A 113,727-nucleotide genomic window follows, 5' to 3' on the forward strand; every position below is an offset into this window, starting at 1 on the left:
GACGACGAGGACGCGTACGCTCATCGGGCCGCTCCTGCGCCGTTGTCCACCGTCACGTCACCGAACGGGAGCAGAGGTTCCGCCCAGGGGAAGACGTATTGGAACAGGACGAGGACGACAGCCAGCACGAGCACGACCGAGATGGCCGCGCGCACCCAGACGTTGCCCGGCAGATGCCGCCAGATCCAGCCGTACATGCCGCCCCTACTTGCCGATACCGAAGTCGCTTGCAGGAACCAGACTAAGGGGCGGCGAGGGATCCGGGGGCTCAGCCGGGCAAAGGACCCGGTCGCCGGACGAGGCGCACCGGGCGGGCCGTGGAGGGCATCCGCCGACTGCGGGCGGTCAGTCCACCGGACGCGCGTAGTGCAGATCGACAGCGCCCGAGTACCCGGGCAGCTTCACCGACGTGCGGCGCTCCACGTCCCAGCCCAGCCCGTAGGCGTTGACGTACTGCATGTAGTTGACGATCGCCGGTGCTGTGGCGAGCTTCTCCTGGAGCTCGGACGGGTCGCCGACCGCCGTGATCCGGTAGGGCGGCGAGTAGACCCGGCCCTGGAGGATCAGGGTGTTCCCGACGCAGCGGACCGCACTGGTCGAGATCAGCCGCTGGTCCATGACCTTGATTCCCCGGGCACCGCCCTGCCAGAGCGCGTTGACGACCGCCTGCAGGTCCTGCTGGTGGATCACGAGGTCGTTCGGCTGGGGCTGCGGGACGCCCGGGATGCGGGCGGTCGCGTCCGGCGGGGCGTCGTTGAGGGTGACGGTGATGCCGGCGCCGCTCACCTCCTGGGTGCCGGAGGCCTTCTCCAGCCCCTTGATCCTGCGGTCGCGGGCCTCGGAGGAGCCGTCGTCGCGGCGGGCGAGGGAGTCGACGTCGGAGCGCACCGCGGCCGCGGACGTCTCGAGGGCGTGGTTCCTGCGGCTGCGCTCCTGGATCAGGTCCGAGAGCTTGAGCAGGGAGTCGTCGGTGCGCAGGTTGGTACCGCGGGCGGTGTTGAAGCTGGTGACGAAGAGAAGCCCCGCGAGGGCGAAGACCGCGGCCGTGAGCAGCCGCACCGGCCGCAGACGGCGGGCAGCGAAGGGCTTGGACGGCTCGGTGGGGGAGCCCGCAGAATTGCTCAACGTACCCTTATCTCCTTGGACGCCGCGGAAGCACTACGCTAACGGACGCGTCCGGGGAGGAAGTAGCCCCGTGGCCCCCGCCCCCTGCCCCAGTCCAGGATCACCGCGCGGTCACGCAACGCATCGACAGGAGAGTCCCTCGTGCCGAAGTCACGGATCCGCAAGAAGGCCGACTTCACCCCGCCTCCGGCGAAGCAGGCCACCAATGTGAATCTGAATGCGGGCCGCAACTGGGTGGCGCCGCTGATGCTGGCGCTCTTCCTCATCGGGCTCGCCTGGATCGTGGTCTTCTACGTCACCACCGGTGACATGCCGGTCGGAGCGCTCGGCAACTGGAACATCGTGGTCGGGTTCGGCTTCATCGCCGGGGGATTTGTCGTCTCCACGCAGTGGAAGTAGCGTCTGCGGAGCAGCTTCGAGCGTCGGACGCAAGCCTTGCCCCAAGGTTGTCCACACGGTTATCCACAGCAGGGGAAAAGGTCGGAAGATCTGTGGATAACCCAACGCTCGGTTGACGCCGGTGATACTGGTCATACGGTCCGCTCGACGTGATCAACCCGGTCTCCCTTGGGAAACCGCAGATCCGTGCGATTGTGCACACGTTCCCCACGTCATGCACAAGATCCGGGAACGGCTGTGGACAACCGGCCCCACGCACCCCTTCCCGGACCCCGGAACCCCTGCTCAGCCCGTGAGCTGAAGCGTCCGGAGGACCACCACGACGACGACCACCAGCAGGGCCGCCGCACAGGTCGCGCGCTGCACCGCCACCCGGTGTCCCCGGGGCGCGTGCACCATGCCGAAGGCGACCGCCGCACCGACCACCAGGCCGCCCACGTGGGCCTGCCAGGAGATCTGGCTGCCGGGGAAGAACGTGAAGGCCAGATTGATCGCCAGCAGGACGAACACGGGCCGCATGTCCTGCCGCATCCGCCGCAGCAGCACGGCCATCGCGCCGAACAGCCCGTACACCGCGCCCGAGGCGCCGAGGGACGGCTGGTTCGGATCGGCCAGCAGATAGGCCAGCGCCGAACCCCCCAACCCCGAGAGCAGGTAGAGGGCGAGGTAGCGGGACCGTCCCAGGGCGGCCTCCAACGGGCCGCCGAGCCACCACAGCGCCAGCATGTTGAACGCGATGTGCATCGGCTGCTCGTGCAGGAACGCCGAGGTCAGCAGCCGGTACCACTGGCCCTCGGCGACACCCTCCACGCCTGAGGGGGTCAGCGCCCGGCCGAACAGGTCCAGATCGCGCACGAGGCGGTCGCCCACCACCATGACCGCGACCCAGACGGCGATGTTGATGCCGAGCAGAACCTTGGTGACCAGCCGGGGGTCGGCGCTGACGACACCGCCCGCGACCGTCCGCGGCCGCATCGACTCCGGTGCCGGACCCGTACCGCCCCCGTCGCGCACGCAGTCCGGACACTGGAACCCGACCGAGGCGCTGACCATGCACTCCGGGCAGATCGGCCGCTCGCAACGCGTGCAGCTGATCCCGGTGGCCCGGTCCGGGTGGCGGTAACAGCCGGGGGGACCGCCTGCCGCCGCGTGGTCCCCCGCACTCCCTGGCACCTGGTCCATCAGTCCCTCTTCTCCCATCCGGCCCGCGGCCGCTGTCGGAGCGCACGGGCCACCGGGCGGCTCCCCGGACGCACCACGCCCCGCCCATCCAGACGGACGGGCGGGGCCGGTTTGTTCCCGCCGGCCGGCCCGCCGGGCCCAGGCCGGCGGTACTCAGCCCTGTCGGGTCTCCACGACGACGGACTCGATGACGACGTCCTCCACCGGACGGTCGGTGCGCGGGTTGGTCTTCACGGCACCGATGGCGTCCACCACCTGCCGGCTCTTCGGGTCGACGACCTCGCCGAAGATGCTGTGCTTGCGGGTCAGCCACGCAGTGGGCGCCAACGTGATGAAGAACTGCGACCCGTTGGTGCCCGGCCCGGCGTTCGCCATGGCCAGCAGGTACGGCTTGTCGAAGGCGAGGTCCGGGTGGAACTCGTCCTCGAACTCGTAACCCGGGCCCCCGGTGCCGTTGCCCAGCGGGTCACCGCCCTGGATCATGAAGCCACTGATCACCCGGTGGAACACCGTGCCGTCGTACAACCGGTCCTGGGTCTTCTTACCGGTCTGCGGGTGGGTCCACTCGCGAGTGCCCTCGGCGAGTTCGACGAAGTTCTTGACGGTCTTCGGCGCATGGTTCGGCAGCAGCCGGACCTCGATGTCGCCGTGATTCGTCTTCAGGGTGGCGTAGAGCTGCTCGGCCACGGTCAACCTTCCATAGTCTTCACTGACGTTTCCCGATCCTCGCACGGACGCCTGCGGTGGCGAAGCCGTCCAAGAGGTGCAGACGGTTGTGCACACCCCCGAAACCCGAGAAATCCGCAGCAGCCGCAGCAGCCGACAGGCCCGGGCTTCATCAGAATTCGTGAAGCTTGACCCGGATGCCCGTCCGCGCATGCCGTCGGACCTGCGAGCGGGCATGATCTCTAATCGGGTGGAAAGGCGAATACCGTACCGCCACCGAGGAGGAGGATCCTGTGACCCGCATCGACAGCATGCGCGCTGCAACCGGCACCGCCAAGGACAGCGTGCTGCACGCAGCGGAGGTGGTGGCGCCCTACGCCGGCACAGCCAAGGACCAGGCTGCGCACTACGCGCAGGAAGCCCGCGCCCGGCTGGCACCCGTGGTCGCCCAGGCCGCACAGCAGGCGCGTTCCACCGCACTCGAGAATTACGGCGCGCACCTGCAACCCCGGATCGAGCACGCACGCGGGGCGCTGCCGCCCAAGGTGGACGCCGCCGCCCAGCGCGCCGCCCGGCACACCCGCAAAGCGGCCCGGCAGGCGACCGACTACGCGAGGCCGCGGGTCGAGAGCGCGGTCGCCGAGGCCCGCGCCGCCGCCGAGCCCGTACGCGAGGAGGCGTTCGCCCGCGGCGGCGCCGCGTTCGCCGCACTGCGCGGCCAGGTGAGCGCGAAGGACGTCGAGCGGTTGGTGCGCAGGCGCAACCGCCGCATGCAGCGGGGCCGGGTGGCCAAGCGACTGCTCGTCCTCGGCCTGGTGGCCGGCGGCGCGGTGGCGGTCTGGAAGTGGTGGGACAAGCAGGCCAACCCGGACTGGCTGGTGGAGCCGCCGGCGGCAACCGAACTCGGCGACCCCGGAACACTCGGCTCGGTCGACGGCAGCAACCGGGCCGCGCTCGACCCCGAGGTGCAGGCGAAGCAGGACTCGGAGGCCGAGACCGACGAACGCGGCAAGCGGGACTGACCGTTCCCGTCCCGCCCCGGGCCGCCGTCCTCCCTGCAGAGGGCGGCGGCTTCTGCACTTCCGCTCCCCGCCCCACCGGCGGCACCCCTCGCGGCGGCGCGTCGAGGTGCCGGTTGCCGCGCCCCGGCCGGGGCCCGCCGGCCGGGGCGGAAAGCCCTTAAGGTCCGGTGACACGACGTACGGAAACGCCCTGCGCGGGGCGGCGGGATCCCTAGGGTGACGCCATGCGCGTACTGGTCACCGGCGGTGCCGGATTCATCGGATCACACATCGTGGAAGCGCTCGAGGGCCGCGGACACGAACCCGTGGTGTACGACACGATGCTGCCCTCGGGGCAAGGGGGAGCCACTCGACTCACCGACGAGCGACGGCGGTTCGTCGCTGACGTACGGGACCGGGACACCGTGGCGAAGGCGTTGCGCGGGGTCGACGCCGTGTGCCACCAGGCGGCCATGGTCGGCCTTGGGAAGGACTTCGCGGACGCGCCGCGCTACGTGGGCTGCAACGATCTGGGGACGGCGGTCCTGCTGGCCGGAATGGCCGAGGCGGGGGTCCGGGACCTGGTGCTCGCCGGCTCCATGGTGGTCTACGGGGAAGGACGCTACGACTGCCCGCGCCACGGACGCACCCGCCCGGGACCGAGGGCCGTCGCCGACCTGGAGGCCGGCCGGTTCGAGCCGCGCTGCCCCTCCTGCGGGGCCGGCCTGACACCAGGACTGGTCACGGAGGACGCCCCCGCCGACCCGCGGAACGTGTACGCCGTCACCAAGCTCACCCAGGAGCACCTGGCATCCGCCTGGGCGCGCGCCACCGGCGGCCGCGCGCTGTCCCTGCGCTACCACAACGTGTACGGCCCCGGGATGCCCCGCGACACCCCGTACGCGGGGGTCGCCTCCTTCTTCCGCTCTGCGCTGGCACGCGGCGAGGCCCCACGGGTCTTCGAGGACGGCGACCAGCGGCGGGACTTCGTGCACGTACGGGATGTAGCCGCAGCGAACGCCGTCGCGCTGGAAGCCGTACGCGACCGGCCCTCCGAGGACTTCGCGGCGTACAACACCGGCAGCGGCGAACCCCGGACCGTCGGGCAGATGGCCGAGGCGCTCGCCGCGGCCCACGGCGGTCCCTCCCCCGTGGTCACCGGCGAGTTCCGGCTCGGGGACGTCCGCCATGTCACGGCGGACTCCCGGCGGCTGCGCGAGGAGTTGGGCTGGCGGCCGGAAGTGGGGTTCGCCGAGGGAATGGCGGAGTTCGCGACCGCACCGCTCCGCAGCGGCCGGGCACCGCAGGCCGCGGCCCTGGCCGGCTCCTGAAGGCGTTCACGCACCGGCCGGCGGCAGTGTGACCTCGAAACGGCAGCCGCCCACCACGTTCCGCACGGCGGCCCGCCCGTGGTGCGCCTCCACGATGCCTCTGACGATGGCCAGGCCGAGACCCGCGCCGGCCGGGGGCGTCCGCGCGTGGTTGCCCCGCCAGCCGGTGTCGAAGACACGGGGCAGGTCCTCCTCGGGAATGCCGCCGCAGCCGTCGGTCACCGACAGCACCACTCCGTCCGTGCCGGACCGTGCGCTCACAGCGACCGTGCCGTCGGCGGGCGTCCGCCGGATCGCGTTGATGAGCAGGTTGCCGAGGACCCGGCTCATCTCTTTCACGTCCACCTCCACCGGGGCCTCCTCGAGGTGCCCTCCCACCAGACGCACGCCGTGTTCACGCGCCAGCGCGTCGGCCCCGGCGAGCGCGTCGCCGACCAGGTCGTGGACCCGGATCCGGGCGGGGGCGAGCGCGAGTGCTCCGGCATGGATCCGGGAGAGCTCGGAGAGGTCGCCGACCATGTCGTTCATCCGCTCGACCTCGGTGCGGATCTGCCGCAGATAGCGGCCGGAGTCCGCAGCCATGCCGTCCTCCAGGGCCTCGGACATGGCCCGCAGACCGGCGAGCGGCGTGCGAAGGTCGTGCGATATCCAGGCGACCAGTTCACGCCGCGACGACTCCAGCCTCCGCTCCCGCTCGCGGGACTCCGCGAGCTTGGCACTGGTGGCCACCAACTCCTCTGTGAGGGAGTCGAGTTCGGCGGTCGACGGACCGTCCGGGGCCGCGAAGCTGCCGCCGTCGCCGAAGGAACGGGCGGCGGCGGTCAGCGCCCTGCTGCGCCCGACCACCCAGCGGCCGAGCAGCAGCGCCGTCGCCAGCGATGCCACGGCGGCCATGGCGACCACGACGGTGACCACGGTGAGGTCGTGCGGGGACAGGAACATCTCCCGGGCCACCGCGAGCGTCCCCGCCAGCATCGCGATGACCGCGACGGCCGCGACGACGGCCAGCGACGCCACCAGGGAACGGTGCCGCAGCAGCCTCAGGACGACCCCTCCCAGCAGTGCGGCGGCTGCGGCACCCACGAACGCGTACAGGGCGATGACCAGCAGATCGTTCACCGGATCAGTCCTCCGCCGGGTCGAACCGGTAGCCCACGCCCCACACCGTCCGGATCAGGCGGGGCCGGGCGGGGTCCTCCTCCACCTTTCCGCGCAGCCTGCGCACATGGACGGTGACCGTCGACAGATCACCGAAGTCCCAGCCCCAGACCTCCCGCATCAGCTCTTCGCGGCCGAACGCCGTTCCCGGATGCCGCAGGAAGAAGGACAGCAGGTCGAATTCACGCAGGGTGAGGGCCAGTTCACGACCGTTCTTCACCGCCCGGCGGGCGACGGGGTCGATGCTGAGCCCGGCCGTGCTCAGCCCGGTCCGCGATCCGCCGTCGTCCGCGTCGCCGGCACGCCCCCGCCGCAGCACTGCCTCGACGCGCAGAACCAGCTCGCGCGGACTGAACGGCTTCGTCACATAGTCGTCCGCGCCCACCTCCAGGCCGAGGATCCGGTCGTCCTCGTCTCCTCGCGCGGTGAGCATGATGACCGGCACGGGGCCCCTCTCCCGCAGGGTCCGGCACACGTCGAACCCGTTCACGGCCGGCAGCATCACATCGAGGACGACGAGGTCGGGCGGCCGCGCAGCGGCCATGGCCAGTGCTTCGGCACCGTCCTCGGCCCGGTCCACGGCATATCCGGCGCGGGCGAGGTACTGCTCGACGACCTCGGCGACGGTCGGGTCGTCCTCCACCACGAGCACATGTCCGTGCGCAGCGTTCTGCATGCGCAGACCATCGCACGACTCGGCCGGCACGGCCGAGGGCAAGTCCGGTGCCGGCACCGACGTCCGCATTCCGTAAGGCTTTTCAGCCCTGAATGTCCGTTTCGAGTCCGTACAGTGAAGCCCGTGACCGACTTCACCTCCACCGACATCGCGTCAACGGACCCTGCCCGTCCCGCAGGTGAGGCGCACGCGCACACCCCACGGGCCGACGTCGTCCTTCCCTGCCTGGACGAGGCCGCAGCACTGCCCGAGGTGCTCGGGCGCATCCCCGCCGGCTGGCGGGCGATCGTCGTCGACAACGGCTCCACGGACGGCTCGGCCGGCCTCGCCCGCTCGCTCGGCGCCACGGTGGTGCACGAGCCGCGCCGCGGCTTCGGCTCCGCCTGCCACGCCGGACTCCTCGCCGCGGACGCGCAGTACGTGTGCTTCTGCGACTGCGACGGCTCCCTCGACCCCGGGCTGCTTCCCGACCTCGTCAGCCAGGTCCACCACGGGAAGGCCGATCTGGTACTCGGGCGCCGGCGCCCCCAGGGCCGGGGGGCCTGGCCGCCCCACGCCCGCGCGGGAAACCTGGCGCTGGCCCGCATGCTGCGCCGCCGCACCGGCCTGCGCCTGCACGACCTCGGGCCGATGCGCGCCGCCCGCCGGGACGACCTGCTCGCCCTCGACCTGACCGACCGACGCAGCGGATACCCCCTCCAGATGGTCGTGCGCGCCGCCGACGCCGGGCTACGGGTGTCCGAGACGGCCGTTCCGTACCTGCCGCGCACCGGAAAGTCCAAGGTCACCGGCACCTGGCGGGGCACCTGGCATGCCGTGCGCGACATGCGCGCCGTCCTGCGCCAACCGCCGGTGCCGCAGCAGCCGTCGCCCCGTACCGGAACGACCCCATGACGGGCCGTCACGGACCGGAGGGCCCGACCGCGTTGCTCGTGATTGCCAAGGAACCGGTGCCCGGCCGGGTGAAGACCCGGCTCACACCGCCCTTCAGCCCCCACGAGGCGGCCCGGTTGGCCGAGGCGGCACTCGCCGACACGCTGCGGGCCGTACTCGACCTGCCCGCGCGGCGCCGCACGGTCGTCCTCGACGGACGACCCGGTCCCTGGCTGCCGCCGGGTATCGACGTCCTGCCCCAGTGCGCGGGCGGACTCGACGAACGGATCGCCGCGGCGTTCGGCGCCGGCACGGGCCCCACCCTGCTCATCGGCATGGACACCCCGCAGATCACCCACGAACTCCTGGCCCCCGCTCTCGGCCCGGACGCGTGGCGGGACTGCGACGCCTGGTTCGGTCCGGCCGAGGACGGTGGCTTCTGGGCCCTGGGCCTGGCTGCGCCGGACCCGTCGCTGCTGCGCGGTGTCCCCATGTCCGTCCCGGAGACCGGAGCTGTCCAGCGCGCACGGCTGACGGCCGCAGGGCTGGCCGTCCGCGACCTGGCCCCACTGCGGGACATCGACACCGCGGACGACGCCGCACACGTCGCCGCCGCCGCACCGCACGGGCGTTTCGCCGCCGCCCTCGCCCGCATCCCGCGGGCGCGTGCGCACTCGAACCGGTCCGCCGCCCCGGAGGTCCGAAGCCGATGAGCACCACCGTTCCGCCGTGCGGCCGGGACACCACCGCCTGGCGCACCGACCCCTACGCCGAGGCACTGCGCAGCGGACGCGGCCCGCTGTTCCTGCGCCGCAGCGACGGGTGGCTGCTTCCGCTGGACATCGAGCGGTGGTGCGCGGCGGCCGACGCCGCCGACATGTCGGCGCTGCGCCGGTGCGAAGGCGCCGTCCTCGACATCGGGTGCGGGCCCGGACGCCTGGTCGCGGCGCTCACCGAGCGCGGCCACCGGGCACTCGGCATCGACATCAACCAGGCGGCCGTCGAGCGCACCCTGCGGCTGAGCGGGACCGCCCTGCTGCGGTCCGTCTTCGAACCGCTGCCGGGCGAGGGCCGTTGGGAGACCGCACTGCTCGTGGACGGCAACATCGGCATCGGCGGAGACCCGCGCGCACTTCTGCGCCGGGCCGCGGAACTCCTCAGGCCCGGCGGGCTGCTCCTCGCCGAGACCGCGCCCGTCGACGTCGACGAGCGGGTCCGGGTGCGCGTCGACGACGGACGGGGCGGAGCCGACGGCAACAGCGCCGACGCGGACTTCCCGTGGGCGCGCCTCGGTTCGGCGGCACTGCTGCGGTACGCGGGAGCGCTCGGCTGGCTCCCCGTCGATCAGTGGTCGGCGGACGGGCGGGCCTTCGTGGCCCTGCGCCGCAGCCGGAGCAGCTCCACCGTCAGCCAGACCGCCGAGACCGCGAACAGCCCGGCCGTGATCAGCAGCCAGCGCGGAAGGAACACGTCGGCGGGCAGCCCGGTGTACGGGGTGTAGTTCTCGACCTGACCGGTGATCAGGGGGAACCACACCAGCAACAGCAGCCCGGACAGAAAGGCCGGGACCCTGACGAAGTTGACGTCGGCCCGGCGTCCGGCGGCTGCTCCGGGCCACCGTCCGGCGCCCGCCCGCAGGCCCCGGTCCGCCAGCGAGTACAGCGGCACCAGCACCAGGTCGTGCACCAGCGCCGCGCCGGCGAACCAGATCACGATCGCGAGCCGGTCCCCGTCCAGCAGCCGGACGCCCGCGTATCCCGCCAGGGCGAACGAGGAGAGCATCAGCAGCAGGTGCAGCGTCCCCTCCCCGTACCAGCGGCGTGCCCGGCGGAGGCCCTGAACCCTCATGTCAGCTCTCCGAAGGTCAGCCGGGACACCCACTTGGTGTTGAGGACCCCGGGGGCGGCCGGGACGATGATCCGGGCCGGGTAGCCGTGATCGGGCGAGAGTGTCTCCCCGTTGACCTCCAGCGCCAGCAGCGAGCGGGGATCGCGCACCTGGTTGTCGCGGAGCGCGGCACTGCGGAACGCCCCTGTGCGCTGCAGCGATTCGACCAGGACGGCGGGAGGACGGTCCCGTTCGAAGCCGGCGAGCGCGGCGAGGTCCCGCAGCCGCACCCCCCGCCACCACTGGTCCGAGGTCGACCAGCCCTCCACGCAGGCGATCGGCAGGGCCGCGCTGTACAGGGCGAGTCCGAGGAGATCCTCCCGGCTCATCGCGATGTTCCCGGCCGGGCCGCTGACGGTCAGCCGCCACGCCTCACCGGTGTCGGCGGGCCGGATTCCCCTGGCTTCGGCGGTCTTGTTGATCTGGAACCCGTTCGGCCCCGACCCGGGATCCCGGCCGCCGTGCGGCGCGAGCAGGGCCGTACTCCGCAGCGGATCGATGCTCTGGCCCGCCGTCGTCGCCAGCAGGACGAGCGAGCCCGCGCCGACGGCACCCAGGGCCCCGCGCCGGGAGACAGTGGGGGCGGCGGGGTCCGGCGACGCGAGGCCGTCCTCCCCCGCCCCCGTCGACGGCTCCGGCCCGGGGTCGAAGGAGCCGTTCCGTCGACGTTCCCGCAGCGCACGCAGGGCCTGGGGCAGCCGGAGCCCGACATGGGCCACGAACGCGGCGAAGAACACCCACGCACCGTAGAAGTGGAGGGGATAGAAGGAGCCGGGGAAGATGTACTCGAGCTGGATGTCGAGCAGACCGGTGACGAACTCGAACAGGGCCCCGCCCACGAGCAGCAGCAGCGACAGCCGCTCCAGTGCGTGGCCCACGGAACGCACCGGCGGCAGCGCGAAGAGCTTCGGCACCACCGACCACAGTTTCGCCAGCAGGACCGGAACCAGCGCGACGCCGAGGGTGACGTGCAACCCCTGGGTGAGCCGGTAGAGCCAGTGCGGGTCGGTCGGCCAGGGAAAGAGATAGAACCCCAGCCGGCCCTTGCCCGGGGTCTTGTCGTTGACCGGTGCCAGATCCGGGTTGTACGCGGCGTACGACAACAGGCCGGTGACGAACAGCAGCGTGACCCCCGCCAGCAGGACGACGCCGAGCAGCGCAGTGAACCGAACCCCGCGCACGGGACTGCGCCAGAATCCGGGAGACGACGGGAGCCGGGGGGGTGCCGTGTCTCTTCTGTCTCCCATGGCACGACGATAGGGCGCGGCCGGGCCGCACGGCGGGTACGACCTGTGACGAAAGCCTGACGTCCGTCCCGGGACCGGTTCTGACGATTCCGTGACACCACCCCGCTGCAGCCCCGGCGTCGTCCGCGGGCCGCCTAACGTGCCGGTGTGACGACCGAAGCACGCACCAGGGACCCGCGGACCGTCCGTGAGCTTCCGGGCAGCCGCCGCCCGGATCTGATCGCCGCCGGCTGCGGCGCCCTGCTCGTCACCGCCGCCGTGTGCATCGGCCAGGTCATCGAGCGCGCCGACGGAACCCTGCGCGTCAACTGGCCTCCGCTGTACGCCGTCTGGGAACCGCATCTCGGGTTCGGCACGCCGGCCGCGATCACGATCGCCCTGGCGGTGATCACCTGCGGTCCGGCCCTGGCGGAACGGCTCCCCTGGCGCGCTCTCCTGGTCACCGCCTGGACGGCTTCCCTGGCCTGGATCTTCTCGCTGGCTCTCGTCGACGGCTGGCACCGCGGCGTCGCCCGGCGTCTCACCACCCGGTACGAGTACCTCCGGGCCGTGGACCGCTTCGACGACGTCGGAGCGGCTCTGCGCGAATTCGACCGGCACATCCTCTTCGGCTTTCCGGACCCGTGGCCGGCGCACGTCGCCGGCCATCCGCCGGGTGCCGTCCTCACCTTCGTGGGGCTCGACCGCATCGGTCTCGGCGGGGGCTCCTGGGCCGGGATCTGGTGCATCGTCCTCGGCAGCACCGCCTCGGCCGCCGCACTCGTCGCCGTCCGGGCCCTGGCCGACGAGTCACTCGCCCGCAGGGCCGCACCGTTCCTCGTCCTGGCCCCGTCCGCGATCTGGACGGGCGCCTCGGCCGACGGGTACTTCACCGCCGTCGCCGCCGGGTCGGTCGCACTGCTCGCGCTGGCCGCCACCGGCACGGGCCGGTCCGCCGCCGCCGCTGCCCTGGGGGCGGGCCTCCTGTTCGGCCTCACGTGCTACCTCTCGTACGGCCTGACCCTGTTCGCCGTGATCTCGGCCGCCGTCCTGGTCATCGCCCGGACCGCTCGTCCGCTTCCGCTGTGGTCGGCCGGTGCCCTCGTCGTCCCGGCCGCCTTCACCCTGGCCGGTTTCGACTGGTGGCAGGCCTACCACTTGCTGGTCGAGCGCTATTACCAAGGGGCCGCGGGTGTGCGTCCGTACTCCTACTGGGTCTGGGCGAACCTCGCCTGCACCGTGGTCCTCGTCGGCTTCGCCACGGTCGCCGGCCTCCGCAGATCCCTGGCGGCCCAGCCCTCGGCCGTACGACGCCTGCTGCGACGACGGCCGTCCGAGGGGCCGCCCACCTCCACGGACCGACTGGCCCTCCTCGTCCTGGCCGCCCTGCTCGCCGTCGCCGTCGCCGATCTGTCCGGCATGAGCAAGGCGGAGACCGAGCGCATCTGGCTGCCGTTCGCCCTGTGGCTGCTCCCGGCCGCAGCGCTGCTCCCGGCCGGCACCCGGCGCGGCTGGCTGACCGCACAGGCCGTCCTCGCCCTCCTGGTCAACCACCTGCTGTTCACCGGTTGGTAGGCCCGGGCGTCGTCACCCGGCACCCCGGCCCGACCAGGGGCGACGAGCCAGTAGTCGTCCTCCGCCGCCTCCGAGAGCATCCGGTCGGAGGTTGAGATCGAAGGCCCGCGCCCACCCCTCGTACGCCTCCGGGGCAACGGCCGCCACCAGCACATCGCGGGGGGCCGCCTGGGGTCAGGAGCCGGCAGAACCCTTGAAGGCGCTGGCCACTCGAACCCCTTGCCGCCACCGCCGCGTCGACACGGCAGCACGAAAATCGGCACAGAAAACCCCCCTGACCGCGTTTCCGCAGGTCAGAGGGGTTCGAACAGGTGGAGCCTAGGGGAGTCGAACCCCTGACATCTGCCATGCAAAGACAGCGCTCTACCAACTGAGCTAAGGCCCCTCGGACGGCGGATCCGACCGGGGCATCGCTGCTTCCCGTCGTTCGCCGCAGACCAGAGTACCCGCTCCCCCAGGGATTCTCACAAAGGGACGGGGGACTCCCCGCCCCCGGTCACGCTTCGTAGGATGGCGCCGAGGTTCGCAGCAGCGAAGGGGAGTCGTCATGGATGCTGCACAGCAGGAGGCCACCGCAAAAGCCCGGGAGCTCCAGCGGAGCTGGTACGGGGAACCACTGGGCACTCTCTTCCGGCGGCTCATCGACGACCTCGGCCTCAACCAGGCGCGCCTGGCGGCCTCCCTCGGCCTCTCGGCGCCCATGCTGTCGCAGCTGATGAGCGGCCAGCGCGCCAAGATCGGCAACCCCGCGGTGGTGCAGCGCGTGCAGGCGCTGCAGGAACTCGCCCGGAACGTCGCGGACGGCACCGTCACGGCTGCCGAGGCTGCCGGCCGCATGGACGAGATCAAGCAGTCCTCGGGGGGTTCGATGCTGAGCAGCAGCACCGCGCAGAGCACGCCGAGTTCGGGTGCCCCGACCGTCCGCCGGGTGGTCCGGGAGATCCAGTCGCTGCTCAGGTCCGTGTCGGCCGCGGGGGACGTCATCGACGCCGCCGATTCCCTCGCCCCGGCCCACCCCGAACTGGCAGAGTTCCTCCGGGTGTACGGCGCCGGACGGACCGCGGACGCCGTCGCCCACTACGAGGCACACCAGAACTGAGGACAGAGGCGGACACGGGGCGATGGGTGAGGTCTTCGCCGGCCGGTACGAGCTGATCGATCCGGTCGGGCGAGGCGGAGCGGGGGCGGTGTGGCGCGCCTGGGACCGGCGCCGCGGACGCTACGTGGCCGCCAAGGTGCTGCTGCAGAGCGACGCCCACACACTGCTGCGCTTCGTCCGGGAGCAGGCCCTGCGGATCGACCACCCGCACGTCCTGGCACCGGCCAGTTGGGCCGCCGACGACGACAAGGTCCTCTTCACCATGGACCTCGTCAGCGGCGGTTCCCTCGCCCATCTCGTCGGCGACTTCGGGCCGTTGCCGCCACGGTTCGTGTGCACGCTGCTCGACCAGTTGCTCGCCGGAGTCACCGCGGTCCACGCCGAGGGCGTCGTCCACCGGGACATCAAGCCGGCCAACATCCTGCTCGAGGCGACCGGGACGAAGCGCCCGCACCTGCGGCTGTCCGACTTCGGCATCGCGATGCGCAAGGGCGAGCCGCGGCTCACCGAGACCGACTACGTGGTGGGAACCCCGGGCTATGTCGCACCCGAGCAACTGCGCGGGGCCGAACCGGACTTCCCCGCCGACCTGTTCGCGGTCGGCCTGGTCGCGCTCTACCTGCTGCAGGGACGCAAGCCCGACTCGCGCGCAATCGTCGAACACTTCACGCAACACGGTGCGCCCGAATCCGCGGCAGGCATTCCGCAGCCGCTGTGGCAGGTCGTGGCCACGTTGCTCCAACCGGACCCGCACGCCCGGTTCCGTACCGCCACGGGCGCCCGCAAGGCTCTCACCGCGGCCGTCGAGCTGCTGCCGCAGGCCGGCCCCGGCGACCCCGTCGAAGTCTTCGACCGGATCGGGCCGTTGCCTCCCGGATTCGGTCCGGACGGTCCGGACACGGCGGGGACGTCGTCCGCGGAGGGCACCGGAGGCTTCCCGCTCGCAACGAAGCAGTCCGCCACCGCTGCCCACCGGCCGGGCCCCGGTGCGGATCCGGCGCACGGGGCACCGCCGTCCGCCCCCGCGCCCGGGCCTGCCCCCGCTGCAACCGAACGCGACGTGGCCACGCATGCCTTCACCGCACCCGGCCGGCCCCCCGAAGCACCCGGAACACCGGCATCCGCTGCCCCGCTGCGGCCCGGGCCGCCGGCGAAGGTGGCGGTCCCGGTGCTCCTCGCGGCCCTGCTGTGCTTCGCGGTCGGCATCTGGGCCCTGACCACGGGCTGATTCACCAGCCGGGGGGCGGCCCGAACCGTCCTTCCTGCGGCGGTGGTTGCTGCGTCGCCGGAATCCCGGCAGCAGCCCGGCGCCGGGCGACCAGCGTCCACCCCGCGAGCCCCAGCGCCAACGCCGTTCCGGTCCCGATGCCCGCCGCACCGATCACCCGCAGCGTTCCCGCGGACAGCCCGCCCGCCGGGGCCGTGCCGTTCTTCGCCGCCTCGAGGTCCTCGTCGGTGACGGCGAACCCGGCCTCCGCAGCGTCGCCGTCGTACTCGGGTGCCGCCGTCCGTTCCCCCTCCACGTCGATGCGCAGGGTGACGGGCACCTCCCCGTCGAAGAACTGCGTGACGTCGCGGTGCACGGTGACGGCGAGGTAGTACCAGCCGGCGAAACGCACGGCGCTGACGCTGCTCTGCGCGTCGAAGCGGTTGTTGTAGGCGACGGGCGCGGTCCCGACGGCACTGCCCACCTGTTCGCCCCGGTAGGACTCGAAGTCGTCGGTGACGTGGCCGCGCGCGGGGTTGTGCAAGGTCAGGCCCACGGCGTTCGAGACATAGCCGGAAGCAGCCGCCTTCTCCGTGTCCGGGATCTCGGCGGCGGCGAAGAGCTGTCGGCCCCAGTCCACCGGCACCCGGTAGAAGCGCGTCTCACCGGGACGGACGCGGTCCTTCCAGACGCCGTCGGCGATCGGGCCCGCATCGTTGAACCCGCTGCCGCCCCGGGCTCTTTTCGGCGTACCCGACGGCGGAACGGGGGGATCGGAGCTCCAACTCCCTTCCGCGGGAGGCGTGGTGGTCTCACCGGGGGCACCGGGCTCGTTCACGAAGCGGATCTCGAGCGGCCAGCGGCCCGCGTCGGAGCTCTCCCTGCCCTTGCGTTCCACGCTGAACAGGTAGGGGCCGGCCTTCTGGCACCGCGCACTCGGTCCGGGGTTCATCGTGCGGGAGGCGTAGTCCGCGATCGGATAGGACTCGTCACCGCCGGAGAAACCCACCGACTTCTCGCTGCAGTGCTCGCCGGAGCTGCTCCTCAGCCGGACCGTGATGCCGTCGCCGTAGGACGCGACGCCGGTGCCCGGGCGCGGAGCGGCGGTCGCCGAGAGGAAGGCACTGGACTTCGCGTCCAGGTCGACCGTGTAGTACAGCCGCTCGCCGGGTCCGATGCTGTCCGTGTACTGACCCGGTCCGAGGGGCGTGGCCCGGTCGCCGCCGGCTCCGCCGTGCACCGCCTTCCCCTCGGCCCCGTAGGCCCGCGGATTCCCCCCGGTCCCGGCCATCGCCTGTCCCTGAGCAGCGGCGACGGCGCACAGCACCGCCATTCCGGCGAGCCCCAGCCGGGCCCTGCTGCGTTGCCCCATCCCGTGCCACCCCTCGTCGTCCGTCCCCGCCGCGCGCCCCAGGGGCACCGGGGCACGCCCGCCCGCCGCCCATGCCCGCAAGCGCCCGCGACCGGTCCCATCCTGCCCCGGATGCGCCGTAGTTGGTCAGCTGGGGGGCCGAAAAGCGCGTGCCGCCGGCCGCCGGTGACGGAGTCCCGGTCAGGAGTCCCGTTCCGTTCGGCCCCGGACGGCGCGGAGCCCCGACCGCTCGGCAGTCGGGGCTCCGCAACGCGTCTTTTCGGCTCACACACCCGAACCTGCGGGCACGGAGTCGGTCGCCTCCGTCCACAGATCCTGCTCGGCGCGGTCCGCCTGGATCTGGCGGTACACGAGGAGCCCGCCGATGGCGGCCAGTGCGACCAGGAGAATCTTCTTCACCGCGCGACCTCGTCCTTCATTGACGTAGGGGACCTCTGGCGGCCGATGATACACACCGGCCGATACCAATCGGTGACCTCCGTCCCTCCCCCAACTCGGCCGCCGGACGCTGCAATCCCGGCACTTCCGGGGCCCGGGACGCAGGCGGTGCGTCGAGCGGCACCGCGCAGACCGTCACGGAGAAACAGAAAGGGCCCCGGTCCGAAGACCGGGGCCCTTCTCGCGGTGGGGCTAACAGGACTTGAACCTGTGGCCTCTTCCTTATCAGGGAAGCGCTCTAACCGTCTGAGCTATAGCCCCGCGCTGCACCGAAAGATTAGCGCACCACCTGCCAGGTCCCAAAATCGGTACGGCAGCTCCGGCTTCAGCACACGGACAGCGCGTCACCAGCGGCTACTCGTCCTCCGCCAGGGTGAGCTCCACGCCACCGACGAAACCGGCCGAGATGTTGTAGACGAAGGCACCGAGGGTGGCCAGAGCCGTCGCCAGCACCACGTCGATCAGGCCGATCACCGCGGTGAACATCAGCACCCGGGGCAGCGACAGGAACGTCTCGAGATCGAAACCGCCCCCCTGACCCGACCCGGTGGCGTCGCTGATCGTCCCGCCCACGGTGCTGAAGACGCCCATCGCGTCCATGACCGTCCACAGCACGGCGACCGCGACCACCGCGCAGATCCCCAGCGCGAGCGACAGCATGAAGCTGACCTTCATCACCGACCAGGGATCGGCCTTCGCCACCCGCAGCCGCGCCTTGCGCGTCCGGGGAGCCACCTGTACCCCGGTACGGGGCCGGCGCACCGGCTTCTCGCCCGCAGGCCCGTGATCGCCCTGCGGGACCACCATCGGCGACGCCTGCGGCTGCGCGGGCCGGTACGGCGGCAGCGGCGGCTGCGGCTGCGGCTGTGGCTGCGGCTGCGGTTGTGGCTGACGTGTCTCGGTCACCGTGGTGCCCCCACCCTGAGTGTTCTCACCCCGAGTGTCCTCACCCGGCGATGCCTTCTGCTGCGCCCGGCCTCCGCTGTCACCGTCACCGGCGGAGCCACGGTCTCCCTCCGGTGCGGCCGGCGGACCGGAGGGAGACGTCTCCCCGACTCCCGGCTTGTCCGGTCCGGCCTCCGTGGCTCCGCTCACGACCTACTCCTCCACGCTCCCGACCGAGGACTCGGCGCCCTCGGCGACCTCGGACCCGGTCTCGGCAACCGCCTCGACGATCTCCTCGACCTCTTCAGCCGCCCGCCCGGCCTCGGCGTTCCTCGCGACACCGACCACGGCATCGCGCTTGCCCAGGTTGATCAGCTGAACGCCCATCGTGTCACGGCCCGTCTCCCGGACCTCATCGACCCGGGTCCGGATGACCCCGCCGCCCAGTGTGATGGCGAGGATCTCGTCGCTCTCCTCCACCACCAGGGCGCCGACCAGCGAGCCCCGGTCCTCCACGATCTTGGCGGCCTTGATGCCCAGACCGCCGCGGCCCTGGACCCGGTACTCGTCGACCGCCGTCCGCTTGGCGTAGCCGCCGTCGGTGGCCGTGAACACGAAGGTCCCCGGCCGGACGACGTTCATCGACAGGAGCTCGTCGTCCTCACGGAAGCTCATGCCCTTCACACCGGACGTGGCACGGCCCATCGGACGCAGCGACTCGTCCGTCGCCGTGAACCGGATGGACTGCGCCTTCCGGCTCACCAGCAGCAGGTCGTCGGCGGCGGACACCAGCTCCGCGCCGATCAGCTCGTCCTCGCCCCGGCCCTCGGTCTCCCGCAGGTTGATGGCGATCACACCACCGGAGCGCGGGGAGTCGTAGTCCTTCAGCGGGGTCTTCTTCACCAGGCCGGACTTGGTGGCCAGCACCAGGTACGGCACGGTCTCGTAGTCCCGGATCGCGAGGATCCGTGCGATCTGCTCGTCCGGCTGGAAGGCCAGCAGGTTCGCCACGTGCTGGCCCCGCGCGTCCCGGCCGGCGTCGGGGAGCTCGTACGCCTTGGCCCGGTAGACCCGGCCCTTGTTCGTGAAGAACAGCAGCCAGTGGTGGGTCGTGGACACGAAGAAGTGTTCGACGATGTCGTCCTCCTTCAGCTTCGTGCCGCGCACCCCCTTGCCGCCGCGCTTCTGGGACCGGTAGTCGTCCGTCTTCGTCCGCTTGACGTAGCCGCCCCGCGTGATGGTGACGACGATGTCCTCCTCGGCGATCAGGTCCTCGATGGACATGTCGCCCTCGAAGGGCACCAGCTTGCTGCGGCGGTCGTCGCCGAACTTGTCGACCAGAGCCGTGAGTTCGTCGCGGATGATCTCCCGCTGGCGCTGCGGCGAGGCGAGGATCGCCTTGTACTCGTCGATCCGCGCCTGGATCTCGTCGTGCTCCTGGATGATCTTCTGCCGCTCCAGGGCGGCCAGCCGGCGCAGCTGCATCTCCAGGATGGCGTTCGCCTGGATCTCGTCGATCGTCAGCAGGTCCATCAGGCCGGTGCGCGCCGTGTCGACCGTGTCGCTGCGCCGGATCAGCGCGATGACCTCGTCGATCGCATCCAGGGCCTTCAGCAGGCCGCGCAGGATGTGGGCCCGCTCCTCGGCCTTGCGCAGCCGGAACTTCGTCCGCCGGACGATGACCTCGATCTGGTGCGTCACCCAGTGCCGGATGAACGCGTCCAGGGAGAGGGTGCGCGGCACGCCGTCGACGAGCGCCAGCATGTTGGCGCCGAAGTTCGTCTGGAGATCGGTGTGCTTGTACAGGTTGTTCAGCACGACCTTCGCGACCGCGTCCCGCTTCAGCACGACGACCAGACGCTGACCGGTCCGCGACGAGGTCTCGTCGCGGACGTCCGCGATGCCGCCGATCCGGCCGTCCTTCACCAGGTCGGCGATCTTCTGCGCGAGGTTGTCGGGGTTCACCTGGTACGGCAGCTCGGTGACCACCAGGCACTGCCGGCCCTGGACCTCCTCGACCTCGACGACGGCACGCATCGTGATCGAACCACGACCGGTGCGGTACGCCTCCTCGATGCCCTTGCGGCCCACGACGAGCGCGCCGGTCGGGAAGTCCGGGCCCTTGATGCGCTCCATGAGGGCGTCGAGCAGTTCCTCGTTCGAGGCGTCGGGGTTCTCCAGCGCCCACTTCGCGCCGGCGGCCACCTCCCGCAGGTTGTGCGGGGGGATGTTCGTGGCCATGCCGACCGCGATGCCCGCCGAGCCGTTGATCAGCAGGTTCGGGAAACGCGACGGAAGGACCGTCGGCTCCTGGTTGCGGCCGTCGTAGTTGTCCTGGAAGTCGACGGTCTCCTCGTCGATGTCCCGGAGCATCTCCATCGACAGCGGCGCCATCTTGCACTCGGTGTACCGCATGGCGGCGGCCGGGTCGTTGCCCGGCGAACCGAAGTTGCCGTTGCTGTCGACGAGCGGCATCCGCATCGACCAGGACTGCGCCAGGCGGACCAGGGCGTCGTAGATCGACGAGTCGCCGTGCGGATGGTACGTACCCATGACGTCGCCGACGACGCGGGCGCACTTGTAGAAGCCCTTCTCGGGCCGGTACCCGCCGTCGTACATCGCGTAGAGCACGCGGCGGTGCACGGGCTTGAGACCGTCGCGCACGTCCGGCAGCGCGCGGCTGACGATCACGCTCATCGCGTAGTCGAGGTAGCTGCGCTGCATCTCCGTCTCGAGGCCGACCGCCTCGACACGCATGCCGACGCCCTCGGTCACGGGCTGCTCGCTGGCGGGGATCTCAGGGGCGCCCGGTGCGGGGGTGTTCTCGGTGTTGTCGTCGGCCATGGCCGGTCAACTGTCCTTTCGCGAGGGGGGCTCCCGGCGCGGGGCCGGGAGACGCGGGCCGACTCAGATGTCGAGGAAGCGGACGTCCTTGGCGTTGCGCTGGATGAAGGAGCGCCGGGCCTCGACGTCCTCGCCCATCAGCACCGAGAACAGGTCGTCGGCCTGTGCCGCGTCGTCCAGGGTCACCTGGCCGAGGACCCGGTGGTCGGTGTCCATGGTGGTGATCCGCAGCTCCTCGGCGTTCATCTCGCCGAGGCCCTTGAAGCGCTGGACCGAGTCGTCCTTGATCCGCTTGCCGTTCTGCCGCCCGAGCTCGATCAGGGCGTCACGCTCCCGGTCGGAGTAGGCGTACTCGAAGTCGTCCCGGCCCCACTTGATCTTGTAGAGCGGCGGGCGGGAGAGGTACACGTGCCCGGCCTCGACCAGCGGCCGCATGAAGCGGAAGAGGAACGTCAGCAGCAGGGTGTTGATGTGCTGGCCGTCGACGTCGGCGTCCGCCATCAGGATGATCTTGTGATAGCGCAGCTTCTCGATGTCGAAGTCCTCGTGGACCCCGGTGCCGAAGGCCGAGATCAGCGCCTGGACCTCCTGGTTCTGGAGGATCTTGTCGATCCGCGCCTTCTCCACGTTCAGGATCTTGCCGCGGATCGGCAGGATGGCCTGGTACTGCGGATTGCGTCCCGACTTCGCCGAACCGCCGGCGGAGTCACCCTCGACGATGAAGATCTCGCACTTGGTCGGATCGTTCGACTGGCAGTCGCTCAGCTTGCCCGGCAGGGACGCGCTCTCCAGCAGGCCCTTGCGGCGGGTCAGGTCACGCGCCTTGCGGGCCGCGACCCGGGCCGTGGCCGCCTGCACGGCCTTGCGGATGATGTCCGCCGCCTCGTTCGGATTGCGGTCCAGCCAGTCCGAGAAGTGCTCGTGGACGATCTTCTGCACGAAGGTCTTGGCCTCCGTGTTGCCCAGCTTCGTCTTGGTCTGGCCCTCGAACTGCGGCTCGCCCAGCTTCACCGAGATGATCGCCGTCAGACCCTCACGGATGTCCTCGCCGGTGAGGTTGTCGTCCTTCTCGCGCAGCAGCTTCTTGTCCCGCGCATAGCGGTTGACCAGGCCGGTCATCGCCGCACGGAAGCCTTCCTCATGGGTGCCGCCCTCGTGCGTGTGGATCGTGTTCGCGAAGCTGTAGACACCCTCCGAGTACTGGGAGTTCCACTGCATCGCGATCTCCACCGCGAGCATCCGCTCCTTGTCCTCGGCCTCGATCGAGATCACCGAGGGGTGGATCAGCTCGCCCTTGCGGGCGTTCAGGTACTTCACGAAGTCGACGATGCCGCCCTCGTAGTGGTACCGGACGCTCAGCGGCTTGCCGTCCTCGTCGACGTGCGCCGGCCGCTCGTCGGTCAGCGAGATGGCCAGCCCCTTGTTCAGGAACGCCATCTCCTGGAAGCGCCGCGACAGCGTCTCGAAGGAGTACTCGGTGGTCTCGAAGATGTCCGGGTCGGCCCAGAACGTGACCGAGGTGCCGGTGGTGTCGACCGCCTCGTTCTTCGCCAGCGGCGCGGTGGGGGTACCGAGCTTGTAGTCCTGGGTCCACCGGTAGCCGTCCGTACGGACCTCCACCGAGACCCGGCTCGACAGGGCGTTGACGACCGAGACACCGACACCGTGCAGACCGCCGGAGACCGCGTAGCCGCCGCCGCCGAACTTGCCGCCCGCGTGCAGCACAGTCAGCACGACCTCGACCGCGGGCTTCCCCTCCGAGGCGATGATGCCGACGGGGATGCCGCGGCCGTTGTCGACGACCCGGACGCCGCCGTCGGGCAGGATCGTGACCTCGATGGTGTCCGCGTGCCCGGCCATGGCCTCGTCGACCGAGTTGTCGACGACCTCCTGCACCAGGTGGTGCAGCCCGCGCTCGCCGGTGGAGCCGATGTACATGCCGGGCCGCTTGCGGACGGCGTCCAGACCCTCGAGGACCGTGATCGCGCTGGCGTCGTACGACGCCTTCTCCGGCGCGGGCCCGGCCTGCTGGGGGCCAACGGAGCCGGCTTCGGCCCCTTCGGCCTGGGGAGCGGTGATGTTCTCGTTGGGGTTGCCGGAATCGGCCACGAAGCGCCCTTTCTGGCACAGCACAAACCGTCTCCGGGGCATGCGGGAGCGGCTGCGTCGTTCGACTTGTTCCGCGAGTCGGCGGGATTGCGACCAGTCTACCGGTAGCGGTGACACGCATGGGGGTTTGCGGGTGCCTCAGTCCGCATGTGCCGCCCTGAACTGGCGTCCACCGACTCCCCATATGCGGGCCAGGCCTCCAAGAGGCTCACAGCGGCACTCAGCGCTTCCGACTGTCAACCCTCGACTACCGTCCGGCGCATCCCCGGCGGCGTGATGTGGATCACCCGCGGGACGGCCTCGGCCGGCCGCTCCGCGGATACCCGGAACAGTCAGCCGTAGGTGTCGCCGGGGCCGGTGCTCCCCGGTGCCCGCAGGGGTCCGAAACGGCGCTGCGGGCCCCCGGGCCCCAGCACCTTGATCAGCCGCACCGTGCCCTGGCCGAGGTCCTCGTTGAGCCGCGCGACGAGCTGCGGCGCCAGCAGCCGCAGCTGGGTCGCCCACGCCGTCGAATCGCACTGGACGGTCAGGACGCGGGCCTCCTCGTCGTACTTCTGCGGCGCACAGTGCTGCGCCACCTCCGCACCGACCAACTGGGGCCAGCGCCCCATGACCCCGCCGACCGCCGCCGGGGCCTCCCAGCCGCGCTCGGTGATCAGCCTGTTGATCGCCGCTCCCAGTGGCAGCGGGTCCCGGCCGTCCGCGCGGGCACCCGACCGCAGACCGCCGCGCCGGGCCTGCTTGCGCTGCTGGACGACCGCCCCCCGGGCCCGGGCCTGCTCCTTCGCGGCCCGGAGCGCCACCCGCGCCAGGTCCACCCCGGACGCTTCGGCCGGCGCGTCCACCCCGGGCCCACGGTCCTGCGGCCGATCGTCCTGCGGCCGGTCGCTCATGCCTGCACCCTCTCCACGGAGCCATCGGCCACGACGTAGCGCGCCCCGGTCAGCAGGTCGGGGACGTCCTCCTCCACGGCGGCCGTGACCAGCACCTGCTCGCCGGGGGCGACCAGTTCCGCCAGGCGCTCCCGGCGCTTCGCGTCGAGTTCGGCGAACACGTCGTCCAGGACGAGCACCGGCTCGTCGCCCTCCGCGCGCAGCAGTTCGTACGACGCCAGTCGCAGCGCGAGCGCGAACGACCACGACTCGCCGTGGCTCGCGTAACCCTTGGCCGGCAACCGTCCGAGCCGGAGCAGCAGGTCGTCCCGGTGCGGACCGACGAGCGTGACGCCGCGTTCGATCTCCTGCCTGCGGGCCTCGGACATCGCGGCGAGAAGCGTTGAATACAGCTCCTCCCGGCTCCTGGCGGGCGGCGCATCGCTGCTTTCCCGGGCGGCGGTCCGGTATTCGAGCGCGACCGGTCCTCCGCCGGGAGCCAGCTGCTCGTACGCCTTGTCGGCCAGCGGCTGGAGGACGGTGACCAGGTCGAGCCGCTGGGCGAGCAGTTCGGCGCCCGCCCTCGCCAGGTGCTGGTCCCAGACGTCGAGGGTGGACAGGTCCGCGGAGCGCCCCCCGTGGCGGCGGGCCATGGCAGCGCTCTTGAGCAGGGTGTTGCGCTGCTTGAGGACGCGGTCGTAGTCCTGCCGGACCCCGGCCATCCGCGGCGAACGGGCGATGATCAACTCGTCGAGGAACCGGCGGCGTTCACCCGGATCGCCCTTGACGAGTGCCAGGTCCTCGGGAGCGAACAGGACCGTGCGCACCATGCCGAGCACGTCGCGCGGCCTGACCTGCGAGGACCGGTTGATGCGCGCGCGGTTGGCGCGGCCGGGGTTGAGCTCGAGCTCGATCAGCTGCCGGCGCTCGCCCTGCACCACGGACGCCCGCACGACGGCCCGGTCGGCGCCCATGCGCACCAGCGGCGCGTCCGAGGAGACCCGGTGACTGCCGAGGGTGGCGAGATAGCCGACCGCCTCCACGAGGTTGGTCTTGCCCTGGCCGTTGGGGCCGACGAACGCCGTGACGCCCGGGCCGAGCGGAACCTCGGCCCGGGCGTACGAGCGGAAGTCGGCGAGCGACAGGTGCGAAACGTGCATGACGCGCTGCGGCCCGAGCCGCCGACCTCCCTCGGATGTTCCCGGTTACTTGGCCGACTCGACCGCGTGGCCGCCGAACTGGTTGCGCAGCGCGGCGATCATCTTCATCGAGGGCGAGTCGTCCTGGCGCGAGGAGAAGCGGGCGAACAGCGACGCGGTGATCGCGGGCAGCGGCACCGCGTGGTCGATCGCCGCCTCGACGGTCCAGCGTCCCTCGCCGGAGTCCTGGGCGAAGCCGCGCAGCCGGTGCAGGTGCTCGTCCTCGTCCAGGGCGCGGACGGCCAGGTCGAGCAGCCAGGACCGGATGACGGTGCCCTCCTGCCAGCTGCGGAACACCTCGCGGACGTCGGTCACCGAGTCCACTGCCTCGAGCAGCTCCCAGCCCTCGGCGAAGGCCTGCATCATGGCGTACTCGATGCCGTTGTGGACCATCTTGGCGAAGTGGCCCGCGCCGACCTTGCCCGCGTGGACGGAGCCGAAGTCGCCCTCCGGCTTGAGGGCGTCGAAGACCGGCTGGACCTTCGCGACGTGCTCGGCGTCTCCGCCGTACATCAGCGCGTAGCCGTTCTCCAGGCCCCAGACGCCGCCGGAGACACCGCAGTCGACGAAGCCGATGCCCTTGGCCGCCAGCTCGTCGGCGTGCCTCTCGTCGTCGGTCCAGCGGGAGTTGCCACCGTCGACCACGACGTCACCGGGCGAGAGCAGCCCGCCGAGCTCGTCGATCGTGGCCTGGGTGGCGGCACCCGCGGGGACCATGACCCAGACGACGCGCGGGCCCTTGAGCTTGCCCACCAGCTCTTCCAGGCTGCTGACGTCGGCGAGTTCCGGATTGCGGTCGTATCCGATGACGGTGTGACCTGCGCGGCGGATGCGCTCGCGCATGTTGCCGCCCATCTTGCCGAGACCGACGAGACCGAGCTCCATCAGTGTTCCTCTTGACCTAGTCGTGTGCTTCGTACCCAGGCCCGAGCCTACGCCGGGCCGACGGGGCTCACCTGTGGGCTCAGCCGCTCAGGCGCACCGGCATGATCAGGTACTTGTACGCGTCGTCGGCCTCGGCGTCGACCGCCGGCCTGCCGCTGAGCAGCGCCGGCTTGGTCGAGGTGGTGAAGGACAGCTGGGCCACGGGGGAGTCGATGGCACTGAGCCCCTCGAGCAGGAAGCCGGGGTTGAAGGCGATCGAGATGTCGTCGCCCTCGAGCTGCGCGTCCACCCGCTCCACAGCCTGTGCATCGTCGCTGGAACCGGCTTCGAGGATCAGCACGCCCTGCTCGAAGCTCAGCCGGACCGGGGTGTTCCGCTCGGCGACCAGGGCCACCCGCTTGACGGCGTCGACGAAGGGCGCGGTCTCGATCACGGCCACCGAGTTGAACTCGGTCGGGAACAGCGTCCGGTACTTCGGCAGATCGCCCTCGAGCAACCGCGTCGTGGTCCGGCGTCCCGCGCCCTCGAAGCCGATCAGGCCTTCACCGGCACCGGACCCGGCCAGGGCGATGCTCACGGTGTCGCCGCTGGTCAGGGATTTGGCGGTGTCGAGCAGCGTCTTGGCGGGGACCAGGGCCACGGCCGACAGGTCCGGCGACTCCGGCTTCCACAGGAACTCGCGGACGGCGAAGCGGTAGCGGTCCGTGGCGGCCAGGGTGACGGTGTCGCCCTCGATCTCGATGCGTACACCGGTGAGCACCGGCAGGGTGTCGTCGCGTCCGGCGGCAATGGCGACCTGTGCGGCGGCAGCGGCGAAGACCTCGCCGGGGACGGTGCCGGTGGCAGTGGGCATCTGCGGCAGCGCCGGGTACTCCTCCACAGGCAGGGTGTGGAGTGTGAATCGCGAGGAACCGCAGACCACGGTGACCCGCACGCCTTCGGTGGAGATCTCGACCGGCCGGTTCGGCAGGGCGCGGCAGATGTCGGCCAGCAGCCGGCCGGAGACCAGGACGGTGCCGTCCTCCTCGACGTCCGCTTCCACGGAGACCCGCGCCGAGACCTCGTAGTCGAAGCCGGAGAGGCTCAGGGTGCCCTCCTCGGCCTTCAGCAGCAGGCCGGCGAGCACCGGCACCGGCGGACGGGCCGGGAGGCTGCGGGCCGCCCAGGCGACTGCCTCCGCGAGTACATCGCGCTCCACCCGGATCTTCACCGGAACCGCCTCCTGCTGTTTCTCGCTCGCCCTGCCGGCCTTCGTCGACGGCAACGGGCTGCGTCCGCCGGATGCGGGGTGCCGTTGCCGGAGACCAGTCTGACGTACGCCGCCGACAGCCGTTGCGGGTCGGGGTCAAGTCACCGTCGGTGCGGGGCGGGGCCAGCGGGCCGAGTTGTGCACAGGGCCCATTTCCGAACGAGTTCCCAGCTGGATAAAGGTAGTCGTAGTAGTAGGGCCTGTGGAAACGGTGGAAAACCCTGTATCGCCAGGTCAGAGCCCGTTTTTTGTCCACCGGGCCTGTGGGCGGGCACGGTGGACAACCCGGCTGTTCTGTGGATGCCCGGAAGTTCTGCACACCCGGTGCACAGGGGAGGGCCGGTTCTCCCCAGCTGTGTCCCCAGCTTTCCCCAGGTTCTCCCCAGGTATGCCGGCAACCTCGATGTGATGCCTTTCACTCGCACCGGTGACCTCGTGTGTTGTGTTGCCGAACAGTGGACAACCGTGTGGAAAGGCTGTGCACAACACGCTTCTGCCTGTGGGCGGCCGGTGGACAACCCTCCGGACGTCCGCGGAGTAGCCGGCCGGTGCACAGTCTGTGGACATCGCCGGCCCACAATTCCACACCCCTCTGACCACCGGCGACGATGTTCCGGCCGCCTCCGCTGTGGACAGGATCTGGACAACTCGGCAGTCCCCAGGGTGTGGACGGCACAACTGGCGTCCCGGTGTGGAGAACCTGCCCTCCCTGCTCCGGAATCGAACAGGCCCCGGGGCCGGGGACGACGAAGGGCGCCTCCGGAGATCCCTCCGGAAGCGCCCTTCCCGCCCCGCCGTGGCCCTGGGGCCGGCGACGTCAGCCGTTCTTGATGCGGTTCGTGAGCTCGGTGACCTGGTTGTAGATGGACCGGCGTTCGGCCATGAGCGCCCGGATCTTGCGGTCCGCGTGCATCACGGTGGTGTGGTCACGGCCACCGAACTGCGCGCCGATCTTCGGCAGCGACAGGTCCGTCAGCTCACGGCACAGGTACATGGCGATCTGCCGCGCCGTCACCAGCACCCTGCTGCGTGACGAGCCGCACAGGTCCTCCACCGTGAGACCGAAGTACTGGGCGGTCTCCGCCATGATCGCGGTCGCCGTGATGTCGGGTGCCGCGTCCTCGCCGCCTGGGATCAGGTCCTTGAGCACGATCTCGGTGAGACCGAGGTCCACCGGCTGCCGGTTGAGACTGGCGAACGCCGTCACCCTGATCAGCGCACCCTCCAGCTCCCTGATGTTGCGGGAGATCCGGGAGGCGATGAACTCCAGCACCTCCGGCGGCGCGTTCAACTGCTCCTGGACAGCCTTCTTGCGCAGGATCGCGATCCGAGTCTCCAGTTCGGGCGGCTGGACGTCGGTGATCAGGCCCCACTCGAAGCGGTTGCGGAGCCGGTCCTCCAGCGTCACCAGCTGCTTGGGGGGCCGGTCCGAGGACAGCACGATCTGCTTGTTGGCGTTGTGCAGCGTGTTGAACGTGTGGAAGAACTCCTCCTGCGTCGACTCCTTGCTCGCGAGGAACTGGACGTCGTCGACCAGCAGGATGTCCATGTCCCGGTAGCGCTTGCGGAACGCGTCCGCCTTGCCGTCCCGGATGGAGTTGATGAACTCGTTCGTGAACTCCTCCGAGCTCACGTAGCGGACCCGCGTCCCCGGGTAGAGGCTCCGGGCGTAGTGGCCGATCGCGTGCAGCAGGTGCGTCTTGCCGAGGCCGGACTCGCCGTAGATGAACAGCGGGTTGTACGCCTTCGCCGGTGCTTCCGCGACGGCGACGGCGGCGGCGTGCGCGAAGCGGTTCGAGGCACCGATGACGAACGTGTCGAACAGGTACTTCGGGTTCAGCCTGGCCGTCGGTTCGCCCGGGCCCGGTGCCGGCGCCGGCTGCGCGGCCAGGGGCCCCGGGGCTCCGCTGGGCGCGGACTGCGGGCCGCTCCGGCCGCCGTGGGAGCCCGACGCCTGCTGCTCCGGGATCCCGGGACGGTGCTGCTCGTACGGTGCGCGCCCGCTCGGCCGCGGGTAACCCTGCGACGCGTCGTGGTGCCGCTGCATCGGGGGGTGGTCCTGCTGTGCCTCGTTGCGCGGTCCGGTGTACGAGGTGCGCTCGCGGTAACCGTCGCGTCCCTGTTGCTGCCAGTAGTACTCGTCGTGGCGCTCGTGGAGTCCGGGGCCGCCCCTGCCGGGGGGCGAGCCGGGCCAGGCGTCGGCCCCGGAACGGCTCCGCGGGTAGTCCGGGTACGCGGGGCGGGCCGTCGGCAGCGACTCACCGGTCCGGCCGTAGCCGTCGTAGCCCTCATAGCTCTCGTAGCCGTTGTACCCACCGGACGGGACGTCCCGGGCCGGGTCCTCGTAGGGCTGCTGCTCCGCGGGCCGCGACGGGGGACGGCTCTGTGTCGGAACCGGTGCGGCCTCGGAGGCGCTCACGGTGACGGCGAGCCGGATCGGCTGATTGCAGGCGTGGCTGAGGGCCTCGCTGATGACCGGGGAGAGCCGGCCCTCGAGTACCCCCTTGGCGTACTCGTTCGGCACGGCGAGCACCGCGGTGCCCGCCACCAGCACCAGGGGCTGGCAGTCCCTCAGCCACCGCTGGTCCTTGGCCTCGATCCCCTGCCCTTCGTCGAGGAGTTGCTCGAGCACCCGAGGCCATACTGCGGCAAGATCGGCAGGTACGTCAGCCACAGGGCACGCTCTCTCACTCACTGGGCGCGGACGGCGCCGGCAGGTCCCGCCGTGTGCTGGATTCCGGGACGGGGCGGGAAGAATCCGGAGTTCAGCCACGGTAGTCAGCGCAGCATGTGCGGTTCAAGTCGTTGCCCACAGGGTGTGCACACATGTGCCAGGTGCGAGCCCCGCGTCCCACGCCGGTCATCACGGGGCGACCCGGGCGTGGAGCGGCCTCCGCCCGGTGCGCGGCCGCCCCGCCGGGACGCGGTTTGACCGGATGACGCCGCCGCGCGTACCGTGTCGAGGTCGAGTTGTCGATGGCTGCTGCCGCCTGCCTCCGATGGGCAAAGACCACGCGAACGTGTTGAGTGGTGAAGCGGTGCACTCGGGCGTATGCGAGCTCCCTCGCCGGCGCACGGTGACAGCCAAGCGACGTCCCGCCATCACCCGAATCATTTCTGGAGCCCCCGAGTGAGCAAGCGCACCTTCCAGCCGAACAACCGCCGCCGCGCGAAGACCCACGGCTTCCGGCTGCGCATGCGCACCCGTGCCGGCCGCGCGATTCTCGCGTCCCGCCGTGGCAAGGGTCGCGCCAAGCTGTCCGCCTGATAGCAACGGGTCTGCAGTGCTGCCCACCGACAACCGGCTGAGGCGGCGCGCGGACTTTGCGACCGCGGTACGCCGAGGACGTAGGGCCGGGCGCCCTTTCCTCGTCGTCCACCTGTGCAGCCCCTCAGCAGTACAGGGGAGCATGAGCCCGCACGCGCCTGGGGAGAGCGCTTCCCCGGCACGTGCGGGTTTCGTCGTGAGCAAAGCCGTGGGCGGCGCGGTCGTCCGCAACCGCGTGAAGCGGCGGCTGCGTCATCTCGTCCGGGACCGACTGGTTCGGCTGCCCGCAGGTAGCCTGGTGGTCGTACGGGCGCTGCCCGGCGCCGGGGAAGCGAGCCATCAGCAGATGGCCCGTGACCTGGACGCCGCGCTGCAGCGGCTCCTGGGCCGGGGTACATCCCCGGGTTCCGGCACGGGGGACTCCGGAGGCGACGCCGAGGGGAGGCCACCGCGATGAAATACCCGCTGCTGTGGCTGATCAAGTTGTACCAGTGGACCATCAGCCCCCTGCTGGGGCCGGTCTGCAAGTACTACCCGTCGTGCTCGCACTACGGGTACACGGCCATCGACCGGCACGGCGCTGTCAAGGGAACGGTGCTGACCGCCTGGCGCATCCTGCGGTGCAATCCCTGGTCACTCGGCGGCGTCGACCACGTACCACCCCGGAAGCATCCGGTCTGGCACCAAAGGCTGCGGAAGCGGTGGAGTGATCACTCCACCGGGAGGCCGGCGGAACAGCACAAGCCCGAGACTCAGCCCAACGCCCAAGGAGCCTGATTCGTGGACACGATCCTCGGTCCTCTCTATACCGCTGTCTCCTGGATCATCGTCCAGTTCCACTCGCTGTACAGCCTTGTGTTCGACAAGGACAGCGGCTGGGCCTGGGGTCTGTCCATCGTGTCGCTGGTGGTCCTGATCCGCATCTGCCTGATCCCGCTCTTCGTGAAGCAGATCAAGGCGACGCGGAACATGCAGGTGCTCCAGCCGAAGATGAAGGCCATCCAGGAGCGCTACAAGAGCGACAAGCAGCGCCAGTCCGAAGAGATGATGAAGCTCTACAAGGAGTCGGGCACCAACCCGCTCTCGAGCTGTCTTCCGATCCTGGCCCAGTCGCCGTTCTTCATCGCGCTCTACCAGGTTCTGAACCACATCGCCAACAACGAAAAAGTTGGCGTGATCAACCAGACGCTCCTGGACAGCGCCCGTAACGCGCACATCTTCGGTGCCCCGCTGTCGGTGAAGTTCACGGACTCCGCCGGCAAGGTGGAGGCACTCGGCGCCTCGCTGACCGACGTCCGGGTCGTCACGGTCATCATGATCCTGATGATGTCGGCGTCGCAGTTCTACACCCAGCGCCAGCTGATGACGAAGAACGTCGACACCACGGTGAAGACGCCGTTCATGCAGCAGCAGAAGATGCTGATGTACGTCTTCCCCATCATGTTCGCCGTCTTCGGCATCAACTTCCCGGTCGGTGTCCTCGTCTACTGGCTGACCACCAACGTGTGGACCATGGGCCAGCAGATGTTCGTCATCCGCCGCAACCCGACGCCCGGCAGCCTCGCCTTCAAGGAGCGCCAGGAGCGGCTGCGTGCCAAGGGCAAGCTGCAGGAGGACCCGGCCGAGATCGCTGCCAGGAAGGCCGTCGAGGAGGCTCGTGCCCACCGCCAGCAGCCGAAGCGGGTGAGCAAGGCCAAGCGGCACTCCGGAGCGGTGCAGGGCACGTCCAAGGGACAGGCGCCCCAGAAGGCGTCGTCGGCTTCGGCGGGCGAGGAGGCCGAGGCACCCACGCTCGACAAGTCGAAGCCGCAGGGCCGGGCACCCGGGCAGGTCGGCGGCTCCTCCCGTAACGCCAAGTCGGGCAAGGGCCAGCGGCCCAAGCACCCGTCCAAGAAGTAAGGAGGCCGACCAGTGACGGACGGCACCACGACCGCCGACAACGGCGACACCCTCACCCACCTCGAGCAGGAGGGCGAGATCGCGGCCGACTATCTCGAGGGGCTGCTGGACATCGCCGATCTCGACGGCGACATCGACATGGATGTCGAGGCCGACCGGGCCGCGGTGTCGATCATCAGCGATGCGTCCGGCCGGGACCTGCAGAAGCTGGTCGGCAGGGACGGTGAAGTGCTGGAGGCCCTGCAGGAGCTCACGCGTCTTGCGGTCCACCGTGAGACCGGGGACCGCAGCCGCCTGATGCTGGACATCGCCGGGTTCCGGGCGCGCAAGCGTGAGGAGCTCGCCGAGCTGGGCGCCAAGGCCGCCCAGGAGGCGAAGAGCAGCGGTGAAGCGGTGAAGCTCAAGCCGATGACCCCGTTCGAGCGCAAGGTCGTCCACGATGCGGTGGCGGCGGCCGGACTGCGGAGCGAGTCGGAGGGCGAGGAGCCCCAGCGCTGCGTTGTCGTGCTTCCTGCCTGACCTGAGCGCTCCCGGATCTGCAGCCCTGCGGATCCCCGTGGGAAAGCTGAGGAACGGCTTCCGGCCCCGTCTGTACTCAGACGGGGCCGGAATTCTTTCCGCCTGCTGGACAGGTGACCTGCAAGCGCTGTGGCTTTCCGGGGGCAGTCCCGGACCTCCGAGGAAGGAACGTTCCCTGTGACGGACGTAGAAGAGCTCCCCCCGGCCCCCGACGAGGCGAGGACGGTCTTCGGGGAACGTCTTCCGGACGCTGTGCGTTACGCCGAGTTGCTCGCCGACGCGGGGGTCAGGCGCGGCCTCATCGGCCCCCGTGAGGTACCGCGGCTGTGGACCCGGCACCTGCTCAACTGCGCCGTGCTGTCGGAGGCCGTCCCCGAAGGGGTCTCGGTGTGCGACGTGGGCTCGGGAGCGGGGCTGCCCGGCATCCCGCTGGCCCTCGTCCGGCCGGATCTGCGGATCACTCTTCTGGAACCACTGCTGCGGCGGACGACCTTCCTCCAGGAGGTCGTGGAGCTGCTGGGCCTGGAGCACGTCACCGTGGTGAGGGGACGGGCCGAGGAGGTTCTCGGCACGCTCACGCCCGTCCATGTGGTGACCGCTCGCGCCGTTGCGCCGCTGGACCGGCTGGCCGGCTGGGGTGTGCCGTTGTTGCGGCCCTACGGGGAGATGCTCGCCCTGAAGGGGGACACCGCCGAGGAGGAACTCAAGGCCGCGCGTGCCGCCCTCGGCAAGCTCGGCGTGGTCGAGACCTCGGTGCTGCAGGTCGGGACCGGGGTGGTCGACCCGCCCTCCACACTGGTGCGGGTGGAGGTCGGCGAGAGCCCGGGGGGCGTCCGCTTCGCGGCCAAGCGTGCCAAGGCTGCGCGCGCGGGCCGTTCGCGTCGCCGGCGCTGACCGGTGCTGCGGCCCGGGATCCTGCTCCAAACAAGCTGGCGTGGCAGCGGCGTCGGAGTGTCGTCCCGGTCCGGGTGGCGGCCCCGTGCATCTTGTTTCACGTGAAACGTCGCTCCCTTCTCCATGGAATCATCAGTCGTAGTCGCGCGGCGGACGCCCCGCGACGTCGCCCGGCGCCTGCCGGGAAGGCGGGTCCCCGATCGCCGGGAGGCCGTTCCGAAGTGGATTCCTCCACAGGAGAGCGGCCGCCGCTGGTTCATGACCCCGAAACCATGGCAGGCTCTGTTCATTGCGAGCCTGAAGTCGAGGAGAGTGAATCCTTGCGGTCCGACGCCAATATCGCGGGACCGATGACCGATCCGGTCCCCGGTCCCCGCGCAGCCGAGTCCCACGGGGGCCTGCCTTCCGGGCCCTCACCCATGGGTGATGACGTTTCACGTGAAACGCCGCCACCGCCGATGGACGACGCGCCGGTCGGCCGAGCGGCGCAACTGGCCGTGGAAGCGCTCGGCCGCACCGGTGGGCCACTGCCCAGGCCGGAGCAGACCCGGGTCATGATCGTCGCCAACCAGAAGGGCGGCGTCGGCAAGACCACCACCACGGTGAACCTGGCAGCCGCGCTCGCGCTGCACGGTGCCCGGGTTCTGGTGATCGACCTCGACCCTCAGGGCAACGCATCCACGGCGCTGGGAATCGACCACCACGCCGAGGTCCCGTCCATCTACGACGTCCTGGTGGACAACAGGCCGCTGTCCGACGTGGTGCAGCCGGCGCCCGACGTCGAGGGTCTGTTCTGTGCGCCTGCGACGATCGACCTGGCCGGTGCCGAGATCGAGCTGGTTTCGCTCGTGGCGCGGGAGAGCCGTCTCCAGCGGGCGATCCAGGCCTACGAACAGCCGCTTGACTATGTCCTCATCGATTGTCCGCCCTCACTGGGGCTCCTGACCGTGAATGCTCTGGTCGCCGGGGCCGAGGTGCTGATCCCGATTCAGTGCGAGTACTACGCGCTGGAGGGGCTAGGACAGTTGCTCCGCAATGTCGACCTTGTCCGCGGCCACCTCAACCCGAAGCTCCACGTCTCCACGATTCTGCTGACGATGTACGACGGCCGGACGCGGCTGGCTTCGCAGGTGGCCGACGAAGTGCGCAGTCACTTCGGTGCGGAGGTCCTGCGCACCAACATTCCGCGGTCGGTCCGGATCTCCGAGGCACCCAGTTACGGGCAGACGGTCCTCACGTACGATCCGACGTCCAGCGGGTCGCTTTCCTATCTCGAGGCGGCACGTGAGATCGCGCTTCGCGGCGTCCCGGGTACCGCTGGGCAGGCGATGCCGGACGTGCATGACGACGGCCAGGGTGCTCACACCGTGGCGGCCAACACTTCGGCTGGGAACGGCCAGCCGGTTCAGCGCAGCATGCCGGAGGGTTTCAGTGAGTGAACGACGCAGGGGACTGGGCCGCGGACTCGGCGCCCTGATCCCCGCGGCACCGCAGGAGTCGGACCACAACGGTCCGGCGATCGGTGCAGCCGTGACATCGCCGGCAGCCGTGCCGGTGATAACGGCTGAGCGGGGAGGCGTAGCCGCGCCGGCGGTGGGACGCCGGCAGGGCGCGGTGCCGGAGACGGCGACCGAGCCTCAGGAGGCGGAGAGCTCGGCGGCCGTGATGTCGTCCGGCGCGCACTTCGCCGAGGTTCCGCTGGATGCCATCACGCCCAACCCCCGGCAACCGCGTGAGGTCTTCGACGAGGACGCGCTCGCGGAATTGGTCACGTCCATTCAGGAAGTCGGCCTGCTGCAGCCGGTCGTGGTCCGCCAGCTGGCGCCCGAGCGGTTCGAACTCATCATGGGTGAGCGGCGCTGGCGGGCGTGCCGCGAGGCAGGTCTGGAGCGGATCCCTGCCATCGTCCGGGAGACGGACGACGAAAAGCTCCTCCTGGACGCGCTGCTGGAGAACCTCCACCGCGCACAGCTGAACCCGCTCGAGGAAGCGGCGGCCTACGACCAGCTGCTGAAGGACTTCAACTGCACCCACGACCAGTTGGCCGACCGGATCGGGCGCTCCCGGCCCCAGGTCTCCAACACCCTGCGGCTGTTGAAGCTTTCGCCCGCAGTACAGCGGCGGGTGGCTGCCGGGGTGCTCTCGGCCGGCCACGCCCGTGCGCTGCTGTCGGTCGACGATGCCGAGGAACAGGACCGGCTGGCCCACCGGATCGTGGCCGAAGGGCTCTCCGTTCGCGCGGTCGAGGAAGTGGTCACGCTGATGGGCTCCAGGCCCGGTGGCGCCACGAAGCCCAAAGGGCCTCGCGCCGGCACGCGGGTTTCGCCCGCGCTCAGTGATCTGGCCTCTCGCCTCTCCGACCGTTTCGAGACCCGCGTGAAGGTCGACCTCGGTCAGAAGAAGGGCAAGATCGTGGTGGAGTTCGCCTCCATGGAGGATCTGGAGAGGATCCTCGGCACCCTCGCCCCGGGCGAGGGCAAGGTGCTGGAGAGCAAGCTGTCCGATGAGGACTCCGAGCACACCGAGGAGTGAGGCGTCACTGAGGCATCACTCCTGGAGCGGGCGGGTCGTGACGTCCGGCTGCGGTGCGGTCCGTTCGGACCGATACTGCACGGGGACACGACCCGCCCTGTGCTTCGGCCGTCCTGCTGGGAACGCCACGGATACGATGCACAGGGACGGGCGCACCGGGACCGGCCGGGGCGTGCACCACGGTCCGGGGGACTGCAGAAGTGAGGTTGGCTTCATGGGGCGTCGACTGGCACCGCTCACTCTGGACAACCTCCCGGATCTTCCGCGGCGCTGTCGTTCCTGTGTCTTCTGGGAACTCGACCCGGTCAGCGGTGATGCGGCGGTCAAGGCCGGCCACCCGGAGGTCGAGAAGGAGGCGTGGATCTCGGCCGTGCTCCTCGAATGGGGATCCTGCGGCCGGGTCGTCTACGTCGACGAAGTGCCGGTCGGCTACGTGCTCTACGCACCTCCCGCCTATGTGCCGCGATCGACCGCCTTTCCCACCAGTCCGGTGTCGCCCGACGCGGTTCAACTCATGACGGCGTGGATCACGCCGGAGCATCAGGGGCAGGGCCTGGGCCGGATGACCGTCCAGACCGTTGCCAAGGATGTGCTGCGGCGGGGCTTCCGGGCGATCGAAGCCTTCGGTGATGCGCGGTGGAAGGACCCCGCCTGCGTTCTTCCTGCCGAGCACCTGCTGGCGGTGGGATTCAAGACGGTCCGGCCGCATCACCGTTTCCCCCGGTTGCGGCTCGAGCTGAGGACGACGCTGTCGTGGAAGGAGGACGTCGAGATGGCATTGGACCGGTTGCTCGGCGCCGTACAGAAGGAACCCGCACTGCGTCCGCTCTGACACCTCCCCTGCCGCACCACACAACAGGCCCGCCCCGACGAGGGGGCAGGCCTGTTTCACGTGAAACGTGGGCCCGTGGGCCCGTGGGATCACTGACCGAGGAATTCCTCGAGGTCCCGTTCGATGGCGGCCTTCGGCTTGGCGCCCACGATGGTCTTGGCGACCTCACCGTTCTGGTAGACGTTCAGCGTCGGGATCGACATGACGCCGTACTTGGCAGCGGTGGCCGGGTTCTCGTCGATGTTCAGCTTGACGATCTCGATCTTGCCTGCCTGCTCTTCGGCGATCTTCTCGAGCGACGGGGCGATCTGGCGGCACGGGCCGCACCACGCAGCCCAGAAATCGACGAGAACGGGCTTGTCGCTCTTCAGGACGTCCTCTTCGAAGGAGGCGTCGGTCACGTTCTTCAGGGCGCCGGACATGGGCGGGTCTCCTTGAATTCAGGTGGTGCTGTCGGGGGGAAGGTCAGAGAGCTGCCGTGGTCTTCTCCGGCTCGGGGGCGTGCTCGCTGCCCGAGCCGTCGCTCAGTGCGGCCAGGAAGCGCTCGGCGTCGAGAGCAGCGGAGCAGCCGGTGCCCGCGGCGGTGATGGCCTGCCGGTAGGTGTGGTCGACGACGTCGCCGGCGGCGAAGACACCCGTGAGGTTCGTGTGCGTGGAGGGCGCATCGACCTTGAGGTAGCCGTCGTCGTCGAGTTCCAGCTGGTCGCGGAACAGCTCGGTGCGCGGGTCGTGGCCGACCGCGATGAAGAGTCCGGTGACCGGCAGCTCGGAGGTCTCGCCGGTCTTGGTGTTGCGCAGGGTCAGTCCGGAGAGCTTCGGATCGCCGTGGATCTCCGCCACCTCACTGTCCCAGGAGAAAGAGATCTTCGGGTCGGCGAAAGCTCGCTCCTGCATCGCCTTGGAGGCGCGGAGCGTGTCCCGGCGGTGGACGACGGTGACCGACTTGGCGAAGCGCGAGAGGAAGGTCGCCTCCTCCATCGCCGTGTCGCCGCCACCGACGACGGCGATGTCCTGGTCCTTGAAGAAGAACCCGTCGCACGTGGCGCACCAGGAGACCCCACGGCCGGAGAGCTCGTCCTCACGCGGCAGTCCCAGCTTGCGGTGCTGGGAACCGGTCGCCACGATCACCGTCCGGGCCTGGTGGACCGTGCCCGCGGAGTCCGTGACCTTCTTCACGTCGCCGCTCAGGTCCACCGACGCGATGTCGTCCGGGACGAGCTCGGCGCCGAAGCGCTCGGCCTGGGCGCGCATGTTGTCCATGAGGTCGGGACCCATGATGCCGTCGCGGAATCCCGGGAAGTTCTCCACGTCGGTGGTGGTCATCAGGGCTCCGCCGGCGGTCACCGCGCCCTCGAAGACGAGGGGCTTCAGGGAGGCCCGGGCGGTATAGAGAGCCGCCGTGTATCCCGCCGGTCCGGAGCCGATAATGATCACATTACGGACGTCGCTCACGGGTTCTTCCTCGTCTCTGCCGACTACATCCGAGTCCGTTCCGGACTCCCACTGCACCAACGGATCCTACGGGGCGAGCATTCCCCGCGCCGTACGGCGCACGCCGACTCCGTCAGTCGCGCGAGTACGTCCGGGACAGCAGCATCTTTCCGGGGCCGGGAGCGGCTTCGCGGACGCACGAGGCGTCGACGACGTAGGCATCGACGCGGTCCGTGCGGGTCGGGTGGGGCAGGACCACGAGGTAGGACTCGACGCCGCGGAACGTGCCCGTCTGTGCGGCGAGCGCCGTCTCGCTGCGACGGGTGGCCTGCTGAATGCACGGCGGCACCGCGACCGCCTCGGCGCGCAGGGGGCCCGTGGGGCTGGAGCGCACGTCGAACTCCGGCGCCTCCCCGGAGGGTGCCTTGGAGGGCGCCGCGGACCCCTCCTCGGCGAGCAGGGCGTGAACCCGTTTTTCCAGCGATCCGGCGGCGAAGGCGGACGGATCTTCCGAGGCCGGCTTCTCCCGAGCCGCACTCGTGTCGGAAGAAGCATTCCCCTCCACCGTGCTCATGGAGTGGACGACTCCCCCGATGGCCAGTGCGGCGGCACAGCAAGCAGTGCCGATGGCCATCAGCCTGCGGCGCCGACGCTTGGGGCGACCGGGGCCGGCTGGGACGTCGGCGCGCCCGAGGGGCCTGCCGCCGGCTCGTTGCCGGGGCGGCCGCGGCGTGGTTTCACGTGAAACACCTGCATCCTCCGTCGGCGTGGTTTCACGTGAAACGGTTCCCGGCCGGGCCGATTCCAGATGTGTCTCCGCCGCGAGGGCGGCGTCGATCCGGCCGGCAACGTCATCGGGCATCCGTGACGGACCCGGAAGGGTGCCGAGCAGCTCGCGGATCGATTCGAGGGACGCCAGCACATCGGCGCAGAGGTCGCAGCTCGTGATGTGGTCGCGTACGGCTGCTGAACGGTCCGCGGGCAGCACCCCCTCAACGAGAGCGGAGACGTCCTCCACCTCTGGATGCCGTCGGTCGTCGCTCATGGCTGTCACGCTCGCCCACCTCCGTCCCTCACGGCATCGGCGTCCGATGGTTCCGGCCCCGGTGGGACGGATTTCGCTCCGGTTCGGTTCCTTCTCCGGTCCGATTCGGCGGCGGGCCGACCCGTGCGGAGATGCGCAAGGAGGGGAAGCAACCGGGCACGGCCACGGGCACACCGGCTCTTCACGGTTCCCGCAGGGACGTCCAGGATGCGGGCGGCCTCGGCCACCGGATAACCCTGCATGTCCACCAGCACCAGCGCCGCCCGTTGATCGGGCGGAAGGGTGCGCATCGCGGCGATGAGCTCACGGTGGACGTCTCCGCGCTCGGTGGGAGCCGCCGCGGACTCGTGAGGTTCGAGCAGCTGCTCCAGGTGTTCCGTCTCGGCTATCGGCGAGGTGCGCCGGGATGCCGCCTTCCGGGCACGGTCCAGGCATGCGTTGACGGTGATGCGGTGCAGCCAGGTCGTGACGGCGGACCGGCCCCGGAAGGTGTGGGCGGCCCGGTAAGCGGAGACCAGCGCATCCTGGACCGCGTCGGCGGCCTCCTCGCGGTCCCCCAGGGTGCGGATCGCGACCGCCCAGAGACGGTCGCGATGGCGTCGGACGAGTTCACCGAAGGCGCGGGTGTCCCCCGCTGCATGGCGGGCGAGAAGGTCCTGGTCGCTTGCCGCATCGTGCGGCGCTCCGTCCACTGGCTGTCCCCCTCCGCCCCTCCGGCTGAGCCGTCACGGGCGATCAGCCCGTGACCTTGACCTCTGAGATGCCTCCGCGGAACAGCGTGGCCGAGCCGTCCGCGGGCAGCTCGGTGATGTGGACCAGTAGGTATCGCGTCCGGACGGGTTTGTCGAGAGCGACGGACACCTTGCTGCCGGTTCCGGCCGAGTCCGTCAGACGCTCGGAGAAGTCCTCGAGGGACGTCGGATTCACCGCGGAAGGGGGAGCCGCCAGCACGGCGAGGGTGTGGCCGCTGCGGTACATGTCGAGTTCCAGCCCGGAGACCTTCCTGACCCCGCCGAGGTCGATGATGATCCCACTGCCGTCCTTGCGCGTCGGCAGGTTGCCGAAGTTCGCGAAACCCTTGTACTGCGGCGTGACCCACGCCGTGTCCCTACGGCCGTCCACGGCGCGGCTGACCATGCCGATGGGGGCCCCGAGCGGAGAGAACTCCCGGACCTGGGTGATGCGGAGCGGAGTCGGCCTGTCAGTCTTCCTGTTGCCGTCCGTGGGCTGGGAGCTCTCGGAGTCCTGGGTGCGCGAATCGCCCTTCATCAGGGTGTCCGCGAGCTGCCAGCTGCCGAGCCCCAGAGCTGCGATGAGGAGCGCGGAGACGGTCCACTTCAGAGCCTTCCCGGTGCGGCTCTGCAACGGCGGCGGTGGCGGCACCGGCGCCGCCGAGGCCGTTCCCGGCGAGGTTCGCGCCGTCGGGCGGTTGTAGGAGCTCTGCCGATAGCTCCCGGCCTGGTAGGTCGGCGTCGCGAACGACGGCTCCGGCGGCCGGATGCGTGGAAGCGCGGCGACGGCCTTCGCCAGCTCCTCCGGGGTGGTGCACGCGGGCTCCAGCCGCGACGGCGTGGCGCCGTCGTTGACGAGGGCCCGCATGGCGATCTCGGCCAGCCCGCGGTGCACCCCCGCACGCACCTGGTCGGGGGCGATCAGCCCGACCCCCTTGGGCAGGCCCGAGAGTCCGAAGGCGTCGTTCTCGTACGGCCACCGCCGGGTCAGGGCGGCGTAGAGCAGCGCTCCGATCGCCTCGGTGTCGGTGCGCTTGGGGTGGTCGCTGCGGATGCCGCGCAGGGCGGCCATGACCGCCAGGCCCCGGATCCGGTACTGGCCGGATTCGGTGCGCAGGACGCATCCGGGGGTGAGCCGGAGGTGGGCCAGTCCCTCGCTGTGCGCGGCTGCCATCGCCTGGGAGACCTGGTCGACGAGCTGGTACGCCTCATGAGGCTCGAAGGGGCCCGAGGCGAGGAGCGCGGTGAGCTCGGTGGCGTCCGGGAGCCACTCGTGGACGACGTAGACGGCGTCGTCCTCCTCGACCGCGTCGAGAACCTGCACGAACCGTGGATCGCCGAGCAGCGCCGCGGACCGCGCGGCGGCGAGGACCGGCCGGGCACGGGGATGTGCTGCGGGGAGCAGATGCACACCGACCGCTCTGCGCAGCTTCTCGTCGACGGCACGCCAGCTGCTGAAACCGTCCAGACGGGTGAGGCACTCCTCGAGCCGGTACCGCCGGGCGAGTTTGTGGCCGCTGTGCAGATCCAGAGGCTCCACCTCGGGTGTGGCGTCTCCGGTGCCGTCGTCGGTGTCCGCGGTCACGGGAGCTTCCTCGTCCGTCCCGTTCGCCGCATCGGTCTCCTCGGCCTCCACCCCGTCGCCCGTGGCCTCGCCCTGCTGGGCGGTCAGCGACTCCTCGCCGCTGTCGTCGGCCACGTCGACGGCGGCCGTGCTCCGTTCCGCCACCGCGTTCCTGCCTCCCCATCCATCGCACGCGCGTCCACCACAGCCATGACAATTGTGCCCACAGTCCGTCGTCGTGCACGACACACGACGGTGGACGAAGGTTGTTCGATCAGCGGCCGAGACGGCCGCGGACCATGCCCACCATCGCCGTCATCTCCGCGATCCGCATGCGACGTGCGGCTGCGTAGAAGACCACGGCGAGAACGATTCCTCCGCCGGCCAGTGCCGCGAGCGCCCCCGGGACGCTCTGGCCGAGAGCCAGGGTGATGCCGTAGCCGGCCGCCCCCGCGGCGAGCGCGGCGGGCAGGCTGGCCCCCGCCAGACGCGCATAGGTGCGCAGGACATGGGCGCCGTCCAGATCACCGCCAAGACGCCGGCTCAGGCGGTTCCAGGCGACACCCACGCCGACGGCGTAGGCCAGGCCGTACGCGAGCCCCATTCCGGCCACCGCCCAGCGGTCCGGCAGGAGGAAGTAGCTCAGCAGCGAGGCGCCCGCGTTGACGGCAGCGACGATCACGGTGTTGTAGAAGGGGGTGCGGGTGTCCTCGTAGGCGTAGAAGCCGCGGAGCACCACGTACTGCACCGAATACGGGATCAGCCCCAGGCCGAAGGCCATGAGGATGAAACCGATCGACCGGGCGGCCTCCTCGCTGGCCGACGAGAACATCAGTGTGCACATCGGGATGCCCAGAGCGACGAAGCCGAAGGCGATGGGAACGATGGCGACGGCGGAGTTGCGGAGGCCCTGGGAGATGTCGTCGCGGACGGCGGCGGTGTCGCCGTCGTGGGCGGACCGGGAGATCCGCGGCAGCAGGGCGGCCATGACGGAGACCGTGATGATCGCCTGCGGCATCTGCCAGATGAGCAGGGCGTTGTTGTAGGCCAGGATTCCGGTGCCTTCGAATCCCGCCCGGTCGGCGGCCTCGCCGGCCCGGGTGGCGAACTGGGTGACGACGAGCATGCCGGCCTGGTTGGCCAGCACGAACAGGACCGTCCACTTGGCGAGCTTGGCGGCCTTGCCCATCCCGTGTCCGCGCCAGTCGAAGCGGGGCCGGAACCGGAATCCCGCGTCGCGCAGGTAGGGCACCATCGCCAGGGCCTGGACCACGAGGCCCAGCAGGGTGCCGATGCCGAGCAGCCGGACGCCCTCGGGGGTGATGGTGGTGACGTTCATCTTCGAGGTGCTGGCCGTGCCGTAGACCCAGATGAACATGCCGAACGTGAAGATGATGACGATGTTGTTGAGGACCGGGGTCCACATCATCGCGCCGAAGCGGCCACGGGCGTTGAGGATCTGGCCCATCACCACGTGAATGCCCATGAAGAAGATGGTGGGCAGGCAGTAGCGGGCGAAGGTGACGGCCACCTCGTTGGACGCCGGATTGTCGGCGATGGACACCGACATCATGCGGATCAGCAGGGGGGCGCCGAAGACGGTGAGGGCCACCAGCACGCCCAGCACGACGATGACGAGGGTCAGCAGCCGGTTGGCGTAGGCCTCGCCGTTGTCGTCGTCGTTCTTCATGGCCCGTACGAGCTGCGGGACGAACACGGAGTTGAGCCCGCCGCCGATGGTGAGGATGTAGATCATCGTCGGCAGGGTCACGGCCACCGTGTAGGCGTCACCGAGGAACGCCGCGCCCAGGGCCGCTGTGATCACGAGTTGCCGAAGGAAGCCCGTGAGCCTCGAGACCAGGGTTCCGGCGGCCATGACGGCGCTGGACTTCAGCACACCGGAGGCTCGGCCGGCTCGCTTCGCCGGGGCGGGAACCGGTTCCGGCGCGCTCTGCTGCGGCACCGTCTCGGGGCCGTTCCGGCGGCCGTACTCCTGCTGGTCCTGGTACAGGTTGGCGAAGGCGTCCTGCCGGTCCTGCTGCCCGGGCGTGCCGGGGGGATCACTGTCGGCAGGGCCCGCAGCCGTGTCGTACGTCCGATGCGGGGGCTGCTGGGAGGCTTCGGGACGGTGAGGCGGGTGCGCCGCGCGGTCCTGGAGCGCCTCACCGACCGGGTCCTGGGCTGCCGGGTCCTGGCCGGGATAGGGATCGCGGGACCGTACGTCGTCGACGTACGGATCCGGCGATCCCGGTGCGGTGGGCGGGGGCGGAGCCTGACCAGCCGGCTCAGTGACCGGGCCCCGGCCGCGGTCACTGTCGTACGGCGTGTTCATCGCCACCCCACCTCATGATCCGGCCCTGCGGGCCCCGACGTCGTCAACGGTTCACTTTCTCACCCGTGCCGGACGGCCCGTCGCCATCCGGTCCGGTGTCCGGTGACGCGTCACCCTCCTGCTCGGGGTCCTCGCCCTCGGCCTTTCTCTCGGCCCGGTCCTCGGTCCCGCCCTCGGTTCCGGAGGCCACCCCGGCGGATTCCGGCTCGTCCGGCGCCGCATCGGTTCCGCCCTCGGCCACCGCGCGCTTGCGCTGGCTGTACATGCGGACGCCGGCCAGGACGAGAAGCAGGACCCCGCCAGCGATCACGAGTATCACCGTGGAGGTGATGGAGGTCGCGGTCACCTTGAAGGTCATCGGGGCGCCGTACGGGGTGCCGTCCTCCGTGTACAGCTGGGCGTGGACCCGCACGGGACCGTTCGCGTTCGCCGTCGTGTCGAACTTCACCGACTGGCTGTGGCCGCCCTCGATCCTGACGGGCTGCGGATCGCCGACGTCCAGGCGGTTCGGCTGGCTGGACTTGAGGACCAGCTTCAGCCCCTCGACTCCCTGCACCAGGTTGTTCTGCACGGTCACGGGAATCGTGGCACTGCGTCCGGAGAGTGTCTGGGTCGACTTCTGGATCAGCTGCACCCCGCGGCTCAGCCCCGAGAGGTAGTCCTCGACGGAGCCGCGGAACGCCTCGGCCTCCCGCGTCCTGCCGCGCCAGGAGGCCGACATCTCGCGCATCATGGCGTTGCCGAACGGCGTCACCACGCGCTCCGGCTGCGACAGGACCACCTGGAATCCCTCGAGCGCCGACTGGGTCCGCTGGATCGTCTCGAAGGCGGACTTCGGAAGCTCTTCGCGCCGCAGGGAGCGGGGGTAGGTACCGGGGCCCGGCACGTGCGTCGTGGCCCTGGGGTCCGGCTTGGCCTTCGCGGCGTCGGAGAGCGGGAGCGGCTGGGTCCAGCGGCCCTCCTCGATGCCGTCGATGGCGCGGGCCATGGTCTGGGCCTCGCTGGACGAGGGCAGGCGCTGCGGCGCCACCACGATGTTCCGCTGTTTGCCCGGGTTCTCCATGGTGATCATCAGGGTCTGGGCGAGGAACCGCTGGACCGCGAGCGTGGAGTCCTCGGCCCGCATCATGCCGCCGCGGAACATCGTGGACAGCCGCGCGTCGGACACCACAGCCGTGTTCCCGCTGCCGATGGGGCGAGCGGCGCTGGGGGTGTAGGGCAGGTTCGTGGCCTCCCGCATGCTGTCGCTGCGGGCGATGACGTTGTGCGCCCCCGCGGACGTGGCGACATCGACGACCGACGTGTCGACCGCACCCTCCACCGGCCATGCGAAGTCCGTGCGCGGCTTCACGCCCAGGACGTTGCCGACCGTCCGCGACGCGAGGTCGGTGGCGGGCCGGAGATGCCCCAGAGCCCCGGAGACGTTCTTCCCGCGGTGGGCGAGGGACGCCAGGTCGGGGTCCGCGAACGGCAGTGCCACGACCTCCTCGCCCTCGACGGCGTTCTGCAGGTCCTTGAGCCACTCCTTGGCCACGGCCTGGTTCTTGCCCGGGCGTGTCCTGCCCTTCGGGCCCTCGATCTTGTAGTTCTCCGTCATCGCCGTGACGGAGGCCAGCAGATCCGGGTCGATGACCCAGGTGACAGGGCGGTCCTTGCCCAGTGACACCAGCTGCTGGAGCCGGCCGCCCGGTTTCAGCTCCGAAGCGAGGGACTCGTCCCGGAAGACCGGTGTCTGGCGATCGTCCGAGTCGGTCTGCGCGGTCAGGTGGGAGGACGAGATCAGCGGCCAGAGGTAGCTGAGCCCGGTCTTCTTCTTCGCGGCCTCGGGCTGCCAGGGAAGGAGGGTCCGCTCCACGCCGAGTACCTGCCCGCCTGGCCGGCCCGGGGTGGCTCCGCTGAGCGTGACGCCCATCCGGTAGACGCCCCCGCGATCGAGATCCAGGTCCTCGGCGGGGACGGAGAGCTTGAAGTCACGGGTCTGGCCGGCCGCAAGGCGCTTGAACTTCACGGAACCCCGCTTCCCACCGACCTCCTTGCCGTCGCTGTAGGAGAACGGGGTGCTGCGCGATGCGGCGTCGATGCCGCTGCGGCTCTGGATCGACTGACCCAGCCGCAGCGCCACCCGGGCGTCGTCGACGGGTTTGGGGCCGTCGTTCGTGACGCTGCCCGAGACGGTGATCGTGTCACCCTCGTCCGGGGTCGCGGGAGTCATCGAGTCGATCGACACGTCCACGCCCTTGGCGGCGGCCGCCTGCTCAGTGGCCTGGGCCGGCGCCGCGGGCGTGACCTGCACCAATCCGGCAAGCAGCGGTACTCCCGCCAGCGCTGCGGCGGACCGCCGCAGCCACCGGCGAGCAGGAGCAGGTCCGGCCTCCTGAAACTGTGCCGCCTCGGCCACGCGCTCGCCCGTCCCTCGTCGTCGGTGTGTGGTCGTCGATGATGCGTCCACGAATGGTAACGAGGTCCGCTGCGACTCGGCGCCGGGGTTCGTGTTCCATGATCGCCCGTCCGGCCGGAGGCCTCGTTCTTCGCCAGTGTGGCCTGCCGGGCGGGACGATGGGGCTCGGGGCGGCCGGTGCACGTACTCTCTCCTGTTGTGCCGAAAGCCAACGATGACCGCCTCACCCAGCACGCCGCGCAGTCCAGGAACCTGCTCAGTCAGGTACAACGACGGGCGGTGAGCGAACTGCTACGGGTGTCCCCCGTGGCCGACGACCTGGCCCGCCGTTTCCAGGAGGCCGGGCACCGGCTCGCCCTGGTCGGCGGCTCGGTCCGGGACGCGCTGCTGGGACGGCTCGGCAACGATCTGGACTTCACCACCGACGCCAGGCCGGAGGAGGTGCTGAAGATCGTCCGCCCGTGGGCCGATGCCCTGTGGGAGGTCGGCATCGCCTTCGGGACGGTGGGCTGCCGCAAGCGCGGTCCGGGTGGCGAGGGCGATCAGGACTATCAGATCGAGATCACGACTTATCGGTCGGAGGCCTACGACCGCACCTCGCGCAAGCCCGAGGTGTCCTACGGGACCTCGATCGAGGAGGACCTCGTCCGACGGGACTTCACCGTCAACGCCATGGCCGTGGCGCTGCCGGAGAAGGAATTCGTCGATCCGCACGGCGGTCTGCAGGATCTCGCCGAACGGATGCTGCGGACGCCGGGCACCCCTGAGGAGTCCTTCTCCGACGATCCTCTGCGCATGTTGCGCGCCGCCCGGTTCTCCGCTCAGCTGGACTTCGAGCCGGCGTCGGACGTCGTCGCGGCGATGCGGGACATGGCCGAGCGCATCGACATCGTGTCGACGGAGCGGGTCCGTGACGAGTTCAGCAAGCTGATCACCTCGGACAACCCCCGCAAGGGGCTGGAGCTGCTGGTCGGCTCCGGGCTCGCGGACCGTTTTCTGCCGGAGCTGCCCGCCCTGCGCCTGGAGCGTGACGAGCACCACCGGCACAAGGACGTCTACGAGCACTCGCTGATCGTTCTCGAGCAGGCCATCGACCTGGAGGAGGGCGGGCCGGATCTCGTCCTGCGGCTCGCTGCGCTGCTCCACGACATCGGGAAGCCGAGGACCCGGCGGTTCGAGAAGGACGGCCGCGTCTCGTTCCACCATCACGAGGTCGTCGGCGCGAAGATGACGAAGGCACGTCTGGCGAAGCTGAAGTACGCGAACGACATCGTGAAGGACGTGTCCCGCCTGGTCGAGCTGCATCTGCGGTTCCACGGTTACGGCACCGGGGAGTGGACCGACTCCGCCGTGCGGCGCTACGTCCGCGACGCCGGCCCGCTGCTGGGCCGGCTGCACAAGCTGACCCGGTCGGACTGCACGACCCGCAACAAGCGCAAGGCGAATGCGCTGTCCCGGGCGTACGACGGGCTCGAGGACCGTATTGCCCGGCTCCAGGAGCAGGAGGAGCTGGAGGCGATCCGGCCCGACCTGGACGGTAACGAGATCATGCGGATCCTCGGCGTCGGACCGGGGCCGGTGATCGGCCAGGCGTACACGTTCCTGCTGGAGCTCCGGCTGGAGAACGGGCCCATGGAGCACGATGTCGCTGTGGGCGCGCTCCGGGAGTGGTGGGCGGAACGCAACAGCTGATCGGCCGGCTCACCCCGATCGGTATGAGTGCCGTTTCACGTGAAACGTTGTCCGGCCGAGGCCGGCTTGTGGCACTGTTTCACGTGAAACGCTCCTCAGCCTCGCCGGAGGTGATCGGCCGCCCAGCAGGCGCTGGCCAGATAGACGGCGGTGGCTGTCGCCACGAGGGAGGGTGACCTGCCGTCGGGCGGCAGCATCAGGGCCGCCACGGCTGCCGCCGCGACGAAGGCCGCGTTGAAGAGGACGTCGTAGAGGGAGAAGACCCGCCCCCGGTAGATGTCGGAGACCGACGACTGGATCACCGAGTCCGTGGCAATCTTCGCGCCCTGGGTGGCGAGTCCCGCGAGGAAGGCCGCCGCCAGCACGGGCCCCGGGGCGAACGGAAGGGCCAGGACGGGCAACAGGACTGCGGAGGCCCCCGCGCAGACGGTCAGCCAGATGAGCCGGCCGCGGTTCCCGGTCTCTTGGCCGCCGCGGAACAGGTCCACCATCCACGGCGTGATCACGGCAGCGGTGAAGAACCCGGCGCCGGAGACCCCGAGCGCCACTCCGAGCAGGGTCAGCCCCTCGGAAGTGGTGTCGCTCCAGGCATAGCGGCAGAGCATCAACAACATCACCGTGAAGGCGCCGTAGGCGAACCTCATGCCGGTGAGCGTGGTCAGCGCGCGGGCCGCGGGGCGCGTCCGGTGGAGGTGTCGCACGCCGGCCACCAGGCCCCGTGCGATGTGGGCGAGAGCTGTCCGGATGCGCGGGAGTTCCGGCACGGCTGTGGGGCCGAGGGCATACCGGCCCATGCGCAGCGCTGCGACCGCCGCCGAGAGGTAGAGCGTCGCGCCCACGAGCACCACCACGGCATCCGAGTCCACTGCCACGATGCGTACGGCGATGGCCAGCCCGCCCCCGGCGATGGCGGCGAGCGTTCCGGCCGTCGGGGAAAGGGAGTTGGCGACGACCAGCCGCCGGTCGTCGACGACGTGCGGCAGGGCGGCGGACAGGCCGGCCAGGACGAAACGGTTCACGGCCGTGACCGAGAGCGCGGAGACGTAGAACAGCCACTGCGGCACCTGAGCCAGGATCAGCAACGCGGTACCGGTGGCGAGGAGGGACCGCAGAAGATTGCCGTGGAGCAGCACCTGCCGCCGCTGCCAGCGGTCGAGCAGCACCCCCACGAACGGGCCGACGAGGGAGTACGGCAGCAGCAGCACCGCCATGGCCGAGGCGATGGCTGCCGGTGTGGCCTGCTTCTCCGGGGAGAAGACGACGTGGGCGGCGAGTGCCGTCTGATACATCCCGTCGGCGGACTGGGAGAGCAGGCGTACGGCCAGCAGGCGACGGAAGTCGCGCAGTCGCAGAAGGACGTGCAGGTCACGTACGACAGCCATGGGCTCAGCCTCACACACCGCTCAGGCCCCCGGGTGGAGGACCCGGGGGCCTGGAATCAGGAGACCTGTTCAGCCGAAGTGGGTGCTGTTCAGCGCTCGACCTCGCCCGAGATGAACTTCTCGACGTTCTCACGGGCCTCGTCGTCGAAGTACTGGACCGGCGGGGACTTCATGAAGTACGAGGACGCCGAGAGGACGGGGCCGCCGACTCCGCGGTCCTTGGCGATCTTCGCTGCCCGCAGTGCGTCGATGATGACGCCGGCGGAGTTGGGCGAGTCCCAGACCTCGAGCTTGTACTCCAGGTTGAGCGGCACGTCACCGAACGCGCGGCCCTCGAGGCGCACGTACGCCCACTTGCGGTCGTCCAGCCAGGCCACGTAGTCGGACGGGCCGATGTGGACGTTGTCCTCGCCCAGTTCGCGGTCGCGGATCTGTGACGTGACGGCCTGCGTCTTGGAGATCTTCTTGGACTCGAGGCGGTCCCGCTCGAGCATGTTCTTGAAGTCCATGTTGCCGCCGACGTTCAGCTGCATGGTGCGGTCCAGGACGACGCCCCGGTCCTCGAACAGCTTCGCCATCACACGGTGCGTGATCGTGGCGCCGACCTGGGACTTGATGTCGTCGCCGACGATCGGGACGCCCGCCTCGGTGAACTTGTCCGCCCACTCCTTGGTTCCGGCGATGAAGACCGGCAGGGCGTTGACGAATGCGACCTTGGCGTCGATGGCGCACTGCGCGTAGTACTTCGCGGCGTCCTCGGAACCGACGGGCAGGTAGCAGACGAGGACGTCGACCTCCCGCTCCTTGAGGGTGCGGACGACGTCGACGGGCGTCTCCTGCGACTCCTCGATGGTCTGCCGGTAGTACTTGCCGAGGCCGTCGAGCGTGTGACCGCGCTGCACGGTGACGCCCGTGGACGGAACGTCGCAGATCTTGATCGTGTTGTTCTCGCTGGCGCCGATGGCGTCCGCCAGGTCGAGGCCGACCTTCTTGGAGTCGACGTCGAAAGCGGCCACGAACTCGATGTCGCTGATGTGGTAGTCACCGAACTGCACGTGCATCAGACCTGGCACGCGGCTCTTCGGGTCGGCGTCCTTGTAGTACTCGACGCCCTGCACCAGCGAGGCGGCGCAGTTGCCCACGCCGACGATGGCTACGCGAACCGAACCCATTCCGGTTGCTCCCTGTTGTTGTTCCACGAGGTCCTGCGGGGTGCGGGACCTCAGTCGGTGGTGTCGTCGGACCGATCCGGCCGGGGAGCCCCCCGCTGCCGTACAGGTCCGTCCGTTTCCTCTGTCCGGTTCTGCTTGCGCTGCGGCCGGTCGCGGCCGGGGGACTGCCCCGTCCCGGACCTGCTCGCGTCGCTTCCGGCTCGCTCGCTCTCGATGAGTTCGTTCAGCCAGCGGACCTCGCGCTCGACCGATTCCATTCCGTGCCGTTGCAGCTCGAGCGTGTAGCCGTCGAGACGCTCCCGGGTCCTTGCGAGGGAGGCCCGCATCCTGTCGAGTCGCTCCTCCAGCCGGCTGCGGCGCCCCTCCAGCACGCGCACCCGTACGTCCCGCGAGGTCTGGCCGAAGAACGCGAAGCGGACACCGAAGTGCTCGTCCTCCCAGGCGTCGGGCCCGGAGTGGGCCAGCAACTCCTCGAAGTGCGCCTTTCCCTCGGCCGTCAGCCGGTAGACGATCTTCGCTCTCCGGCCGGCGAGCGACCCGGTGGTGGCGTCCTCCGGCGCGCTCCCCGGTTCCTCGATCAGCCAGCCCTGACCGACCAGCGTCTTCAGGCAGGGATAGAGGCTCCCGTAGCTGAACGCCCGGAACACCCCCAGCGAGGTGTTGAGCCTTTTCCGCAGCTCATAGCCGTGCATCGGGGACTCGCGAAGGAGCCCGAGGACGGCGAACTCGAGAACGCCGGAGCGCCTGCCCATCTGCCGCCTCCCTCACTCTTTCGCGGCCTCTATGCCGAGGCGATGTATCGAGTCGATACATCCAGACGATAGATCTCCACCCCTGTCACGACAAGTGCGGTTGGGGTGAGCGGCGTCACATCACCGATTCGGGCGATGTGAGTTGACCGATATGAGTGGAGGGGGGTGGGTCTTCGGGGTTTGAGCGTGCGTAGTCTGTGCGCCATGCAAAGCACCGGGAACCACAAGGCCCCCCGGGGGCGTCTGAGTCCCCGGAGTAGTGCGGTCTGCCCCTGTGGCCGGATCGCACATCGGGGGGACCGGAAGTCCATTGCCGCTTTCAGGCGATAGCGCCTGCCCGAGGAGTAGCTGTTCCATGAGCGAGCACCGTCGCAAACCACCGAAGGCATCGGAGGGTGGACGTGCTGCGGCCCGGCGGGGGGCGCAGCCGCCCGGCCGACGTGCCGCGCCGCGCGATACCAGCGGGTCCGCCGCAGGGCCGTACGGCGAGGAGGCCCCGTACATGGGGCGTGCGGCGGCCCGCCGCGCCCAGAAGTCCGGCGGCCGGCGCCGGGCCGGAGCTGCCGGAGCGGGAGCCGCTGGTGCGGCAGGCGCCGGATACGGCGGCCACGGCGGTGGCGGGGGCCACCGCGGGGGCGGCTACGGAGGCGACTACGGAGGCGACTACGGGGACGACCCCGGCAAGGGCCGCTTCATCGACTACCCCCGGGCTGGCCGGTACGGCGCAAGCCGCTGGATCCCGTCCTGGAAGCTGGTGGGCGGTTCGGCGCTCGGCTCCATGGCGCTGCTCATCGGGGCTGCGGGCATCGGTCTGGCCATCGTGGGAGTGCCCGACCCGAACGACGCGGCCACGGCGCAGAAGAACGTCTACTACTGGGACAACAACAAGCCCATGGTCGTGGCGGGCGGCGGCGACGTGAACCGTCAGATCGTGCCGTTGTCCAAGATCCCCCAGCACATGCAGGACGCGGTGATCTCCGCGGAGAACGCCTCCTTCGAGACGGACTCGGGCGTCGACCCGATGGGCATCCTGCGGGCCGTCTTCAACATGGCCACGGGCGGTACCACCCAGAGTGGCTCGACCATCACCCAGCAGTACGTGAAGAACGCCATGCTCTCCCAGGATCAGACGCTCTCGAGGAAGGTCAAGGAGCTGCTGATCTCGACCAAGGTCGGCGCGACCGTGTCCAAGGACGAGATCCTCAAGGGTTACCTGAACACCGCCTACTACGGTCGTGGCGCCTACGGCATCCAGGCCGCGTCCCGGGCCTACTTCAACAAGAACTCCGAGAAGTTGACGGCCAGCGAGAGCGCCTTCCTCTCCGCCCTCCTCAACGGTCCCAACCTGTACGACCCCGCAGGCGGGGTCGGCGAGGCCGCGACGAAGGACAAGAACCTCGCCCGTGCCAAGGCACGGTGGAGCTGGACGCTCAACCGTGAGGTGGCGGTCGGCCGCATGAAGAAGGCGGACCGCGACGAGATCGGCGAGAAGTTCCCCAAGGTGCTCCCGCCGCGGAAGGCCACCGAGAAGAAGGGCCAGATCGGCTACCTCACCGACCTGGCCGACGGTTATGTCACCAACAAGGGCGACATCACCAAGGAACAGCTGGACCGCGGCGGCTTCCACATCTACACGACCTTCAACCAGAAGAAGGTCAAGGAGATGGAGAGCGCCGTCAAGACCATCTACAAGCGGAACATGCGGCCCAAGGAGCGCGAGCGCGACAAGCACGTCCAGTTCGGCGGAGCCTCGGTGAAGCCCAAGGACGGTGCGATCGTGGCCATCTACGGCGGCCAGGACTGGACCAAGCACTTCACCAACAACGCCGACGTCACGGGCGCTCAGGTCGGCTCGACGTTCAAGCCGTTCGTGCTCGCCGCCGCCATGCGCGACGGCGTCCGGGACCCGAAGAATCCGAACCCCGATCAGGGCCGGACGGACCGCAAGCAGGTCTCTCCGCGGAGTGTCTACAGCGGCAAGAACAAGCTGCTGATCCGCGACTACGCCGGCAAGGTCTGGCACAACGAGAAGGGCGAGGAGTGGCGGCAGGTCAACGACGGCAACGAGTCGTACGGGGACATCAACCTGCGTGAGGCCATGCGGGTCTCGGCCAACTCCCCCTACGTCCAGCTCGGCATGGACGTCGGCACCCAGACCGTGAAGGACGCCGCCGTCGACGCCGGTCTCCACGAGGAGAGCCTCGACGGCTCGACGAACAGCCCTTCGTTCGCCCTCGGCACCGCGTCCCCGAGCGCCATCCGGATGGCCGGGGCGTACGCCACCTTCGCCGCCAGCGGCCAGCAGGCCGACCCGTACTCGGTGCGGATGGTGAAGAAGGAGGACAACGTCGTCTACCAGCACAAGAAGAAGACGCCACAGGCGTTCACCTCCGCGGTGGCCGACAACGTCACCGACGTGCTGAAGAACGTGGTCGACAAGGGCACCGGTACCTCGGCCCAGCTGCCCGGCCGTCAGGTGGCCGGCAAGACGGGTACCACCGACGGCAACAAGTCGGCGTGGTTCGTCGGCTACACCCCGCAGCTGTCCACTGCGGTCGGCATGTGGCGGCTGAACGACGACGCCGCGGCCAAGAACCGGCACTTCCTCAAGATGTTCGGCACCGGTGGCCAGAAGAAGATCCACGGTGCGTCGTTCCCGGCCGAGATCTGGGCGACGTACATGGGGCGCGCTCTCACCGGGGTGCCCCCGGCGAACTTCCCGACACCGGTCCCGATCGGCGACAAGATCTACGGCCCGGGCGCCAGCCCGTCGCCGACGCCCACCCCGTCCGACACCCCGTCCGCATCGCCCTCGGAGACGCCGGACCAGCCCTCGGGCACCCCGTCCCCGACCCAGGGCTGCGGTCTCTTCGACCCGAATTGCGAGGAGAACAGCGGCGGCCAGAACGGCGGGACCGACGGCGGCACCGACGGCGGCACCAGCTCGTCGCCACCGCCGCCCAACGGCGGCAACGGCAACGGCGGCGGAGGCGGAGGCTTCTTCGGAGGCTCCACCGGGGTTCCGGAGTAGCAGCCGCACCGCGCAGCGCGCATGAACGAGGGCCCCGCCGGGCGTCACGACACGCACACACCGGCGGGGCCCTCGGCCGTTCCGGGACCGGAGCAGGGCCCGGGGACCCCGGGACCGGAGCGAGGGTCCGCTCCTGCGGCGGCGTAGGGCAGGATGTGGCGCATGACGCGTGCCCCCGACTCCGACGCCCGGTACACCACCGCAGGTGAGCCCGTACGCCCGACGGCCGAGGACCCCGTCTCCGCGGCCGGCAGTGAGTGGCTCGGCGGCCCCGCCGGACGGCGGGCGCTGACCGGCGCGAGCTGGTGGACCCCGGCCCGGATCGTCGTGCTCGTCGCCCTGGCCATGTTCGCGCTGGGCATGCTCGAGAAGCTGCCCTGCTACAACGGCGCCTGTACACGCACGCGTGCTACTCGGACATCCCGCACCTGTTCAACGCCCGCGGCTTCGCCGACGGCCTGGTGCCGTACTTCGACCGGCTGCCCGGCGACATGGAGTACCTCGAATACCCGGTCCTCACCGGCCTGTTCATGGAGACCGCGGCCTGGCTCACCCCGGACGGCGGCGGACTCCAGCACCGGGAGCAGCTGTACTGGCTGGTGAACGCCGGGATGCTGATGGTCTGCACCGCCGTGCTGGTGGTCTGCGTCACCCGGACCCATCGCCTCCGGCCCTGGGACGGGCTGCTGGTCGCACTGGCGCCGGCGTTCGCCCTGACCGCGACGATCAACTGGGACCTGTTCGCCGTCGCCCTGGCCGCCGCCGCGATGCTGATGTGGTCCCGCAGCCGCCCGGTGCTCGCCGGCGTGCTCATCGGGCTCGCGACCGCCGCCAAGTTCTACCCCCTGCTGCTGCTCGGCCCGCTGTTCGTCCTGTGCCTGCGCGCCGGGCGGCTGCGGCAGTTCTTCGCGGCCGGGGCGGGCGCGGCGGTGGCCTGGCTGGCGGTGAACCTGCCGGTGATGGTGCTCGCGACGGAGGGCTGGAGCAAGTTCTACAGCTTCAGCCAGGAGCGGCCGGTCGACTTCGGGTCGTTCTGGCTGATCATCTCCCAGCGCACCGGCAGCCCGCTCGACGACGCAAACGTCTGGGCGACCGCCCTGACCCTGCTGCTGTGCGCCGGGATCGGCGTGCTCGCCCTCCACGCCCCGCGGCGTCCCCGCTTCGCCCAGCTGGCCTTCCTGGTGGTGGCCGTGTTCGTCCTGGTGAACAAGGTCTACTCACCCCAGTACGTCCTGTGGCTCATCCCGCTGGCGGCCCTGGCACGTCCGCGCTGGCGGGACTTCCTGGTGTGGCAGGCGTGCGAGACGGCGTACTTCGTCGGCATCTGGATGTACCTCGCGTACACCTCCAGCGGTGACAAGCACCAGGGACTGCCCGCCGAGGGATACCAGCTGGCCATCCTGGTCCACCTGCTCGGCACGCTCTACCTCGCCGCCCTCGTGATCCGGGACGTGCTGACGCCGGAACGCGACGTGGTCCGGCGGGACGGCGCCGACGACCCCTCCGGCGGCGTCCTCGACGGTGCGCCCGACGTCGTCGTGCCCGGCCGGCTCCGCCACGACGCCGTGGCGACGTCCACGGGGGAGCAGGTCGCGTGGGGCGCTTCGCGGACGGTCGACGTCCGCTCCCCCTTCCGGGAGCGGACAGCTCCCTTCGGGACCGAACGGCCGCCGGGTTCCGGTGGGTTCACCGGCGGACGGTGACAGCGACGGGCCCGGGAGCGGCACGGCGGCCGGCTCCCGGGCCCGGTGATCATGCGGTGGGGTGCGGCCTGCCGGGCGTCTCCGCGGACGACCGGTTCAGCGGTCGACCAGTCGGTCGAACTGCGTTGTCGTGTGCCGCAGGTGCGCCACGAGCTCGTCCCCCACCTGCGGGGCCGCGACGTCGCTCGGGACGAACAGGATCGACACCTGCATGTGCGGCGGCTCCGCGAACCAGCGCTGTTTGCCCGCCCAGACGAACGGCGAGAGGTTGCGGTTGACGGTCGCCAGCCCCGCCCGCGCGACCCCCTTGGCCCGTGGCATCACTCCGTGCAGCGCCTTGGGCGACTCCAGCCCCACCCCGTGCGAGGTACCGCCCGACACGACGACGAGATGCCCGTCCGACGCGGCCCGCTGCTGCCGGTAGCCGAACCGGTCGCCCTTGGCGATCCGGGTGACGTCCAGCACCGCGCCCCGGTACTCGGTGGCGTCGTGGTCGCCCAGCCACAGCCGGGTGCCCATGCGGGTACGGAACCGCGTCTGCGGGAACTGCTGCCGCAGCCGCGCCAGGTCGGCGGCGCTCAGATGGCTGACGAACATGGTGTGCAACGGCAGCCGGTTGGCCCGCAGCCGGTCCATCCACGTGATGACCTCCTCGACCGCGTCCGAGCCGTCGAGCCGGTCCAGCGGCAGGTGCAGGGCGAAGCCCTCGAGCCGCACGTCCTCGATGGCCGCGTGCAGCTTGGGCAGCTCCGCCTCGCTCACCCCGTGGCGGCGGATGCTGCTCATCACCTCGATGACCACCCGGGCGCCGACGAGGCCGCGCACACCCTCGACGGAGGAGACCGACCGGATCGCCCGGTCCGGCAGCGGAACCGGCTCCTCGCCCAGCCGGAACGGCGTCAGCACGAGCAGGTCCCCGCTGAACCAGTCCTTGATCCGGGCGGCCTCGTAGGTGGTCCCGACCGCGAGCACGTCGGAGCCGAAGCGGGTGGCTTCGTCCGCGAGCCGTTCGTGGCCGAAGCCGTAGCCGTTCCCCTTGCAGACCGGCACGAGGCCGGGGAACTGCTGGAGCACGGTCTGCTGGTGCGCCCGCCAGCGCGCGGTGTCGACGTAGAGGGTGAGCGCCATGGCCGTCCGGAACCTCTCTCGTATCTACGGTGTGGGGACTGAGGTAGGGGGGACTGCTGGGAAGGTCGAGCGGGGCCGCGTGCGTCAGCGCCGCGACATGTAGATGTCGAGGGCCTTGTGCAGCAGCTTGTTGAGGGGGAAGTCCCATTCGCCGATGTACTCGGCGGCCTGGCCTCCGGTCCCCACCTTGAACTGGATCAGACCGAAGAGGTGGTCGTTCTCGTCCAGGGAGTCGCTGATGCCGCGCAGGTCGTACACGCTCGCGCCGAGCGCGTAGGCGTCGCGGAGCATGCGCCACTGCATCGCGTTCGAGGGCCGGACCTCGCGCTTGTGGTTGGCCGAGGCGCCGTACGAGTACCAGACGTGGCCGCCGACGATGAGCATGGTCGCCGCGGCGACGTTCTCGCCCTCGTGCCGGGCGAAGTACAGCCGCATCCGGTTCGGGTCCTCGGCGTTGAGTGCCTTCCACATGCGCTCGAAGTAGCCGAGGGGACGCGGACGGAACCGGTCGCGCTCGGCGGTGATCTCGTAGAGCCGCTGCCACTCGGCGAGGTCGTCGAAGCCGCCCTGGACCACCTCGACGCCCGCCTTGTCGGCCTTCTTGATGTTCCGGCGCCACAACTGGTTGAAGCCCTTGTGGACGTCCTCCAGCGAGCGGTTCTCCAGCGGCACCTGGAAGACGTACCGTGGCTGCACGTCCCCGAAGCCGGCGCCGCCGTCCTCGCCCTGCTGCCAGCCCATGCGGCGCAGCCGGTCCGCGACCTCGAAGGCGCGCGGCTCGATGTGCGTGGCCTCGACGTCGCGCAGCCGCTTGACGTCGGGGTTCTGGATGCCGGACTTGATCGCGGCCGCGTCCCAGCGCCGGATGACGACGGGCGGGCCCATCTTCACGGAGAACGCGCCCTCGTTCTTGAGGTGCGCGAGCATCGGCTGGAGCCAGTCCTCGAGGTGGGGGGAGAACCAGTTGATCACCGGTCCCTCGGGGAGGTAGGCGAGATAGCGCTTGATCTTCGGCAGCTGGCGGTAGAGAACCAGGCCGGCTCCGACCAGTTCGCCGCTGTCGTCGAACCAGCCCAGGTTCTCGGACCGCCACTCCGCTTTCACGTCCGCCCATGCCGGGACCTGCATGTGACTTGCCGCCGGCAGGCTCTGGATGAACTCCAGGTGCTGCTCTCGGCTGATGGTCCTCAGGGTCAGGGTCATGCGCGGCGCTCCTCGGCAGGTTCGTCCCCGGGGTCGGGGCTCCGGCTCTCGCCGCGAAGCCTACTGCGCCGGGGGAACGCCCTGTCAGGGCAGACTCCGCTCCGGCTCCCGGCCCGCGGAGCGCGCCGGGAGCCGGAGCCGTCCGGGACGGTGGCGCCGGCGGCCGGCCCCGGACCTGCCCTAACCCAGTACGCCCCCGAACAGCCCGCCGCGCGCCATGCCCAGGAAGAAGCCCACCGCCGCCGCGCCGAGGCCGATGATCGAGACGAACCGCTCGCCGGTGGTCGCGGAGATCATCTGGGACCGTGCGCCGACCAGGATCCCGACGAGGCCGGTCCAGGACGCCAGGATGTGCAGGCTGTAGAAGTTCGAGGTGACGAAGGCGACCACACCGAGGAGGAGGGTCCCCAGGGCGAAGCCGTTCTCGACGGGATGGGCCTTGCCGTCCGAGTTCATCAGGGCGTTGAGGCCGGCGAAGCGGTTCTTCTGGTGACGGACTGCCTGTGCCATGGGAGCACCTCCTGGCGAGGGGCGGCGCACGGTAGCGCCTCTCACACCCGTTGTGTCCAGATTGCGGGGAACGGCAGCCGGATTTCAAGCGGTGGGCAGGATGCGGGTAGTCTGTACGGTCTGCGTCCGTGTCGGCGCGGAGGCCCGTCCGGTTCACGGACCGGTCGCCCCTCCGGCCCCCGACAGTCCCGGTCACCCCTGGACTGTCAGTGTCCGCGGATACGGTTGCACACGCATCACGACCCTCCTGCCACGGAAAGACCGTGGCCGCTGAGTCCAGAGGAGGTGGGTTCCACATGCGTCACTACGAGGTGATGGTCATCCTCGACCCCGATCTCGAGGAGCGAGCAGTCTCCCCGCTGATCGAGAACTTCCTTTCCGTCGTCCGTGAGGGCAACGGAAAGGTCGAGAAGGTCGACACCTGGGGCCGTCGTCGTCTCTCGTACGAGATCAACAAGAAGCCCGAGGGCATCTACTCGGTCATCGACCTGCAGGCCGAGCCTGCGGTCGTCAAGGAGCTCGACCGTCAGATGAACCTGAACGAGTCGGTCCTCCGGACCAAGGTCCTCCGTCCCGCGAACCACTGAACGCCCAGTCCCCGCGACTGAGCGCTCAGCGGTAACCGGGTCCGAGCAGCAAGCAGCCAGCAGCACCCCGCCGAGAGGTTCACCATGGCAGGCGAGACCGTCATCACGGTCGTCGGCAATCTCGTCGACGACCCCGAGCTGCGCTTCACCCCATCCGGTGCGGCGGTCGCGAAGTTCCGTGTCGCGTCCACTCCCCGCACCTTCGACCGGCAGACCAACGAGTGGAAGGACGGCGACAGCCTCTTCCTCACCTGCTCGGTCTGGCGTCAGGCGGCGGAGAACGTCGCCGAGTCCCTCCAGCGCGGCATGCGCGTCATCGTGCAGGGCCGGCTCAAGCAGCGGTCCTACGAGGATCGCGAGGGCGTGAAGCGCACGGTCTACGAGCTCGACGTCGACGAGGTCGGCGCCAGCCTCCGCAACGCCACGGCCAAGGTCACGAAGACCACCGGCCGTGGCGGCCAGGGCGGTTTCGGCGGCGGTGGCGGCGGCCAGCAGGGCGGCGGCGGTGGCTGGGGCGGTGGCTCCGGCGGCTCCGGCGGCGGCTACTCGGACGAGCCGCCCTTCTAGGCCGTACTCCACGGCCTGGTCAGGGCGACCAGCACACACTTCTTGATCACACAGGAGAGAGACAATGGCGAAGCCGCCTCCGCGCAAGCCGAAGAAGAAGGTCTGCGCGTTCTGCAAGGACAAGGTCGCGTACGTCGACTACAAGGACACGAACATGCTGCGGAAGTTCATTTCCGACCGCGGCAAGATCCGTGCCCGCCGGGTCACCGGCAACTGCACCCAGCACCAGCGCGACGTCGCCACGGCCGTCAAGAACAGCCGTGAGATGGCGCTGCTGCCCTACACCTCGTCTGCGCGATAAGGGAAGGGTGACAGACACATGAAGATCATCCTCACCCACGAGGTGTCCGGCCTCGGTGCCGCCGGTGACGTCGTCGACGTCCGCGACGGTTACGCCCGCAACTACCTGGTCCCGCGCGGTTTCGCGATGCGCTGGACCAAGGGCGGCGAGAAGGACGTCGAGCAGATCCGTCGCGCCCGCAAGATCCGCGAGATCGCGACGATCGAGCAGGCCAACGAGGTCAAGAGCCGGCTCGAGGGCCTCAACGTCCGGCTGAGCACGCGGGCCGGCGAGGCCGGCCGCCTGTTCGGTTCCGTCACCCCGGCCGACATCGCTTCGGCGATCAAGGCCGCCGGTGGTCCGGACGTGGACAAGCGCCGCATCGAGCTCGGTACGCCGATCAAGACCCTCGGCGCCCACCAGGTGTCCGTGCGTCTGCACGCGGACGTCGCCGCGAAGTTCGGTGTCGAGGTCGTCGCCGCCTGACGGCCGCCTTCGGCAGAGCACGACGAAGGGCCGCACCCCCGCCGGGGTGCGGCCCTTCGCCGTTGCTGCACCGGGGTGAGCCCGGGGCCCGATGGGGCCGGGGCCCTCGGACGACGCGGTCAGGCCCGGACGGCGCCGGTGACGATCCAGCGGCCCGACCGGCTGCGTGCCCACAGGGTGATCAGCCGCAGCACCATCATGAGCCCCATCACCCACCACAGCGCCGTCAGCCCGCCGTCGAGGCGGGGTACGGCCAGGGCCGGCGGCACGAACAGCGCCAGGACGACGAGCATGGCCCAGGCCAGGTAGGGCCCGTCGCCCGCGCCCATGAGCACTCCGTCCAGCACGAAGACCGCCCCGCACACCGGCTGGCTCAGCGCGACCACCAGCAGTGCGGGCAGCAGCCGCCGGTGCACGTCCGGGTCGCTGGTGAACAGCGGCATGAGCAGCGGGCCGGACACGGCGACCAGCAGGCCGAGGACCATGCCTGCAGCCACGCCCCACTGGATCATCCGCCGGCAGACGGTTCTGGCACCGGAGGTGTCCCCCGCGCCGAGGTAGCGGCCGATGATCGCCTGGCCCGCGATCGCGATGGCGTCGAGCGCGAAGGCCAGCAGCGACCAGAGGGAGAGCAGGATCTGGTGGGCGGCGACGTCGGCGTCACCGAGCCGCGCCGCCACCGACGTGGCAATGAGCAGGATGGCGCGCAGCGAGAGGGTGCGGACCAGCAGGGGCGCCCCCGCCTGGGCGCAGGCCCGGATACCCGCGGCATCGGGGCGCAGGGAGGCGCCGTGCGCACGGGCGCCCCTCACCACGACCACGAGATACGCGGCGGCCATGGCGCACTGGGCGATGACGGTTCCCCAGGCGGAACCCGCGATGCCGAGGCCGGCGCCGTAGACGAGCCCGACGTTGAGCACGGCGTTCGCGGTGAATCCGCCGACGGCGACGAGCAACGGGGTGCGGGTGTCCTGGAGCCCGCGCAGCACTCCGGTGGCGGCCAGGACCATGAGCATGGCCGGGATGCCGAGGGCGCTGATGCGCAGGTACGTGGTGGCGTGGGGGGCGGCGCTGCCGGACGCGCCGAACAGTCCGACGAGTTCGGGGGCGGCGGGCAGCACGACCGCGATCACGCCGAGGCCGAGGAGGAGGGCGAGCCAGATGCCGTCCATGCCCTGGCGGATGGCCGCCGGGAGGTCGCCCGCGCCCACCCGCCGGGCGACGGCCGCGGTGGTGGCGTAGGCGAGGAAGACGAAGACGCTGACGCCGGTGGTGAGCAGGGCTGCGGCGATGCCGAGTCCGGCGAGCTGGGGGGTGCCGAGGTGGCCGACGACAGCGCTGTCGACGAGGACGAACAGGGGCTCCGCGACGAGCGAGCCGAAGGCGGGGAGGGCGAGAGCGACGATTTCCCGGTCGTGCCGTCTGCCGCGCCGCTCCGCGCGTTCGGGTGCCTGTGTCATGAACTCCATACAACCTTCCACAGGTAAGAGATGCAAGCTGCTTTCATCCCTTACTTGCGGCTGTCGTCACCCTGCGCGTGCGCGTCGTTCACCGGGAACGTGACCAGGCTCGCGAAGTTTTTCTCCTGCACAGGCCGTGGACGGCGAAACCGCAGTTCAGGGTACTGATCGCCAGACGAGTTCATCGTTGTCCACAGCGGTGTCCCCCGACCCGTGCACAGGTTTCGCGAGCTTCTCCACAGGAAGTCGCCAGTCGTCCACATGGCCTGTGGATAACCGTCTTGGTCCTGGCCGCTCGCACGCCTACCGTGGTCCGGCGCCCACGCCATTCTCCCGTCCACGAGGTCTCGCTCCACGAGCCGGTCCGATGTGACGTGACCTGACCGGAACCGGCGTGAAGTGTCAGAGCAGTGCCGTAGGAAAGAGAAGCACGGCGAGCGGATGTGTGCGCCGGCCGGTGGGGTCCGCGCGGCGGACGGGAGGAGGTGCCGGGGTGAATCATCCGGACCTGGACGACGCCTGGGCCGGGACCGGACCGGGCGACCGCCTTCCGGCGTCCCGCTCCCCCCGCACGTCCGAACGGGGCGGGCAGCGGGACCGGGACGGCGGTGACGCCCACGCCCGGGGCGACGACTCCTGGGGCGACGCCGGTTCCGCGTCGGCCTTCGAACGGGTTCCGCCGCAGGACCTCGACGCCGAGCAGTCCGTGCTCGGCGGCATGCTGCTGTCCAAGGACGCCATCGCCGACGTGGTGGAGGTCCTCAAGGGCAGCGACTTCTACCGCCCGGCGCACGAGACCGTCTACCAGGCGATCCTCGACCTCTACGCCAAGGGCGAGCCGGCCGACCCCATCACCGTCGCCGCGGAACTCACCCGGCGCGGCGAGATCGGCCGCGTCGGCGGGGCCTCGTATCTCCACACTCTCGTCCAGTCCGTGCCGACGGCCGCGAACGCCGAGTACTACGCGGAGATCGTGCACGAGCGGGCCGTCCTGCGCCGCCTGGTGGAGGCCGGGACCCGCATCACGCAGATGGGATACGCGGCGGACGGCGACGTCGACGAGATCGTCAACTCCGCGCAGGCCGAGATCTACGCGGTCACCGAGCAGCGGACGTCGGAGGACTATCTGCCGCTCGGCGACATCATGGAGGGCGCCCTCGACGAGATCGAGGCGATCGGCTCCCGCAGCGGCCAGATGTCCGGCGTCCCCACCGGCTTCACCGACCTCGACTCGCTGACCAACGGCCTGCACCCGGGCCAGATGATCGTCATCGCGGCGCGACCGGCGATGGGAAAGGCCCTCGCGCTCGACACGCCGCTGCCCACCCCGTCGGGCTGGACCACCATGGGCGAGGTGAAGGCCGGCGATCACCTGATCGACGCCGCCGGGCGGCCCACGCGTGTCGTCGCCGCCACGGACGTCATGGTGGGGCGTCCCTGCTACCGCGTGACCTTCGACGACGGGACCACCGTGGTCGCCGATGCGGAGCACCAGTGGCTCACCGACACCCGTGCCTCCCGCAGGGCGGCCGCAGAGAACGCCTCCGGCCGGTGGTCGCACCCCTCGGTCAGGACGACCGAGGAAATCGCCGGGACGGCCCGGTGTCCGGCCGACGGCGGGATCAACCATTCGGTGCAGAACGCAGCTCCGGTCGACCTGCCGGAGCAGAACCTGCCCGTCCCTCCGTTCACGCTGGGCGCATGGCTCGGCGACGGCCACAGCGTCGCGGCACGCATCGCTTCGGCGGATCCCGAGATTCTCCAGCGCATCGCTGACGACGGATTCGAGATCCGGCGCCTGGGTTCGTCGATCACGTACGGCACCGGTGTCACCGTGGAGAAGCCGGAACGCCTCGAGCGCACCTGTGTGGTGTGTGCCGAAGCGTTCACCCCCGAGTTCGATCACGTTCACAGCCGCGGCCGGTCCTGCGGTGGCAGGGCGCGCGGTGGCTCCACGCCGATGCCTCACGCCACCTGCGCGGACTCCGGAAAGGCCTGCCTCCCGCCGTACTCGGATCCCCGCTGCGCACCGTGCACGAGGAACCACGGAAGCCTGCTGGTCATCCTGCGCACGATGGGAGTGCTGGGGAACGAGCACATCCCGCAGCAGTACCTGCGCGGCTCCGTCACCCAGCGGAGAGCGCTGCTCGCGGGTCTGCTCGACACCGGCGGCGTGGTCACCGGCACCGGATCCGTCCGGTTCACCACGACCAGCCCCGTTCTCGCCGAAGGGGTCCGTGAACTCGCCGTGAGCCTGGGATACCGCTGCGGTGCGGCGACGAAGCAGGCGGAGGGACGTTCGCCGGAGAGCTCGACGGCGTACACCGTCGACTTCGCCACGGACGACGCGGTGTTCGGACTGGAACGGAAGCGGCGCACGCACGAAGAGCGGCGGCGCCCGTCGACGTCCGGGCGGGAGCAGCGGTTCATCACGAGCGTGGAACCGGTCGCGAGCGTCCCGGTCCGCTGCGTCCAGGTCGACAACGACGCGCACATGTACTTGGCCACGCGTTCGATGGTGCCCACGCACAACTCCACGCTCGCCCTGGACTTCGCGCGCGCGTGCTCGGTGAAGAGCAACCTGCCCAGCGTCGTCTTCTCGCTGGAGATGGGGCGCAACGAGATCGCGATGCGCCTGCTGTCCGCCGAGGCGAGGGTGGCCCTGCACCACATGCGGTCCGGCAGCATGACGGACGAGGACTGGACGCGGTTGGCGCGCCGGATGCCCGACGTGTCGGCCGCGCCGCTCTACATCGACGACTCCCCGAACCTGTCGATGATGGAGATCCGCGCCAAGTGCCGGCGCCTGAAGCAGCGCAACGACCTGCGGCTCGTCGTGATCGACTACCTCCAGTTGATGCAGTCCGGCGGGTCCCGGCGTCCCGAGAGCCGCCAGCAGGAGGTCTCGGAGATGTCCCGGAACCTCAAGCTGCTGGCCAAGGAGCTCGAGGTCCCGGTGATCGCGCTCTCCCAGCTGAACCGTGGTCCCGAGCAGCGCACGGACAAGAAGCCGATGGTCTCGGACCTTCGTGAGAGTGGATCGATCGAGCAGGACGCCGACATGGTGATCCTGCTGCACCGCGAGGACGCCTACGAGAAGGAGTCCCCGCGCGCCGGTGAGGCGGACCTTATCGTGGCCAAGCACCGTAACGGTCCGACGGCGACGATCACCGTGGCGTTCCAGGGGCATTACTCGCGCTTCGTCGACATGGCGCAGACCTGACCCGATGTCATGGGCGGCGAGACCGTCCACCGCTGCCTGACCTCCTTCGTGGTGGGGACGGACGTCGTGGCAATGCGGCCTGATGCAGTGCGGGGAGGTCGCACGGTCGACTCCACCGTGACTGTCGGTCTCCGTTCTGCTCGGAGGTGAAACCACCGCGCACCGCCACGGCCGGCGGTCGGATTTCCTGTGGCCTGACGTACCGACCCCGTTGTGCGAAGCGCCGTTTTATGGCCTTTCCCGGACACCCGTACCGTCCGATCCATGGAGTGGAATTTTCGGACGGCCGAAGAACTCGCGGCCGCCTTGCGTGCCGGTGAAGTGACCTCGGCGGAACTGACCGACGGGGCGATCGCCCGTATCGAGAGGGACGACGAGGCGATCAACGCGATCTGTGTGCCGGACTTCGACCGTGCACGGGCCGCCGCGCGCGCTGCCGACCGGGCGCGCGCCCGTGGCGCGGACCGGCCGCTGCTCGGCATTCCGGTGACGGTCAAGGAGTCCTACAACGTCGCCGGGCTGCCGACGACCTGGGGGATGCCGCTGCACCGGGACTACATGCCGGCCGAGGACGCGGTGCAGGTGTCGCGGCTCAGGGCCGCAGGCGCGGTGGTGATCGGTAAGACCAATGTGCCCTTGGGGCTGCAGGATGTGCAGAGCTTCAACGAGATCTACGGCACCACCAATAACCCGTGGGATCACGGTCGCACTTCGGGTGGCTCATCCGGCGGATCAGCGGCGGCCCTGGCGTCCGGATTCGGCGCGCTGTCCATCGGCTCCGACCTCGCCGGTTCGTTGCGTACCCCCGCACATTTCTGCGGTGTCTACGCACACAAGCCGACGCTCGGGCTGGCGGCGATCCGCGGCATGGTCCCGCCGTCCGCGCCGGCATTGCCGGCCGATGCCGACCTCGCCGTCGTCGGTCCGATGGCGCGCACTGCCCGCGACCTCGCGCTCCTGCTCGACGTCATGGCCGGACCGGACCCTCTGACGCTCGGTGTCGCGCACGATGTGACGCTGCCGCCCGCGCGCCACGAGCGGCTCTGCGACTTCCGGGTCCTGGTCCTCGACGAGCATCCGCTCATTCCGACCGGGTCCGCTGTGCGTGCGGGCGTGGACCGGGTGGCCGACGCGCTTGTCGACGGCGGCGCCCGAGTCGAGCGGGAAAGCCCGCTGCTGCCCGATCTGGCCGAAGCCGCGGTGCTCTACACGCAGTTGCTGTTTTCGGGCTCCGTTGCACGTTTTCCCATCGAAGCGTACGAGCAGGTACAGGCCCGCGCCGCCGGACTGGGCGCAGACGACCGGAGCCTCGATGCGGCGCGGCTGCGCGGCATGGTGCTCAGCCACCGCGACTGGATGGAGGTGAACGGCCTTCGCGAGCTCCACCGCCACTGCTGGCGGCAGTTCTTCGCCGAGTTCGACGCCGTGGTGTGTCCCGTCACGCCCACCCCCGCGTTCCCGCACGACCACAACCCCGACCTGATGAACCGCCGGATCGACATCGACGGCGCCGAGTATCCGTACTTCGACCAGCTCGTCTGGGCCGGTCTGGCCACCATGCCCGGTCTTCCCGCCACCGCCGTACCGGCGGGCCGGTCGCCCGAGGGACTGCCGGTGGGAGTGCAGCTCATCGGTCCGATGCTCGAGGACCGCACCCCGCTGAAACTGGCCGAACTGCTCGAGCAGAGGATCGGTGGCTTCCGGGCAGCGGAGTAGGCCGTGCTACCGGACATCCCGTCGAGGACGAGGCGCGGATCACAGCGAGATCCTCCGCCCCGGCGCCGCCGGCGGCTGCTGCACCGGTCGTGAAGGCCACCGCCGGTGGGGTGCGCGAACTCGCGCACCCCACCGGCGGTACGGCGGCATCACGTTGTCGGTGCCGGCTCTCCTGCGGGGCCGGGTACGGCAACGGCGGGGTCCGGGCCGGACCGCGGCACGTACACCCGGGCCACCCAGATCCCGCACAGCCCGAAGACTGCCATGATCAGGGCGAGCCCGGTGAAGCCGGTGCCGAGGGAGCTCCCCGCGGCCCAGCCGACCAGCGGCATCAGGACGGCTGTGCCCAGCCCGATCGCGAGCAGCCGCAGCGAGGCCATCTTGGCCTTGTCCCCCTCTTGGGCCCGCTGCTGAAGTGAAGTCAGCAGCCAGGTGAGGCTGTTGAGGTTCGCGAACCCCGCCAGGAAGAAGCCGGCGAAGTGCGAGGTCGCCGATTCGCCGACTGCCAGCAGCACGGCCGAACCCCCCTGGATCAGCAGCCACACCGGTAGCAGACGCTGGACCACCAGACGACTCGTGAAGAACGACGCGCTGATCATGCCGACCGCGAAGGTCCCCTCGAGCGCGGCGATGTACCACCCCTGGCCGTCGCGGAACTCGTCCGCCAGCGGCACCACCAGGGTGCTGAGCCCCTGGGCGAAGACGAAGTCCGCCGCGCACATGACGATCAGGACGAGCACGACGCGGTCCTGCCGGTACCGGGTCAGCATGAGGCGCCATGTGCCCACCGTGCCCGCGACCGCGGACCGGAGCATCCGGGCGCTCATGACGGGTGTCTCCTCCGGCCGGACGAGCCGGATCCGGGACACGGCCAAGGCGCAGCACAGGGACGTCACCACGTCCACCAGCAGCGCCTGTCGGGGTGTGCCCCACGTCAGGATCAGGCCGAGCAGCGCCATGCCGCTCAGGGCGCCCGCCTGGAAGGCCACGCCGACCAGGCTGTTGAACTTCGTGACGTGGCCGCCGTCGACGTGGTGGGCCGTGAACTTGAAGAGGGCCGACCTCTCGATGTTGTCGAAGACGGCGAGGAGTACCGCGACACCCACGATGTACGGGACCGCGCTCCTCCCGGGGACGAAGGTGATGCCGATGATGAGCGCGACGGTGACGGCTCGGCCCAGTCCGCAAGCGACGTAGACCCGCTTGGAGTTGGCGGCGTCCACCAGCGGGCCGCACACCGGGAGCACGCAGAACGCGGCCAGCCCCTGGAGGGTGAGCACGAGTGCGAAGGCCTCGGGTCTCCCCGTGCGGTCGTAGAGCAACTGGCCCATGGCCAGGGTGTGGATGCCGAAGCCGATGCTCGAGACCGAGATGGCCGCCAGCATGGTCCGGGCGGGCGGGTCGTGGCGGATCATCGGGCCTCCAGCCTTCGGTCGACCACCGTGCGGACCTTGCCGCTCACGGAGTTGCGCGGCAGCTGTCCCTCCGCGAGGCTCTCGACCCTCAGCTCGTAGACGTCCAGGCCGGCGTCGAAGTCCTGCTGGTCGCCGAGTACGGGGACCTTGGTGGTGAGGTGCTCGCGGATCCGCTCGGGCCCCGGGGGGTTCGGGGACTCGGTCCGGATCACCAGGACCTCCTTGCTGCCCTCGGTGAAGACCTCGATCTGGAGCAGGGAGACATCGAAGTCGGCGAGGAGTTCGAGGACGTCGCCGTACAGCACGGTCTCGCCCTTGAAGCGGACCAGGCCGTCGGAGCGGCCGAGGTATTCCAGCACCTTCCCGGAGACGCCGCACGCGCAGGTGTGGTCGAAGACCCGTCCCATGTCGCCGATCCGGTAGCGGATCAGCGCTCCCTCGAACTTCTGCATGCTGGTGATGAGCAGCTCGCCGACGGAACCGTCCTCCAGGGGTGCACCGTCGGCGTCGACCACCTCGATGAGGTTGTAGTCGTCGTTGACGTGGTGCAGGGTCCCGCCGAGGGAGGCGCACTGGTATCCGAGCTGCGCACCGTCGTTGGCGGCGAGGATGCTGGAGACCGACTGCACGCCCAGTTCCCTGCGGAGCCACGTCTTGTCGTTCTCCGTCATCGGGGTGCCGCCGTAGATGACCTTCTCGATGCGCAGTTCCGGGCAGCGTGCCTTGGCGTCGCGCAGCAGCGGCAGGATCAGGGCCGGCATGCCGATGATCACGTTGGCGCGGAAACTCTCGGCCAGCATCAGCAGGTCGTCGACGGTCGCGAACTGCCCGGTGGAGTAGCACTCCACCGGCATCCGCAGGAGTTCGCTGAACGACGTGGTCAGGCCGCCGTACATGCCGCCGCCGAACAGCGTGTTGATCACGCGGTCGCCGGACTCGATCCCCAGCTCGTAGAAGACCGGGATCGCCTCCCTGACCATGTTCTCCCAGTCGGCGCGCGAAAAGACGATGTAGCGCGGGTTGCCGCTGGTGGCTCCGGAGCGCAGCACCTCGCCGCTCGGGGCGTCGCCGCTGCACAGGTCCCGGCTGACCGGGAGCGAGTGCGCCTCCAGGGCGGGCTTCTCCAGCACGGGCAGCCGGGCGAGGTCGCCCGCCTCCCGAACCACCGGCAGCCCGGCGTGGAACGGAGCGCGACGGGCCCGGCCGACGAGGTAGCGCAGCTTCGCTGCGATGCGGCCCTCCCGCTCGGCGGTGTCGTCGCTGCGGGCCTGGCTCAGGCGTATGCCGCGACGGTGCCGGAAGCCGTAGAGCCGGCTGACCCACGGGGACCGGCAGTCGATCGACAGCGCGGCGTCGTCGGGCAGGGCCGGGACCTCCACCACGGTGCCGGCGGCCTCCGCGCCCGGTTTCTCCACCCGGCCCTCGGGCAGGGGGGCGCCCGCCTCGCGCAGCGCGTCCATCACCGCGGTCCACAGCTCCGGCCGGTCGGACCGGATCGTGGTCCGGTTGCCCAGTGCCCAGCCGAGCAGCAGGCCGCGCAGGGTCGCCTCGGCGTGCCGGTCGTCCAGGACGATGTCGCCGACGGGACCGAACTCGAGGACGTCGTTGGTGTCGGGCAGCGGCTGCCACGGGTACTGGCTCACGCCTCCGAGCAGGCGGTCGAGGCCCGTGAAGAGCTCCTCGTCGTCGAAGCGGACGAGCGGATCGTGCATTCCCGCCCGGTCGAGGAGGTCCCGGAGGCCGCCGAGTTCGCCGGCTTCGAAGCGGCTTCTGACGTGTTCGACGGCGAGCAGCAGGTCGGTGGGGTAAGTCCTCATGAATGGCTTCTCCGGACCATGGGTGTTCGGGTGGTTTCGGTATGCAGCAGGAGCCTGGCGTAGTCGCGCAGGACCGTCTCCTGCCGCTCGTGCACGAGGTGCAGGCGGTGGCGGCGGCCGTCCGGCGGGCACCCGGGCACGGGCACGGTCCGGTGATGGCTCGGCACGGACCCCGCGAGGCCGGTCGGCTCACCGCCCTGGAACGCATCCAGGGGCGGTGAGGCGACGCTCACGACCGCGGCGTGGCGGGCCATCCGGTAGTCACTGCCGGCCCGGGCACGGAAGGCCCCCGGCTGCTCCGCGGCCAGCGCGGCCCACCCCTCCTGCCCCTCGCCGGTGGAGGTGCGGGCGAGTTCACGCAGTTCGGGGGTGCACAGGCCGGCCCGGACGGACGAGACCTTGATGCCGTCCGTCCCGGTGTCGAGGTCCACGCACGCCGGACCGCTGGCCGGTCCGGACGTGCACAGCGCCGTCAGTGCGCACTCCACGGCCCATTCCTGCTCGGCGCCCCGACGTGGCAGGAGCAGGGCGCTCGGGAAGGCGCAGGACACGTCGGGCGGGCCCATGGGTCTGCGTACTCTCCACACCGCGCAGATGTGATGGGCTCGCCCGAGGCTGACGGTGGTGACGTGCAGGCCGGTTCCACTGGGTGACATGGGGGTGCTTCCGTCTCCGGAGGTGTGGCGGTTCAGCCGTCGGTCAGACGCACGATGGCCTTGCCGGTGTTCTCGCCTTTCAGCATCCCGATGAAGGCATCGACGGACCGGTCGAAGCCCTCGGTCACACTCAGGTTCTCGGTGAGCGCACCGCTGCGCAGATGCGGGACGACGAAATCCTCCAACTCACCCTGCGCGTCCCGGTTGTTGGCCACCAGGAAGCCCTCCAGCCGGATGCTCTTCCCGACGAGGTCGAAGAGGTTGCGCGGCGCAGGAGGCGGAGTGGCCGCGTTGTACTGTGCGATGGCTCCGCACCAGGCGATCCGCCCGAACTCGCGCATCGCGCCGATGGCAGCCTCGAGGTGCTCGCCGCCGACGTTGTCGACGTAGATGTCGACACCGTCGGGGGCAGCCTTGGCGAGCTGCTCGCCGATGGGGCCGGAGCGGTAGTCGAAGGCCGCGTCGAAGCCGAGCTCACCGGTCAGCCGGCCGACCTTGGCCGCCGAACCCGCGCTGCCCACCACGCGTCCCGCGCCCATCAGCCGGGCGAACTGCCCGGCGGCCGTCCCCACTCCGCCGGCCGCGGCGGAGATGAACACCGTCTCGCCGCCGCGGACCGGCGCGATGCGGGTCAGCGCCACGTAGGCGGTCAGGCCGGTTCCGCCGAGCAGGCCGAGGAAGGACTCCGGGCCGACCCCCTCGTACCGGGGCAGCACCCTGGTCTCGGACGCGGCAACCACGGTGTGCGTGCACCAGGCGTTCCGGTGGAAGACCAGGTCGCCGACGGCGAGTTCGGGGGTCCGGGACTCGAGGACGCGCCCGATCGTGCGTCCCTCCAGGGGCGCACCGAGATCCCAGTCCTCGTCCATGCACTCGCGCATGTACGGGTCGACGGAGAACGCCATGTTCTCGACGAGTGCCATGTCCGGTGCGAGGGACGGCAGTTCGATCTCGACCTGGGTGAAGTCCTCGGGGACGGGCATTCCGTGCGGGCGGCGTACCTGGTGCACGGCCCTGGCGGTGGTGGTCATACCGGTTCCTTGATCGTCGACGGCTCGGGGCGGACGGACACCGCCCTGGTGCACTCCTGGAGGAAGCCCCGGAGCACGGCGGGGTCGGGGTGGGATGCCTCGATGAACACGGGGACCTCCCACTCCTGGTAGGTGATGTGACGTGGCAACGGCCGCCCCGGCTCCAGGACGTGGATCCGGTCCAGGCAGGGGTGGTCGAGCACCTCGGCGGGCACCTCGACGGAGCATCCGGCCCCGGCGTCGAGGTGGTGTCCGGGGAAGGCGAGCCAGCCGTGGTAGCGCCCCGTGCGGGTGTCCGCGGGGGGACGCTCGAGGCCGAGCCGGATGGCGATCTCGTGGGAGGGCAGGTGGATGCCGGTGTGCTGGTGGTGCACCGTGCACACCCCGGCGCCTCCGAGCCGGTTGGCGATTTCCAGGAAGACCGGTTCGCCGTCGGCGGTCTCGAAGAACTCCAGGTGGATGCAGCCCTCGTCGATGCCGAGGGACGCCACGACGGCGTCGGCGAAGTCGCGGTACACCGGGATGCATTCCACCTGGTGCGATCCGAGCGGCTTGCCGTCGGCGTACTCCACGGGCTTGTTGACGTAACGGGAGACGGCGACGTCGACGATCCGGCCGTTCTGCACCAGACCGTCGGCGTGCAGGATGTCCCCGTCGATGTGCTCCTCGAGCTGGAACTCCGTGGGGTCGGGCAGCTTCCGGTAGGCGCTGAGCGCCTCCCGGGCCGTCTCGTGGATCGTGACGTCCTCGCTGGAGGCGCCCTGACGGGGCTTGAGGACCGTACGGCCGCTCCAGGGCAGGGGGCCGCAGGCCGGCGGCGAGGCGACGAAACGCGGGTGGCGCACGCCGGAGGCGGCGAGCGCCTCCTTCATCCGGACCTTGTCCCGGACCCGCTCGATCTGGGGCAGGTCCTGTCCGTCCACGCCCAGATGTTGCCGGACGTGCCAGGCCTCACGGATCCCGAACTCCGAGAGCGCGAGGACCTTCTCGTAGCCGTCCTCCGGGGAGACCCGGGTGCGGATGCCGTCGATCAGGTCCTCCTCCGCGTCGAGCGTGACCCGCTCGCACGGAAGGTCCTCGGGCAGGTCCGCCATGCGGTGCGGGTGCCCGATGTAGGTCACCTCGTGCGCGTTGTGGTCGATCCCGAGATGGTACGAGATCTTGCGGTACGGCACCTGATGCATGACAAGAATCTTCATCCCCGGTACTCCAAGGTCGTGATCCCCCAGCTGAAGCCCATGGCGCTGGTGGCGAGCATGATCAGATCACCGGTGCGCAGCCGGCCGGCGCGCTCCAGGTCTCCCAGGGCGATCAGGGTGTCGGTGCCCCCCATGTGGGCGAGCCGGTCGTAGTTGAAGACACTCCGCTCCCGCGGAATGCCGAGCCGGGTCAGCAGACTCTCGTGCATGTCCCGGTCACCGTGGTTGATCAGGAAGTGGGAGATGTCGGCGACCCGGCGCCCGAGGGCGGCCAGGGTGTCGTCCACGAGTCCGGTGAAGGTACGGATGTAGGCGTCCGCCAGGCCTCTGCGGTGTTCCGCGCGCCGGATGAAGACGCGGTTGTCGCTCACCCGGCCCGCGTAGTAGTCGGCCCAGCTGCCGTCGGTCCGCATCGCGGAGTGCAGGACGCGGAACCGGCCGTCCCCGCGGGTCAGCAGCATCGCTGCGGCCGCGTCGCCGAAGTTGAACAGGGACTTCGAACCGGGGTCCGTGTAGTCCACCATCCGGCTCAGGCGGTCGCCGACGAGGACGAGTGCGTACTCGTCCTCGCCGAGCGCGCCGTCCGTGGCGAGCAGCCGCAGGGCGGTCATGCCGGCGTTGCAGAAGTTGGCCACCTCGAAGCAGTGGGCGCCGTCGATGCCGAGGGCGTGCGCCACCTTCGCGGAAGGAGACCAGAAGGGGCGGTCCCACTCGCCGGATCCGGCGTACACCACCTGCCGGATCCGGTCGGCGGGCACGGGTGTCCGCTCGAGGAGTGTGCGGGCCGCCTGCAGCGCGAGCTCCCAGGCGTCCTCCTTCTCCCCGAGGACGGGGAAGCCGTCGCAGTGCGTGATGCCGGCGATCTCCGCGAGGGCCACACCGGAAGCGGAGTGCATGCCTCCGATGTCGGCCCTCGCGGAGGGGAAGCACACGTCGAAGTCGACTATGCCGCCCACTGCCCGTCCTCTTCGATGCTCACCCGGTGCACCGTGCGATTGACGCCGGGTTCGACGTCGGTGGCGGCGTGGAAGGTCGTCGCGGTCTTCCACACGACCAGGTCGTTCATCGTCCAGCGGTGGGTGTAGACGTGCTCCGGGTCCTGGATGAGGCTGTCCAGCAGCGCGAAGAACTCGGCGTTCTCGTTGGCGTCGAAGCCCACCACGGAGTCCATGTACTCCGGTGCCCCGTAGACGTAGGGCCGGCCGGTCACCACGTCGGTCCGCACGAGCGGGTGCTCGACCTTCGGGTGCTGCTCGTCGATCAGTGCCTTGAGCTCGGCGATGGAGAGCCCCACGTGCTCCTCGGATATCCGGCGGCGCTTGGTCACGGTGTGCAGGGCGGTGCGACCGGCGATCTTGTCCTTCCACTCCTGGGGCATGCGGTCGTACACGTCGCAGGCACTGGCGAAGAGGGTGTGGCCGCTGTCGCTGGGGACGTCGACACCGTGCAGCATCGTGAAGGGCGCGGGGTCCTTGACGAAGGACGAGTCCTGGTGCCAGAAGTTCCCGACCCGGGCGACACCGATGGGCTTGTTCGCCCGCATCGCGTTCGAGGAGATCATGATCTGCTCGTGGTCCGGGTGACGGTACTTCGCCAGGACGAACGGGACCGGCCGGCCCGCCCGGGACGCCAGGGCGATCTGCTGCTCCGGCGTGATGTCCAGGCCGCGCACCACGGCCAGTTCGCGCCGCTGCACCATGTCGGCCAGCTGGTCGAAGACCTCGGGCCGCTGCAGGTCCTCGTAGGTGACCCCGGTCATCTCGGAGCCGATGCTCGGGCTGAGTTCCTTGATCTGCATGGGTATGACTCCTTGTTCGTTCTTGCTCTACTCGTCGTCCAGGCAGGTGCGGAGCGCTGCCACGAAGTCGTCGATCTGCTGCGGTGTCCGGAAGGGGGCGACCGTGACCCGGAAGCGCTCGGCTCCCTGGGCGACGGACGGGAAGTTGATCGGCTGCACGTAGATGCCGAACTCGTCCAGCAGGCGCTGGGAGACGCGCTTGACGCGCATGTCGCCCGGCACCAGCACGGGGACGAGGTGGCTGTCGGCGTCGATGAAGTCGATGTGCGCGTCGTGCAGCGCCGCGCGCATGCGCCGGGCGTTCTCCAGCAGGTTCCTGCGCAGTTCCGACCCGGCGGTGCCCTGGACGATGTCCAGGCTGCGCAGCGTGGCGTCGAGAGTGGAGCACGGAATGCTGGTGGTGAAAATGAAGCCGGGGGCGTGGGAACGCACGAAGTCGAGTGCGCTGTCGGGCCCGGTCACGTATCCGCCCAGGGTTCCGAGCGCCTTCGCGAAAACGCCCTGAACGAAGGTCGGCCGGCTCTCCCCGATCTCCTCGCAGATTCCCGCTCCGGTGGGTCCGCTGACTCCGATGGCGTGCGTCTCGTCCAGGTACGTCAGCGCGTTGTACCGTTCCGCGAGATCACAGATTTCGGAGATCGGTGCGATGTCGCCGTCCATCGAGTAGACCGACTCGAAGACGATGAGTTTCGGCTGTTCCAGCGGGTACTGGGCCAGCATTTCCTCGAGGGCGGCGACGTCGTTGTGCGGGAACACGTGCTTCTCGTTGCCCGAGACGCGGATGCCCTCGATCAGCGATCGGTGATTGAACCCGTCGGAGAACACCACCAGTTCGGGCGTCGCCCTGAGAAGTGTCGACAGCGTCTCGAAGTTGGCGACGTATCCGCTGGTGAAGATGAGTGCGCGGGCCTTGTGGTGCCAGCCGGCGATCCGGCTCTCCAGCTCCACGTGCGCCTCACTGGTGCCCGCGATGTTGCGGGAACCCCCGTTCCCGGTGCCGTGGCGGAGCGTCGAGGAGATCTGCGCCTCGATGACCTCCGGGTTCTGGCTCATGCCCAGGTAGTCGTTGCTGCACCACACCTGGATCCGCCGTCCCATGTGAAGGGCGTGGCCGGGGTCGTCCGCAAGATGGGAACAGGGAATGAACGTCCGGTACAGGCCGGTGTCCTTGAGATGGGCGAGGTTTTCCTCGATCGCGTCGAATGCTGATCGCGGTTGCGTGGTTATCGGCAACGCGGACATGCGTCTCCTGTAATCGCTTTTGGCTTGACGAGATGACCTGCTGGAGGCGATCAGCCCCACTGTGAGTCGTCCGGCCGGGCGGAGACGCCGGGTGCCGCCGCGTTCTCGTGGTCGCCGCAGCGGGAAGCGGCGGAGCAGCTGAGAGCGGTCACCGTGAACGAACCAGCGAATTCGAGGAGAGCTTTTCTCTTCGGCATTTCGTCATCCCCCTGGTGAAAGTGGCAGGCCGTCAGTCGGGCCGTGCACCAGAGGAATCATGCAGGCGCAGACGTCTCCGTGGTGACCGGATGGTGCCTCATAATCCTGCAATACGAGTAGTTGAAGGAAGGTTATATGTGTACGGATCCAGACATAACCTGCCAAGAGCTCACCTTCGAGGTGTGCGAAGAAGGCCTGAGCCTGTACGCGCGCATCCTGAGCGGTGAGTCGTACGAAGGCGAATGCCCCTCATGCCTGCTCTCACTCGGTCTCGTCTGCCGGTCGAGCGACGGCATGCTCGCGCCCTTAACCCCCGGTGTGGCCAGCGGGAGGACGCTGAGGCCGATGGAGGCGGCAATGGAGGCGCAGCAGAACTCCCTCGCTCTGGCCCGCGCCTCGCTGCACCGGGCCGAGGAGGTCTACCGGACGGTGTACCGGACCAACTCCGCCCAGGTCCGCACCATCACCGGCGCCGACGTCATCAGCGTCACCATCCGCTCGGTCGTGGACTCCTGCCGCACCGAACTGCTGACGGCGCAACCCGGGGGCGGCCGGCCCGAGGAGCTCCTGGAACGGGCTCTGACCAGCGACCTGGCAGCGCTCCGGCGGGACGTACGGCAGCGGACCATTTACCAGCACACCGTCCGTTCGCACGGTCCGACCCTCCACTACATCGAGCAGGTCTGCGCCGCCGGAGCCGAAGTCCGCACTCTGGAGGAGGTCTTCGACCGCCTGATCGTGTGCGACCGGAAGATCGCCTTCATCCCCGATCCCCATGAGGAGCGACGGTCCGTGGCCCTCGCCGTCGAGCACCCCGGGATGATCCGCTATCTCGTCGGCATCTTCGACCACGCCTGGGAACGCGCGACGCCGCTCCTGCACGAGCCCACGGAACATCGTCCTCCGCTGCTGACGGACCAGAACCGCAGGGCCGTCCTCCAGCTCATGGTGAACGGGTACACGGACGAAACCATCGCCGGACGGCTCGGGATGAGCACCAGGACCGTGGCCACCCACGTCAGGAAGGCATCCGAACTGCTGGGCAGCCGCAGTCGCGCCCAGCTCGCCTATCTGATCGCCAAGACGGGCGTCCTCGAGGACGCCACGGCGACGGCGCCCTGAAGCGTTCGCCCGGGGAGCGGCGCCCGCCCGGCCGCCCGGCGGTTTCGGTGCCGGGCGGCGAAGTCCCTTCCGTACAGGGAAGCCGGACCCTGCGGAACGGGCTGAACCGACCGCCGCGACAGGCCCACCCCCCTTCGGCTCCGTGCCGGGAGCCGCGTGCACACGACGGAAGCCGGGCCGGCGCGCGACCTTTCCTCCGACGCCCTCGGATTCCCGTGCCCGGCGGGCACTTGCCCCGGCCACGGAATCGTGCCCGTCGCCGCGCCGGGTGTCCGAGAGGGCGGATCACCGGTAGAAGTGAGCCTCATGAACGAGTCGTTCGACGAGCTGCTGCCGGCCACACGCCGCGCGCTCCACCACCGGATCGCCGTGGCGCAGGCCGACGGCAGGGCCCCTTCTCTCGTGGGTGCGGTGATCAGGGAGGGTCGCACCGTCTGGACCGGTTCCCGCGGACGGACGGGGGAGCGCGAACCGGACGGCGACACCCAGTACCGCATCGGCTCGATCACGAAGACCTTCACCGCCGTGCTCGTCCTCCGGCTGCGCGACGAGGGCCTGCTCGACCTCTCCGACCCGCTGGAGCGGCACCTGCCGGGCACGGCGGTCGACGGGGTGACGATCGCACAATTGCTCGCCCACACCTCGGGCATCGCGGCGGAATCGCCCGGCCCGTGGTGGGAGCGGACGCCGGGGGCGCTGCGCCCGGAGCTGGCCGATGTGCTCGGTGAGGCGCCGCTGCTGCACCCGCCGGGCCTGCTGCACCACTACTCGAACCCCGGTTACACGCTCCTCGGGGCCCTGGTGGAGCGGCTCCGAGGCCGGCCGTGGGACGCGGTGCTGCGGCAGGAGGTGCTGGAACCGCTGGGGATGGAGCGGACTTCGGTCGACGCCGAGGCACCGCACGCCGACGGCTGGGCGGTTCACCCCTGGGCCGATGTGCTGCTCCCGGAGCCACTGGAGGACCTGGGGCTGATGGGGCCCGCGGGCACGCTGTGGTCGACGTCGGACGACCTCGGGCGATGGGCGCACTTCCTGGCCGAGGGGGACGACCGGGTGTTGTGCGCGGCCTCCGTGGCCGGGATGAGGACCCCCGCGGCGCCACCCGCCGACGGGTCCTGGGACGCCGGCTACGGCCTGGGCCTGCAGCTGATGCGGAAGGACGGACGGACGCTGGCGGGCCACACCGGTTCACTCCCGGGTTTCCTCGCGGCCGCCTGGCTGAGTCCGGAAGACGGGCTGGCCGCCGTCGTCCTGGCCAACACCACCTCGGGCGTCCCGGTCGGCGCTCTCGCCGCCGACCTGGTGTCCCTCACCGCCGCGCACGAACCGCTGATTCCCCCGGCATGGACACCGTCGGCCGGGCCCGCGCCCGACCCGGAGCTGCTGGCGCTGACCGGATCCTGGTACTGGGGGCCGACGCCGTTCGTGCTGCGCCTGGACCGGGGGAGCGGCCTGGAACTGGCGGCACTGACCGGAACTTCCCGCGCGTCGCGTTTCCGGCCTTCCGCGGACGGCACCTGGACCGGGCTCGACGGCTACTACCGGGGCGAGGTGCTGCGGGTCGTCCGGGGCGACGACGGGGAGGTGAGCCACCTCGATCTGGGCTCCTTCGTCTTCACCCGTCGGCCCTACGATGCCGCCGCACCGGTGCCCGGCGGCGTCGACCCGGACGGGTGGCGGTAGGGGAACCTGCCGCCGATGTGGTCGCGTTGCCCGGTTCCACGTCGAACGTGCCGCCCGTGGCCCCGGGCGAACCCGGGGCGGGCCCGGCGGCCTGCGCAGCGCCTGCGCCGGCGGCAGGGCCGTGCCGGGGCGGTTGTCAGAGCGCCAGTTTGAAGCCGATGTGCGATCCGGTGAAGCCGAGTCGCTCGTAGAACCGGTGTGCGTCCACGCGGGTCGCGTCCGAGGTCAGCTGCACCAACCGGCAGTTGCGCCGCCGGGATTCGTCCACGGCCCAGGCGATCAGCTCGGTGCCGAGCCCGCTGCCCCGTTCGTCGCCGTGCACCCGGACTGCCTCGATGACCGAACGCGTCGCTCCCCGGCGGGAGAGCCCGGGGATGATCGTGAGCTGGAGTGTGCCGACGACGCGTCCGCCGCGCGCGGCCACCGTCAGGTACTGGTTCGGGTCGTCCGTGAGCCGCTCGAGCGCCTCGAGGTACGGGGAGAGGTCGCCGGGGGACTCCCGCTGGGAGCCCAGCGGATCGTCGGCCAGCATGCCCACGATCGCGGGAACGTCGTCGGCGGTCGCCGGACGGATGTCGAGGTCGGTCATGACCGGAATCCTAGGGACGTCGCGCACGGCGAGGAGGCCGAAGGGGACTTCCGGGCTCCGGTCCCGGTTCGCGACGGGCGGCGGCACCCGGGTGCGGTCCCGGGCCGGGCGGCGCATCGGCCCGGAGGAGCGGGCCGGCGCCTACGCTCCCTCCATGCCGAAACTCCATCTCTTCGACCTCGACGGCACGTTGATGTACGGATCCGCTGCCCCCGTGGAGATCTCACGCCAACTCGGGCTCTCCGACGAGGTGGCGGTCATCGAGCGGGGGTTCGCCCGCGGCGAGCTGACGCCTCACCAGGTTGCCGAGGGACTGTGCGCCCTGTGGTCGGAGCTGACCGAGGCCCATGTGCGGGCTGCATTCGAGGGGGCGCCGTGGCTGACCGGCATCCGTGAGGTGTGGGCCGAGATCGCGGATGCCGGAGACTATTGCGCCGTGGTGTCGCTGTCCCCGGATTTCTTCGTGAACCGCTTGCTGGAGTGGGGCGCTCACGATGCCCGCGGTTCGCGTTTCCCGGAAGTCCCTTTCCGCGATCCCGTTGATCCCGCCGGGATCCTCTCGTCCGCTGCGAAAGTGAAGATCGCCGAAGAGTTGTGCACCCGATTCAGGGTGACCACGGCGGATTGCATTGCCTACGGTGATTCTCTTTCCGACGTGGATCTTTTCGCGGCCGTCCCGCTCTCCGTTGCCGTGAACGGCGACCGGCACGTGAGTTCACTCGCCTCGTGCGCCTACCGCGGGCGTGATCTTCGCGAGGTTTATGAACTCGCCGGTAACCATGTACGTGACTCTCGGAAGGGGTTCGGTCGCCCACACGCTCCCGCGGGTTCAGCGGCCGGAGAATTTCCCGGGACGGCAATCGGGCATCGGAAATGAAGGGTTTCAGGATGTGATCGGAACGGGTCTTGTGGATTCGTCCGGGACCGGTATGGTCTAATCCGGTTCGGTTGTGGTGCGCTGCTGCTGAACCGGGGCGTCATGAGGAAGTGCACCGCCGAACGGGGACACGGAGTCGTGGACCGGGCTTCCGGCACCGGCCCGCCGTGTGCACGCAGAGCATGCCGCCGCCAGGGGAACGGTGGCCCACGGCGGACGGGCGTGTGATCCGCCGCATGCCACCCGCGGGGGTTGCTCCCGCCTGCCAGGGGAAGCAGGCGGAACGGGAGAGCAACGGCACATTCCGGATACGCAAGTGTTGACCGAATCTGAGGATGTTCGAGGCGAGGCAGATCATGGACGCTCCGACCACTACGTCGTCCGACGGCGGCTCCGGCGGCGACGGCTTCGGCAGTGGCAGCTGGTTCACGCCGGTGCATCGGTTGCACGAGACGGCCGCGGACGGCCGGAACAGCCAGGACCCCCAGCACCGCCGGGACGACGGCCGGGAGCAGTCGGCGGCGGCCGACGACTCGTGGTTCACCCGCAGCCACACGCCGCCCCCCGCGGCGTCTGCGTCCGCTCCCGACCGGGACGCGACGGCGGACCCCACCGGCGGCTCGCCGTACTTCCAGCCCCGTCCCGCGTCGACCGCGGACCGTGGGCCCTCCCCCGACGCGATCCTGATCCGGCGCACCCTCGAAGAGATCGAGCCCATCTCCGACAAGGTCACGTCGTACTTCTACGCGCTGGTCTTCCTCCGGTACCCGCAGCTGAGGGACATGTTCCCGGTGGCGATGGACACCCAGCGCGACCGGCTGTTCAAGGCCCTGCTCACCGCCGGCCGGCACGCCGACGACACCGGGCGGCTCACCGAGTACCTGAGCCAGCTGGGCCGCGGACACCGTAAGTACGGCACCCTGCCCGACCACTACCCGGCCATCGGCGAGTGCCTGATCGGAGCCCTGGCCCAGTACGCGTCCCGGACATGGAGCGCCGAGACCGAAGCCGCCTGGGTCCGGGCCTACACCACGATCTCCCAGATCATGATCGACGCCGCCGCGCAGGACGAGCAGCACACCCCGCCGTGGTGGGAGGCGGAGGTGGTCGCGCACGAACGCCGGACCTCCGACATCGCGGTCGTCACGGTCCGCCCCGACCAGCCGTACCCGTTCCGGGCCGGTCAGTACGCCTCGCTCGAGACGCCCTGGTGGCCGCGCGTCTGGCGCAACTACTCCTTCTCCTGCGCCCCCCGGCCCGACGGTCTGCTCTCCTTCCACGTGAAGGCCGTTCCGGCGGGCTGGGTGTCGAATGCCCTGGTGCACCGGGCCAGCCCCGGTGACGTGATCCGGCTCGGCCCCCCGGGCGGATCCATGACGGTGGACCACAGCACCGACAACGGGCTGCTCTGCCTGGGCGGCGGGACCGGCATCGCCCCCATCAAGGCCCTGGTGGAGGAGGTGGCCGAGCACGGGCGCCAACGGCCCGTCGAAGTCTTCTACGGCGCACGCAGCGACCACGACCTGTACGACATCGACACCATGAAGCGCCTGGAGCGCGCGCACTCCTGGCTCTCGGTGCGCCCGGTGGTCTCCGAGCGCCGGGAGATCGGCGCCGGCACCCGTTTCCCCCAGGCCGTCCTCCAGTACGGCCCGTGGAACGCGTACGACGCCTATCTGTCCGGACCGCCCGGGATGATCCGCAGCGGCGTGGACACCCTGGTCGGTGTCGGCATACCGTCGCATCGGATCCGGCACGACGCCTTCGAGGAGTTCGCCGGCGCGGGGACCTCGAGTACGTACGAGTGAGGGTGGAGAACGCAGGGATGTTGGACGAGGCCGAGCACGGCGATGGCGCACCGGCAGGCCACGCCCGCCCCGGCAGCGAGGGTGAGCACGACCTCCAGGAGCGCATGGGCACCGCCGACCGGGCCACCAAGTTCTACAACGCGCAGGTCCTGGACCGGCTGAACAGCAGGATGCAGGAGTTCGCCGCCCGCCAGGAGATGTTCTTCCTGTCCACCGCGGACTCGCGCGGCGAGTGCGACAGCTCGTTCCGGGCCGGACCGCCCGGCTTCCTGCAGGTGCTGGACGCCCGCACTCTCGCCTATCCCGAGTACCGGGGCAACGGTGTCCTCGCCAGCCTCGGGAACATCGAGGAGAACCCGCACCTCGGCATCCTGATGATCGATTTCCTCCAGGACCGGATCGGCCTGCACGTGAACGGCACCGCCCGGATCGTGCCCGACGAGCAGATGCGCATCGACCACCCCGGTCTGCCCCAGGACCCGGTGCCCGGCCGGCGGGCCCTGGTCTGGGTCGTCGTCGGGGTCGAAGAGGCCTACATCCACTGCGCGAAGCACATACCTCAGTTGCAGAAGGCGGATCCGGACAAGCGCGGCCGGCAGGCCTGGGGAACCGACGACCACCGGCGCAAGGGCGGTGACTTCTTCGGAGCCGCGGCCGAGGCGCGGGACCGTCAGCCGTACCGCAGGCCGCCGAAGCAGGACCCCGGGGAGTGGCGCGCGGAGGCGGAGCGCTTCGTCCGACGTGCGGAGAGCCGCGCGGAGAAAGCCGCCACGCGGCCGTTCCGCGGCTGGTTCGGCTGAGCGCCGGCCGCCCCGGCCGGCCTGCGCCGCCCGTTTCCGGGATTCACCCCAGGTCGGGAGCGTGCAGCGCGCGCATGCCCTCGATGTTCCCGTCGAGGTAGTGGCGCAGCGACAGCGGAACCACCTCGACCGAGGCGATGCCCACCCGGTTGAAGGGGATGCGGACGATCTCGTAGACGCCGCAGGGCTCCTCGACTTCCGGACCGTGCCGGCGGGCGATGTCCATGGACACGAGCCGGCACAGGAAGAAGTGCTGCACCTTGACGCCGGGGGCACCGCTGTCGGTGTTGTGCTCCACGGTGTCGACGAACGCCGGTACGACGTCCACGACCTTGGCGCCGAGTTCCTCGTCCAACTCGCGGTGCAGGGCGTCGACGACGGTGGTGTCACCGGGCTCCACGCCGCCCCCCGGGGTGATCCAGTACGGTCGCATGCCCGGTTTGGTGCGCTTGATGAGGATCATGTCGTCGCCGTCGAGCAGAATGGCGCGGGCCGTGCGCTTGACCACCGGTCGTTCGGTCATGGGAGAGATGTCGCCCCGTAAAGCGCCCTCGAAACTCCGTGGTCGCCGAAAACCGGCCACTGTGACCGATTCCGGCCACTTTCCGGTCGGGAAGGACCCATGAGCCACCGTATTGTGTCGAATCCGTGATGGGTTGCTGGCGCAGAGTCAACTAATCTGGTGGCTGAGTTCCGGATCAGGGGACCGGGGGCGCGGACGGCTCGAGCCACGAGGGGGGAGGCTCGAGCCGTCCGCTGTTTCCGGGCCGGGGACCGCACGCCCTGCGCCGTCGGACAGGATTCCTGGCTCAGAAGCCTAGCGGTCCGAGGCGTCCAGAGCCCCGAGCACGTCGGCGATCAGATCCGGCGCGTCCTCCACGCCGACCGAGAACCGGACGAACCCCTCCGGCACCGCATCGCCGCCCCACCGCCCGCGCCGTTCGGCGGTCGACCGCACGCCGCCGAAGCTCGTCGCGTCGTCCACCAGCCGCAGCGCGGACAGGAACCGCTCGGCGCGCTCCCGGCCGTCCAGGACGAACGACACCACACAGCCGTACCGGCCGCCGCGCATCTGCCGCGCGGCGACCCGGTGCGCGGGGTCTCCCGGCAGCCCGGGATGGCGCACCCCGGTCACATCCGGCCGCTCGAGCAGGGCCTCAGCCAGCGCCAGGGCGGTCGCCGCCTGCCGGTCGACGCGCAGCTGCAGCGTGGCCAGCGAACGGTGGGCGAGCCAGGCCTCCATCGGCCCGACGATCGCTCCCGCGGTCCTGCGCCACTGCCGGACGCCGGCCGCCCGCTCCGGATCGCGGCAGGTGACGTAGCCGAGCAGCACGTCGCCGTGGCCGGTGAGCGCCTTGGTGCCGCTGGCCACCGAGAAGTCGGCGCCGAGATCCAGCGGACGCTGGCCGAGCGGCGTGGCCAGGGTGTTGTCGACGGCGACCACCGCTCCCGCCCGGTGCGCCGCATCCGCGAGCCGGCGGATGTCGCAGACGTCCAGGCCGGGGTTGGACGGCGACTCGATCCACAGCAGCTTCGCACCCTCGAGCTGTGCCAGCTGGGCCTCCCCGGCGGTCGGCGCGGTCCGCACCTCGACGCCGTACGCCTCCAGCCGCTCCCGGATCAGGGGCAGCGCCTGATAGCCGTCGTCGGGGAGGACGACGACGTCACCGGCGCTCACCTGGGAGAACACCACCGCCGAGATCGCGCCCATGCCGGACGGGAACACGACCGTCTCGGCGGCCTCGTCCGGGGACTCCAGCTCGCCGATGGCCTGCTCGAGCAGCGTCCAGGTCGGATTCTGCTCGCGGCCGTAGGTGTAGGGGCCGACGGGCTCGCCGGGCAGGTGGTAGTGGGCCGCGAACACGGGCCCGGGCATGGACGGCCGGTACGCCTCCGGCTCCGGGAGACCGGCCCGGACCACGCGCGTTCCGTCGCCTGTCGTGTGCTGTTCGGGAGTGGTGCTCATCGGTCCATGGTCCGTCATGGCGGTTCAGTCGTCGTCGGGCAGGGCCAGGTGCAGCGCCCAGGAGACGATCGCGACCACGAGCCCGCCGACGAGAGCCGTCCAGAAGCCGTCGACCCGGAAGGAGAGGTCGAGCACACCGGCCAGCCAGGAGGTCAGGAGCAGCATCAGCGCGTTGACGACCAGCGCGATCAGACCGAGGGTGACGACGAACAGCGGCAGCGACAGCAGCTTCACGACCGGCTTGACGACGAAGTTCACCAATCCGAACAGCAGCGCCACGAGAATGAGGGTGAGCGCCTGGCGGCCGGTGTCCGCTCCGGTCAGCGTTATGCCTTCGAGCAGCCAGACGGCCACCAGGAGGGCGGCCGCGTTGGCGGCCGTCTTGACGGCGAAAGTCTTCATGGTGAGATCGTGGCAGACCGGTTGCGCGTGACAAGGGGTGGGCAGGGATGAAGGCTTTCCGACTCGACGACCTGGAGGCGGAGCGCATCGCCAACGACGGTGCGTACCTGCGGTTCCTGCACGAGCGGAACATGTCCGTCGGGCTGTACGCCCTGGACGCGGGCGCCGTCGATCCGCAGCAGCCCCACGACGAGGACGAGGTGTACGTCGTGGTCAGCGGCCGGGGTGCGGTCACCGTCGGGCAGGAGACGACGACCGTCGCGCGGGGCAGCGTCGTCTACGTGCCGGCCGGGGCACCCCACCGCTTCCACCACATCAGTGAGGACCTGCGGATCCTGGTCGTGTTCTCCCCGCCCGGGAACTGACCCCGGGTGCCGGGAGCCCGTAGGGGGCGGGTCAGGGAAGTCCGGGGGGCAGGCCCGCTCCGCCGGGGCCTCGGCCCGCCTAGCATCGAATGTGTCACCGGAGGCACCGGGACAACGAGGGTGGAGGCGGGCGACGACATGGACATCAAGGAGACTTTCGCGGGCATGCCGTGGTGGGTGAAGTGGGTCGCCGTACCGCTGCTCGCGCTGATCGTGTTCGGCGGCCTGATCACAAGCGTCCTCGCCTTCGTGATCGGCCTCGTGTTCAAGGTCCTGATCTTCGTGGCGCTCGTCGCCGCGCTGGTCTTCGTCGTGCGGAAGTTCACGTCGCCGCCCTCCCACGGGGGCTGACCGGGCCGGACAGGACGCGGCGGGCTCGTACGGGCCCGCCGCGCAGCCGTGCACCGGGGGCGCTCTGGCGTGCGCCCTCGCACACCCACTAGCGTGGTCGCCGTCTGTCATCGCGGGAGCTCGGAGCACCGGGCTGAGAGGGCGCTGACCCCGTACCTGACGTACGGAATCCGCTGCGCCGACCGCTGAACCTGTTACCGGGTAATGCCGGCGTAGGGAGTGGGTCTCATGACCATCAACGATGCGCGCACGCCTGCCTCGAGCACGGACGAGGCGCCAACCCCCGGATGGCACAAGGGATATCTGACCGGATCGCGTCCGGACCTGCGGGTCCCGGTGCGCCGGGTGCACCTGACCAACGGCCGGGACGTCACGCTGTACGACACCTCCGGCCCGTACACCGACCCGTCCGTGGACACCGACGTACGGCGCGGGCTCGAACCGCTGCGCCGCAACTGGATCGTCGAACGCGGCGACACCGAGGAGTACACCGGGCGGCCGCTGCGCCCGGAGGACGACGGGCTCCGGCACACCTCGCCCCGCGGCGGCCTGCGCAATCTCGACGCGGTCTTCCCCGGCCGCCCGCGGCTGCCCCGCCGCAGCCGGGCCGGGGCCGCGGCGACCCAGCTCGTGTACGCCCGCCGCGGGGAGGTCACCGCGGAGATGGAGTACGCGGCGCTGCGGGAGAACGTCTCGCCCGACGTGGTCCGTGAGGAGATCGCCGCCGGGCGGGCGGTGCTCCCGGCCAACGTCAACCATCCGGAGAGCGAGCCGATGGTGATCGGCAAGCGGTTCCTGGTGAAGGTCAACGCCAACATCGGCAACTCCGCGGTGACCTCCTCGATCGAGGAGGAGGTGGAGAAGATGACGTGGGCGACTCGGTGGGGCGCGGACACCGTCATGGACCTCTCCACCGGCCGCAACATCCACACCACGCGCGAGTGGGTGCTGCGCAACTCCCCCGTTCCGATCGGCACCGTGCCGCTGTACCAGGCGCTGGAGAAGGTCGACGGCAGGGCCGAGGACCTGACCTGGGAGACCTACAAGGACACGGTGATCGAACAGGCCGAGCAGGGCGTGGACTACATGACGGTGCACGCCGGGGTGTTGCTCCGGTACGTTCCGCTGACCGCCCGCCGCCGGACGGGCATCGTCTCGCGCGGCGGTTCGATCATGGCCGCCTGGTGCCTGGCGCACCACCGGGAGAACTTCCTGTACGAGAACTTCGAGGAGCTGTGCACGATCCTGGCCTCGTACGACGTCACCTTCTCGCTCGGCGACGGGCTGCGGCCCGGTTCCGTGTCGGACGCCAACGACGAGGCGCAGTACGCGGAGTTGCGGACCCTCGGCGAGCTCAACACCGTCGCGAAGCGGCACGGCGTCCAGACGATGATCGAGGGACCGGGACACGTCCCGATGCACAGGATCAAGGAGAACGTCGAGCTCCAGCAGGAGATCTGCGAGGAGGCGCCGTTCTACACCCTCGGTCCGCTGACCACGGACGTCGCCCCCGCCTACGACCACATCACCTCCGGCATCGGAGCGGCCGTGATCGCCTGGTGGGGCACCGCGATGCTCTGCTACGTCACGCCCAAGGAGCACCTGGGCCTGCCGGACCGCGACGACGTGAAGACCGGCGTGATCACCTACAAGATCGCGGCGCACGCCGCGGACCTCGCCAAGGGGCACCCGGGCGCGCAGGACTGGGACGACGCACTGTCCGACGCCCGCTTCGAATTCCGCTGGGAGGACCAGTTCAACCTGGCTCTCGACCCGGACACGGCCCGGGCGTTCCACGACGAGACGCTGCCGGCCGAGCCCGCGAAGACGGCGCACTTCTGCTCGATGTGCGGGCCGAAGTTCTGCTCGATGAAGATCAGCCGGAGCATCAACGAGCAGTTCGCCGGCGGCGCCGGGTCCGGATCCGCCGGTGATGCGGAGATCGAGGCCGGAATGCTGGAGAAGTCCCGCGAGTTCGCCGCCTCGGGCCACCGCATCCACCTCCCCCTCGCGGAGGACTGATCTCGCTCCCCTGGCCCGTGTCGCCGCGGTGCGGGCCAGGGGCATGGGGGTGGGGACCAGGGGGTGGCGCCGTGCTTCGGGATTCCCGAGTCGTTCGTACAACAGGCGGATCGACACCCGCCCGGGTGGGGGCCGCCGGTAGCGTACGAACACTCCGGGGACGATCCCGGGAATCCGCAGGACGGGGAGGCTTTTGAGGATGGATCTCGTACTACGTCCCGGCAGGACGGAGGACCAACAGGAGTGCGGGCGCATCTGCTTCGAGGCGTTCAGCGGGATCGCGGCAGCGTACAACTACCCGTCCGACATGCCGAGTGAGGCTTTCGCAACCGAGCTGATGGGGCACTCGCTGACGCACCCGGGCGTGTACAGCGTGGTCGCCGAACTCGACGGCCGGATCGTCGGCAGCAGCTTCCTCGACGAACGCTCGTCCGTGGCCGGGATCGGCCCCGTCAGCGTCGACCCGGCTCTCCAGAACAGCGGCGTCGGGCGCCGGCTGATGCAGGACGTGATGGCCCGGGCCGCTGATCGCGGGGCAGCCGGGGTCCGCCTCGTGCAGAACGCCTACCACTGCCGCTCGTTCGCGCTCTACGCCGGACTCGGCTTCGAGTTCCGGGAGAGCCTGCTCTGTCTCCAGGGCCCGCCGGTGGGACGGACATTCCCCGGCTACGACGTGCGTGAGGCGACGAAGGAGGATCTCGCCGCCTGCGACGACCTGTGCCGCAGGGTCCACGGCATGGACCGCGGTGCGGAGCTCGCCGAAGCGGTGGAGGGCGGCACGGCGCGCGTCGTCGAGCACGCCGGGCGGATCACCGGCTACGCAACCGGGCTGTCGTTCACGGCACATGCGGTCGCCGAGAGCAGCGAGGGCATCAAGGCGCTGATCGGCTCGGCCGACGGCTTCGAGGGCCCGGGCATCCTGGTGCCCGCGAGCGACAGCGCGCTCGTGCAGTGGTGCCTTGCGGAGGGTTTGCGCATCCGGGAGATCATGAGCCAGATGACCACCGGGCTCTACAACCGTCCGGCCGGTGCCTGGCTGTCGTCGATCCTCTTCTGACCGCTTCGCGTCCGTCGGAGATCCGCCCGTGCATCGGTGCTCCCGCACGGCAGCCGCCGGCGTCGTGAGGTGCCCCTGACGCCTGCCGGTCCGCGGCGCGGCCGGTTCGGGCCGGGATCAGCCCGGTTCGTGGTCGGGGCTGCCGTAGTCCGGGCTGCTGTACCCGGGGCTGTTGAAGCTCGGCCGGGAGCCCTCCCGGGGGTCCTGCCGGTCAGCAGCGCCGTCACCGGTCTCGGCGGGGCTGCTGAAGTCCGGTCGGCTGTAGCCCAGATCGGGCATCCGGCGGACGAGGCGGGGATCGTCGCCGTACGCGCCGTCGGCGCGGCGCACGGCCGGCCCCTCCGCCGCGGGCACGTCCCGCAGGAACGGCAGGACGCCGCGTTCCAGCAGCGCCTGCCGCCAGGCCTCCCGGGCCCGGGCGACCTCCTCGGGTCCGGGAACCGGCGCCGCGGTCCGTACCGGGGCGGCCCCGTCCCGCAGTGCGGTGACCAGCAGCCCGCCCATCGCGAGCACCAGGGCTCCGCCTGTGAGTGCGGCGAACACCCAGCCGACGCCGATCAGCGACGCCGCGGCGTGCGCGTCGGAGCCGACGGCCCGCAGCAGGTACCCGGTCAGCAGGAACAGCACGGCGGCGACGGCGGCCAGCACCGGAGCCAGCACCGAGACCATGGCGAGCATGCCGGGGCCTTCGCCCTCGTCCGCAGGATCCGCGCCCGCGGGGTCCGCCTCCGCCCCGCCCTCGCCGGCGGCCCTGCGCACCTGGAGGTAGTGCCGGTACTCGTCGGCGGCGCTTGCCGCTATCCCGGCCGAGGCGTCGAGGGCCAGGGTGCGCAGCTGCTCGGTGGTGAGGCCCGGCTCCGGTACGGCGGACCCGGGCCGCTCGCGCGATCTGCGCAGAGCTTCGTGCAGGACCCGCTCGAATTCGGGGCGGTCCTCGGGAAGCAGATCCTGGGAGCTGTTCATGTGCGTCCCCCGATGCTCCGTGGGCCGGTGCGCCGGCTCTCTCTCGTCAGGGCACGCGGAGCGGCACGGGAGGAGAACCTGCTGCGGCGACAGGCCGATGGTAAAGCGATTTTGCCACGCGGTGACAGGCTGTTTCCGGAAAATGCGGGTGCCGGCGGGCCGGTTGCCCGTCGCCGGGGTGCCCCGCGCCCGTCGGCGGGGACGCCGTCAGCCCTGCAGCGGAAGCCGGACGACCAGCAACTTCCCGTCCATCGTGATGCCGCCGTCCATCGCGACGGCCAGCCCCTCGGCGTAGACGTGCGGGGTGTCGACGACGGGAGGGCCCCCCGGCTCGCCGTCCTCCGAGCCGACCTCGCCCAGCAGGTACGGGATCGGGCTGTGCCCGTGGACGATGCGGCGCCCCCCGAAGGTGCCGATGAGTTCCCGCACCGCTTCGGGGCCGGTGTCGTCGCGGAAGGCGAAGCGCTTGGTGAACTTGCGGAACAGCTCCCAGCATTCGTCCGCGTCGCCGCGCTGCAGGGCCTCGGTCACCGCGTCGTTGACGGCCTCGATGGAGCTGCCGAACTCGAGGTAGGCGGTGGTGTCGGAGTGGACGAGCAGGTGACCGTCCTCCTCCGCCATGGCGTCGAGCCGGGACATCCACTGCAGGTGGTGGTCCTCCAGCCGTTCCATGTCGGTGCGCTGGCCGCCGTTGAGCAGCCAGGCGGCCTGGAAGGAGGCGGTGCCGGCACCGGAGTTGACGGGGACGTCACCGAACCGCTTGGCGCCGATCAGCAGCAGTTCGTGATTGCCCATCAGGGCCTTGCAGTAGCCGCCGGAGGCCGCCGCCTCGGCCGACAGACGCATGACGAGGTCGATGACGCCGATGCCGTCCGGGCCGCGGTCGGTGAAGTCGCCGAGGAACCAGAGCCGGGTGTTGCCCGCACACCAGCGGTCCTCGGGGTCGATGAGGCCCTGCATCCGGAGCGCCGCGCGCAGATCGTCGAGGTATCCGTGTACGTCGCCGACGACGTACAGCGGACCCGGGGCGTTGCCGGTCCCGTGTTCGGGCACCGGGACGACGTCGACGGCGGGACGGTCCGCTGCCATGTCCGGGTGGATCCCCGGGAGGTCCCGTTCGGCCGGCGGGCAGCCGGGCGGTGTCGCCGGCGGGACGGATGCGTGAACGGGTACGGGCGGCATCCCTGCCGTCGTCCGCACCGCGGGTCCCGGACCGGCCCCCTGAGTCATCGACCCCTCCACCATCGCGCCACCGTGCACCGCCGGACCTGCCTTGCCTGCGATGGGGGAGACCCTACTGCTCGGCATGCTGTTCGCGGTGTCGTGGCTCCATCATAGGAACGCGCTGTGCGGATGGTGACGCACCAGGGGCCGTCAATCGAGGCCCTCATGACTGGTCTGCAGGCTTTTCTGCCGAATTGGCCCGATCGATTTTCGGCAGCGAGGATCCACTGGAGCTGCGAAGCACTCGGGGAAGGCGTCACCCGGTCTCGGACGGCGGCCGGGGTGCGCTCACCGTGGTGCGTGGCGGCCGGCGCCGCTGGGACGACGCCCGCACGATCAGTTCCGTCGGTATCACCTGCTCCACCGGACGGTCGGAGGAGAGCCCCTCGATGGCGTCGATCAGGAGCTGCACCACGGCGGTGCCGATGCGACGGGGCTTGAGGGAGAGCGTGGTGATGGGGGGCTCGGTCGTCGAGTAGACGGTCGACTCGCTGCAGCAGACGAGTAACAGGTCGTCGGGGACGCGCAGTCCGTAGCGCCGTGCCGCTGCGAGCAGGTCGGTGCCGTTGGGGTCGAAGAGCCCGTACACGGCGTCGGGCCGGTCCGGGCGGGCGAGCAGACGGTCGGCGGCGACGGCTCCGGCGCAGGGGTCGTGCGCCGGGTACTCCTCGTACACGGGGTCCTGTCCGACACGTTCGCACCAGTTGAGGTACGCGGTGGTGGAGAGCCGGGTGTACGTGTCGGTGGTGGTGCCGGTGAGCAGGCCGATGCGGCGGGCGCCGGCTTCGGCCAGGTGCTCCAACAGGCCCAGCACCGCGGCCTGATGGTCGTTGTCCACCCAGGCCGTGACGGGCAGCGAGCCGGCCGGGCGGCCGTCGGACACGACGGGGAGCCCCTGCCGGACGAGTTCGGTGACGACCGGGTCGTGGTCGGAGGGATCGATGACGACGGTGCCGTCGAGGGCCACGTTGGACCAGACGTCGTGGCGCGAGGTGGCGGGAAGGATCACCAGCGCGTAGCCGCGGGCGAGGGCCGCGGAGGTCGCGGCCCGGGCCATCTCGGCGAAGTAGGCGAACTCGGTGAACGTGAAGGGTTCGTCACCGTAGGTGGTGACGGTCAGGCCGATGAGCCCCGATCTGCCGGTGCGCAGGGTGCGGGCGGCGGCGGAGGGCCGGTACCCCAGCCGGTCGGCGACTTCACGGACGTGGCGGCGGGTGGCGTCGGGCAGTCTGCCCTTGCCGTTGAGCGCGTCCGAGACAGTCGTGATGGAGACGCCGGCCGCGGCGGCCACGTCTCTGATGCCCGCCCGTCCGCGCCGGTTGCCTCGCCGGGACGTGTCCGTCCGGCCCACCTGGTGCTTCCCTGCTGCTGTCATGGCGAGCCGATAGTAGGGCTCGGTCGGTGGACTGGTGGGACTCGGAAATACGGTGCATGAAGTGACCTTTCTGCATGGAAATTTTCCCTCAACAGCCATGGAAAATCAGGCAATTGACTGGCGAAGGCAGCGATTGCCACCTGTGTGAGCTCTGATGCCTGTCGTAGGGGGAATGTTTCGAAGAGGTCTCAAGTCACCTTCACGAGGGACGCGCGCCACGGCGCACGCCAAGGAGCGCGCTGACCGGGCCCGCGCCCGGGCGGTGGCGGACTGCGGGGTCGGCCGGGGCTTCCGGGCGTCTGCGCTGCAGGCGGAAACGCTGGCGCGGCGGTCCTCCTATGGTGTGGAGTGATGCCGAGGACGGGACGGTCGAGGAGGACCTGCGGTGAGCGAGAAGAACCCGAAGCTGCGCGGCGCGCTGGACGGTATCCCCACGTACAAGCCGGGGCGGCCCGCAGCGGCGGGCGGCCGGGCGGCGTACAAGCTGTCGTCCAACGAGAACCCGTACCCCCCGCTCCCCGGTGTGCTGGAGAGCGCGGTCGGGGCCGCCGGAACGTTCAACCGGTACCCGGACATGGCCTGCAGTGCCCTGGTCGCCGAGCTCGCGGAGCGCTTCGGGGTGCCGGCCGAGCACCTGGCGACGGGGACCGGTTCGGTGGGGGTGGCCCAGCAGCTGATCCAGGCGACGGCCGGTCCGGGCGACGAGGTCGTCTATGCCTGGCGGTCCTTCGAGGCTTACCCGATCATCACCCGGATCTCGGGTGCGCGTCCGGTCGAGGTCCCGCTGACCTCCGGCGAGGTGCACGACCTGGACGCGATGGCCGACGCCGTCACCGAGCGGACTCGGCTGGTCTTCGTGTGCAACCCCAACAACCCGACGAGCACGGTGGTGCGCCGGGCGGAGCTGGAGCGCTTCCTGGACCGCGTGCCCTCCGACGTGCTCGTGGTACTGGACGAGGCGTACCGCGAGTTCATCCGCGACGAGCAGGTGCCGGACGGCATCGAGCTCTACCGGGACCGCCCGAACGTCTGTGTTCTCCGCACCTTCTCGAAGGCCTACGGGCTGGCCGGCCTGCGCGTCGGGTTCGCCGTGGCGCACGAGCCGGTGGCCGCGGCGCTGCGCAAGACGGCCGTCCCGTTCGGGGTGAGCCGGATCGCCCAGGACGCGGCGGTCGCCTCGCTGCGCAGCGAGGACGCCCTGCTGGAGCGGGTGGAGTCACTGGTCGCCGAACGGACGCGGGTGCGGGACGCCCTGATCGCGCAGGGCTGGACGGTTCCGGAGTCCCAGGCCAACTTCGTGTGGCTGCGGCTCGGCGAGCGCACCCTGGACTTCGCGGCGGCGTGCGAGGAGGCGGGCGTGATGGTCCGGCCGTTCGCCGGTGAGGGCGTGCGCGTCACGATCGGCGAGGATGCGGGGAACGATCTGTTCCTCGGCGCCGCGGAGGCCTTCCGCAAGGAGCTCTGACTCCCGACCCGCCCCCCGGTGCGGGGGGCGGGGAAGGGCCCGCCTATCCTTGTGAATGTGAACGCTTTCACAAAGCTTGGATGTGAAGGGCAACCTGCGGATGTGACCGCAGCCACGTAAGGAGAGATCGACGTGGACCTGGCATTGGCGCCGGAGACTCTGGCGCGCTGGCAGTTCGGTATCACCACCGTCTACCACTACCTCTTCGTCCCCCTGACGATTTCGCTGGCCGCCACCGTCGCCGGCCTGGAAACCGCCTGGGTCCGTACCGGCAGGGCGAAGTACCTGGGCGCCACCAAGTTCTGGGGCAAGCTCTTCCTGATCAACATCGCCATGGGCGTCGTCACCGGCATCGTCCAGGAGTTCCAGTTCGGCATGAACTGGTCCGCGTACTCGCGGTTCGTCGGCGACGTGTTCGGGGCGCCGCTGGCGTTCGAGGCGCTGATCGCCTTCTTCTTCGAGTCCACCTTCATCGGCCTGTGGATCTTCGGCTGGGACAAGCTGCCCAAGGGACTGCACTGCGCCTGCATGTGGATGGTCTCGCTCGGCACCACCCTCTCCGCGTACTTCATCCTGGCCGCGAACTCCTGGATGCAGCACCCCGTCGGCTACCGCATCGACCCGACGAGCGGCCGCGCCGAACTCACCGACTTCCTCGCGGTCCTCACCCAGGAGACCACCCTCGTCGTCGTCTTCCACACGCTCGCTGCGGCGTTCCTCACCGGCGGCGCCTTCGTGGTGGGCATCTCCGCCTACCACCTGCTGCGCAACCGGCACATCCCCGTGATGCGCGCCTCCCTCCGGGTCGGCCTGGTGATCTGCGTCGTCGGCGGACTGCTCACCGCCGTCAGCGGCGACCAGCTCGGCAAGGTGATGTTCCGTCAGCAGCCCATGAAGATGGCCGCGGCCGAGGCGCTGTGGGACAGCGAGGCCCCGGCCCCCTTCTCGGTCTTCGCCTACGGGGACGTCGACAAGGGCCACAACAAGGTCGCCGTCGAGATCCCCGGACTGCTCTCCTTCCTCGCCCACAGCGATCTCAGCTCCGAGGTCCCCGGCATCAACGACATCAACCGCGCCGAGCAGCGCGAACACGGTCCCGGTGACTACCGCCCGAACATCCCCACCGCCTACTGGGGCTTCCGCTGGATGATCGGCTTCGGCATGGCGTCCTTCACCATCGGCCTCGCCCTGCTGTGGCTGACCCGCCGGAAGTTCCTGCTCGCCCCGCACCTGCGCACCGGCGAGGACGAACGGCCCCACCTCGCGCTCACCCGGAGCCGCGCCCTGGGGACGCGGGCGTCCCGCCGGCTCTGGCAGAGCGCCGTGCTGACCCTCGGGTTCCCGCTGGTCGCCAACTCCTGGGGATGGATCTTCACCGAGACCGGCCGCCAGCCCTGGGCGGTCTACGGCGTGCTGCGCACCTCCGACGCGGTCTCCCCCGGCACCTCGCAGGCCGAGGTCGTCACGTCGATGGCCGTCTTCACGCTGCTGTACGCGATCCTCGCCGTCATCGAGGTCCGGCTGCTCGTCACCTATGCCAAGGCCGGCCCGCCCGAGCTGACCGACGCCGATCTCGATCCGCCGGCCGGAGTCGGCGGACACGACGACGCCGACCGGCCCATGGCCTTCTCGTACTGAAGGACGTCAGGAGCACACCATGGAACTCCACGACATCTGGTTCGTGATCATCGCCTTCCTGTGGACCGGGTACTTCTTCCTCGAGGGATTCGACTTCGGGGTGGGGGTGCTCACCGGCCCGCTCGCCCGCGACCGGGCCGAGCGGCGCGTCCTGCTCAACACCATCGGCCCGGTCTGGGACGGCAACGAGGTCTGGCTGATCACCGCTGCCGGGGCGACCTTCGCCGCCTTCCCCGAGTGGTACGCCACGCTCTTCTCCGGCTTCTACCTGCCACTGCTCGCGATCCTGGTGTGCCTGATCGTGCGCGGTGTCGCCTTCGAGTACCGGCACAAGCGCGACGGGGAACGCTGGCAGGGCAACTGGGAACGCGCGATCCTCTGGTCGTCGGTGCTGCCCGCCGTGCTGTGGGGCGTGCTCTTCGCGAACATGGTGCACGGGGTGAAACTCGACGCCGACCACGAGTACACCGGGGGCCTCTTCGATCTGTTCCACCCGTACGCGCTGCTCGGCGGGCTGGTCACCTTCGTCCTCTTCACCTTCCACGGAGCCGTGTTCACCGCGCTGAAGACGGTCGGCGAGATCCGTACCCGGGCCCGGCGGGCAGCGACCGGGCTGGGCGCGGCAACCGTCCTCCTTCTCTCCGGATTCCTGAGCTGGACGCAGGCCGACCGGGGGGACGGCGTGACGGCGGCCGTTGCGGTCGGCGCGGTGGTGGCGCTGTCGGGTGCCCTGGCGGCCAACACACGGGGACGGGAGGGCCGGGCGTTCGCGCTGTCCGGTGTCACGGTCGCTGCGTTCAGCGCCACACTGTTCCTGGTGCTCTTCCCCGACGTCATGCCGTCCTCGCTGAACGACGCCTGGAGCCTGACCACTTCCAACGCCTCGTCGAGCCCGTACACGCTGAGGATCATTTCCTGGCTGGCCGCCGTGGCCACCCCGCTGGTGCTGCTCTACCAGGGGTGGACCTACTGGGTCTTCCGCAAGCGGATCGGCACCCAGCACATCGCGCCCGGGCCCCACGGGCCGGCGGCAGCGGTACCCGGCCGGCACGGGCCGGCCGAAGCCGCCCCCGGGTCCCGTGCACAGGCCGGCCGCTGACCGGCGGAGGGGCTGTTTCACGTGAAACCCGTCGATCCGCGCCTGTGGCGTCATGCCCGGGCCACGCGTGTCTTCCTCGCGGCTGCCGTGGGGCTCGGACTGGCCGGCGCGCTGTTGATCACCGCGCAGGCCGTCCTGATAGCCGACGTGGTGACCGGGGCCTTCCGGGACGGCGCACCGGCCGCAAGCCTCCGGGGCGCCCTGCTGTTGCTCGCGGCAGTGGCGGCGGGCCGCGCTCTCGTCGCCTGGCTGACCGAACTCTCCGCTCACCGGGCGAGTGCCTCCGCCAAGTCCGCCCTGCGGATGCGGCTGCTCGAGCACGCCGTCCGGCTCGGCCCCCTGCGGATCGGCGAACGCCGCGGCGGGGAACTCGCCACCCTGGTCACCCGCGGCATCGACGCCCTGGACGACTACTTCGCGCGCTATCTGCCGCAGCTCGGGCTCGCGGTGGTCGTGCCGGTCGTGGTGCTGGTGCCTGTCGTCGGGGCGGACTGGGTCTCGGCGGCGGTCATCGTGGTGACGCTGCCCCTGATCCCGCTCTTCATGGCGCTCGTCGGCCGGGCCACCCAGGCGCGGATGGACCGTCAGTGGACGGTTCTCTCCCGGCTCTCCGGCCACTTCCTCGACGTGGTGTCGGGACTGGCGACCCTCAAGGTCTTCGGGCGTGCCAAGGCGCAGAACGAGGCGGTCCGCCGGATCACGGGCGACTACCGGCGCGCCACGATGCGGACCCTGCGCATCGCCTTCCTGTCCTCCTTGGTGCTGGAGCTGCTGTCGACACTGTCCGTCGCCCTGGTGGCGGTGGGCATCGGGATGCGGCTCGTGCACGGGGACCTGGATCTGCACACCGCTCTGATCGTGCTTGTCCTGGCCCCGGAGGCCTATCTGCCACTGCGTCAGGTGGGTGCGCAGTACCACGCCGCGGCCGAGGGAATGGCCGCGGCCGAGGAGGTCTTCGCGGTCCTGGAAACCGGCCTCCCGGCGGACGGCACGGCCCCGGCCCCGGACGCCCGCTCGGCAGCGCTGCACGTCGAGGGCCTGGTCGTACGGCACCCCGGACGCTCCGCGCCCGCACTGCCGGAGACGACGTTCACCGTCCGTCCCGGGGAGACCGTCGCCATCAGCGGGCCCAGCGGCTGCGGCAAGTCGACGCTGCTGCGGACCGTGCTCGGTTTCTGCGAGCCCGCACACGGGCGAGTCCGGTTCGGCGCCGCGGAAGTGGCGGCCGCGCCCGCCGGCCGGTCGCCGGCCGCCGGCTCCGGCAGTCCCGGCTCCGCCACGGAACCGGAGGGGTGCGGGCCGGCGCAGCGTGTGTCGCGGGAGAGCCTGCACCGGCAGATCGCCTGGGTCCCGCAGCAACCGCACCTGTTCGCCGGAACCATCGCCGACAACGTCCGCGCGGCGCGACCGGGAGCGGACGACGGGCACGTCGCCCGAGCCCTGCGGGACGCGGGCGCCGGCGAGTTCGTCCGGGAACTCCCGGACGGCAGCGCCACTGTGCTCGGCGAGGACGGGCACGGCCTGTCCGCCGGGCAGCGCCGGCGCATCGCGCTCGCCCGGGCGTTCCTCGCCGATCGTCCCCTGCTGCTGCTCGACGAGCCGACGGCGGGACTCGACGGCGGCACCGAGGCCGAGGTCGTCGAGGCGGTGCGCCGCCTGGCCCGAGGCCGGACAGTCCTCCTGGTCGCGCACCGGCCGGCACTGCTCGCCGTGGCGGACCGGGTGGTCCGCATCGCCCCGGACACCGCAGCACCCGATGCGCGGCCGGCGGCCGCGGGAACCGCCCCGGCAGCCGGCGAACCGGGCCCGGCGTACGCACCCGATGCGCCCGGTTCGTCCGGGCCCGCGGACGGGCCCGGACCGGACGCCCGTCGATCGCCGTCCCCCGCCACCCCTCCCGGACGGACGGTCCCGGCGCTGCGCCGGGTGCGTCGTGGGGCCCGGAGCCGACGCGGCAGGTTCCTCACGGCTCTCCTCCTCGGCGCCCTCGCGACGGGCAGTGCGGTGGGGCTGGCGGCGGTCTCCGGCTGGCTGATCTCCCGCGCCTCGCAGCAGCCCCCGGTGCTGTACCTGATGGTGGCGGTCACCGCCACCAGGGCCTTCGGCATCGGCCGAGCGGCCTTCCGGTACGCGGAGCGCCTCGTGTCGCACGACGCGGTCTTCCGGATGCTCGCCGACCTCAGGGCGGCCGTCCACCGCCGGCTGGAACGTCTCGCCCCCGCCGGTCTCGGCCGGACGCGGCGTGGTGACCTGCTGTCCCGGCTCGTCGCCGATGTCGACTCGCTCCAGGACTACTTCCTGCGCGGGCTCCTGCCGGCCGGCACCGCCGTGCTGGTGTCCGCAGCCGCCGCGGGGTTCACCTCCTGGCTGCTGCCCGAGGCGGGCGCCCTGCTGGCGGCCGGGCTGCTCGCCGCCGGGGCCGGCGTCCCGCTGCTCACCGGCGCGCTCGCCCGGCGCACCCAGCGGCAGCTCGCGCCCGCCCGGGGCGAACTGGCCGCGCGCGTGCTCGATCTGCTGGCCGGGGCGGCCGAGCTGACCGTCGCCGGTGCGCTCGGCCGTCGCCTCGACGGGATCCGAAGCGCCGACCGGCGGCTGACGGGGATCGCTGCCCGGTCGTCCGCCGCTGCCGGAGCGGGCGCCGGACTCACCGCCCTGATCTGCGGGCTCACCGTCACGGGCACGGCCTGGGCCGGGGCCCGGGCCGTGGCGGACGGGCGGCTGCCCGGGGTGGCGCTCGCCGTCGTCGTCCTCCTCCCGCTCGCCGCCTTCGAAGCCGTCGCCGGGCTTCCCGCGGCCGCCACCCACCGGCAGCGTGCCCGGCGTGCCGCCGAGCGCATCCACGAGATCGTCGACGCCCCCGATCCCGTACGGGAACCCGCCTCACCGGCGCCCGTCCCGGAGAACCCCTTCCCGTTCGTGCTGCGCGATCTGACCACCCGTCATCCCGGCAGTCCCCGGCCGGCCCTCCACGGCCTCGACCTGGAGATCAACCGTGGCCGGCGGATCGCCGTAGTGGGCCCCTCGGGGTCGGGCAAGACCACGCTCGCCCACGTTCTGCTGCGGTTCCTGGACCCGGAGTCCGGCACATACACCCTGGCCGGGCGGGACGCCACCGCATGCGACGGGGACGACGTACGGCGGTCCGTCGGTCTCTGCGCCCAGGACGCGCACGTCTTCGACAGCTCACTGCGGGAGAACCTGCGCCTGGCCCGTCCCGGCGCGAGCGATGCACGGCTGCGCGAGGCGCTGGCCGGCGCCCGACTGCTGGACTGGGTGGACGGCCTGCCCCGCGGACTGGACACCCTCGTCGGCGAGCACGGCGCCCGGCTGTCGGGCGGACAGCGGCAACGCCTGGCGCTGGCCCGCGCGCTGCTCGCCGGTTTTCCGGTGCTGCTGCTGGACGAACCGGCCGAGCACCTGGACGTGCCGACCGCGGACGCCCTCACCGCCGACCTGCTCGACGCCACCGAGGGCCGCACCACCGTTCTGATCACCCACCGGCTCGCCGGCCTGGAGGCCGTGGACGAGGTCGTCGTCCTGGACCGGGGACGGGTGGTGCAGCGGGGGACGTACGACCTGCTGGCCGTGGTGCCCGGCCCGTTCCGCAGCATGCTGGAGCTGGAGCTGGAGCGGAGCGCCGAGACCGCCCGAGCCTGAAATTCCTGACTTTCCGTGGCGAAGCGGACTGAATAGGCTCGATGCATGTCGGCGACAGCGGAGTCCCCACGGGCCTCCTCCCCCGCCCCTGCCCGGACCGGCCGCCACCCGCCCGGAACCGGCGACATGGCCCGGAGCCTCGAGGAACTGCCCGAGGAGCTCGCCGTCCACCTCCCCCGGCTGCTGGAGGCCATGGTCTCGGTCGGCTCGGGGCTGCAGCTCCACAACACCCTGGACCGCATCGTCGAGACGGCCGCCGGGCTCACGGGCGCGCGGTACGCCGTCATCGGTGTCATCAACGACCGCGGGGACGCCCTCGCCGACCTGGTCAGTCACGGTCTGTCGGAGGCGGAGCGGGACCGGATCGCGGCGCTGCCCGACAGCGAGACCGGCATCCTCAAGGTGCTCGTCACGGATCCGGCGCCGCTCATGCTGGCCGATCTCGGCGCCGACGCCCGCCGTTCCACCGATTTCCCCCCGCGCAGCGCGCTGCTGGGCGACTTCCTCGGCGTTCCGGTCCGGGTCGGGGAGGAACTGTTCGGCAGCCTCTACCTGGCGGAGAAGCAGGACGGCGGGGAGTTCAGCGTCTTCGACCTGCACATGATGAACGTGCTGGCGACGGAGGCCGGCATCCAGATCGGCAACGCCCGGCTCTACGAGGAGGCCCGGCAGCGGGGCCGCTGGATCGACGGTGCGGCGGCCCTCACCACCGCTCTGCTCTCCGGGGCCGGCGGCGACGCCCGCGCGGACGACGCCCTCGCGGTCGTCGCCGAACAGGGACGCCGGCTGGCCGAGGCGGTCGCGGGCATCGTGCTGCTCCCGGCCGAGCAGGGCGGCCTGGAGGTCGTGCAGGTCTCCTCCGGTATGCCCGAGGCGCTGGAGGGGCTGGGGTCGGTCGTGGCGCCCTCCGGCCCGGTGTACGGACGACTGCTGGAGGGCAGGCCGGTCTTCGTGGACGACGCGGCCACCGATCCGCGCATGGTCGCCCCGCTGGCCGCGCCGTACGGGCCGAGCATGATGCTGCCGCTGCAGAGCGACGGCCGGGTGCTGGGCACCCTGGTGTTGCCGAGGCTGCGGGGCGCCCGCGGCTTCACGGAGACGGAACGCACGCTCGCCGTGCAGTTCGCGGCCCAGGCCGCTCTGGCGCTGCTCCTGGCGGAGGCGCAGCGCGACCGGGAGCGCCTGGCGGTCTACGAGGACCGCGACCGCATCGCCCGTGACCTGCACGATCTCGTCATCCAGCGGCTCTTCGCCACCGGGATGATGCTCGAGGGGGCGCAGCGGAAGGCGATCATCCCGGAGGTGCGGGACGGGATCTCCCGGGCCGTGGACGAGATGGACGTGACGATCCAGGAGATCCGGACCGCGATCTTCGCGTTGCAACAGGGGCCGGCGGAAGCGCCCTCGGGGCTGCGCACCCGGGTCGAGCGGGAGGTCAACGCGGTGTCGGTGCTGCTGGGGTTCCGGCCGTCAGTCCGGTTCACCGGCCCGGTGGACCATCTGGTGGGTGAGCAGACCGCCAGGCACCTTCTCGCGGCCCTGCGTGAGGCGCTGTCCAACGCCTTCCGCCACGCCGGTGCGAGCCGGGTCGAGGTGGTGGTGGACGCCACCGTGAAGCTGCCGGACGGGACCGACGGCGTGCGCCTGACCGTGGCCGACGACGGCGTCGGCCTCCAGGCGACCGGACGGCGGAGCGGACTGCGGAACCTGGAGGTCCGGGCCGAGTCGCTGGGCGGCTCCAGCCGGCACGGGCCGGGCATCGGCGAGAACGGCAAGGGCACCCGAGTGACCTGGGAGGCACCGCTGCGCGGCCGCGACCGGCAGGACCGGTGACCGGGGCGCAGCCCGTCGGGGCCGGTGACCGTTCAGGGACGGACCGGCGCGTCAGACCTGTTCGGCGAGGATCCGCTCGATCATCGCGGCCACGCCGTCCTCGTTGTTCGCGTGCGTGATGCCCGAGGTCGCGGCGAGCACGTCGGGATGGGCGTTGGCCATCGCGTACGAGCGCCCCGCCCAGGTCAGCATCTCCAGATCGTTGGGCATGTCGCCGAACGCCATGACCTCGGCGGGGGCGATGCCGCGCTCGGCGCAGCAGCGGGCGAGGGTGGCGGCCTTGCTGACCCCGAGGCCGCTGATCTCCAGCAGGGCGGTGGGACTGGAGCGGGTGAAGGAGGCGTGCATGCCGGCGGACGCGCACCCCAGGCTGAGGAAGGCGTCCGGTGGGAGCTGCGGGTGGTGGGCCAGCAGTTTGAGGATCTGCTGGCCGGCACGCTCGGCGTGCTCGGCGAGGAGTTCCTCGGCGGGGGCGATGGTCGCCGCGGGATCGAGGTGGAAGGGCGGGTAACCGGGTTCGTAGTGGATGCCGCCGGTGAACTCGACGGCGAAGGTCGTCGCCGGTTCGGCGGCGCGCAGCGCCTTCACCACGGCATGGGCGTTCTCCCGTTCCAGCGCACGGACCTCGACGATCCGGCCGCCGCTGTGCAGGTCGACGACTGCTGCGCCGTTGGCGCAGATGGCCAGGCCGTGGCCGTGGACGTGGTCGCTGACGACGTCCATCCAGCGGGCGGGCCGGCCTGTGACGAAGAAGACCTCGATGCCGGCCCGCTCGGCGGCGGCGAGGGCGTCGACGGTGCGTTCGGAGACGGTCTTGTCGTCGCGCAGCAGTGTGCCGTCGAGGTCGGTCGCGATCAGCCGCACCGGCCGCGGCACGGCGGGCGGTGCCACCGTCTGCGCGGTCCCGTCGGGTGCGGTGTCGGTCTGCGGTCCGGGCCGTCCGAAAGCTGGAGTCACCACTTCATCTTCGCTCATCCGGTGGCACGTACGTGCGATTGCCGTCGAAAAACGCCGGTGACCAGCGTGGTTCGTGCGCCGGATGAGGTGGCTGGGCCGCGTGGGGCCAAAGGCGCGGGTGTCGACGGACACCGGGCCGGTACCGCCCCACGGGCCGATCTCCGCAGGCCCGCCGGGCCCCACCCCGCAGGCTCGGCGCATGGCGACCTCTGCGCGACTGAGCACCGTGATCCTACCCATATCCCGCTGGAACGACGGGGAACGTGAGGTGTGGCAGCGGGCGGAGGAACTCGGCTTCCACACGGCGTACACCTACGACCACCTCTCGTGGCGGACCTTCCGCGACGGCCCGTGGTTCGACGCGCTGCCGACGCTGACCGCGGCGGCGTCCGCGACCTCGCGGATGCGGCTGGGGACCCTCGTCACGTCGGTCAAGCCTCGTTCGCTCATCGCGCGCTGAACTGCGGAAACAGGGGAGGAGTGCACGAAGGGCAGACGTGGATGAGGTCGTTAGATCGGCTCGACGGCGATGCGAGGAAGGCACAGGCGGCGCAGGTCGTCCGTGTCGCTCGTAATGACGGTGACGTCGCCGTGCTCCGTATGAGTCGTGGCGGCAAGCATCGCATCGATGGCGTACTTGTGACCGTGCAGGCTTTCCGCGGCGAGCAGTCTGCTCGCCGCACGTGCGATCTCCTCCGTGACGGGGCGCACCTTGGCCAGGGAAACGGCATGGTCGAACGCCGCCTGCGGCACGTTCGGGTCGCGTGCCTCCACCAGCGTGGCAGCGCTCGTCACGACGAGCAGGTCCAGTCTGCGGGCGACGTCCAGCCATACGGTCATGTCACGGTGGCGACGGGAGAGCTTGGAGAGGGCCTCGCTGTCGAGAACGAGAGTCCCGCTCATGCGGCGTCCGCCGGAGCGGACTCACCGCGGTGGGCGGCGTGGTGGGCGCGGATGCGCTCGGCCTTGTCCGACACCTCGGCAGGGTCGACAGGACCGTGTTCCGCTTCAGCGGCGGCGATGTACTCGTCGATGGCCTCGCGCTGGAGTTGCCGCTGTACGGCCTCCTCGATGTAAGAGGAGACGCCTTGTTTGCCGGCGCGTGCGCGGATCGCCTCCAGGGTCTCGGCGCGCAGGGAGACGCTGGTGACTCGAGTCTTGCCGGGGCGGGGTGTGTCCATAGCAAGAGTGTAGTACATGTCCTATTAATTCGCTGGCGCTCCTCGGTGACTACCGGCGGCCGGCGGCAAGCCTGCTGAGGCGGTCGCCGATGCGGTCAAGTCCTTCCGTCCGGCGACGAACCGGTCCACCACCGTCGAGCCGTCCGGCAGGCGGTACCGCAGGATGAAGTGGTCGGTGATCCGGATCGCCTCACCCTCGTCCAACTGCCGTGCAGGCCCGGCGGCCTCCAGCAGGAGGGGCGTCAACCACCGGTCGGAGCGGGCGCTCTGAGCGAAGGCGACCAGCTCGCCCTTCAGCTCGGCGCTGCGCTCGATGAGTGAACGACGCCGCGCACCGTCACCTCGACACCGAGAACCACGGTGGTGAAGGGCACATCGAGATGCTCCTCGAGCATGGTGAACAGACCGGTCCGCTGCTCGTCCTCGCCATAGGCGTCCACCGTTGCCTCTTCGATCATGGCCTCAAGCCCCGGTCCTACCCAGCGTGCCCATGACGCCACGGTAGCGGCCCCCACCGCGACGCCGGCGTGGCTTCCCGGACCGGCTCCATCGGGGCATCCGTGGCGGTGGGAAGCCCGCGTATCGTCGGGGACATGCGACTGAGCACCGTGATCCTCCCCATATACCGCTGGAACGACGGGGGACGTGAGGTGTGGCAGCGGGCGGAGGAACTCGGCTTCCACACGGCGTACACCTACGACCACCTCTCGTGGCGGACCTTCCGCGACGGCCCGTGGTTCGGCGCGCTGCCGACGCTGACCGCGGCGGCGTCCGCGACCTCGCGGATGCGGCTGGGGACCCTGGTCACGTCCCCGAACTTCCGGCACCCGGTGACCCTCGCCAAGGAGCTGATCTCGCTCGACGACATCAGCGGCGGCCGGGTGGCGCTCGGGATCGGTGCCGGGGGTGTCGGGTTCGACGCGAGCGCCCTCGGGCAGGAGCCGTGGACGCCCAAGGAGCGTGCGGACCGCTTCGGAGAGTTCGTGCCGCTGCTCGACCGTCTGCTCAGCGAGGACGTGGTGAGCCACGACGGGCGGTTCTACTCGGCGACCGAGGTGCGCAACATCCCCGGCTGCGTTCAGCGGCCCCGGCTCCCGTTCGCCGTCGCCGCGACCGGCCCGCGCGGGATGCGGCTCGCAGCACGGCACGGGCAGGCCTGGGTGACCACGGGCGACCCCAAGCTGTTCGAGTCGGGCACGCCGGAGCAGTCGCTGGCGGCCGTCCGCGGGCAGATCGGGAGACTCGGTGACGCGTGCGCCGAGCACGGCCGCGACCCCGGCGAACTGGGCAGGACCCTGCTCACCGGCTTCACGCCGGACCGGCCGCTGGCATCCCTGGACGCCTTCGTGGACTTCGCGGGCGCGCACGCCGAGCTGGGCATCGACGAGATCGTCGTCCACTGGCCGATCGCCGACTCCTTCTTCGCAGCCGACGAGAAGGTCTTCGAGCGGATCGCGACGGAGGGTCCGGCGCAGCTCGCCCGCGGCTGAACGGTCCGTGCGGACCGGTCCGCACGGACCGCCGTCCGAACAACGCAGACCGCCGCGGCATGACCAAAAGGAACAAAGGGGAAGAATTGTAGAAGGAGGAGTCAGGAGGTCGCACCATGGCCCGGACCCGGTACGCCCCGGACCGCGGACTCACCGCCCGCATGGTCACCACGATGTTCTTCATCGGGCTGCTCTACGTCGTCCTCGTCGGTGTGCTGCTCGCGTTCCTGCGCGGATCGTGGGGAATCATCCTGCTCGTCGCCGGCGGCCTGTTCATCGCACAGTTCTGGTTCAGCGACCGCATCGCCGCCTACGGCATGGGCGCCCGCGAGGTCACCCCCGAACAGGCCCCCGAGCTGCACGGCGCCGTGGACCGGCTGTGTGCGCTCGCCGACATGCCCAAGCCGCGGGTCGCCGTCGCGAACAGCGACGTCCCCAACGCCTTCGCCACCGGCCGGAACCGGAACAGTGCCCTGGTCTGTGCCACCACCGGCCTGCTGCGCAGACTGGAACCGGAGGAGCTGGAGGGCGTCCTGGCACACGAGCTGTCCCACGTCGCCCACCGCGACGTCGTCGTCATGACGATCGCGTCGTTCCTCGGTGTGATGGCCGGAATCCTGGCCCGGGTCGCTCTCTGGAGCGGCCTCGGCCGGGACAGCCGCGACCCCGCCACCGCCATCGCCGTCCTGGTGATCCCGCTGGTCAGTGCGGTGGTGTACGTCATCAGCTTCCTGCTGACCCGTCTGCTGTCGCGATACCGCGAGCTGTCCGCGGACCGCGCGGCCGCCCTGCTCACCGGGCGTCCCTCGGCCCTGGCCTCCGCCCTCACCAAGGTGACCGGCCAGATGGCCCGGATCCCGACCCGTGACCTGCGCAAGGCCGAGCCCTACAACGCCTTCTGGTTCGCGCCCGCCTTCTCCTCGAAGGACAGCCTGGGCCGGCTGTTCTCGTCGCACCCGACCCTCGAGCAGCGCCTGGACCAGCTCGCGAGGATCTCGGCGCAGCTCAGCCGCTGACCGCCGCCCCGCCCCGCCTCCCGCCAGCCGCCGACCCGCGAAGGGAGCCGTGCCCATGGGCCTCCTCGACGCCATCCTGGGCCGCAGCAAGCCCGTCCGTCCCGATCTCGACCAGCTCTTCGGGCTGCCCTCAGCCGCCGTCGCGCTCCAGGCCGGTCCGGGTTTCACCGCCACCGGGGAGGGATCGGTGTGTTTCGCCGGCGTCGAGGGTGGTGCGTTCGACCGCATCCGGCGGGAGGTGCGGGACCTGCTCGACGCGGACACCGGCCGCGGTGGCGTACCGGTGGAGTTCAGCCGGGACGCCTACGGCTACACGTGGCTGCTCTCCCGTCAGGACCCCGACGACACCCCCGCCCTGGTCAACGACCTGCACGCCGTCAACACCGTGCTGCAGGACGCCGGTTTCGGCCCGCACCTGCTCTGCTCACTGGTCGGGTTCCGGGACGAGCGGGACCGCGTGCTGGCCCTGGTCTACCTCTACAAGCGGGGCACGTTCTACCCGTTCGCACCCGTTCCCGGCGGACACGAGAAGCGGGACAACGCGCTGGAGATCCAGGTCAGCGGGCTGCTCGCGGACGATCTGCGGATGGAGTCCGACCTGAGCCGCTGGTTCCCGGTGTGGGGCGCCCCGGGGCTCTGACGCACACGGGTTGCTCCCCGCCCGCCGACCCCGGGGTCCCGCGGCCCCGCCCAGGGTTCTCCCGCACCCCGTGCAGGGGCGGTGACGGACGGACCCTACGGGCAGCTCCACCCGAAGACGTATGCCGATACCACCGTCAGGGCTGACGTGCCCGGCCGATCGTGCCACTACGGTCGGCTGCGTGACTGTGATCGTGACCGAAGGTCTCAGCAAGCGGTTCCCGCTGGGAACCGACCGTGCGCAGCGCGGCGGGGTGACCGCGCTCGACCGGCTCACCGTCGACATCGCCCCCGGGGTGACGGGCCTCATCGGCTCGAACGGCGCCGGCAAGTCCACCCTGATCAAGATCCTGCTCGGGCTGTCCCCCGCGTCCGAGGGCCGGGCCTGCGTACTCGGGATGGACGTCGCGACCGCCGGCGGTCCGATCCGGGAACGGGTCGGCTACATGCCCGAGCACGACTGCCTGCCACCCGACGTCTCGGCCACCGAGTTCGTCGTCCACATGGCCCGCATGTCCGGTCTGCCACCCACCGCCGCCCGGGAGCGCACCGCCGACACCCTGCGCCACGTCGGTCTGTACGAGGAGCGCTACCGGCCCATCGGCGGTTACTCGACCGGCATGAGACAGCGCGTCAAACTCGCCCAGGCGCTGGTGCACGACCCCCGACTGGTGCTCCTCGACGAACCGACCAACGGACTCGATCCGGCGGGGCGCGACGAGATGCTCGGTCTGATCCGCCGCATCCACCGGGAATTCGGCATCTCCGTGCTCGTCACTTCGCACCTGCTGGGCGAACTGGAGCGCACCTGCGACCACGTGGTCGTCATCGACGGCGGGCGGCTGCTGCGCTCCAGCGCGACCAGCGACTTCACCCGCACCACCACGACCGTCGCCGTCGAGGTCACCGACACCGACCGCCACCCGGACGGGACGACGGCCCTGCGCACTGCGCTCACCGCAGCGGGCGTCGGCCTCCGCACGGACGGGGCCGAGCCCGGCACGTCCCACCTGCTGCTGATCGACGTCGCCGACGACAGCACCTACGACACCGTCCGGGACACCGTCGCCGGGCTGGGCCTCGGCCTGGTGCGGATGGAACAGCGCCGGCACCGGATCGCCGAGGTCTTCCACCCCCGGGAGGCGGAAGCGGAGGCGGGCCTCCAGGCGAAGCCGCAGGACGCCGGCCTCCGCACCGGCCTCCCCGCAGACCCCCAGGACGAGCGACCGCAGAAGGGAGGCGGCCGTGATGCCGTCTGAGACCCCCCTCGCGCCGGGGGACCGCCGGGCCGGCGACCCGGCGAAGATCCACGACATCGGCTACCGGTCGTACGACGGCGACCGGCTCGGCCGCCGCCATGCCCGCCGGTCGCTGTTCGCGCACAGCCTGCGGGGCGCGTACGGGCTGGGCCGGTCCGCGAAGTCCAAGGTGCTGCCCATGCTGCTCTTCGGAGTGATGTGCCTGCCGGCCGGGATCATGGTGGCGATCGCGGTGGTCACGAAGGCCGGGGAACTCCCCGTGGAGTACCCGCGCTACGCCCTTCACCTGCAGGGTGTCATCAGCCTGTTCCTCGCCGCCCAGGCCCCGCAGGCCGTCTCACGTGATCTGCGCTTCCGGACCGTCCCGCTCTACTTCTCCCGCCCCATCGAGCGCGCGGACTACGTCTCGGCGAAGTTCGCTGCCCTGTCGGCGGCGCTGTTCGTGCTCACCGCGGCGCCGGTCGTCGTCCTGTACGCGGGGGCGCTGCTCGCCGAACTCGATGTCGCCGACCAGAGCGCGGGGTTCGGGCAGGGCCTGGTGTCCGCCGCCCTGCTGTCGCTGCTGTTCGCGGGAATCGGGCTGGTGATCGCCGCCCTCACCCCGCGCCGCGGCTTCGGAGTGGCGGCCGTCATCGCCGTGCTCACCGTCTCCTTCGGGGCGGTGTCCGCGGTCCAGGCCATCGCGTTCGAACAGGACAACGGGGGCCTGGTGACCTGGCTGGGGCTGTTCTCACCGGTCACCCTGATCGACGGTGTGCAGACGGCCTTCCTCGGCGCTTCGACCTCGTTCCCGGGCGGGAAGGGGCCGGACACCGCCGCCGGCTGCGTCTACCTGCTCGTCGTCCTCGCCCTGATCGCGGGCTCTTACGCCGCGCTGATGCGCCGCTACCGGAAGGCCGGGCTGTGACCGCACTGATCCTCGACCGCGTCTCGCGCTGGTTCGGCAACGTCGTCGCCGTCAACGACGTCACCATGACGATCGGGCCGGGCGTCACCGGCCTGCTCGGCCCGAACGGCGCCGGCAAGTCCACCCTGATCAACCTGATGAGCGGCTTCCTGGCCCCGTCCTCCGGCTCCGTCACCCTCGACGGGACGCCGGTCCGCGGCAACGAGGGGACGTACCGGCACATCGGGCTCGTCCCCGAGCGGGAGGCGATGTACGACTTCCTCACCGGCCGGGAGTTCGTCGTCGCCTGCTCCGAGCTGCACGGGCTCACCGACCCCGCCGCCGCGGCCCGCCGGGCGCTCGGCACGGTCGGGATGGAGTTCGCGCAGGACCGCAGGATCTCCACGTACAGCAAGGGGATGCGGCAGCGCGTCAAGATGGCCGCCGCTCTGGTCCACGACCCGTCCGCGCTCCTGCTCGACGAGCCGTTCAACGGCATGGACCCGCGCCAGCGCATGGAACTCATGGACGTGCTGCGGCGGATGGGCGAGGAGGGCCGCACCGTCCTGTTCTCCTCCCACATCCTGGAGGAGGTCGAGCAACTGGCCGGGCACATCGAGGTCGTGGTGGCGGGCCGGCACGCCGCGTCCGGCGACTTCCGGCGGATCCGGCGGCTGATGACCGACCGCCCGCACCGGTATCTGATCCGGTCCGGGGACGACCGGGCCCTCGCCGCCGCGCTCATCGCCGACCCGTCGACGGCCGGGATCGAGGTCGACACGGCGGAGGGCGTGCTCCGCGTCCAGGCCGTGGACTTCCCCCGGTTCACCGAACTGCTGCCGCGGGTGGCCCGCGAGCACGGCATCCGGCTCCGCACGGTCTCGCCCTCCGACGAGTCCCTGGAGAGCGTCTTCTCGTACCTCGTATCGGCCTGAAGGAGCGCGGCACCGATGTACAACACCACCGTCGCCCGGCTCACGCTCCGGGCGCTCCTCGGCCGGCGCAGGGCGCTGATCCTCTTCGCCCTGCCCGGTCTGCTGCTGCTCGTCTCCGCCGTGGTGCGGGGTCTTGTCGGCGCGGACGACACGATCGCGGCCGACGTGCTCGGCGGCTTCGCGCTCGCCACGATGGTTCCGCTGATCGGTGTGATCGCCGGAACGGGAGCCATCGGGCCGGAGATCGACGACGGCTCGATCGTGCACCTGCTGTCGAAGCCGGTGAAGCGGCCGGTGATCGTGTTCACCAAGCTCGTCGTGGCCCTCGGCGTCACGGTGCTCTTCGCCGCGGTCCCCACGCTCGTCGCGGGATTCGTCCTCAACGGCAACAGCGGTCGGATCGCCGTCGCCTGCGCGGCGGGTGCCGCCGTGGCGTCGGTGGCCTACAGCGCGCTGTTCCTGCTGCTGGGCACGGTCACCCGGCACGCGGTGGTGATCGGCCTGGTGTACGCCCTGGTGTGGGAGTCCCTCATCGGCTCCCTGGTGCCGGGTGCGCGGACGCTCAGCATCCAGCAGTGGGGACTGTCGCTGGCGCAGCGGATCGGCGGGGGAGACCTGCTGACCTCGGAGGTGCGGATCGTTCCGGCGGTGGTGCTGCTCTGCGTCGTCACCGCGGCTGCGACCTGGTTCGCCGGCCTGCGGTTGGGCTCCCTCACCCTGGCGGACGAGGGGTAGCCGTCCGGGCGGGGACCCGGCAGCCGGGTGGGAGCTCCCGGCTGCCGGAGGTTGTCCACAGGTCGGGAACCTGTGGACAACGGAAAGGGTCAGGGTGCCCCTTTCAAGGAGCGGTTCAGCGTCCGCGACCCCGGCGTCGCCCCTGCCGGGCGACCTCCGCGCGCAACGCGCGGAGACCGGCATCCAGCCCGGCCATCCGCTCGCTGATGCCGCACACGATGCGCTCGGTGTTGTCGAGGCGCCGGTCCAGGAACAGCAGACGGCTGTCCATGGCCGTCAGCCGCTGTTCCATCCGCTCCACCCGGGCCGAGGTACGGGCGATCACGGGGGCCAACTCCCGCAGCACGGACCCGACCTCGCCGAGGCACTCCTCGAGGCTGCGGAGCCGGGTGCCGGCGGATTCGGCGGGCGGAGCCTGGGCACTCCGCCGGTCGCGGGACGCCTCCTCGACGTCGAGGAGGTACGTGCGGACCCGGCGTGCCACGTCGCTGTCGCGCAGCAGCATCGCGACGTTGAGCACGGCGCGACGGGTGAAGAGCGTCAGGTGGGCGCGGCCCTGTGGATAACTCTCTCTTGAAAGGTCCACGTTGGACCTTTCAAAGAACCGCAGCTCAGAGCCTCGCACGTCCGTGCGCCGCGCCGTCCAGCAGGCGCTCCAGGACGACCGCGATGCCGTCCTCGTCGTTGGAGGCGGTGACCTCGTCGGCGACGGCCTTGAGGTCGTCGTGCGCGTTGGCCATGGCCACACCGCGCGCGGCCCACCCGAACATGGGCAGGTCGTTGGGCATGTCGCCGAAGGCGATCGTCCGTGCAGCCGGAACTCCCAGCCGGCGGGCGGCGAGTGACAGCCCGGTCGCCTTGCTCAGGCCCAGCGGCAGCATCTCGACGATGGTCTCGCCGGCCATCGTCACGCCCACCAGGTCGCCCGCGACCCGCTGGGCGGCCGCGGTGAGCTCGTCGTCCCCGAGTTCCGGGTGCTGGAGGTAGAGCTTCCCGAGCGGAGCCTGCCAGATCGCGTCGCGGCCGGGAACTGCCGTCGGGGGAATGCGACCGGCGAAGGTGTAGCCGGGCTCGCACAGGATCTCGCCGTCCAGGCCGTCGACGGCGGCGCCGAGCGCCACCCGGCCGACCTCGGCCTCGAGTTTGGCCACCGCGAGCTGTGCCACCTGCCGGTCGAGGGTGACGGAGGTCAGCAACCGGTGCTCACCGGCGTGGTAGACCTGCGCGCCCTGTCCGCAGACCGCCAGCCCCTGGTAGCCGAGGGCGTCCAGGACGTGCCGGGTCCGGGACGCCGGACGACCGGTGACGACGAGGTGGGCGGCGCCCGCCGCGGTGGCCGCGGCGAGCGCGTCACGGGACCGCTGCGAGACGGTGTCGTCGCT

The 113,727-nt window shown here is 70.6% G+C and carries 101 protein-coding genes, 2 tRNA genes and 2 pseudogenes (2 of these 105 cut by a window edge); 49 read left to right on the forward strand and 56 right to left on the reverse strand.

The window, feature by feature from the left end; genetic code table 11:
• The 3 genes from M1E25_RS13995 to M1E25_RS14005 form a co-directional block, all read right to left on the reverse strand.
• Positions 1-24 carry the 5' portion of an aminodeoxychorismate/anthranilate synthase component II gene (locus tag M1E25_RS13995; protein ID WP_251415054.1) on the reverse strand. The gene continues 615 nt to the left of window position 1, outside the view, so 24 of the gene's 639 nt are visible here — the first part of the coding sequence; it begins with the start codon at positions 22-24; the stop codon falls past the left edge of the window.
• Positions 21-197: a hypothetical protein gene (locus M1E25_RS14000; RefSeq protein ID WP_251415058.1), complete on the reverse strand. Its 177-nt coding sequence runs from the start codon at positions 195-197 to the stop codon at positions 21-23. The genes M1E25_RS13995 and M1E25_RS14000 overlap by 4 nt, the downstream gene beginning before the upstream one ends.
• Before the next feature lie 148 nt (positions 198-345).
• The gene (locus tag M1E25_RS14005) at positions 346-1,125 is read right to left on the reverse strand and encodes a DUF881 domain-containing protein (RefSeq protein ID WP_251415060.1); all 780 of its coding nucleotides are present in this window, start codon (positions 1,123-1,125) and stop codon (positions 346-348) included.
• A gap of 141 nt (positions 1,126-1,266) precedes the next feature.
• Between M1E25_RS14005 and crgA the strand changes: the two genes are divergently transcribed.
• Positions 1,267-1,524: a cell division protein CrgA gene (crgA, locus tag M1E25_RS14010; RefSeq protein WP_251415063.1), complete on the forward strand. Its 258-nt coding sequence runs from the start codon at positions 1,267-1,269 to the stop codon at positions 1,522-1,524.
• 285 nt (positions 1,525-1,809) lie between these two features.
• Here crgA and M1E25_RS14015 read toward each other — a convergent pair whose 3' ends face one another.
• Both M1E25_RS14015 and M1E25_RS14020 read right to left on the reverse strand, forming a co-directional pair.
• Entirely contained in the window at positions 1,810-2,706 is an 897-nt protein-coding gene (locus M1E25_RS14015) for a rhomboid family intramembrane serine protease (RefSeq protein WP_251415067.1), read from the reverse strand.
• Positions 2,707-2,859: 153 nt separating this feature from the next.
• Complete coding sequence (locus M1E25_RS14020; protein ID WP_251415071.1) at positions 2,860-3,393, reverse strand: peptidylprolyl isomerase; 534 nt, start codon at positions 3,391-3,393, stop codon at positions 2,860-2,862.
• Positions 3,394-3,665: 272 nt separating this feature from the next.
• On the opposite strand from M1E25_RS14020, the gene M1E25_RS14025 reads away from it, so the two are divergent.
• Together M1E25_RS14025 and M1E25_RS14030 are read left to right on the forward strand one after the other, a co-directional pair.
• The gene (locus M1E25_RS14025; RefSeq protein WP_251415074.1) at positions 3,666-4,394 is read left to right on the forward strand and encodes a DUF5324 family protein; all 729 of its coding nucleotides are present in this window, start codon (positions 3,666-3,668) and stop codon (positions 4,392-4,394) included.
• Between the two features lie 224 nt (positions 4,395-4,618).
• Positions 4,619-5,704 carry an NAD-dependent epimerase/dehydratase family protein gene (locus tag M1E25_RS14030; protein ID WP_251415077.1) on the forward strand — a complete coding sequence of 362 codons (1,086 nt, stop codon included), beginning with the start codon at positions 4,619-4,621 and terminating at the stop codon, positions 5,702-5,704.
• 6 nt (positions 5,705-5,710) lie between these two features.
• Here M1E25_RS14030 and M1E25_RS14035 read toward each other — a convergent pair whose 3' ends face one another.
• Both M1E25_RS14035 and M1E25_RS14040 read right to left on the reverse strand, forming a co-directional pair.
• Positions 5,711-6,823: a sensor histidine kinase gene (locus tag M1E25_RS14035; protein WP_251415080.1), complete on the reverse strand. Its 1,113-nt coding sequence runs from the start codon at positions 6,821-6,823 to the stop codon at positions 5,711-5,713.
• Positions 6,824-6,827: 4 nt separating this feature from the next.
• A complete protein-coding gene (locus M1E25_RS14040; RefSeq protein WP_251415083.1) occupies positions 6,828-7,538 on the reverse strand; it encodes a response regulator transcription factor in 711 nt (236 codons plus the stop codon).
• Positions 7,539-7,685: 147 nt separating this feature from the next.
• On the opposite strand from M1E25_RS14040, the gene M1E25_RS14045 reads away from it, so the two are divergent.
• The 3 genes from M1E25_RS14045 to M1E25_RS25645 are packed head-to-tail and all read left to right on the forward strand — an operon-like array spanning position 7,686 to position 9,912.
• The gene (locus M1E25_RS14045; protein ID WP_308290429.1) at positions 7,686-8,432 is read left to right on the forward strand and encodes a glycosyltransferase family 2 protein; all 747 of its coding nucleotides are present in this window, start codon (positions 7,686-7,688) and stop codon (positions 8,430-8,432) included.
• Positions 8,429-9,124 (forward strand): TIGR04282 family arsenosugar biosynthesis glycosyltransferase, encoded by a 696-nt coding sequence (locus M1E25_RS14050; RefSeq protein WP_251415086.1) that lies wholly within the window; start codon positions 8,429-8,431, stop codon positions 9,122-9,124. Before M1E25_RS14045 ends, M1E25_RS14050 begins: the two co-directional genes overlap by 4 nt.
• Positions 9,121-9,912 carry a class I SAM-dependent methyltransferase gene (locus tag M1E25_RS25645; RefSeq protein WP_285830745.1) on the forward strand — a complete coding sequence of 264 codons (792 nt, stop codon included), beginning with the start codon at positions 9,121-9,123 and terminating at the stop codon, positions 9,910-9,912. The genes M1E25_RS14050 and M1E25_RS25645 overlap by 4 nt, the downstream gene beginning before the upstream one ends.
• A 343-nt stretch (positions 9,913-10,255) precedes the next feature.
• Here M1E25_RS25645 and M1E25_RS14065 read toward each other — a convergent pair whose 3' ends face one another.
• Entirely contained in the window at positions 10,256-11,545 is a 1,290-nt protein-coding gene (locus M1E25_RS14065; protein ID WP_251415092.1) for a molybdopterin-dependent oxidoreductase, read from the reverse strand.
• A 147-nt stretch (positions 11,546-11,692) separates the two neighbouring features.
• Here M1E25_RS14065 and M1E25_RS14070 point away from each other — a divergent pair, with 147 nt between their 5' ends.
• Positions 11,693-13,099: a hypothetical protein gene (locus M1E25_RS14070; protein WP_251415094.1), complete on the forward strand. Its 1,407-nt coding sequence runs from the start codon at positions 11,693-11,695 to the stop codon at positions 13,097-13,099.
• 312 nt (positions 13,100-13,411) lie between these two features.
• Here the strand turns inward: M1E25_RS14070 and M1E25_RS14075 are convergent.
• A tRNA-Ala gene (locus M1E25_RS14075) sits at positions 13,412-13,484 on the reverse strand.
• Between the two features lie 162 nt (positions 13,485-13,646).
• On the opposite strand from M1E25_RS14075, the gene M1E25_RS14080 reads away from it, so the two are divergent.
• Both M1E25_RS14080 and M1E25_RS14085 read left to right on the forward strand, forming a co-directional pair.
• Positions 13,647-14,198, forward strand: coding sequence for a DNA-binding protein (locus M1E25_RS14080; RefSeq protein WP_251415096.1), 552 nt, complete (start codon positions 13,647-13,649; stop codon positions 14,196-14,198).
• Positions 14,199-14,220: 22 nt separating this feature from the next.
• Complete coding sequence (locus tag M1E25_RS14085) at positions 14,221-15,426, forward strand: serine/threonine-protein kinase (protein WP_251415098.1); 1,206 nt, start codon at positions 14,221-14,223, stop codon at positions 15,424-15,426.
• A 1-nt stretch (position 15,427) separates the two neighbouring features.
• Here the strand turns inward: M1E25_RS14085 and M1E25_RS14090 are convergent, their stop codons facing one another.
• The 11 genes from M1E25_RS14090 to dnaA form a co-directional block, all read right to left on the reverse strand.
• Positions 15,428-16,777, reverse strand: a complete 1,350-nt coding sequence (locus M1E25_RS14090) for a hypothetical protein (RefSeq protein ID WP_251415100.1) — start codon at positions 16,775-16,777, stop codon at positions 15,428-15,430.
• A 264-nt stretch (positions 16,778-17,041) separates the two neighbouring features.
• Positions 17,042-17,176: a DLW-39 family protein gene (locus tag M1E25_RS14095; protein ID WP_251415102.1), complete on the reverse strand. Its 135-nt coding sequence runs from the start codon at positions 17,174-17,176 to the stop codon at positions 17,042-17,044.
• 226 nt (positions 17,177-17,402) lie between these two features.
• Positions 17,403-17,476 (reverse strand) — tRNA-Ile (locus M1E25_RS14100).
• Positions 17,477-17,569: 93 nt separating this feature from the next.
• Positions 17,570-18,310 carry a DUF3566 domain-containing protein gene (locus M1E25_RS25770; RefSeq protein ID WP_251415104.1) on the reverse strand — a complete coding sequence of 247 codons (741 nt, stop codon included), beginning with the start codon at positions 18,308-18,310 and terminating at the stop codon, positions 17,570-17,572.
• 3 nt (positions 18,311-18,313) lie between these two features.
• Positions 18,314-20,944 carry a DNA gyrase subunit A gene (gene gyrA / locus M1E25_RS14110; RefSeq protein ID WP_251415107.1) on the reverse strand — a complete coding sequence of 877 codons (2,631 nt, stop codon included), beginning with the start codon at positions 20,942-20,944 and terminating at the stop codon, positions 18,314-18,316.
• A gap of 63 nt (positions 20,945-21,007) precedes the next feature.
• On the reverse strand, positions 21,008-23,077 hold the full coding sequence (gyrB, locus tag M1E25_RS14115) for a DNA topoisomerase (ATP-hydrolyzing) subunit B (RefSeq protein ID WP_251415110.1): 2,070 nt from the start codon (positions 23,075-23,077) through the stop codon (positions 21,008-21,010).
• A 308-nt stretch (positions 23,078-23,385) separates the two neighbouring features.
• A complete protein-coding gene (locus tag M1E25_RS14120) occupies positions 23,386-23,946 on the reverse strand; it encodes a DciA family protein (protein WP_251415113.1) in 561 nt (186 codons plus the stop codon).
• On the reverse strand, positions 23,943-25,085 hold the full coding sequence (gene recF, locus M1E25_RS14125; protein ID WP_251415116.1) for a DNA replication/repair protein RecF: 1,143 nt from the start codon (positions 25,083-25,085) through the stop codon (positions 23,943-23,945). The genes M1E25_RS14120 and recF overlap by 4 nt, the downstream gene beginning before the upstream one ends.
• Before the next feature lie 45 nt (positions 25,086-25,130).
• A complete protein-coding gene (gnd, locus tag M1E25_RS14130) occupies positions 25,131-26,009 on the reverse strand; it encodes a phosphogluconate dehydrogenase (NAD(+)-dependent, decarboxylating) (protein WP_251415118.1) in 879 nt (292 codons plus the stop codon).
• A 79-nt stretch (positions 26,010-26,088) separates the two neighbouring features.
• On the reverse strand, positions 26,089-27,219 hold the full coding sequence (gene dnaN / locus M1E25_RS14135) for a DNA polymerase III subunit beta (RefSeq protein WP_251415366.1): 1,131 nt from the start codon (positions 27,217-27,219) through the stop codon (positions 26,089-26,091).
• 856 nt (positions 27,220-28,075) lie between these two features.
• The gene (dnaA, locus tag M1E25_RS14140) at positions 28,076-29,932 is read right to left on the reverse strand and encodes a chromosomal replication initiator protein DnaA (RefSeq protein WP_308290426.1); all 1,857 of its coding nucleotides are present in this window, start codon (positions 29,930-29,932) and stop codon (positions 28,076-28,078) included.
• Positions 29,933-30,388: 456 nt separating this feature from the next.
• On the opposite strand from dnaA, the gene rpmH reads away from it, so the two are divergent.
• The 9 genes from rpmH (at position 30,389) to M1E25_RS14185 (ending at position 37,202) form a co-directional block, all read left to right on the forward strand.
• The gene (rpmH, locus tag M1E25_RS14145; RefSeq protein ID WP_251415124.1) at positions 30,389-30,526 is read left to right on the forward strand and encodes a 50S ribosomal protein L34; all 138 of its coding nucleotides are present in this window, start codon (positions 30,389-30,391) and stop codon (positions 30,524-30,526) included.
• A 16-nt stretch (positions 30,527-30,542) separates the two neighbouring features.
• A complete protein-coding gene (gene rnpA / locus M1E25_RS14150; RefSeq protein WP_251415127.1) occupies positions 30,543-30,983 on the forward strand; it encodes a ribonuclease P protein component in 441 nt (146 codons plus the stop codon).
• A complete protein-coding gene (gene yidD / locus M1E25_RS14155; RefSeq protein WP_251415129.1) occupies positions 30,980-31,303 on the forward strand; it encodes a membrane protein insertion efficiency factor YidD in 324 nt (107 codons plus the stop codon). The genes rnpA and yidD overlap by 4 nt, the downstream gene beginning before the upstream one ends.
• A 3-nt stretch (positions 31,304-31,306) precedes the next feature.
• Positions 31,307-32,425 carry a membrane protein insertase YidC gene (yidC, locus tag M1E25_RS14160; RefSeq protein ID WP_251415131.1) on the forward strand — a complete coding sequence of 373 codons (1,119 nt, stop codon included), beginning with the start codon at positions 31,307-31,309 and terminating at the stop codon, positions 32,423-32,425.
• A gap of 12 nt (positions 32,426-32,437) precedes the next feature.
• Positions 32,438-32,944: a Jag family protein gene (locus M1E25_RS14165; protein ID WP_251415133.1), complete on the forward strand. Its 507-nt coding sequence runs from the start codon at positions 32,438-32,440 to the stop codon at positions 32,942-32,944.
• A 177-nt stretch (positions 32,945-33,121) separates the two neighbouring features.
• Positions 33,122-33,838, forward strand: a complete 717-nt coding sequence (gene rsmG / locus M1E25_RS14170) for a 16S rRNA (guanine(527)-N(7))-methyltransferase RsmG (protein ID WP_251415135.1) — start codon at positions 33,122-33,124, stop codon at positions 33,836-33,838.
• Between the two features lie 272 nt (positions 33,839-34,110).
• Complete coding sequence (locus tag M1E25_RS14175) at positions 34,111-35,277, forward strand: ParA family protein (RefSeq protein WP_251415369.1); 1,167 nt, start codon at positions 34,111-34,113, stop codon at positions 35,275-35,277.
• Positions 35,270-36,370 carry a ParB/RepB/Spo0J family partition protein gene (locus tag M1E25_RS14180; protein WP_251415137.1) on the forward strand — a complete coding sequence of 367 codons (1,101 nt, stop codon included), beginning with the start codon at positions 35,270-35,272 and terminating at the stop codon, positions 36,368-36,370. The genes M1E25_RS14175 and M1E25_RS14180 overlap by 8 nt, the downstream gene beginning before the upstream one ends.
• Before the next feature lie 214 nt (positions 36,371-36,584).
• Positions 36,585-37,202: a GNAT family N-acetyltransferase gene (locus M1E25_RS14185; RefSeq protein ID WP_251415139.1), complete on the forward strand. Its 618-nt coding sequence runs from the start codon at positions 36,585-36,587 to the stop codon at positions 37,200-37,202.
• Between the two features lie 89 nt (positions 37,203-37,291).
• Here the strand turns inward: M1E25_RS14185 and trxA are convergent, their stop codons facing one another.
• The 7 genes from trxA to M1E25_RS14220 form a co-directional block, all read right to left on the reverse strand.
• Positions 37,292-37,624, reverse strand: a complete 333-nt coding sequence (gene trxA / locus M1E25_RS14190) for a thioredoxin (protein ID WP_251415142.1) — start codon at positions 37,622-37,624, stop codon at positions 37,292-37,294.
• Between the two features lie 43 nt (positions 37,625-37,667).
• Positions 37,668-38,654, reverse strand: coding sequence for a thioredoxin-disulfide reductase (gene trxB / locus M1E25_RS14195; RefSeq protein ID WP_251415145.1), 987 nt, complete (start codon positions 38,652-38,654; stop codon positions 37,668-37,670).
• 112 nt (positions 38,655-38,766) lie between these two features.
• Positions 38,767-39,678: an anti-sigma factor family protein gene (locus M1E25_RS14200; RefSeq protein WP_251415148.1), complete on the reverse strand. Its 912-nt coding sequence runs from the start codon at positions 39,676-39,678 to the stop codon at positions 38,767-38,769.
• 5 nt (positions 39,679-39,683) lie between these two features.
• Positions 39,684-40,370: an RNA polymerase sigma factor SigM gene (sigM, locus tag M1E25_RS14205; RefSeq protein WP_251415150.1), complete on the reverse strand. Its 687-nt coding sequence runs from the start codon at positions 40,368-40,370 to the stop codon at positions 39,684-39,686.
• Positions 40,371-40,413: 43 nt separating this feature from the next.
• Complete coding sequence (locus M1E25_RS14210; protein WP_251415152.1) at positions 40,414-42,138, reverse strand: protein kinase family protein; 1,725 nt, start codon at positions 42,136-42,138, stop codon at positions 40,414-40,416.
• Positions 42,139-42,247: 109 nt separating this feature from the next.
• Positions 42,248-44,305 (reverse strand): murein biosynthesis integral membrane protein MurJ, encoded by a 2,058-nt coding sequence (gene murJ / locus M1E25_RS14215; protein WP_251415154.1) that lies wholly within the window; start codon positions 44,303-44,305, stop codon positions 42,248-42,250.
• A 43-nt stretch (positions 44,306-44,348) separates the two neighbouring features.
• Positions 44,349-46,703 carry a DUF6049 family protein gene (locus M1E25_RS14220; RefSeq protein ID WP_251415156.1) on the reverse strand — a complete coding sequence of 785 codons (2,355 nt, stop codon included), beginning with the start codon at positions 46,701-46,703 and terminating at the stop codon, positions 44,349-44,351.
• A gap of 198 nt (positions 46,704-46,901) precedes the next feature.
• Between M1E25_RS14220 and M1E25_RS14225 the strand changes: the two genes are divergently transcribed.
• Complete coding sequence (locus M1E25_RS14225) at positions 46,902-48,395, forward strand: CCA tRNA nucleotidyltransferase (protein WP_372500782.1); 1,494 nt, start codon at positions 46,902-46,904, stop codon at positions 48,393-48,395.
• Between the two features lie 95 nt (positions 48,396-48,490).
• On the opposite strand, the gene M1E25_RS14230 is transcribed toward M1E25_RS14225, so the two are convergent.
• The 3 genes from M1E25_RS14230 to M1E25_RS14240 all read right to left on the reverse strand — a co-directional run bounded on the left by M1E25_RS14230 (position 48,491) and on the right by M1E25_RS14240 (position 51,701).
• On the reverse strand, positions 48,491-49,777 hold the full coding sequence (locus M1E25_RS14230) for an MFS transporter (protein WP_251415160.1): 1,287 nt from the start codon (positions 49,775-49,777) through the stop codon (positions 48,491-48,493).
• A gap of 89 nt (positions 49,778-49,866) precedes the next feature.
• Positions 49,867-50,949 carry an inositol-3-phosphate synthase gene (locus tag M1E25_RS14235; RefSeq protein WP_251415163.1) on the reverse strand — a complete coding sequence of 361 codons (1,083 nt, stop codon included), beginning with the start codon at positions 50,947-50,949 and terminating at the stop codon, positions 49,867-49,869.
• A gap of 50 nt (positions 50,950-50,999) precedes the next feature.
• On the reverse strand, positions 51,000-51,701 hold the full coding sequence (locus M1E25_RS14240) for a PadR family transcriptional regulator (RefSeq protein ID WP_251415166.1): 702 nt from the start codon (positions 51,699-51,701) through the stop codon (positions 51,000-51,002).
• Positions 51,702-52,056: 355 nt separating this feature from the next.
• On the opposite strand from M1E25_RS14240, the gene M1E25_RS14245 reads away from it, so the two are divergent.
• Positions 52,057-54,732: a transglycosylase domain-containing protein gene (locus M1E25_RS14245; protein WP_251415168.1), complete on the forward strand. Its 2,676-nt coding sequence runs from the start codon at positions 52,057-52,059 to the stop codon at positions 54,730-54,732.
• A 44-nt stretch (positions 54,733-54,776) separates the two neighbouring features.
• On the opposite strand, the gene M1E25_RS25910 is transcribed toward M1E25_RS14245, so the two are convergent.
• Entirely contained in the window at positions 54,777-55,094 is a 318-nt protein-coding gene (locus tag M1E25_RS25910) for a hypothetical protein (RefSeq protein ID WP_251415379.1), read from the reverse strand.
• Between M1E25_RS25910 and M1E25_RS14255 the strand changes: the two are divergent.
• A pseudogene (locus M1E25_RS14255) lies at positions 55,021-56,342 on the forward strand (glycosyltransferase family 87 protein); the annotation flags it as partial. The gene M1E25_RS25910 and the pseudogene M1E25_RS14255 sit on opposite strands and share 74 nt — an antisense overlap.
• A gap of 189 nt (positions 56,343-56,531) precedes the next feature.
• Here the strand turns inward: M1E25_RS14255 and M1E25_RS14260 are convergent.
• From M1E25_RS14260 to M1E25_RS14270, 3 genes are all read right to left on the reverse strand, one after another.
• Complete coding sequence (locus tag M1E25_RS14260) at positions 56,532-57,563, reverse strand: alanine racemase (RefSeq protein WP_251415169.1); 1,032 nt, start codon at positions 57,561-57,563, stop codon at positions 56,532-56,534.
• An 84-nt stretch (positions 57,564-57,647) separates the two neighbouring features.
• A complete protein-coding gene (locus tag M1E25_RS14265; protein ID WP_251415172.1) occupies positions 57,648-58,766 on the reverse strand; it encodes a lipid II:glycine glycyltransferase FemX in 1,119 nt (372 codons plus the stop codon).
• A gap of 180 nt (positions 58,767-58,946) precedes the next feature.
• Positions 58,947-59,276 (reverse strand): hypothetical protein, encoded by a 330-nt coding sequence (locus M1E25_RS14270; protein ID WP_251415174.1) that lies wholly within the window; start codon positions 59,274-59,276, stop codon positions 58,947-58,949.
• 296 nt (positions 59,277-59,572) lie between these two features.
• Between M1E25_RS14270 and rpsF the strand changes: the two genes are divergently transcribed.
• The 4 genes from rpsF to rplI all read left to right on the forward strand — a co-directional run bounded on the left by rpsF (position 59,573) and on the right by rplI (position 61,196).
• Positions 59,573-59,863 carry a 30S ribosomal protein S6 gene (gene rpsF / locus M1E25_RS14275; RefSeq protein WP_251415176.1) on the forward strand — a complete coding sequence of 97 codons (291 nt, stop codon included), beginning with the start codon at positions 59,573-59,575 and terminating at the stop codon, positions 59,861-59,863.
• An 84-nt stretch (positions 59,864-59,947) separates the two neighbouring features.
• Positions 59,948-60,430 carry a single-stranded DNA-binding protein gene (locus tag M1E25_RS14280; RefSeq protein WP_251415178.1) on the forward strand — a complete coding sequence of 161 codons (483 nt, stop codon included), beginning with the start codon at positions 59,948-59,950 and terminating at the stop codon, positions 60,428-60,430.
• Positions 60,431-60,494: 64 nt separating this feature from the next.
• Positions 60,495-60,731 carry a 30S ribosomal protein S18 gene (gene rpsR / locus M1E25_RS14285; protein ID WP_251415179.1) on the forward strand — a complete coding sequence of 79 codons (237 nt, stop codon included), beginning with the start codon at positions 60,495-60,497 and terminating at the stop codon, positions 60,729-60,731.
• Between the two features lie 18 nt (positions 60,732-60,749).
• Positions 60,750-61,196 carry a 50S ribosomal protein L9 gene (rplI, locus tag M1E25_RS14290; RefSeq protein ID WP_251415182.1) on the forward strand — a complete coding sequence of 149 codons (447 nt, stop codon included), beginning with the start codon at positions 60,750-60,752 and terminating at the stop codon, positions 61,194-61,196.
• Between the two features lie 119 nt (positions 61,197-61,315).
• Here rplI and M1E25_RS14295 read toward each other — a convergent pair whose 3' ends face one another.
• On the reverse strand, positions 61,316-62,656 hold the full coding sequence (locus M1E25_RS14295; RefSeq protein WP_251415185.1) for an MATE family efflux transporter: 1,341 nt from the start codon (positions 62,654-62,656) through the stop codon (positions 61,316-61,318).
• Between the two features lie 718 nt (positions 62,657-63,374).
• Between M1E25_RS14295 and dnaB the strand changes: the two genes are divergently transcribed.
• Positions 63,375-65,879, forward strand: a complete 2,505-nt coding sequence (gene dnaB / locus M1E25_RS14300; RefSeq protein ID WP_372500807.1) for a replicative DNA helicase — start codon at positions 63,375-63,377, stop codon at positions 65,877-65,879.
• A gap of 264 nt (positions 65,880-66,143) precedes the next feature.
• The gene (locus M1E25_RS14305; protein WP_251415188.1) at positions 66,144-67,595 is read left to right on the forward strand and encodes an amidase; all 1,452 of its coding nucleotides are present in this window, start codon (positions 66,144-66,146) and stop codon (positions 67,593-67,595) included.
• 149 nt (positions 67,596-67,744) lie between these two features.
• Here the strand turns inward: M1E25_RS14305 and M1E25_RS14310 are convergent, their stop codons facing one another.
• Genes M1E25_RS14310 through hemA form a run of 8 tightly spaced genes read right to left on the reverse strand, consistent with a single transcriptional unit; the run spans position 67,745 to position 76,753 of the window.
• Complete coding sequence (locus M1E25_RS14310) at positions 67,745-69,010, reverse strand: MFS transporter (protein ID WP_251415191.1); 1,266 nt, start codon at positions 69,008-69,010, stop codon at positions 67,745-67,747.
• Positions 69,007-70,827 (reverse strand): phenylacetate--CoA ligase family protein, encoded by a 1,821-nt coding sequence (locus M1E25_RS14315; protein ID WP_251415193.1) that lies wholly within the window; start codon positions 70,825-70,827, stop codon positions 69,007-69,009. The genes M1E25_RS14310 and M1E25_RS14315 overlap by 4 nt, the downstream gene beginning before the upstream one ends.
• The gene (locus tag M1E25_RS14320) at positions 70,824-71,483 is read right to left on the reverse strand and encodes a hypothetical protein (protein WP_251415195.1); all 660 of its coding nucleotides are present in this window, start codon (positions 71,481-71,483) and stop codon (positions 70,824-70,826) included. The genes M1E25_RS14315 and M1E25_RS14320 overlap by 4 nt, the downstream gene beginning before the upstream one ends.
• Before the next feature lie 32 nt (positions 71,484-71,515).
• Positions 71,516-72,514: an MDR family NADP-dependent oxidoreductase gene (locus tag M1E25_RS14325; RefSeq protein WP_251415197.1), complete on the reverse strand. Its 999-nt coding sequence runs from the start codon at positions 72,512-72,514 to the stop codon at positions 71,516-71,518.
• Positions 72,511-73,713 carry an ATP-grasp domain-containing protein gene (locus M1E25_RS14330; protein WP_251415199.1) on the reverse strand — a complete coding sequence of 401 codons (1,203 nt, stop codon included), beginning with the start codon at positions 73,711-73,713 and terminating at the stop codon, positions 72,511-72,513. Before M1E25_RS14330 ends, M1E25_RS14325 begins: the two co-directional genes overlap by 4 nt.
• Complete coding sequence (locus M1E25_RS14335; RefSeq protein ID WP_251415200.1) at positions 73,710-74,669, reverse strand: 3-oxoacyl-ACP synthase III family protein; 960 nt, start codon at positions 74,667-74,669, stop codon at positions 73,710-73,712. The genes M1E25_RS14330 and M1E25_RS14335 overlap by 4 nt, the downstream gene beginning before the upstream one ends.
• Positions 74,657-75,511, reverse strand: coding sequence for a TauD/TfdA dioxygenase family protein (locus tag M1E25_RS14340; RefSeq protein WP_251415201.1), 855 nt, complete (start codon positions 75,509-75,511; stop codon positions 74,657-74,659). The genes M1E25_RS14335 and M1E25_RS14340 overlap by 13 nt, the downstream gene beginning before the upstream one ends.
• Before the next feature lie 27 nt (positions 75,512-75,538).
• Positions 75,539-76,753, reverse strand: a complete 1,215-nt coding sequence (gene hemA / locus M1E25_RS14345) for a 5-aminolevulinate synthase (RefSeq protein WP_251415202.1) — start codon at positions 76,751-76,753, stop codon at positions 75,539-75,541.
• Positions 76,754-77,296: 543 nt separating this feature from the next.
• On the opposite strand from hemA, the gene M1E25_RS14350 reads away from it, so the two are divergent.
• Both M1E25_RS14350 and M1E25_RS14355 read left to right on the forward strand, forming a co-directional pair.
• Positions 77,297-78,073, forward strand: a complete 777-nt coding sequence (locus M1E25_RS14350; RefSeq protein WP_251415204.1) for a helix-turn-helix transcriptional regulator — start codon at positions 77,297-77,299, stop codon at positions 78,071-78,073.
• A 306-nt stretch (positions 78,074-78,379) separates the two neighbouring features.
• Positions 78,380-79,756, forward strand: coding sequence for a serine hydrolase domain-containing protein (locus M1E25_RS14355; protein WP_251415206.1), 1,377 nt, complete (start codon positions 78,380-78,382; stop codon positions 79,754-79,756).
• 136 nt (positions 79,757-79,892) lie between these two features.
• On the opposite strand, the gene M1E25_RS14360 is transcribed toward M1E25_RS14355, so the two are convergent.
• Positions 79,893-80,345, reverse strand: a complete 453-nt coding sequence (locus M1E25_RS14360; RefSeq protein ID WP_251415209.1) for a GNAT family N-acetyltransferase — start codon at positions 80,343-80,345, stop codon at positions 79,893-79,895.
• Between the two features lie 154 nt (positions 80,346-80,499).
• Between M1E25_RS14360 and M1E25_RS14365 the strand changes: the two genes are divergently transcribed.
• The 3 genes from M1E25_RS14365 to M1E25_RS14375 all read left to right on the forward strand — a co-directional run bounded on the left by M1E25_RS14365 (position 80,500) and on the right by M1E25_RS14375 (position 83,830).
• Positions 80,500-81,222, forward strand: coding sequence for an HAD family hydrolase (locus tag M1E25_RS14365; protein ID WP_251415212.1), 723 nt, complete (start codon positions 80,500-80,502; stop codon positions 81,220-81,222).
• 335 nt (positions 81,223-81,557) lie between these two features.
• Complete coding sequence (locus tag M1E25_RS14370; RefSeq protein ID WP_251415215.1) at positions 81,558-83,030, forward strand: globin domain-containing protein; 1,473 nt, start codon at positions 81,558-81,560, stop codon at positions 83,028-83,030.
• A 17-nt stretch (positions 83,031-83,047) separates the two neighbouring features.
• On the forward strand, positions 83,048-83,830 hold the full coding sequence (locus tag M1E25_RS14375) for a pyridoxamine 5'-phosphate oxidase family protein (RefSeq protein WP_251415217.1): 783 nt from the start codon (positions 83,048-83,050) through the stop codon (positions 83,828-83,830).
• A 43-nt stretch (positions 83,831-83,873) separates the two neighbouring features.
• Here M1E25_RS14375 and M1E25_RS14380 read toward each other — a convergent pair whose 3' ends face one another.
• The 3 genes from M1E25_RS14380 to M1E25_RS14390 form a co-directional block, all read right to left on the reverse strand.
• Positions 83,874-84,353, reverse strand: coding sequence for an NUDIX hydrolase (locus M1E25_RS14380; RefSeq protein ID WP_251415219.1), 480 nt, complete (start codon positions 84,351-84,353; stop codon positions 83,874-83,876).
• Between the two features lie 294 nt (positions 84,354-84,647).
• The gene (locus tag M1E25_RS14385) at positions 84,648-85,796 is read right to left on the reverse strand and encodes a cystathionine gamma-lyase (RefSeq protein WP_251415224.1); all 1,149 of its coding nucleotides are present in this window, start codon (positions 85,794-85,796) and stop codon (positions 84,648-84,650) included.
• Positions 85,797-85,820: 24 nt separating this feature from the next.
• Positions 85,821-86,198, reverse strand: coding sequence for a phage holin family protein (locus M1E25_RS14390; RefSeq protein ID WP_251415226.1), 378 nt, complete (start codon positions 86,196-86,198; stop codon positions 85,821-85,823).
• Positions 86,199-86,245: 47 nt separating this feature from the next.
• Here M1E25_RS14390 and M1E25_RS14395 point away from each other — a divergent pair, with 47 nt between their 5' ends.
• The 4 genes from M1E25_RS14395 (at position 86,246) to M1E25_RS14410 (ending at position 89,993) form a co-directional block, all read left to right on the forward strand.
• Entirely contained in the window at positions 86,246-86,563 is a 318-nt protein-coding gene (locus tag M1E25_RS14395; protein ID WP_251415228.1) for a cupin domain-containing protein, read from the forward strand.
• Between the two features lie 138 nt (positions 86,564-86,701).
• On the forward strand, positions 86,702-86,914 hold the full coding sequence (locus M1E25_RS14400; protein ID WP_251415230.1) for a DUF5326 family protein: 213 nt from the start codon (positions 86,702-86,704) through the stop codon (positions 86,912-86,914).
• Between the two features lie 228 nt (positions 86,915-87,142).
• A complete protein-coding gene (thiC, locus tag M1E25_RS14405; protein WP_251415232.1) occupies positions 87,143-88,936 on the forward strand; it encodes a phosphomethylpyrimidine synthase ThiC in 1,794 nt (597 codons plus the stop codon).
• Positions 88,937-89,135: 199 nt separating this feature from the next.
• Positions 89,136-89,993 (forward strand): GNAT family N-acetyltransferase, encoded by an 858-nt coding sequence (locus tag M1E25_RS14410; protein ID WP_251415234.1) that lies wholly within the window; start codon positions 89,136-89,138, stop codon positions 89,991-89,993.
• A gap of 117 nt (positions 89,994-90,110) precedes the next feature.
• On the opposite strand, the gene M1E25_RS14415 is transcribed toward M1E25_RS14410, so the two are convergent.
• The 3 genes from M1E25_RS14415 to M1E25_RS14425 all read right to left on the reverse strand — a co-directional run bounded on the left by M1E25_RS14415 (position 90,111) and on the right by M1E25_RS14425 (position 93,555).
• Entirely contained in the window at positions 90,111-90,956 is an 846-nt protein-coding gene (locus M1E25_RS14415) for a hypothetical protein (RefSeq protein WP_251415236.1), read from the reverse strand.
• Positions 90,957-91,163: 207 nt separating this feature from the next.
• Positions 91,164-92,201, reverse strand: coding sequence for a metallophosphoesterase (locus M1E25_RS14420; protein WP_251415375.1), 1,038 nt, complete (start codon positions 92,199-92,201; stop codon positions 91,164-91,166).
• Between the two features lie 235 nt (positions 92,202-92,436).
• On the reverse strand, positions 92,437-93,555 hold the full coding sequence (locus M1E25_RS14425; RefSeq protein ID WP_251415238.1) for a LacI family DNA-binding transcriptional regulator: 1,119 nt from the start codon (positions 93,553-93,555) through the stop codon (positions 92,437-92,439).
• 385 nt (positions 93,556-93,940) lie between these two features.
• Between M1E25_RS14425 and hisC the strand changes: the two genes are divergently transcribed.
• The 5 genes from hisC to M1E25_RS14450 all read left to right on the forward strand — a co-directional run bounded on the left by hisC (position 93,941) and on the right by M1E25_RS14450 (position 103,247).
• Positions 93,941-95,020: a histidinol-phosphate transaminase gene (hisC, locus tag M1E25_RS14430; RefSeq protein WP_251415241.1), complete on the forward strand. Its 1,080-nt coding sequence runs from the start codon at positions 93,941-93,943 to the stop codon at positions 95,018-95,020.
• 132 nt (positions 95,021-95,152) lie between these two features.
• Complete coding sequence (locus M1E25_RS14435) at positions 95,153-96,658, forward strand: cytochrome ubiquinol oxidase subunit I (RefSeq protein ID WP_251415243.1); 1,506 nt, start codon at positions 95,153-95,155, stop codon at positions 96,656-96,658.
• Positions 96,659-96,677: 19 nt separating this feature from the next.
• A complete protein-coding gene (cydB, locus tag M1E25_RS14440; protein WP_251415245.1) occupies positions 96,678-97,757 on the forward strand; it encodes a cytochrome d ubiquinol oxidase subunit II in 1,080 nt (359 codons plus the stop codon).
• A 21-nt stretch (positions 97,758-97,778) separates the two neighbouring features.
• The gene (gene cydD / locus M1E25_RS14445) at positions 97,779-101,414 is read left to right on the forward strand and encodes a thiol reductant ABC exporter subunit CydD (RefSeq protein ID WP_251415247.1); all 3,636 of its coding nucleotides are present in this window, start codon (positions 97,779-97,781) and stop codon (positions 101,412-101,414) included.
• Positions 101,415-101,540: 126 nt separating this feature from the next.
• Positions 101,541-103,247: a sensor histidine kinase gene (locus M1E25_RS14450; RefSeq protein ID WP_251415377.1), complete on the forward strand. Its 1,707-nt coding sequence runs from the start codon at positions 101,541-101,543 to the stop codon at positions 103,245-103,247.
• A 51-nt stretch (positions 103,248-103,298) separates the two neighbouring features.
• Here M1E25_RS14450 and M1E25_RS14455 read toward each other — a convergent pair whose 3' ends face one another.
• Positions 103,299-104,222 carry an HAD family hydrolase gene (locus tag M1E25_RS14455; protein WP_251415248.1) on the reverse strand — a complete coding sequence of 308 codons (924 nt, stop codon included), beginning with the start codon at positions 104,220-104,222 and terminating at the stop codon, positions 103,299-103,301.
• 181 nt (positions 104,223-104,403) lie between these two features.
• On the opposite strand from M1E25_RS14455, the pseudogene M1E25_RS14460 reads away from it, so the two are divergent.
• A pseudogene (locus tag M1E25_RS14460) lies at positions 104,404-104,634 on the forward strand (LLM class flavin-dependent oxidoreductase); the annotation flags it as partial.
• Between the two features lie 80 nt (positions 104,635-104,714).
• Here the strand turns inward: M1E25_RS14460 and M1E25_RS14465 are convergent.
• From M1E25_RS14465 to M1E25_RS14475, 3 genes are all read right to left on the reverse strand, one after another.
• Positions 104,715-105,107 (reverse strand): DNA-binding protein, encoded by a 393-nt coding sequence (locus M1E25_RS14465; RefSeq protein WP_251415250.1) that lies wholly within the window; start codon positions 105,105-105,107, stop codon positions 104,715-104,717.
• A complete protein-coding gene (locus M1E25_RS14470) occupies positions 105,104-105,385 on the reverse strand; it encodes a hypothetical protein (protein ID WP_251415252.1) in 282 nt (93 codons plus the stop codon). Before M1E25_RS14470 ends, M1E25_RS14465 begins: the two co-directional genes overlap by 4 nt.
• Before the next feature lie 293 nt (positions 105,386-105,678).
• A complete protein-coding gene (locus M1E25_RS14475) occupies positions 105,679-105,843 on the reverse strand; it encodes a calcium-binding protein (RefSeq protein WP_251415254.1) in 165 nt (54 codons plus the stop codon).
• A 135-nt stretch (positions 105,844-105,978) separates the two neighbouring features.
• On the opposite strand from M1E25_RS14475, the gene M1E25_RS14480 reads away from it, so the two are divergent.
• The 7 genes from M1E25_RS14480 (at position 105,979) to M1E25_RS14510 (ending at position 112,345) form a co-directional block, all read left to right on the forward strand.
• Complete coding sequence (locus M1E25_RS14480) at positions 105,979-106,875, forward strand: LLM class flavin-dependent oxidoreductase (RefSeq protein ID WP_251415257.1); 897 nt, start codon at positions 105,979-105,981, stop codon at positions 106,873-106,875.
• A gap of 116 nt (positions 106,876-106,991) precedes the next feature.
• Entirely contained in the window at positions 106,992-107,891 is a 900-nt protein-coding gene (gene htpX / locus M1E25_RS14485) for a zinc metalloprotease HtpX (RefSeq protein ID WP_251415260.1), read from the forward strand.
• Positions 107,892-107,946: 55 nt separating this feature from the next.
• Positions 107,947-108,531 carry a PspA-associated protein PspAB gene (gene pspAB / locus M1E25_RS14490; protein ID WP_251415262.1) on the forward strand — a complete coding sequence of 195 codons (585 nt, stop codon included), beginning with the start codon at positions 107,947-107,949 and terminating at the stop codon, positions 108,529-108,531.
• A gap of 121 nt (positions 108,532-108,652) precedes the next feature.
• Positions 108,653-109,789: an ABC transporter ATP-binding protein gene (locus M1E25_RS14495; RefSeq protein WP_251415264.1), complete on the forward strand. Its 1,137-nt coding sequence runs from the start codon at positions 108,653-108,655 to the stop codon at positions 109,787-109,789.
• Complete coding sequence (locus tag M1E25_RS14500) at positions 109,779-110,696, forward strand: ABC transporter permease (RefSeq protein ID WP_251415266.1); 918 nt, start codon at positions 109,779-109,781, stop codon at positions 110,694-110,696. The genes M1E25_RS14495 and M1E25_RS14500 overlap by 11 nt, the downstream gene beginning before the upstream one ends.
• A complete protein-coding gene (locus M1E25_RS14505; protein WP_251415268.1) occupies positions 110,693-111,610 on the forward strand; it encodes an ABC transporter ATP-binding protein in 918 nt (305 codons plus the stop codon). Before M1E25_RS14500 ends, M1E25_RS14505 begins: the two co-directional genes overlap by 4 nt.
• Before the next feature lie 15 nt (positions 111,611-111,625).
• On the forward strand, positions 111,626-112,345 hold the full coding sequence (locus M1E25_RS14510; RefSeq protein ID WP_251415270.1) for an ABC transporter permease subunit: 720 nt from the start codon (positions 111,626-111,628) through the stop codon (positions 112,343-112,345).
• Positions 112,346-112,460: 115 nt separating this feature from the next.
• Here the strand turns inward: M1E25_RS14510 and M1E25_RS14515 are convergent, their stop codons facing one another.
• Together M1E25_RS14515 and M1E25_RS14520 are read right to left on the reverse strand one after the other, a co-directional pair.
• Entirely contained in the window at positions 112,461-112,931 is a 471-nt protein-coding gene (locus M1E25_RS14515) for a hypothetical protein (RefSeq protein WP_251415272.1), read from the reverse strand.
• Between the two features lie 25 nt (positions 112,932-112,956).
• Positions 112,957-113,727, reverse strand: the 3' portion of a protein-coding gene (locus M1E25_RS14520; protein ID WP_251415274.1) for an HAD family hydrolase. The gene runs 63 nt beyond the window's last position; only the last 771 of its 834 coding nucleotides appear in the window; the start codon falls outside the window, past its right edge; its stop codon occupies positions 112,957-112,959.

Origin of the sequence: Streptomyces meridianus (assembly GCF_023703325.1) — a bacterium.
Lineage (GTDB): Bacteria > Actinomycetota > Actinomycetes > Streptomycetales > Streptomycetaceae > Streptomyces > Streptomyces meridianus.

Excerpts from the sequence above, each read along its gene's own strand:
- M1E25_RS14120 (WP_251415113.1), bottom strand. The coding sequence starts at position 23,946 with ATGAGCGACCGGCCGCAGGACGATCGGCCGCAGGACCGTGGGCCCGGG.
- M1E25_RS14395 (WP_251415228.1), top strand. The coding sequence starts at position 86,246 with ATGAAGGCTTTCCGACTCGACGACCTGGAGGCGGAGCGCATCGCCAAC.
- murJ (WP_251415154.1), bottom strand. The coding sequence starts at position 44,305 with ATGAACACGCCGTACGACAGTGACCGCGGCCGGGGCCCGGTCACTGAG.
- M1E25_RS14370 (WP_251415215.1), top strand. The coding sequence starts at position 81,558 with ATGTTCGAGGCGAGGCAGATCATGGACGCTCCGACCACTACGTCGTCC.
- M1E25_RS14080 (WP_251415096.1), top strand. The coding sequence starts at position 13,647 with ATGGATGCTGCACAGCAGGAGGCCACCGCAAAAGCCCGGGAGCTCCAG.
- M1E25_RS14320 (WP_251415195.1), bottom strand. The coding sequence starts at position 71,483 with ATGTCACCCAGTGGAACCGGCCTGCACGTCACCACCGTCAGCCTCGGG.
- trxA (WP_251415142.1), bottom strand. The coding sequence starts at position 37,624 with ATGTCCGGCGCCCTGAAGAACGTGACCGACGCCTCCTTCGAAGAGGAC.
- M1E25_RS25910 (WP_251415379.1), bottom strand. The coding sequence starts at position 55,094 with ATGCCCAGCGCGAACATGGCCAGGGCGACGAGCACGACGATCCGGGCC.
- rpsF (WP_251415176.1), top strand. The coding sequence starts at position 59,573 with ATGCGTCACTACGAGGTGATGGTCATCCTCGACCCCGATCTCGAGGAG.
- M1E25_RS14385 (WP_251415224.1), bottom strand. The coding sequence starts at position 85,796 with ATGAGCACCACTCCCGAACAGCACACGACAGGCGACGGAACGCGCGTG.
- M1E25_RS14245 (WP_251415168.1), top strand. The coding sequence starts at position 52,057 with ATGAGCGAGCACCGTCGCAAACCACCGAAGGCATCGGAGGGTGGACGT.
- dnaB (WP_372500807.1), top strand. The coding sequence starts at position 63,375 with ATGCTGCTGTCCAAGGACGCCATCGCCGACGTGGTGGAGGTCCTCAAG.
- cydB (WP_251415245.1), top strand. The coding sequence starts at position 96,678 with ATGGAACTCCACGACATCTGGTTCGTGATCATCGCCTTCCTGTGGACC.
- M1E25_RS14355 (WP_251415206.1), top strand. The coding sequence starts at position 78,380 with ATGAACGAGTCGTTCGACGAGCTGCTGCCGGCCACACGCCGCGCGCTC.
- htpX (WP_251415260.1), top strand. The coding sequence starts at position 106,992 with ATGGCCCGGACCCGGTACGCCCCGGACCGCGGACTCACCGCCCGCATG.
- M1E25_RS14410 (WP_251415234.1), top strand. The coding sequence starts at position 89,136 with ATGGATCTCGTACTACGTCCCGGCAGGACGGAGGACCAACAGGAGTGC.
- M1E25_RS14415 (WP_251415236.1), bottom strand. The coding sequence starts at position 90,956 with ATGAACAGCTCCCAGGATCTGCTTCCCGAGGACCGCCCCGAATTCGAG.
- rpsR (WP_251415179.1), top strand. The coding sequence starts at position 60,495 with ATGGCGAAGCCGCCTCCGCGCAAGCCGAAGAAGAAGGTCTGCGCGTTC.
- M1E25_RS14425 (WP_251415238.1), bottom strand. The coding sequence starts at position 93,555 with ATGACAGCAGCAGGGAAGCACCAGGTGGGCCGGACGGACACGTCCCGG.
- M1E25_RS14295 (WP_251415185.1), bottom strand. The coding sequence starts at position 62,656 with ATGACACAGGCACCCGAACGCGCGGAGCGGCGCGGCAGACGGCACGAC.
- M1E25_RS14480 (WP_251415257.1), top strand. The coding sequence starts at position 105,979 with ATGCGACTGAGCACCGTGATCCTCCCCATATACCGCTGGAACGACGGG.
- rplI (WP_251415182.1), top strand. The coding sequence starts at position 60,750 with ATGAAGATCATCCTCACCCACGAGGTGTCCGGCCTCGGTGCCGCCGGT.
- M1E25_RS14185 (WP_251415139.1), top strand. The coding sequence starts at position 36,585 with ATGGGGCGTCGACTGGCACCGCTCACTCTGGACAACCTCCCGGATCTT.
- M1E25_RS14085 (WP_251415098.1), top strand. The coding sequence starts at position 14,221 with ATGGGTGAGGTCTTCGCCGGCCGGTACGAGCTGATCGATCCGGTCGGG.
- M1E25_RS14050 (WP_251415086.1), top strand. The coding sequence starts at position 8,429 with ATGACGGGCCGTCACGGACCGGAGGGCCCGACCGCGTTGCTCGTGATT.
- M1E25_RS14420 (WP_251415375.1), bottom strand. The coding sequence starts at position 92,201 with ATGGTGGAGGGGTCGATGACTCAGGGGGCCGGTCCGGGACCCGCGGTG.
- yidD (WP_251415129.1), top strand. The coding sequence starts at position 30,980 with ATGAAATACCCGCTGCTGTGGCTGATCAAGTTGTACCAGTGGACCATC.
- M1E25_RS14390 (WP_251415226.1), bottom strand. The coding sequence starts at position 86,198 with ATGAAGACTTTCGCCGTCAAGACGGCCGCCAACGCGGCCGCCCTCCTG.
- gyrA (WP_251415107.1), bottom strand. The coding sequence starts at position 20,944 with ATGGCCGACGACAACACCGAGAACACCCCCGCACCGGGCGCCCCTGAG.
- M1E25_RS14230 (WP_251415160.1), bottom strand. The coding sequence starts at position 49,777 with ATGGCTGTCGTACGTGACCTGCACGTCCTTCTGCGACTGCGCGACTTC.
- M1E25_RS14325 (WP_251415197.1), bottom strand. The coding sequence starts at position 72,514 with ATGACCACCACCGCCAGGGCCGTGCACCAGGTACGCCGCCCGCACGGA.
- M1E25_RS14200 (WP_251415148.1), bottom strand. The coding sequence starts at position 39,678 with ATGAGCGACGACCGACGGCATCCAGAGGTGGAGGACGTCTCCGCTCTC.
- M1E25_RS14280 (WP_251415178.1), top strand. The coding sequence starts at position 59,948 with ATGGCAGGCGAGACCGTCATCACGGTCGTCGGCAATCTCGTCGACGAC.
- M1E25_RS14240 (WP_251415166.1), bottom strand. The coding sequence starts at position 51,701 with ATGGGCAGGCGCTCCGGCGTTCTCGAGTTCGCCGTCCTCGGGCTCCTT.
- M1E25_RS14500 (WP_251415266.1), top strand. The coding sequence starts at position 109,779 with ATGCCGTCTGAGACCCCCCTCGCGCCGGGGGACCGCCGGGCCGGCGAC.
- M1E25_RS14305 (WP_251415188.1), top strand. The coding sequence starts at position 66,144 with ATGGAGTGGAATTTTCGGACGGCCGAAGAACTCGCGGCCGCCTTGCGT.
- pspAB (WP_251415262.1), top strand. The coding sequence starts at position 107,947 with ATGGGCCTCCTCGACGCCATCCTGGGCCGCAGCAAGCCCGTCCGTCCC.
- M1E25_RS14270 (WP_251415174.1), bottom strand. The coding sequence starts at position 59,276 with ATGGCACAGGCAGTCCGTCACCAGAAGAACCGCTTCGCCGGCCTCAAC.
- M1E25_RS14470 (WP_251415252.1), bottom strand. The coding sequence starts at position 105,385 with ATGGACACACCCCGCCCCGGCAAGACTCGAGTCACCAGCGTCTCCCTG.
- M1E25_RS14455 (WP_251415248.1), bottom strand. The coding sequence starts at position 104,222 with ATGAGCGAAGATGAAGTGGTGACTCCAGCTTTCGGACGGCCCGGACCG.
- M1E25_RS14265 (WP_251415172.1), bottom strand. The coding sequence starts at position 58,766 with ATGACCCTGACCCTGAGGACCATCAGCCGAGAGCAGCACCTGGAGTTC.
- M1E25_RS14400 (WP_251415230.1), top strand. The coding sequence starts at position 86,702 with ATGGACATCAAGGAGACTTTCGCGGGCATGCCGTGGTGGGTGAAGTGG.
- M1E25_RS14340 (WP_251415201.1), bottom strand. The coding sequence starts at position 75,511 with ATGCAGATCAAGGAACTCAGCCCGAGCATCGGCTCCGAGATGACCGGG.
- M1E25_RS14310 (WP_251415191.1), bottom strand. The coding sequence starts at position 69,010 with ATGATCCGCCACGACCCGCCCGCCCGGACCATGCTGGCGGCCATCTCG.
- thiC (WP_251415232.1), top strand. The coding sequence starts at position 87,143 with ATGACCATCAACGATGCGCGCACGCCTGCCTCGAGCACGGACGAGGCG.
- M1E25_RS14260 (WP_251415169.1), bottom strand. The coding sequence starts at position 57,563 with ATGGCGCTCACCCTCTACGTCGACACCGCGCGCTGGCGGGCGCACCAG.
- M1E25_RS14040 (WP_251415083.1), bottom strand. The coding sequence starts at position 7,538 with ATGCAGAACGCTGCGCACGGACATGTGCTCGTGGTGGAGGACGACCCG.
- M1E25_RS14365 (WP_251415212.1), top strand. The coding sequence starts at position 80,500 with ATGCCGAAACTCCATCTCTTCGACCTCGACGGCACGTTGATGTACGGA.
- recF (WP_251415116.1), bottom strand. The coding sequence starts at position 25,085 with ATGCACGTTTCGCACCTGTCGCTCGCCGACTTCCGCTCGTACGCCCGG.
- M1E25_RS14450 (WP_251415377.1), top strand. The coding sequence starts at position 101,541 with ATGGCCCGGAGCCTCGAGGAACTGCCCGAGGAGCTCGCCGTCCACCTC.
- M1E25_RS14375 (WP_251415217.1), top strand. The coding sequence starts at position 83,048 with ATGTTGGACGAGGCCGAGCACGGCGATGGCGCACCGGCAGGCCACGCC.
- M1E25_RS25645 (WP_285830745.1), top strand. The coding sequence starts at position 9,121 with ATGAGCACCACCGTTCCGCCGTGCGGCCGGGACACCACCGCCTGGCGC.
- M1E25_RS14495 (WP_251415264.1), top strand. The coding sequence starts at position 108,653 with ATGCCGATACCACCGTCAGGGCTGACGTGCCCGGCCGATCGTGCCACT.
- M1E25_RS14330 (WP_251415199.1), bottom strand. The coding sequence starts at position 73,713 with ATGAAGATTCTTGTCATGCATCAGGTGCCGTACCGCAAGATCTCGTAC.
- gnd (WP_251415118.1), bottom strand. The coding sequence starts at position 26,009 with ATGGAGCTCGGTCTCGTCGGTCTCGGCAAGATGGGCGGCAACATGCGC.
- M1E25_RS14475 (WP_251415254.1), bottom strand. The coding sequence starts at position 105,843 with ATGATCGAAGAGGCAACGGTGGACGCCTATGGCGAGGACGAGCAGCGG.
- M1E25_RS14510 (WP_251415270.1), top strand. The coding sequence starts at position 111,626 with ATGTACAACACCACCGTCGCCCGGCTCACGCTCCGGGCGCTCCTCGGC.
- M1E25_RS14065 (WP_251415092.1), bottom strand. The coding sequence starts at position 11,545 with ATGGGAGACAGAAGAGACACGGCACCCCCCCGGCTCCCGTCGTCTCCC.
- M1E25_RS14030 (WP_251415077.1), top strand. The coding sequence starts at position 4,619 with ATGCGCGTACTGGTCACCGGCGGTGCCGGATTCATCGGATCACACATC.
- M1E25_RS14000 (WP_251415058.1), bottom strand. The coding sequence starts at position 197 with ATGTACGGCTGGATCTGGCGGCATCTGCCGGGCAACGTCTGGGTGCGC.
- M1E25_RS14465 (WP_251415250.1), bottom strand. The coding sequence starts at position 105,107 with ATGAGCGGGACTCTCGTTCTCGACAGCGAGGCCCTCTCCAAGCTCTCC.
- M1E25_RS14315 (WP_251415193.1), bottom strand. The coding sequence starts at position 70,827 with ATGAGGACTTACCCCACCGACCTGCTGCTCGCCGTCGAACACGTCAGA.
- M1E25_RS14360 (WP_251415209.1), bottom strand. The coding sequence starts at position 80,345 with ATGACCGACCTCGACATCCGTCCGGCGACCGCCGACGACGTTCCCGCG.
- hemA (WP_251415202.1), bottom strand. The coding sequence starts at position 76,753 with ATGTCCGCGTTGCCGATAACCACGCAACCGCGATCAGCATTCGACGCG.
- M1E25_RS14350 (WP_251415204.1), top strand. The coding sequence starts at position 77,297 with ATGGAGGCGGCAATGGAGGCGCAGCAGAACTCCCTCGCTCTGGCCCGC.
- M1E25_RS14090 (WP_251415100.1), bottom strand. The coding sequence starts at position 16,777 with ATGGGGCAACGCAGCAGGGCCCGGCTGGGGCTCGCCGGAATGGCGGTG.
- M1E25_RS14175 (WP_251415369.1), top strand. The coding sequence starts at position 34,111 with ATGGCAGGCTCTGTTCATTGCGAGCCTGAAGTCGAGGAGAGTGAATCC.
- M1E25_RS14380 (WP_251415219.1), bottom strand. The coding sequence starts at position 84,353 with ATGACCGAACGACCGGTGGTCAAGCGCACGGCCCGCGCCATTCTGCTC.
- M1E25_RS14235 (WP_251415163.1), bottom strand. The coding sequence starts at position 50,949 with ATGGGTTCGGTTCGCGTAGCCATCGTCGGCGTGGGCAACTGCGCCGCC.
- M1E25_RS14015 (WP_251415067.1), bottom strand. The coding sequence starts at position 2,706 with ATGGACCAGGTGCCAGGGAGTGCGGGGGACCACGCGGCGGCAGGCGGT.